Origin of the sequence: Gemmata sp. (assembly GCF_051859125.1) — a bacterium.
Taxonomy (GTDB): Bacteria; Planctomycetota; Planctomycetia; order Gemmatales; family Gemmataceae; genus Gemmata.
The window spans coordinates 1-105,418 of sequence record NZ_JBHYGG010000258.1 but is presented as its reverse complement, the minus strand read 5'-3'; the positions used below and the strand labels follow the sequence as shown (position 1 = coordinate 105,418).

The 105,418-nt window shown below is 68.5% G+C and carries 99 protein-coding genes, 2 tRNA genes and 1 pseudogene; 69 read left to right on the top strand and 33 right to left on the bottom strand.

The features are described from left to right. Positions 1–60 precede the first annotated feature (60 nt). Positions 61–261 carry a hypothetical protein gene (locus ACTIGN_RS24190; protein WP_439628665.1) on the bottom strand — a complete coding sequence of 67 codons (201 nt, stop codon included), beginning with the start codon at positions 259–261 and terminating at the stop codon, positions 61–63. Between the two features lie 21 nt (positions 262–282). Continuing rightward, positions 283–1,962 carry an ArnT family glycosyltransferase gene (locus ACTIGN_RS24185; RefSeq protein ID WP_439628663.1) on the bottom strand — a complete coding sequence of 560 codons (1,680 nt, stop codon included), beginning with the start codon at positions 1,960–1,962 and terminating at the stop codon, positions 283–285. A gap of 191 nt (positions 1,963–2,153) precedes the next feature. On the opposite strand from ACTIGN_RS24185, the gene ACTIGN_RS24180 reads away from it, so the two are divergent. The 9 genes from ACTIGN_RS24180 to ACTIGN_RS24140 all read left to right on the top strand — a co-directional run bounded on the left by ACTIGN_RS24180 (position 2,154) and on the right by ACTIGN_RS24140 (position 9,083). Beyond that, positions 2,154–3,641 carry an ABC transporter permease gene (locus ACTIGN_RS24180; protein ID WP_439628661.1) on the top strand — a complete coding sequence of 496 codons (1,488 nt, stop codon included), beginning with the start codon at positions 2,154–2,156 and terminating at the stop codon, positions 3,639–3,641. A gap of 92 nt (positions 3,642–3,733) precedes the next feature. After that, the gene (locus tag ACTIGN_RS24175; RefSeq protein WP_439628659.1) at positions 3,734–4,471 is read left to right on the top strand and encodes an ABC transporter ATP-binding protein; all 738 of its coding nucleotides are present in this window, start codon (positions 3,734–3,736) and stop codon (positions 4,469–4,471) included. 69 nt (positions 4,472–4,540) lie between these two features. Then, complete coding sequence (locus ACTIGN_RS24170; protein WP_439628657.1) at positions 4,541–4,801, top strand: hypothetical protein; 261 nt, start codon at positions 4,541–4,543, stop codon at positions 4,799–4,801. Positions 4,802–4,804: 3 nt separating this feature from the next. Then, positions 4,805–4,954, top strand: coding sequence for a hypothetical protein (locus ACTIGN_RS24165; RefSeq protein ID WP_439628655.1), 150 nt, complete (start codon positions 4,805–4,807; stop codon positions 4,952–4,954). A gap of 258 nt (positions 4,955–5,212) precedes the next feature. Continuing rightward, complete coding sequence (locus ACTIGN_RS24160; RefSeq protein WP_439628653.1) at positions 5,213–6,058, top strand: aminotransferase class IV; 846 nt, start codon at positions 5,213–5,215, stop codon at positions 6,056–6,058. Between the two features lie 32 nt (positions 6,059–6,090). Next, on the top strand, positions 6,091–6,540 hold the full coding sequence (locus ACTIGN_RS24155) for a universal stress protein (protein WP_439628651.1): 450 nt from the start codon (positions 6,091–6,093) through the stop codon (positions 6,538–6,540). An 81-nt stretch (positions 6,541–6,621) separates the two neighbouring features. After that, positions 6,622–7,482 carry an ATP-dependent sacrificial sulfur transferase LarE gene (gene larE, locus ACTIGN_RS24150; RefSeq protein ID WP_439628649.1) on the top strand — a complete coding sequence of 287 codons (861 nt, stop codon included), beginning with the start codon at positions 6,622–6,624 and terminating at the stop codon, positions 7,480–7,482. Positions 7,483–7,658: 176 nt separating this feature from the next. After that, positions 7,659–7,919 (top strand): hypothetical protein, encoded by a 261-nt coding sequence (locus ACTIGN_RS24145; RefSeq protein WP_439628647.1) that lies wholly within the window; start codon positions 7,659–7,661, stop codon positions 7,917–7,919. 60 nt (positions 7,920–7,979) lie between these two features. After that, on the top strand, positions 7,980–9,083 hold the full coding sequence (locus ACTIGN_RS24140; RefSeq protein ID WP_439628645.1) for a hypothetical protein: 1,104 nt from the start codon (positions 7,980–7,982) through the stop codon (positions 9,081–9,083). 389 nt (positions 9,084–9,472) lie between these two features. Here the strand turns inward: ACTIGN_RS24140 and ACTIGN_RS24135 are convergent, their stop codons facing one another. Together ACTIGN_RS24135 and ACTIGN_RS24130 are read right to left on the bottom strand one after the other, a co-directional pair. Further along, positions 9,473–10,102, bottom strand: a complete 630-nt coding sequence (locus ACTIGN_RS24135; RefSeq protein WP_439628643.1) for a metallophosphatase domain-containing protein — start codon at positions 10,100–10,102, stop codon at positions 9,473–9,475. A gap of 432 nt (positions 10,103–10,534) precedes the next feature. Beyond that, a tRNA-OTHER gene (locus tag ACTIGN_RS24130) sits at positions 10,535–10,634 on the bottom strand. A 109-nt stretch (positions 10,635–10,743) separates the two neighbouring features. Here ACTIGN_RS24130 and ACTIGN_RS24125 point away from each other — a divergent pair. The 3 genes from ACTIGN_RS24125 to ACTIGN_RS24115 all read left to right on the top strand — a co-directional run bounded on the left by ACTIGN_RS24125 (position 10,744) and on the right by ACTIGN_RS24115 (position 15,572). Beyond that, entirely contained in the window at positions 10,744–11,901 is a 1,158-nt protein-coding gene (locus ACTIGN_RS24125) for a tyrosine-type recombinase/integrase (protein ID WP_439628641.1), read from the top strand. A gap of 814 nt (positions 11,902–12,715) precedes the next feature. Beyond that, positions 12,716–14,521: a thiol-activated cytolysin family protein gene (locus ACTIGN_RS24120; RefSeq protein ID WP_439628639.1), complete on the top strand. Its 1,806-nt coding sequence runs from the start codon at positions 12,716–12,718 to the stop codon at positions 14,519–14,521. 241 nt (positions 14,522–14,762) lie between these two features. After that, the gene (locus tag ACTIGN_RS24115; RefSeq protein WP_439628637.1) at positions 14,763–15,572 is read left to right on the top strand and encodes a hypothetical protein; all 810 of its coding nucleotides are present in this window, start codon (positions 14,763–14,765) and stop codon (positions 15,570–15,572) included. 113 nt (positions 15,573–15,685) lie between these two features. On the opposite strand, the gene ACTIGN_RS24110 is transcribed toward ACTIGN_RS24115, so the two are convergent. After that, positions 15,686–16,024, bottom strand: a complete 339-nt coding sequence (locus ACTIGN_RS24110) for a helix-turn-helix domain-containing protein (RefSeq protein ID WP_439628635.1) — start codon at positions 16,022–16,024, stop codon at positions 15,686–15,688. A 445-nt stretch (positions 16,025–16,469) separates the two neighbouring features. Here ACTIGN_RS24110 and ACTIGN_RS24105 point away from each other — a divergent pair, with 445 nt between their 5' ends. The 3 genes from ACTIGN_RS24105 to ACTIGN_RS24095 all read left to right on the top strand — a co-directional run bounded on the left by ACTIGN_RS24105 (position 16,470) and on the right by ACTIGN_RS24095 (position 20,693). After that, on the top strand, positions 16,470–17,153 hold the full coding sequence (locus ACTIGN_RS24105) for a hypothetical protein (protein WP_439628633.1): 684 nt from the start codon (positions 16,470–16,472) through the stop codon (positions 17,151–17,153). Positions 17,154–17,365: 212 nt separating this feature from the next. Further along, positions 17,366–20,368 carry a PriCT-2 domain-containing protein gene (locus ACTIGN_RS24100; RefSeq protein WP_439628631.1) on the top strand — a complete coding sequence of 1,001 codons (3,003 nt, stop codon included), beginning with the start codon at positions 17,366–17,368 and terminating at the stop codon, positions 20,366–20,368. Positions 20,369–20,543: 175 nt separating this feature from the next. Continuing rightward, positions 20,544–20,693: a hypothetical protein gene (locus ACTIGN_RS24095; RefSeq protein WP_439628629.1), complete on the top strand. Its 150-nt coding sequence runs from the start codon at positions 20,544–20,546 to the stop codon at positions 20,691–20,693. A gap of 232 nt (positions 20,694–20,925) precedes the next feature. Here the strand turns inward: ACTIGN_RS24095 and ACTIGN_RS24090 are convergent, their stop codons facing one another. Further along, positions 20,926–21,165 (bottom strand): hypothetical protein, encoded by a 240-nt coding sequence (locus ACTIGN_RS24090; protein WP_439628627.1) that lies wholly within the window; start codon positions 21,163–21,165, stop codon positions 20,926–20,928. 798 nt (positions 21,166–21,963) lie between these two features. Here ACTIGN_RS24090 and ACTIGN_RS24085 point away from each other — a divergent pair. The 5 genes from ACTIGN_RS24085 (at position 21,964) to ACTIGN_RS24065 (ending at position 24,488) form a co-directional block, all read left to right on the top strand. Then, positions 21,964–22,347, top strand: a complete 384-nt coding sequence (locus ACTIGN_RS24085) for a hypothetical protein (RefSeq protein WP_439628625.1) — start codon at positions 21,964–21,966, stop codon at positions 22,345–22,347. A 60-nt stretch (positions 22,348–22,407) separates the two neighbouring features. Beyond that, positions 22,408–23,028: a hypothetical protein gene (locus tag ACTIGN_RS24080; RefSeq protein WP_439628623.1), complete on the top strand. Its 621-nt coding sequence runs from the start codon at positions 22,408–22,410 to the stop codon at positions 23,026–23,028. Between the two features lie 412 nt (positions 23,029–23,440). Continuing rightward, positions 23,441–23,950 carry a helix-turn-helix domain-containing protein gene (locus ACTIGN_RS24075; RefSeq protein WP_439628621.1) on the top strand — a complete coding sequence of 170 codons (510 nt, stop codon included), beginning with the start codon at positions 23,441–23,443 and terminating at the stop codon, positions 23,948–23,950. Then, positions 23,872–24,315 carry a transposase gene (locus ACTIGN_RS24070; protein ID WP_439628619.1) on the top strand — a complete coding sequence of 148 codons (444 nt, stop codon included), beginning with the start codon at positions 23,872–23,874 and terminating at the stop codon, positions 24,313–24,315. The genes ACTIGN_RS24075 and ACTIGN_RS24070 overlap by 79 nt, the downstream gene beginning before the upstream one ends. Continuing rightward, positions 24,198–24,488 (top strand): transposase, encoded by a 291-nt coding sequence (locus tag ACTIGN_RS24065; RefSeq protein WP_439628617.1) that lies wholly within the window; start codon positions 24,198–24,200, stop codon positions 24,486–24,488. Before ACTIGN_RS24070 ends, ACTIGN_RS24065 begins: the two co-directional genes overlap by 118 nt. Before the next feature lie 255 nt (positions 24,489–24,743). Here the strand turns inward: ACTIGN_RS24065 and ACTIGN_RS24060 are convergent, their stop codons facing one another. Together ACTIGN_RS24060 and ACTIGN_RS24055 are read right to left on the bottom strand one after the other, a co-directional pair. Further along, on the bottom strand, positions 24,744–29,444 hold the full coding sequence (locus ACTIGN_RS24060; RefSeq protein ID WP_439628615.1) for a hypothetical protein: 4,701 nt from the start codon (positions 29,442–29,444) through the stop codon (positions 24,744–24,746). Positions 29,445–30,133: 689 nt separating this feature from the next. After that, positions 30,134–30,730, bottom strand: a complete 597-nt coding sequence (locus ACTIGN_RS24055) for a tlde1 domain-containing protein (protein WP_439628613.1) — start codon at positions 30,728–30,730, stop codon at positions 30,134–30,136. A 402-nt stretch (positions 30,731–31,132) separates the two neighbouring features. On the opposite strand from ACTIGN_RS24055, the gene ACTIGN_RS24050 reads away from it, so the two are divergent. The 4 genes from ACTIGN_RS24050 to ACTIGN_RS24035 all read left to right on the top strand — a co-directional run bounded on the left by ACTIGN_RS24050 (position 31,133) and on the right by ACTIGN_RS24035 (position 35,174). Next, a complete protein-coding gene (locus ACTIGN_RS24050; RefSeq protein ID WP_439628611.1) occupies positions 31,133–32,437 on the top strand; it encodes a hypothetical protein in 1,305 nt (434 codons plus the stop codon). Positions 32,438–33,011: 574 nt separating this feature from the next. Beyond that, on the top strand, positions 33,012–33,245 hold the full coding sequence (locus ACTIGN_RS24045) for a helix-turn-helix transcriptional regulator (protein WP_439628609.1): 234 nt from the start codon (positions 33,012–33,014) through the stop codon (positions 33,243–33,245). A gap of 329 nt (positions 33,246–33,574) precedes the next feature. Next, positions 33,575–34,114: a hypothetical protein gene (locus tag ACTIGN_RS24040; RefSeq protein ID WP_439628607.1), complete on the top strand. Its 540-nt coding sequence runs from the start codon at positions 33,575–33,577 to the stop codon at positions 34,112–34,114. Positions 34,115–34,883: 769 nt separating this feature from the next. Next, a complete protein-coding gene (locus ACTIGN_RS24035) occupies positions 34,884–35,174 on the top strand; it encodes a hypothetical protein (RefSeq protein WP_439628605.1) in 291 nt (96 codons plus the stop codon). Between the two features lie 655 nt (positions 35,175–35,829). Here the strand turns inward: ACTIGN_RS24035 and ACTIGN_RS24030 are convergent. Both ACTIGN_RS24030 and ACTIGN_RS24025 read right to left on the bottom strand, forming a co-directional pair. Beyond that, positions 35,830–36,420: pseudogene (locus tag ACTIGN_RS24030) on the bottom strand (IS701 family transposase); the annotation flags it as partial. A 132-nt stretch (positions 36,421–36,552) separates the two neighbouring features. Next, complete coding sequence (locus ACTIGN_RS24025) at positions 36,553–37,239, bottom strand: hypothetical protein (protein ID WP_439628603.1); 687 nt, start codon at positions 37,237–37,239, stop codon at positions 36,553–36,555. 16 nt (positions 37,240–37,255) lie between these two features. Here ACTIGN_RS24025 and tnpA point away from each other — a divergent pair, with 16 nt between their 5' ends. The 3 genes from tnpA to tnpC are packed head-to-tail and all read left to right on the top strand — an operon-like array spanning position 37,256 to position 39,516. Then, positions 37,256–37,591, top strand: coding sequence for an IS66 family insertion sequence element accessory protein TnpA (gene tnpA / locus ACTIGN_RS24020; RefSeq protein ID WP_439628601.1), 336 nt, complete (start codon positions 37,256–37,258; stop codon positions 37,589–37,591). Next, on the top strand, positions 37,585–37,956 hold the full coding sequence (tnpB, locus tag ACTIGN_RS24015) for an IS66 family insertion sequence element accessory protein TnpB (RefSeq protein WP_439628599.1): 372 nt from the start codon (positions 37,585–37,587) through the stop codon (positions 37,954–37,956). Before tnpA ends, tnpB begins: the two co-directional genes overlap by 7 nt. Positions 37,957–38,004: 48 nt before the next feature. Next, the gene (gene tnpC, locus ACTIGN_RS24010) at positions 38,005–39,516 is read left to right on the top strand and encodes an IS66 family transposase (protein WP_439628597.1); all 1,512 of its coding nucleotides are present in this window, start codon (positions 38,005–38,007) and stop codon (positions 39,514–39,516) included. A gap of 153 nt (positions 39,517–39,669) precedes the next feature. On the opposite strand, the gene ACTIGN_RS24005 is transcribed toward tnpC, so the two are convergent. From ACTIGN_RS24005 to ACTIGN_RS23975, 7 genes are all read right to left on the bottom strand, one after another. Continuing rightward, positions 39,670–39,918, bottom strand: coding sequence for a glutaredoxin family protein (locus ACTIGN_RS24005; protein WP_439628595.1), 249 nt, complete (start codon positions 39,916–39,918; stop codon positions 39,670–39,672). Between the two features lie 24 nt (positions 39,919–39,942). Further along, on the bottom strand, positions 39,943–41,103 hold the full coding sequence (locus ACTIGN_RS24000; RefSeq protein ID WP_439628593.1) for an L-dopachrome tautomerase-related protein: 1,161 nt from the start codon (positions 41,101–41,103) through the stop codon (positions 39,943–39,945). 150 nt (positions 41,104–41,253) lie between these two features. Continuing rightward, positions 41,254–41,817, bottom strand: a complete 564-nt coding sequence (locus ACTIGN_RS23995) for a type 1 glutamine amidotransferase domain-containing protein (RefSeq protein WP_439628591.1) — start codon at positions 41,815–41,817, stop codon at positions 41,254–41,256. A gap of 78 nt (positions 41,818–41,895) precedes the next feature. Beyond that, complete coding sequence (locus ACTIGN_RS23990; RefSeq protein ID WP_439628589.1) at positions 41,896–43,068, bottom strand: zinc-dependent alcohol dehydrogenase; 1,173 nt, start codon at positions 43,066–43,068, stop codon at positions 41,896–41,898. Between the two features lie 13 nt (positions 43,069–43,081). After that, positions 43,082–43,870: an SRPBCC family protein gene (locus ACTIGN_RS23985; protein WP_439628587.1), complete on the bottom strand. Its 789-nt coding sequence runs from the start codon at positions 43,868–43,870 to the stop codon at positions 43,082–43,084. 29 nt (positions 43,871–43,899) lie between these two features. Continuing rightward, positions 43,900–45,078, bottom strand: a complete 1,179-nt coding sequence (locus ACTIGN_RS23980) for a zinc-dependent alcohol dehydrogenase (protein WP_439628585.1) — start codon at positions 45,076–45,078, stop codon at positions 43,900–43,902. 124 nt (positions 45,079–45,202) lie between these two features. Continuing rightward, positions 45,203–45,691, bottom strand: a complete 489-nt coding sequence (locus ACTIGN_RS23975) for a hypothetical protein (RefSeq protein WP_439628583.1) — start codon at positions 45,689–45,691, stop codon at positions 45,203–45,205. Positions 45,692–46,280: 589 nt separating this feature from the next. Between ACTIGN_RS23975 and ACTIGN_RS23970 the strand changes: the two genes are divergently transcribed. The 8 genes from ACTIGN_RS23970 to ACTIGN_RS23935 all read left to right on the top strand — a co-directional run bounded on the left by ACTIGN_RS23970 (position 46,281) and on the right by ACTIGN_RS23935 (position 52,166). Next, positions 46,281–47,150, top strand: coding sequence for a DUF6744 family protein (locus tag ACTIGN_RS23970; RefSeq protein WP_439628581.1), 870 nt, complete (start codon positions 46,281–46,283; stop codon positions 47,148–47,150). Between the two features lie 67 nt (positions 47,151–47,217). Further along, positions 47,218–47,472, top strand: a complete 255-nt coding sequence (locus ACTIGN_RS23965; RefSeq protein WP_439628579.1) for a hypothetical protein — start codon at positions 47,218–47,220, stop codon at positions 47,470–47,472. A 176-nt stretch (positions 47,473–47,648) separates the two neighbouring features. Beyond that, complete coding sequence (locus ACTIGN_RS23960; RefSeq protein WP_439628577.1) at positions 47,649–48,239, top strand: hypothetical protein; 591 nt, start codon at positions 47,649–47,651, stop codon at positions 48,237–48,239. A gap of 5 nt (positions 48,240–48,244) precedes the next feature. Further along, positions 48,245–48,859, top strand: coding sequence for a hypothetical protein (locus tag ACTIGN_RS23955; protein ID WP_439628575.1), 615 nt, complete (start codon positions 48,245–48,247; stop codon positions 48,857–48,859). Continuing rightward, positions 48,838–49,212, top strand: coding sequence for a DUF6573 family protein (locus tag ACTIGN_RS23950; protein WP_439628573.1), 375 nt, complete (start codon positions 48,838–48,840; stop codon positions 49,210–49,212). Before ACTIGN_RS23955 ends, ACTIGN_RS23950 begins: the two co-directional genes overlap by 22 nt. A 194-nt stretch (positions 49,213–49,406) precedes the next feature. After that, positions 49,407–49,772, top strand: a complete 366-nt coding sequence (locus ACTIGN_RS23945) for a DUF6166 domain-containing protein (RefSeq protein WP_439628571.1) — start codon at positions 49,407–49,409, stop codon at positions 49,770–49,772. A gap of 183 nt (positions 49,773–49,955) precedes the next feature. Further along, a complete protein-coding gene (locus ACTIGN_RS23940) occupies positions 49,956–50,546 on the top strand; it encodes a hypothetical protein (protein WP_439628569.1) in 591 nt (196 codons plus the stop codon). Positions 50,547–51,125: 579 nt separating this feature from the next. Beyond that, a complete protein-coding gene (locus ACTIGN_RS23935; protein ID WP_439628567.1) occupies positions 51,126–52,166 on the top strand; it encodes a PGN_0703 family putative restriction endonuclease in 1,041 nt (346 codons plus the stop codon). A gap of 330 nt (positions 52,167–52,496) precedes the next feature. Here the strand turns inward: ACTIGN_RS23935 and ACTIGN_RS23930 are convergent, their stop codons facing one another. After that, a complete protein-coding gene (locus ACTIGN_RS23930; RefSeq protein WP_439628565.1) occupies positions 52,497–52,799 on the bottom strand; it encodes a helix-turn-helix domain-containing protein in 303 nt (100 codons plus the stop codon). 400 nt (positions 52,800–53,199) lie between these two features. On the opposite strand from ACTIGN_RS23930, the gene ACTIGN_RS23925 reads away from it, so the two are divergent. From ACTIGN_RS23925 to ACTIGN_RS23910, 4 genes are all read left to right on the top strand, one after another. Beyond that, entirely contained in the window at positions 53,200–54,354 is a 1,155-nt protein-coding gene (locus ACTIGN_RS23925) for a discoidin domain-containing protein (protein ID WP_439628564.1), read from the top strand. A 289-nt stretch (positions 54,355–54,643) separates the two neighbouring features. After that, a complete protein-coding gene (locus ACTIGN_RS23920; protein ID WP_439628562.1) occupies positions 54,644–54,805 on the top strand; it encodes an HNH endonuclease in 162 nt (53 codons plus the stop codon). Between the two features lie 328 nt (positions 54,806–55,133). Beyond that, positions 55,134–55,295 carry a hypothetical protein gene (locus tag ACTIGN_RS23915; RefSeq protein ID WP_439628560.1) on the top strand — a complete coding sequence of 54 codons (162 nt, stop codon included), beginning with the start codon at positions 55,134–55,136 and terminating at the stop codon, positions 55,293–55,295. A gap of 130 nt (positions 55,296–55,425) precedes the next feature. Next, a complete protein-coding gene (locus tag ACTIGN_RS23910; protein WP_439628558.1) occupies positions 55,426–55,602 on the top strand; it encodes an IS66 family transposase in 177 nt (58 codons plus the stop codon). Positions 55,603–56,025: 423 nt separating this feature from the next. Here ACTIGN_RS23910 and ACTIGN_RS23905 read toward each other — a convergent pair whose 3' ends face one another. The 4 genes from ACTIGN_RS23905 to ACTIGN_RS23890 form a co-directional block, all read right to left on the bottom strand. Beyond that, positions 56,026–56,628 carry a HEPN domain-containing protein gene (locus ACTIGN_RS23905; RefSeq protein ID WP_439628556.1) on the bottom strand — a complete coding sequence of 201 codons (603 nt, stop codon included), beginning with the start codon at positions 56,626–56,628 and terminating at the stop codon, positions 56,026–56,028. Positions 56,629–56,634: 6 nt separating this feature from the next. Next, complete coding sequence (locus tag ACTIGN_RS23900; RefSeq protein WP_439628554.1) at positions 56,635–57,675, bottom strand: ParA family protein; 1,041 nt, start codon at positions 57,673–57,675, stop codon at positions 56,635–56,637. A gap of 166 nt (positions 57,676–57,841) precedes the next feature. Next, positions 57,842–58,282 (bottom strand): hypothetical protein, encoded by a 441-nt coding sequence (locus ACTIGN_RS23895; protein ID WP_439628552.1) that lies wholly within the window; start codon positions 58,280–58,282, stop codon positions 57,842–57,844. Positions 58,283–58,712: 430 nt separating this feature from the next. After that, positions 58,713–58,786 (bottom strand) — tRNA-Arg (locus ACTIGN_RS23890). 388 nt (positions 58,787–59,174) lie between these two features. Here ACTIGN_RS23890 and ACTIGN_RS23885 point away from each other — a divergent pair. From ACTIGN_RS23885 to ACTIGN_RS23865, 5 genes are all read left to right on the top strand, one after another. Further along, entirely contained in the window at positions 59,175–60,080 is a 906-nt protein-coding gene (locus ACTIGN_RS23885) for a DUF1559 family PulG-like putative transporter (protein WP_439628550.1), read from the top strand. Positions 60,081–60,089: 9 nt separating this feature from the next. Next, entirely contained in the window at positions 60,090–60,500 is a 411-nt protein-coding gene (locus ACTIGN_RS23880; protein ID WP_439628548.1) for a hypothetical protein, read from the top strand. 38 nt (positions 60,501–60,538) lie between these two features. Beyond that, positions 60,539–63,004 carry an ATP-binding protein gene (locus ACTIGN_RS23875; protein ID WP_439628546.1) on the top strand — a complete coding sequence of 822 codons (2,466 nt, stop codon included), beginning with the start codon at positions 60,539–60,541 and terminating at the stop codon, positions 63,002–63,004. Between the two features lie 179 nt (positions 63,005–63,183). Continuing rightward, a complete protein-coding gene (locus tag ACTIGN_RS23870; RefSeq protein ID WP_439628544.1) occupies positions 63,184–64,101 on the top strand; it encodes a DUF1559 domain-containing protein in 918 nt (305 codons plus the stop codon). A gap of 23 nt (positions 64,102–64,124) precedes the next feature. After that, the gene (locus ACTIGN_RS23865) at positions 64,125–64,538 is read left to right on the top strand and encodes a hypothetical protein (RefSeq protein ID WP_439628542.1); all 414 of its coding nucleotides are present in this window, start codon (positions 64,125–64,127) and stop codon (positions 64,536–64,538) included. A gap of 102 nt (positions 64,539–64,640) precedes the next feature. Here the strand turns inward: ACTIGN_RS23865 and ACTIGN_RS23860 are convergent, their stop codons facing one another. Further along, positions 64,641–65,465 (bottom strand): SirB1 family protein, encoded by an 825-nt coding sequence (locus ACTIGN_RS23860; RefSeq protein WP_439628540.1) that lies wholly within the window; start codon positions 65,463–65,465, stop codon positions 64,641–64,643. Positions 65,466–65,584: 119 nt separating this feature from the next. Continuing rightward, complete coding sequence (locus tag ACTIGN_RS23855; RefSeq protein ID WP_439628538.1) at positions 65,585–66,976, bottom strand: Gfo/Idh/MocA family protein; 1,392 nt, start codon at positions 66,974–66,976, stop codon at positions 65,585–65,587. 191 nt (positions 66,977–67,167) lie between these two features. Between ACTIGN_RS23855 and ACTIGN_RS23850 the strand changes: the two genes are divergently transcribed. From ACTIGN_RS23850 to ACTIGN_RS23830, 5 genes are all read left to right on the top strand, one after another. Continuing rightward, complete coding sequence (locus ACTIGN_RS23850) at positions 67,168–67,731, top strand: hypothetical protein (protein ID WP_439628536.1); 564 nt, start codon at positions 67,168–67,170, stop codon at positions 67,729–67,731. Positions 67,732–67,853: 122 nt separating this feature from the next. Beyond that, the gene (locus tag ACTIGN_RS23845) at positions 67,854–68,354 is read left to right on the top strand and encodes a hypothetical protein (protein WP_439628534.1); all 501 of its coding nucleotides are present in this window, start codon (positions 67,854–67,856) and stop codon (positions 68,352–68,354) included. Between the two features lie 42 nt (positions 68,355–68,396). Beyond that, a complete protein-coding gene (locus ACTIGN_RS23840; protein ID WP_439628532.1) occupies positions 68,397–68,867 on the top strand; it encodes a cupin domain-containing protein in 471 nt (156 codons plus the stop codon). Positions 68,868–68,915: 48 nt separating this feature from the next. Next, positions 68,916–70,136 carry a DUF3754 domain-containing protein gene (locus ACTIGN_RS23835; protein ID WP_439628530.1) on the top strand — a complete coding sequence of 407 codons (1,221 nt, stop codon included), beginning with the start codon at positions 68,916–68,918 and terminating at the stop codon, positions 70,134–70,136. Between the two features lie 126 nt (positions 70,137–70,262). Next, complete coding sequence (locus ACTIGN_RS23830) at positions 70,263–71,375, top strand: pyridoxal phosphate-dependent aminotransferase (RefSeq protein WP_439628528.1); 1,113 nt, start codon at positions 70,263–70,265, stop codon at positions 71,373–71,375. Between the two features lie 73 nt (positions 71,376–71,448). Here ACTIGN_RS23830 and ACTIGN_RS23825 read toward each other — a convergent pair whose 3' ends face one another. Beyond that, entirely contained in the window at positions 71,449–73,143 is a 1,695-nt protein-coding gene (locus ACTIGN_RS23825; protein ID WP_439628527.1) for a serine/threonine protein kinase, read from the bottom strand. A gap of 432 nt (positions 73,144–73,575) precedes the next feature. On the opposite strand from ACTIGN_RS23825, the gene ACTIGN_RS23820 reads away from it, so the two are divergent. The 7 genes from ACTIGN_RS23820 to ACTIGN_RS23790 all read left to right on the top strand — a co-directional run bounded on the left by ACTIGN_RS23820 (position 73,576) and on the right by ACTIGN_RS23790 (position 82,655). Then, positions 73,576–75,765: a tetratricopeptide repeat protein gene (locus tag ACTIGN_RS23820; RefSeq protein ID WP_439628525.1), complete on the top strand. Its 2,190-nt coding sequence runs from the start codon at positions 73,576–73,578 to the stop codon at positions 75,763–75,765. Positions 75,766–76,218: 453 nt separating this feature from the next. Beyond that, positions 76,219–76,494 (top strand): hypothetical protein, encoded by a 276-nt coding sequence (locus ACTIGN_RS23815; protein WP_439628523.1) that lies wholly within the window; start codon positions 76,219–76,221, stop codon positions 76,492–76,494. 209 nt (positions 76,495–76,703) lie between these two features. Beyond that, complete coding sequence (gene fae, locus ACTIGN_RS23810; RefSeq protein ID WP_439628521.1) at positions 76,704–77,204, top strand: formaldehyde-activating enzyme; 501 nt, start codon at positions 76,704–76,706, stop codon at positions 77,202–77,204. 119 nt (positions 77,205–77,323) lie between these two features. Further along, entirely contained in the window at positions 77,324–78,190 is an 867-nt protein-coding gene (locus tag ACTIGN_RS23805) for a methylene-tetrahydromethanopterin dehydrogenase N-terminal domain-containing protein (protein WP_439628519.1), read from the top strand. A 309-nt stretch (positions 78,191–78,499) separates the two neighbouring features. After that, positions 78,500–80,929 (top strand): DEAD/DEAH box helicase, encoded by a 2,430-nt coding sequence (locus tag ACTIGN_RS23800; protein WP_439628518.1) that lies wholly within the window; start codon positions 78,500–78,502, stop codon positions 80,927–80,929. 75 nt (positions 80,930–81,004) lie between these two features. Further along, positions 81,005–81,658: a hypothetical protein gene (locus tag ACTIGN_RS23795; protein ID WP_439628516.1), complete on the top strand. Its 654-nt coding sequence runs from the start codon at positions 81,005–81,007 to the stop codon at positions 81,656–81,658. After that, positions 81,636–82,655 carry a DUF1464 family protein gene (locus tag ACTIGN_RS23790; protein WP_439628514.1) on the top strand — a complete coding sequence of 340 codons (1,020 nt, stop codon included), beginning with the start codon at positions 81,636–81,638 and terminating at the stop codon, positions 82,653–82,655. The genes ACTIGN_RS23795 and ACTIGN_RS23790 overlap by 23 nt, the downstream gene beginning before the upstream one ends. A 140-nt stretch (positions 82,656–82,795) precedes the next feature. Here ACTIGN_RS23790 and ACTIGN_RS23785 read toward each other — a convergent pair whose 3' ends face one another. Beyond that, entirely contained in the window at positions 82,796–83,170 is a 375-nt protein-coding gene (locus ACTIGN_RS23785) for a sirohydrochlorin chelatase (protein ID WP_439628512.1), read from the bottom strand. A 57-nt stretch (positions 83,171–83,227) separates the two neighbouring features. Here ACTIGN_RS23785 and ACTIGN_RS23780 point away from each other — a divergent pair, with 57 nt between their 5' ends. From ACTIGN_RS23780 to ACTIGN_RS23740, 9 genes are all read left to right on the top strand, one after another. Next, positions 83,228–84,436, top strand: coding sequence for a response regulator (locus ACTIGN_RS23780; protein ID WP_439628510.1), 1,209 nt, complete (start codon positions 83,228–83,230; stop codon positions 84,434–84,436). Between the two features lie 126 nt (positions 84,437–84,562). After that, on the top strand, positions 84,563–85,381 hold the full coding sequence (locus tag ACTIGN_RS23775) for a S8 family serine peptidase (protein ID WP_439628508.1): 819 nt from the start codon (positions 84,563–84,565) through the stop codon (positions 85,379–85,381). Between the two features lie 259 nt (positions 85,382–85,640). Beyond that, entirely contained in the window at positions 85,641–85,895 is a 255-nt protein-coding gene (locus ACTIGN_RS23770) for a hypothetical protein (RefSeq protein ID WP_439628507.1), read from the top strand. Between the two features lie 80 nt (positions 85,896–85,975). Further along, complete coding sequence (locus tag ACTIGN_RS23765) at positions 85,976–86,188, top strand: hypothetical protein (RefSeq protein ID WP_439628505.1); 213 nt, start codon at positions 85,976–85,978, stop codon at positions 86,186–86,188. Positions 86,189–86,377: 189 nt separating this feature from the next. Next, complete coding sequence (locus tag ACTIGN_RS23760; protein ID WP_439628503.1) at positions 86,378–88,465, top strand: DUF1549 domain-containing protein; 2,088 nt, start codon at positions 86,378–86,380, stop codon at positions 88,463–88,465. A gap of 12 nt (positions 88,466–88,477) precedes the next feature. After that, entirely contained in the window at positions 88,478–89,839 is a 1,362-nt protein-coding gene (locus ACTIGN_RS23755) for a serine hydrolase domain-containing protein (RefSeq protein WP_439628501.1), read from the top strand. 52 nt (positions 89,840–89,891) lie between these two features. Then, positions 89,892–91,211 carry a DUF1501 domain-containing protein gene (locus ACTIGN_RS23750; protein ID WP_439628499.1) on the top strand — a complete coding sequence of 440 codons (1,320 nt, stop codon included), beginning with the start codon at positions 89,892–89,894 and terminating at the stop codon, positions 91,209–91,211. Between the two features lie 72 nt (positions 91,212–91,283). After that, on the top strand, positions 91,284–91,991 hold the full coding sequence (locus ACTIGN_RS23745; protein WP_439628497.1) for a hypothetical protein: 708 nt from the start codon (positions 91,284–91,286) through the stop codon (positions 91,989–91,991). Between the two features lie 128 nt (positions 91,992–92,119). Beyond that, entirely contained in the window at positions 92,120–94,225 is a 2,106-nt protein-coding gene (locus ACTIGN_RS23740) for a hypothetical protein (RefSeq protein ID WP_439628495.1), read from the top strand. Positions 94,226–94,350: 125 nt separating this feature from the next. Here the strand turns inward: ACTIGN_RS23740 and ACTIGN_RS23735 are convergent, their stop codons facing one another. Together ACTIGN_RS23735 and ACTIGN_RS23730 are read right to left on the bottom strand one after the other, a co-directional pair. Then, positions 94,351–95,169, bottom strand: a complete 819-nt coding sequence (locus ACTIGN_RS23735) for a TIM barrel protein (RefSeq protein ID WP_439628493.1) — start codon at positions 95,167–95,169, stop codon at positions 94,351–94,353. Between the two features lie 77 nt (positions 95,170–95,246). After that, entirely contained in the window at positions 95,247–96,107 is an 861-nt protein-coding gene (locus ACTIGN_RS23730) for a branched-chain amino acid aminotransferase (protein ID WP_439628491.1), read from the bottom strand. Between the two features lie 113 nt (positions 96,108–96,220). Here ACTIGN_RS23730 and ACTIGN_RS23725 point away from each other — a divergent pair, with 113 nt between their 5' ends. Then, complete coding sequence (locus ACTIGN_RS23725) at positions 96,221–96,805, top strand: Uma2 family endonuclease (RefSeq protein WP_439628489.1); 585 nt, start codon at positions 96,221–96,223, stop codon at positions 96,803–96,805. Positions 96,806–96,814: 9 nt separating this feature from the next. Next, on the top strand, positions 96,815–97,810 hold the full coding sequence (gene rsmH / locus ACTIGN_RS23720) for a 16S rRNA (cytosine(1402)-N(4))-methyltransferase RsmH (protein WP_439628487.1): 996 nt from the start codon (positions 96,815–96,817) through the stop codon (positions 97,808–97,810). Here the strand turns inward: rsmH and ACTIGN_RS23715 are convergent. The 4 genes from ACTIGN_RS23715 to ACTIGN_RS23700 all read right to left on the bottom strand — a co-directional run bounded on the left by ACTIGN_RS23715 (position 97,796) and on the right by ACTIGN_RS23700 (position 102,617). Then, positions 97,796–98,869 carry a hypothetical protein gene (locus tag ACTIGN_RS23715; RefSeq protein ID WP_439628485.1) on the bottom strand — a complete coding sequence of 358 codons (1,074 nt, stop codon included), beginning with the start codon at positions 98,867–98,869 and terminating at the stop codon, positions 97,796–97,798. The two genes, rsmH and ACTIGN_RS23715, sit on opposite strands and share 15 nt — an antisense overlap. Beyond that, positions 98,866–99,996 carry a hypothetical protein gene (locus ACTIGN_RS23710; protein WP_439628483.1) on the bottom strand — a complete coding sequence of 377 codons (1,131 nt, stop codon included), beginning with the start codon at positions 99,994–99,996 and terminating at the stop codon, positions 98,866–98,868. The genes ACTIGN_RS23715 and ACTIGN_RS23710 overlap by 4 nt, the downstream gene beginning before the upstream one ends. After that, entirely contained in the window at positions 99,993–101,003 is a 1,011-nt protein-coding gene (locus tag ACTIGN_RS23705) for a hypothetical protein (RefSeq protein WP_439628481.1), read from the bottom strand. The genes ACTIGN_RS23710 and ACTIGN_RS23705 overlap by 4 nt, the downstream gene beginning before the upstream one ends. 75 nt (positions 101,004–101,078) lie before the next feature. Beyond that, on the bottom strand, positions 101,079–102,617 hold the full coding sequence (locus ACTIGN_RS23700; protein WP_439628479.1) for an MBOAT family O-acyltransferase: 1,539 nt from the start codon (positions 102,615–102,617) through the stop codon (positions 101,079–101,081). Positions 102,618–102,778: 161 nt separating this feature from the next. Between ACTIGN_RS23700 and ACTIGN_RS23695 the strand changes: the two genes are divergently transcribed. Then, complete coding sequence (locus tag ACTIGN_RS23695) at positions 102,779–103,627, top strand: hypothetical protein (RefSeq protein WP_439628477.1); 849 nt, start codon at positions 102,779–102,781, stop codon at positions 103,625–103,627. A 2-nt stretch (positions 103,628–103,629) separates the two neighbouring features. On the opposite strand, the gene ACTIGN_RS23690 is transcribed toward ACTIGN_RS23695, so the two are convergent. Next, on the bottom strand, positions 103,630–104,217 hold the full coding sequence (locus ACTIGN_RS23690; RefSeq protein WP_439628475.1) for a hypothetical protein: 588 nt from the start codon (positions 104,215–104,217) through the stop codon (positions 103,630–103,632). 359 nt (positions 104,218–104,576) lie between these two features. Here ACTIGN_RS23690 and msrA point away from each other — a divergent pair, with 359 nt between their 5' ends. Continuing rightward, positions 104,577–105,260 carry a peptide-methionine (S)-S-oxide reductase MsrA gene (gene msrA / locus ACTIGN_RS23685; RefSeq protein ID WP_439628473.1) on the top strand — a complete coding sequence of 228 codons (684 nt, stop codon included), beginning with the start codon at positions 104,577–104,579 and terminating at the stop codon, positions 105,258–105,260. Positions 105,261–105,418: the final 158 nt, after the last annotated feature.

Here is a 105,418-nt window from a genome sequence, read left to right as displayed (position 1 = left end):
GCGCGTGGGGGTCGCGCACCCCCCTCGCTCGCGGGGGGGGTTCGCCCGGACGGGTATCCGTCACGCAGCGCGGCGCTGGGGCCGGGCACCGCGGGCCGCGGCCCGGCGACCGTTCTGCACCGGCTCGCGGCACACCAGGGTGTGCTTCCCGCACCCCGGGCAGGGCTGCGCCTCGACCGCCTGCCGCTCGTAGTCCGAGTACCCGCCGATCCGGGCCCACTGTACCTCGCACGCCGCGCACGTGACCGTCCAACTCTCCACGACAGCACCTTACCAGTTGAGTTAGTAGAGCGGGCCGGCACCGGGCGGGGCGACGCGGGCGAACCCGCGGAACCCGTGACACACCCACACCGCCCAGCCCGCCACGGGGACACCGTCGGGCGCAAAGACCACCTGCACGGGCGGTTCGACCCACTCGAACGCGGCGGCCACGTCCGACCCGATGTCCCCGACGATCACGAACGTCCGCCCCAGGAACACTTGCGCGTCGGCCGCCGGGTTCGGCCGCCACACGTCGTACTGGCTGTACCGGTCCGACCGGTTCGCCACCCCGATGGCGTACGCCCGCGGGTGCCCGGCGCAGTAGAACCCGAGTTCCCCCGGGAGGGTCCAGTGCGTGCCGGCCAGCACGGGGTCCGACCCCGTCTCGGTCCGCACGCGGGCGCGGACCCCGTCGATCTCGGTCGCCAGCTCCCGCCACCCGGCCATGCGGGCGGTCAGGTCGATGCGGCGGACCGGGAACGGCTCCGCTTCGGTCGGCGGCCCGGAGACGGCGGCGACCGCCGGCCGGAGCGGGCCGGGGAAGTGCTGGGCGGCGATGGCGGCGACCGCCAGGAGCGTCGTGGTGCCCAGGCACGCGGTGGTGAGCCGCGGGCGGGCCGCGAGCTGCTCGCGGGTCCACGCGACGGCCAGCACGATCCCGCCGACGTAGGCCGGGGCCGGCCAGTTCGCCTGGCCCGACTTCACGAAGCTCGCGGCCCCGAAGAACAGCCACACCGGGACCGACGCCCACCACAGGAGCGCGACCGCGGGGTCGGCCCCGCGGACCGGGCGGAACCGCCACCCGGCCGCCGCGAACGCGAACATCCAGAACGCGAACAGCATCCCGAGTTGGCCGATGAAGAACTTGAGGACGCCGCTGCCGGTGTTCGGCCCCTGCACCCCGACCTGCCCGGACACGTGCCGGAACGTGACCCAGTCGTTGGCCGCGTTCCACGCGAGCACCGGCACCCACCCGGCGGCGGTCCCCGTGGCCAGGAGCCAGAACCCGGGCCGGCGGAACTCGCCCCGGTGGTGGGCCAGCAGGAACGCCGCGACGGCAACTGGGAACAGGGCCATCGTGTACTTCGCGAGCACGCCCAGCCCGCACAGCGCGGCGGCGGCGGCCCACCAGCGGGTGCGGCCGGTCTCGACGGCCCGGGCCACGCACACCAGCGCCCACGCCCAGCACACGAGGAACGGCGGGTCGATGGTCATGAGCACCGCCCCGGCCCGCACGAGCGGGAGCGCGGCGGCCGCGAGCACCGCCCCGACGCCCAGCGCCGGGGACCGGAACGCGCGGGCGGCGAGCACGTACCACGCCGCGAGCAGGGCCGCGTGGCACGCCGCGGCCGGGAGCCGCACGGCCGCCGTCAGGTCGCCGGTCGCGGCCACGCTGAGCGGTCCGAACACTTCGCAGCTCGCGCGGACCAGCCACGCGACGAGCGGCCCCTTGCTGTAGTAGCTCCAGTCGAGGTTCCGGGACCAGTCCCAGTAGTGCGCCTCGTCCGCCGAGAGGGCGTGCGGGCTGAGGAGCCACAGGTAGGCGACGGTCGCCGCGGTCGAGGCGGCGCCGACGAGCAGGGCGAGGGCCGGCGCGCGGCGGCCCGGGGCGGGGGTCGCGCCGGCCGGGGCGGGCACGCGGGCGCGGACGAACACCCCGAGGTGCCGCAGGGGCGTCATTCGCGTCAGCGTCGAGGGCATGCCGTGGCCTCCATCCGCGCGGGGCGATTCCGAAGCGGCCCGTCATCGCCTGCCCCGCCCCCGCCGTCAACCCGAACCCGCCGGTCCCGCGCCGCGCCCGCAGTTCGTCTTTTCCTGCCGCCCCGGACGTGCTAGAACCCCGCTCGCCTGCCGAGTCCGGCGTGCGCACACCGAAACGGGGAAGGACTCCCGTGTACAAGCTGCTCCTCTGCGTCCGCTACCTCCAGACCCGATACCTGGCGTTCATCTGCATCGTCAGCGTGATGCTCGGGGTCGCCACCCTCATCGTCGTCAACGCCGTCATGAGCGGGTTCAGCACCAAGCTGAAGGACCGGCTCCACGGCGTGCTGTCCGACGTCATCGTGGACACCGACCGGTCCGACGGGTTCGAGATCACCGACACCCTCGGGAAGCCGCTCGCCCCCGACCAGATCGTCGAGCGGATCATGGCCAGCCCGGCCGGCCCGAAGATCGCCGCGGTCACCCCGACCATCGAGGTGTTCGCGATCCTCCAGTTCAACTTCCGCGGCCAGTCGATGACCAAGCCGGTCCGCCTCATCGGGATCGACCCCGAGGGCCGGGCGTCGGTCGGCGGGTTCGCCGAGTACCTGGTCCGCCAGCACGGGGCCGCGAAGCCGAGCTTCGACCTGACCCCCGAGGCGCTCAAGCAGCACGAGCACAACCGGGAGCGCCGCGAGCGGGCCGACGCGCTCCAGGTGCCGAACGTGCCGGCCCCGAAGGCGCTCGTGCCGGACCCGGCCGCGCTCCCCGAGCCCGACGACGCGGTGATGAAGAAGGACATGCCGGTGGCCAAGCTGCACGGGGCCGTCATCGGGTACACCATCGCCCACTTCCGGTGGCGGAACGAGCAGGGCGAGGTGGTCGAAGAGGCCGCGCTGAAGCAGGGCGACGACGTGACCCTGTTCACCGCCGGCGGCTCGCAGATCGACGGCGGCCGGATTCGGCCGGTGTTCGGCAACTTCCTCGTCACCGACTACCTGAAGACGGAGATGAGCGAGTACGACCAGAGCTTCGTGTACGTCCCGCTCGACGTGCTCCAGCAGCTCCGCACGATGGAGGGCCGGTGCACGGCGTTCCAGATCAAGCTCAAGGACTACGAGGCGGACAAGAAGGACGTGGTCGACGCGCTCCGCGGGATCTTCGACCCGCGGACCGGGGCGCGGGTCGCGACCTGGGAGGAGCACCAGGGCTCGCTCCTCGCCGCCATCGACGTCGAGCGGGGCATCCTGAACCTGCTACTGTTCATGATCGTCGGGGTCGCCGGGTTCAGCATCCTGGCCATCTTCACGATGATCGTGTCCGAGAAGTACCGCGACATCGGCATCCTCAAGTCGCTCGGCGCGAGCAACCACGGGGTCATGAGCATCTTCGTGTGCTACGGGCTGCTGCTCGGCACCGTCGGGTGCGGGCTGGGGACCGCCCTGGGGCTGGCGATCACCGACAACATCAACGAGATCGAGATGTTCCTGACCCGGGTCACGGGCAAGGCGGTGTTCCCGCGGGACGTGTACTACTTCAAGGACATCCCGACCAACGTGGACCCGTGGAACGTGGGCATCGTGAACGTCGGCGCGGTCACCGTCGCGACGCTGTTCAGCCTGCTCCCGGCGTGGCGGGCGGCCCGCCTGCACCCGGTCCGCGCGCTCCGGTTCGAATAGTGCGGGACGCGGAACCCGGCGGCCGGGCCGACGCGCCCGGGCCGGGTTCCTGATTCCGCGTTCCGCCTTCCGCACCCCGCACTGGTGAAGTGATGCTGACCGCTGTGAACCTCTGCAAGGCGTACCGCCGGCACGCCGTCCAGGTGCCCGTACTCAACGGGCTGGACCTGGAGGTGAAGACCGGCGAGTTCCTGAGCATCGTCGGGGCGTCGGGCTCGGGCAAGAGCACGCTCCTGCATTTGCTCGGCACCCTCGACGCGCCGGACTCGGGCCGGATCCTGCTCGACGGGCGGCGGATCGACAACCTCCCGAACCGGGACCGCGACGCGCTGCGGAACCGCACGTTCGGGTACATCTTCCAGTTCTACCACCTGCTCCCCGAGCTCACGACGCTCGACAACGTCCTGATGCCCGCGTACATCGGGCACTCGGTCGTCGGGTGGTGGAAGGCCCGCTCGAAGTGGCGCGCCCGGGCCGTCGAACTGCTCACGAAGGTGGGGCTCGGGCACCGCATGTACCACCGGCCGGGGCAGCTCTCGGGCGGCGAGATGCAGCGGGCCGCGGTCGCCCGGGCGCTGCTCACGAGCCCGCGGGTGCTGCTCGCCGACGAGCCCACCGGGAACCTCGACGCGGCGACCGGCGACGAGATCGTGCGGCTGCTCCGCGACCTGAACCGCGAGAACGGCGTCACCATCGTGATGGTCACCCACAACCTGGACATCGTGACCGCGACCGACCGCGTGGTCCGCATGGTGGGCGGCGTGGTGACGGCCGACACGGGGGCCAAGAAGCCCGCCCCGTTTCACGCACCCCTGCTAGCGGCCGTGTGAGCCTTCCCGCCTGTTCGCGGACCCGGTGCCCGTGCTACGATGGCCCATGAGCAACGGGAGACCCGCACCATGGTGAGCCACGGTACAGTCGTCAACGGGGTCATCGTGCCGGACGGGTCGCCGCCTCCGGACGGGACGCGCGTGGTGTTCGAGGCGGACGTCGCGCACGAGCACCCGCACCCACTGGCGGCTCCTGATCGCGACAAGGAACTGGCGCTGCTCCGGGGGCGCGTCGCCGCGATGCAGGCCGGGGAGCCGGGCGTCCCCCTCGGCGAGGCGATGGCGCGGATGGCGTCTGAGTTAAACCTCCCGCCCTCGGGTGAGGAGTGACCGGTGGCCCGGGACGTTCACCTCCAGCCCGGGGCTTACGACGACATTCGAGCCGTCGTGGCCTTCATCGCCCGGCGGGTGTCGCCGGCCGCGGCGGCACGCTGGCACGCCCGGATTCACGCGGCCATCAGGCGGCTGGAGACGGAAGCCTAGCGGTGGCCCGAGGCCGACGAGGCAATCAGCGTCGGGATCAACCTCCGGATGATGTCGCATGGCAAGCGCCTCCACGTCTACCGGGTGCTGTTCACCTTTGACGACCAAGCCGTACACGTTGTGAGGGTGCGCCACGCCGGCCAGGATCATTTGACAGCGGACGACATTTAATGCGCTCCTGACTGCGAACCCACCGGCAACCACGAACAAATTGCCCCTCTTCCCGATCGCCAACCTCCCATCCCCAACTACCTGCTCATGTCGCTCCTCTGGATCAACGGCACGCTCACCGACAAGGACGCGGCCCGCGTCAGCCCGTTCGACCATGGGTTCCTCTACGGCGACGGCGTCTGGGAGCACCTCCGGGTGTTCGGCGGTCGCGCGTTCAAGGCGCTCGACCACATCAACCAGCTCGTCGCAGCGGCCGAGGTTCTCGGCATTGACGTCCCGCTGTCACCGGGCGAACTCGCGGCCGCCATCGACGCCACGGCGAGGGCCAACAACCGCACCGACGGGTACGTCCGCGTGATCGTCAGCCGCGGGCCGGGGACCATCGGGCCGGACCCCCGCAAGGTCGTGCCGCAGGTGATGATTGTTGCCGAGGAGTACCGCCCGTTCCCCGACGAACTGTACGGCCACGGGCTGCACGCGGTCGTGTTCCCGGTGCCGCTCGACACGGCGCACCCCGCGAACCGCGTCCGCACGCTCGGCCTCCCGCACGCGGTGCTCGCCAAGCGGCACGCGCTCGCGAACGGCTGCCTCGAAGCGATTTCTACCAACCACGCCGGTCACCTCGTCGGCGCGACCGAGGGGTTCCTCTTTCTCGTGAAGGACGGGGCGGTCGTGGTCGCCGGGGATCAGCCGCGGGACGTGACGGGGTACGCCGTTGCCGCACTCGCGGGTGAGAGAGGGCTCGTCGTCGCCGAGTACACCGTGACCGCGGCCGACCTGGACGCATCCGAAGAAGCGTTCATTGCGGGTACGGCGTGCGGGGTGATCGGCCTCGTTCGCGTGGACGGCCGGGACATTGGGACCGGAACCGAGGGGCCGGTGACGCGCGCAATCCGCGCGCGGTACGCCGCCGCGACCCGCGTCCCGGGATAAAATGTCTCCGGGTACGCCCCCGGAGACTCTCCATGCTGCCGATCCGCCGCATCCTCGTGCCGACCGACTTCGGCGAGTGCTCGACCCCGGCCGTCCGGCTCGCCGCCGAACTCGCCGACAAGTTCGGGGCCGAGTTCGTGCTGCTCCACGTCGTGCAGGACCTCGCGCTGGCGATGCCCGACGCGGTGATGCCGACCCCGCTCCCCGGGCCGGACCTGACCCACCTCAGCGACGCCGCGAAGACCGGCCTGGCGAACCTCATCGAGCGCGAGAACCTCGCCCGGCTGAACCCGCGGGTGGAGGTCCGGATCGGGTCGCCGGTCGCCGAGATCGTCGCCGCCGCCGGCGACCTGAAGGCCGACCTGTTGTGCGTCGGCACCCACGGCCGCACCGGGCTCGCCCACCTGATCCTCGGGAGCCAGGCCGAGCGCATCATCCGCGAAGCCCCGTGCCCCGTCGTCACCGTGAAGCCGCAGCACTGACCCCCGCTGGTGGCACGGGCCCCTGGCCCGTGCGAGCCGATCACAGGCCAGAGGCCTGTGCCACCGAACGAACCGCACCCCATGCCGACCACCGAACTCTCCCCCGAACTGGCCGCGAAGCGCGACCGGCTCCTCGCGGCCCTCGCGGAACTGGGCGGCGTCGCGGTCGCGTTCAGCGGCGGCATCGACAGCACCGTCGTCGCGAAGGCCGCGTTCCTCGCGCTCGGCGACCGGGCCGTCGCCGTCACCGCCGACAGCGGCAGCGTCGCACGCGCCGAACTCGAAGACGCGAGGCGGCTCGCGGCCCTCATCGGCATCCGGCACGTCGTCGTCCCGACGCAGGAGTTCGACAACCCCGACTACCTCAAGAACGACGGCACCCGCTGCTACCACTGTAAGACGGAACTGTACTCGACCGTCGAACGCATCCTGCCGGACCTCGGCGTCGACGTGATGGCGAGCGGCGCGAACCTCGACGACCTCGGCGACTACCGCCCCGGGCTCCTCGCGGCCGCCGAGCACGCCGTGCGGCACCCGCTCCAGGTCGCCGGGTTCACCAAGGCCGACGTCCGCGCCCTTGCGTTGCACTGGGAACTGCCGACCTGGGACAAGCCCGCGTCGCCGTGCCTCTCCAGCCGGCTCGCGCCGGGGCTCGCGGTCACGCCGGAACGCACGGCCCGCGTCGAGGCCGCCGAGGTGTTCTTGCGTTCGCTCGGCCTGCGCGAGTGCCGGGTGCGGCACCACGAGGGCGACCTGGCCCGGGTCGAGGTGCCGGCCGCCGAGATCGCCCGGTTCGCCGCCGACCCGGTGCGGACCGAACTGACCCGCGAGTTCCGCCGCCTCGGGTTCAAGTTCGTGACCATCGACCTCGACGGGTTCCGGTCCGGGAGCCTGAACGACCTCGTACCCCTCGAAGTCCGCCGGGTGTATAGTGGACGGTAGCGCCGCCCGAGGTCTTCGCCCTCTCCCCTTGCGGGAGAGGGCAGCGAGGCTCTGCGAGCGGGTGAGGGGTACTGCCTTCCGAGATGAGTAGCTCGCACCCCTCACCCGGCCGCGAAGCGCGGCCACCCTCTCCCGCAAGGGGAGAGGGGAAGAGAAACCGACACGGCGCGACCCCCATGAACCCGCTCCCCGCCCCGCGTGCCCTCGACCAGTTCTTCCACGAGGGCCGCAGCAAGCTCCTCGACCTGGCGGCGATCTTCGACCGCATCGGCCGCGGGGCCGACGCCGCGACGGTCGCCGCCGACCCGCGGCACGAGAAGCTCCGCAAGGCGCTCGACGTGCTCGCGTCCGACGCGCCGAACAAGGCCGAGTTGATCCAGCAACTCTTCTCGCTCGCCTACGACCCCGCCTGGAAGGTGCCGAGCCCGCGATTTTAGTGCGGACGACCGACCGTCACGCGGTACCATAACGGCGATCCCACCAACTGAGGGTTGGCCGTGTCCGTCACGATCATCTGCCCGCACTGCGAGCAGGACTTCCCTCCGGGGAAACTGACGCAGAGCGGGCGGGTCCACTGCGCGGCATGCGACGGGTGGTTCACCCCTACACCCGCACAGGGATCTATGATCGAGGCTGCGCAGTCGCGCGTTTCGGGGCAGGTCATTCAGGAGCGGAGCGACCACCCCGGCGGGGATCAGCGACTCACCCCCGCCCAGTGTGCGCCGGCCCCCACGGCCATTCCGGAATCAGCGAGTGTCCGTGACCACGAAGAGACGGGCGACGCGACAACCCTGGAGGACATCGACAACCCGTGGGTTGAGTTCGGGAGCGCGAGTCGAAGAGTCAAGTTCGGCATCGTCATCGAATTGGCTGCCGGCACCGCGTTCCTGCTCGTCCAGTTGCTGTTTCTGGGTCTCGCCGCCAACCGACCGCCCGACCGGCCCCCGGACGTGAAGTCTACGACCGAGCGGTCGCATATCCCGCTGAGCATGGTCGGCCTGGCTGTCGGCCTCTTGGGGTCGGGGTTGGTTGCGGCCGGTCGGTCGGGTCAGGCGAAGGTCGCTCCCGGGCGAATGGGTGCCGGGTCGCCAGTCGCGGTCGCGTCAGTCGGGTGGATCAGCCTCGTCGCTGCTGCCGCGGCGATTGGGATGTTCGGAGTAGCATTCGGGGCGTCGCCCGCCGGCCCCGCGAACCCGAACTGGGGCCGGTACGCGTGGTTCGCCGCGGGAGGAATGCTGGTCGCGTTCTACACCCGCCTCTACGCCGACATCGGATCGCTGATCCACCTTGGCGTGGTGAGCGGGGTAATGCCCGACCGCCGCTTGCGCGACCGCGTGAGTGTGGTAAACATTGTGTTTCAAGTGTCGTCTGTGTGCTACCTCGTCCTGACATTTGCCGCGCTCTTTACGACGCGGGACGACCTGACGCGAGCAGGCCGCAACCCGGCGCAACGCCCCTTGGCGCACGAGACACCGACTGAGATCGCAGTCCTGTACGCAGCGATATACCTTGCCGTTGTGCTCTACGGCGTGACGAACCTCAGTCTCCATGCGGCCGCCTGCCGCGCCGCGGACGAGTGGGAGCCAGACGTGGACGAGTAACGCCGGGAGCAGATGCCCCGCCCACAGTCCCAGGGAAGGCCACCGGACCGGAACAAGGCGGACCGGTCGCCCGAACGCGGTCGCCGAAAAATTCGCGCGCATCGGTTGACGCCACCGGGTTCGTTGCACACTTACCTGATAAGGCCGCTCGGCCCGTTCGCCGATCACCTCGCGACTCACCCCCCAACCCCCGCGTGCGACGATGGACGCCCTCTCCCGGGCCGGCCTGCGCTGGCTCCGCGCCCAGATCCGCTCCCGCGACGCGGCCACCAGCCGCGGCGCGGTCGCCGTCGCCGCGGCGTTCGCCGACCTCAGGGCCGCCGACCTCGGCCTGGACCTCGACGGGGTTCGAGCGCCAGCCCGTCGGCGACCTGGATCCACTCGCCGCGTCACTCGACCCGCTCCCCCAACTCGACGACCTGCCCCACGCCCTCCCCGAGCTGCGTGCTGGCGTTGACGAAGACGATCCCGTCGTGCTCGGTGCGGCCCGCCGCTTCGTGGATGTGCCCGAACACGTGGAGCCGCGGCTTCACCTCGAACACCCGCTCGAACAGGTCGCGGCACCCGCACAGCTCGCCCGTGCGGTTCCGATCGAGTATCCCCGCCGGCGGCCCGTGCGTGATCAGCACGTCGACGCCGGCCGGGATCTTCGCCCAGACGCGAGCGAGTTCCTCGCCCCGGGGCAGGTTGAACGCCCACCCGCCGAAGTACGGCTGCCACGGGCTCCCGTAGAACGTGACGCCGTCGATCTCGCACCCGGAGTCTTCGAGGTAGATCGCGTTCGTGACGCGGGCGCGGGCCTCGGCCGGGCGCTCCTGGAAGCAGAAGTCGTGGTTCCCGCAGATCACGATCTTGTGGCGGTAGAGGTGGTTTAACGTGCCGAGCCACTCGTTGAAGGACTCCACGTCTTCGAGCTTCCCGCGACGGGTGATGTCACCGGCGTGGACCATCACGTCGCCGGGCGGCATGACGGCGAGGTGGTGCCGGGCGTGGGTGTCGGAGACGCAGACGATCCGCATGGCTGGCCCTCGGAACTGACGGCACCATGATACGCGTTGCGGCCCGCAACCGACGCGGGCCGGGGAGATGACCCCCGGCCCGGGCGTTCGACTCTTCGATCGGCTCGTCCAACTGGCTCGTCACCCGTTCCACCCTTCCAGAGCACCGCCGACAAACCTTCCCTTCGGCCTCAGATCCCGCGCTGCTTCCCGGCGTTCGATGGGTCGAACGCGAACTGCTTGAAGAGGTACCCCGACCGCGCGTCGCGGAGGGGGGCCATAGGGGTGGCTTCCGAAGCTGGTCCTGCGCGCCCTTATCCTAATCTCGCGGCTCCAATTCTTTCACAAGGTGGAGCACAAAAGAAGAAACCCCGGCGTTGCCAGGGCGGAGTTGAGTACGGAATGTGGTAAGGACGATTTCGGCCGGTTCAGAAAACTCTACTGTTCTTCCAGTACACCCGAGAGGATTTGAACCTCTAACCCTCGGTTCCGAAGACCGACGATCGCGGATCAAATCCTAGGAAATCAAGCCTACGCCCATCGCACGGGTTGCCTGCACTGGTACACTTCATGTCGATTTCCTGCACGTAACCTGCACGCTCTGGAGACCCACTATGCCCCGCCCCGCGCGCCCGTGGCACCGCAAGCAGACGGGTTGGTGGATGGTCGAGATGGACGGCCACCAGGTTAAGTTAGTCGAAGGACCCAAGGACGAGAAGCACCGGCTCTCGGCCGAGGAGAAGTTTGCCGAGTTGCGCCGCCTGCGGCGGACCGCCCCGAGCGCTCCGACGGCGCGGACGGCGGACGTTGTCGAGGCGTTCCTCGCCTGGTCCCGCCAGCGACTGTCCGCCGAGACCCACCGGGTCAATCGCTACTACTGTCAACTCTTCGCGGAACACTGTGGCACCGTGCTCGCCCGGGAGATCAAGCCGCACCACGTGACCAGGTGGATCGGTGAAATGATGTCGCCGGAGCGCGTGGAGCGTGAGAAGGAACGCCGGAAGAAGGAGATTGAAACGGGGGCCGTCGAGAAGCGCCTTCAGGGGGGACCGCCCCGGCTCTGGGGCGAGTCTACGGCCCACAACGGGCGGGTCGCGGCGTACCGTGTTTTTTCCTGGGCGAAGGACGAGGGCATCCTGCCCGAGAATCCGCTCGCCGGGATGAAGCGACCGAAACCGGCCCCGCGGCAGCGGGCGATGAGTGACGTCGAGTTCCAAAAGCTCTACGAGAACGCCGGTGGCCCTTTCGCCGACTACCTGTTGGCTCTGCGTGAGACCGGGGCACGGCCGAAGGAGCTGCGCGACCTGACCTGGGACCAAGTGCAGGAGGACCGGTGGGTGCTAACGAAGCACAAGACCGTCCGAAAGGTGGGCAAGGCACGGGTCATCATTCTCTCGTCGGCCATGCGAGCGATGATGGATCGATTGAAGCGGGACGGGCAGGGGCACGTGTTTCTGAATACCGAAGGCGGGCCGTGGTCGATGAACGCCGTCCGCCTCCAGATGAAGCGATTGCGGGATCGGCTCGGGCTGCCGAGTGATTTGTGCGCCTATCTCGCCCGCCACGGGTTCGGCACGCGGGCAATTCTCAACGGCGTTAACCCGGTCGTCGTCGCTGAGCTGATGGGTCACAACTCACTCGACATGATCTCGAAGGTATACGTTCACCTGGCCGACGAGCACGCGCACCTCAAGGCGGCGGTCGAGAAGATTAACTCCACCACGAAGCCGGTTCAGGCAGATCCGCTGGCCTCGCCCAGGCTCCGGGCGAAACCGGTGGATCCGAAAAAGCCCGGCCCGAAGACGAAAGCCGCACAATAGCGAGGCCCCCTCTGCGGTGATCTCCTCGGCTCGCGACCTCAGTGTGCCTGCAACCGCAATCGGCTGGCGTCAGCCGACGCCGTCCTTGCTGATTGAGGGGGCGGGGAACCGGGACCACGGGCCGGAGTCCCACCCAGTGATCTTCAGCACCGACGTCGTGGTGCTGGAGAAGCGGTAGCGATGTCGTTGACGCGACGTCCCCGCCGTGCCAGGAAAGCTGGATGGAACTCGCCTGGCTCGCCGACACCTGCTCACGAGCGGCACCGGCCGCGACCCGACGCCAACACGTTACCGCATCGACAATAAGCAGTTAAGGCCACAGCCACCAACTCGGACAGTCCCTTCGAACGCCTTCACCGGTGAGACCAGCATGAAGAGAGGCCGAGAAAACGAGAGCGAAATTTTAGCGGCCGATCCCGTACCTAAATTTCGGTGCGACGCAGACTTGGCCCGCCGTGCCCACCCGCGGACGTGTGCCAGAAACCCTCTCTTGGTTTGGTGGGTGTGAGTTCGTCGCGTAGAATGTGGCCGAATCCACCAGGAGATGTGCAATGTCTTACGTAGGCCAAGCTAATCCCGTCTGCCTCTGACGGTTCCCGCCGTCACACCGACCACGCAAGTACGCTCTAATTGCCGACCTAAGTTGACGCACCGCGTCCCGACTTAGTGTTACCCCGTACCCGGCTGCACGTTCGCGACGAGGTCGAGGCTCCGCGCGCCTGGTTTCGGGCCACGGTATCGGCGTCTTCGTCTCGAACACGTCCCCGCCAGATACCGAGTCTGGGGTCCTGTACCTCACGAAGGAAGACGTTCCATGCTCACCAAATTTCTGGCCGCGACCGCACTGACCGCTGGGGCGTCGGTCTTGGCTTTGGCTCCCGCCCAAGACGCCCCCGGCTCGCCGCCGAGGCCGAGTGTCACCGACATCAACAAGCGCGCCGAGCGGGACATCGCGATCCGGAAGATCCTGAACGCCACTCCGCTCGACCTGAACGCCCTGAGCGAACTCAGCAAGGCCCAGAAGGAGCTGCCCCCTGTGCCGAAGTCGACCTCGCTGAGGATCGACGAGAACTCCGCCCACTTCCACACGTATGAGACGGTTTCGAACTCGCGGAAGATCGAGAACGCCCTGCTGCTGGCGACGCCACCGGGCCTCCGCGTCGGGTGGCTGGTCGACGCGAACGAGTACGTGAGGACGGGCGAGGCGAGCGACATCGGCGACCTGTCGGGCTACCAGAGCAAGGTGAAGCTCTACTTCCGCCAGCTCTGGCCGTCGACGGCCGGTAAGGACCAGCTGCCGGTGGAGATGGAGGTCGAGCCGACCGTCCCCGCGATGTTCAACGCCCTGAACAAGACGCTCGCGGCCCGCCTCCGGGACGGCAAGCTCGCCATGCCCGTCCAGGGGCTGCAGTTCGAGTTCAAGGAAGCGACCTCGAAGACGGCGATGGCCAAGGAGATCGGGGTGAGTCTCGAGGCCAGCGGCTGGGGCCAGACCCTGGGGGTCAGCTACAGCGAGAAGGGCGAAGAGAAGTCGGAGCACAAGTACCTGTACATGATGATCAAGCAGGACCTGTTCACGATCGGCCTCCAGCGACAGAACATGGGCAGCCTGTTCGACGAGCAGCTCGCCCCGGCGACGATCGGTGAGCTCCTCGGCGAGAAGCGGCTGGGTGTCGTGAACGAGCTGCGGTTCGGCCGCTTCGCCTTCGTCTCGGTCCGCACGACCTCGGACGTGAAGAAGCTCAAGAAGGCGCTGGAGGTGCGCTTCTCGAACGCGGCCGTGAAGGCGTCGGGGAAGCTCGACGAGGAGAGCGAGGCGCTGCTGAACTCGACCTCGTTCACGGTCCTCATCCACGGCGGCTCCCTCCCCAAGGACGATCGGGGGAAGTCGGCCGTGCTGATCGCGAACACGAACGTCGACGTGGCCGTGTCGACCATCAGCGACTTCTTCAACAAGACGCTGATCTTCGACGAGAGCAACATCCCGGTCGAGATCGGCTTCAGCGTTCAAGATGTGGTCACCGCGAAGCAGCTCGGCAAGAACGAGGTGAACAGGCACACGCCGTTCTCGGACACCGAACCCCAGCCGTTCCAGTACCGGCTGGAGTACGTGAAGGCGGAGATCTGCGACCAGGCGGACTCCGGGCTGGGCGAGTTCGTGACCAAGGTGGCGGCGAACGGCAGGTACGACAAAGAGAGCCTGGTGCTGGACGGGCAGTGGGAGTTCGGGGAGGGGCCGCTGGTCCGGGGCCAGCGTACCCACAAGTCCCACGACGTGAACGCGTCCAAGGGCTTCCAGCGGAGCAAGAAGGACCTACGGCTGGAGTTCTTCCAGGGCGAGCAGGACGACGAGGAGGCGGCCAGCACCCCGCAGAAGATGAAGGCCGAGTGGGAGCGGGCGAAGGACGCCGGGATCGACGACTTCATCTACACCGTCAGGGATTACGACCTGGAGGCGATTGTGAAGGAGCAGTTCCAGGCCGGCAAGACGAGCTACTCGGAGACGTTCACGGTCATCAGCCCCCGGCAGAACAAGTTCACCTTCAGGCTCGAAGTGAAGATCCCCTCGAAGCCCGAAGAGGTCGCGAAGAAGCAGGAGGTCAAGGCCGGCGACAAGTAATCGGCCACAGGAGCGAACGGCGGCGGGGGAGTTGGCCCCGCCGCCCTTTTGTCCGGACTCGATCTCCCGGTACGACCTGGAGCCCGACACTCGCAGCCCGAGCACTGACCCGAAATGATTCCGGCCACTGCGTCCGCTCGGCGGGCGACGTGGCGGGGCACGGGGGAAGCGGATCGCGGCGGACCGCCGGCCGTAGCGTTCCGCCCTCTCCGGATTTGTGTGGCTAACCCCAGAGGAACCGATGAGCCGAACACCACTCGTCCTCACCTTCGTCACGATCGCCGCTGCCGGGCTGGCGGCAGCAGAGCCGACGAAGGAGCAACTCGCTGCCGCGGAGAAGCGGTTGGCGGCCTTCCGGAAGGCCACAAGTACCCCCGGGGTTAAGGTCGTCTCGAGCCTGGACGGGGCGAAGGTCGCCTTCGCTGAAGAAGCGAAGGCGTTCGAAGACACCTCTGCGGGGCTAGCGGGTCTGCAGACCGCTGCCGCCAACCTGGCCAAGTGTGCCGCGGACAAGGACCCGAAGAAGCGGGAGGCCGAGGCACGCCGGTTCATGAAGGTGCTCGCCGAGGCGAACCCGAATTCCCGGATCGAACTGGCCGACACGCTGAGCCGCAACATCGGGGCGACCGAGTTCGGCGTCATCGCGGAAGCGACCGACACCAAATTCAAGCTGTCGGCCGCCGAACTGGCGAAAGGTGCCGTGATTCAGCCGCCCCTCGGCAACCTGACCCGGGCCATGACCGATCATGCCAAGCATCTGGGTGCCGTCTCGGGGGACCTGGACCGCATCGCCGCCCGAGCTTCGGGCAACGGGAAAGCGCTGAAAGCCGTCGCGGACAAGATCGACGTGTTCGTGAAGAACGACGGGGCCAAGGACGTCGTCAACAACGATGCCGTGCAGAAGCTGTTCGACGTGGGACTGCTGAAGAAGTACGAGACGCTCGCCGCGGCCGCGGCCGCGGCCTCGAAGCGGACCGGCGAGGCCAGGACAGCCCAAGACGCCCTCAAAAAGGCCGTCGCGGACAACGTCAAATTGCTCGAGGAGAAGTGACGGCCATACGCCGGCTCACGCCCCGCCCCGTGCTGGCGGCTCGGGCCAAGCGGTTACCAGCCGCGGGGCACATCCTCCTGCCGACAACGCTGTACCTCTGCACCGGAAGGCGGTCAGCGCTTCGACCACGCCCTCGCCAGCCGACCCGGATCCAACTCCGAAAAGCCGGAGACCCGGGGAACCGATGCCCGTGAGGTCGACGGGTGATGAGGCTCCCGGGGCAACCCCACCCGGCCCTCGATCCTGAAGGTAGCGAGGAGGGCGTCGAGGTCGGTTGGGGCGATGAGGATCTTTCCTCGGCGACCCTTCGCACCGACGCGGAGGTGTGTAAGCGAACCGTCGGTGCACCAACGGTAGATGAGGCTCACCGACACGTTGACCCGAGCTGCCGCGGCTTTGGGGGACAGCAAACCGCCCCCGGCAGGTGCGCCATCGGAAGTGGCTTGGCCCATGCTCACGCCCCGCAAAAGTACCGGAGCGAGTGCCCCGGTACCCTGTGGCGGATTGTTCAAGGGCTCACTGAATCAGGGACGAACATCGTCCGAACGTCCACTCAGGAGGCCACTTGTGGCGAGCCGGATTCCGCCTCCGAAGTGAACATTTTGAACGCGAAGCCCGCACTTCACGTAGCGTTGGCCGACGCCGGTGTGTACTTTCAACCGCTTCACCTCGTGCCACCCGTGGTGGGGCAAATTGACAGGCGCACGAGGTCGGCGTAAGATTGTCTTCAGCGAGGTTGCGCCTGCAGGGCCGGTTCGAGTCCACACATCTTCTTGGCCAACGGGCACCGCAACTCGACCCACCATATTGCTCTCACACACTCTCTTTACACCCCCGTTTACAGCCGCGGGCAACGCCGCGCCGCTCGGCGCACCCCGGCCGACAAGGATCGCAACCTTGAACAAGACCGAACGGTTGACCGCGTGCGCCCTTCGGGCCGACCTGCTCTGGTTCGCTGACGAGGAGCGCCCGCACCTCGGCGGCGTTCCCCTCGGAGACTTTGACGCCATGCTCGGGCCGGCGGTGGAGCGTCTGCAGGCGTTTTTCCCCAACAACCGACTCCCTGCTCCGGCCCAAGAACTGTGGCGAGAGGTCCAGGGGCTGACGCACAGGGGCTACAGCATGCGCGCCGAGCCGTCGGTCAGCCCCGACGACATCGTCCGGCTCGATAATGCGCTGGACGCGCTGATCGACTGGCTCACGCAGCGGTACAAACTCGCAAAATCAGCTACAGAATACGCCGGATCCGAGCCCGGGTCGCCCGACCGCGTTCGAGACAGGAAGTTGACTAGCGACTTCCTCTATCAGCTGGTGTTGCGGCTGAAGGCGCGCCACGTAGTTGGAAACGACGAAGACATCGGCAAACCCTTCAAGCTGCGCGAGTTGCACGGGCTCCTGTCGAAGACCAAGGCTTCGATCAGTACGGTGCGCCGTGGTATCCTAAGGCTGTTTCCGAATGGGATGCCCCAGTACTGCAAGCTTTGTCGCGATTTGACGGCGTTGGAGGATCACTTGGCTGCTCGCGGAAACGAGTTGGAGCGCGAACTCGGCATCCCGGGACCGAAACGAACCACACGCTGATTGTTCATCCTGTTCACCGGCCGCAATTGATTTTTACGTCAGCGATCGCGCCGCAAGTCCTTGACACACAGGCTTGCGGCGAATTCCCTCTCCGCGTTCAGTCGCACTTCCTGAACAAACCTCGCTTCGGATGAGTGGCCTCGCTCGACCCGCTGTGGGTCCGGCGGGACGCCGCGTGGGCCACTGTGGCCGAAACCGGAGCCTCATCAGCCATGTCAGACGACGCGAAGCAGTCGAATAACCCAGAGCAGGAACCAGAAGTCGGTTCCCCGGTCCGGCAACAGCACCCCCATGATGGCACCGCCGGCGGCGCGCCCCTCAGGGCGGCGGGTGCGGTTCCGAGGAGGGAGGTGCGCGAGCCGGTGGCCGCGGACACGCCTGCCGAAATCCCTCGCGGTCCCGGTGACACCGCTCCTCACTCGGCGCACCAGGCGGGTGCCGCCCCTGGCGCCGTCTGGGCGAAGCATGCCGTTCGCCTGGCCCGATGGACGCAAGCCACGCTGGTGAACCGCACCGATCGCTACGGCGTGTATCGCTGCGTCCCTGGGAAGAGGGCGGACGTCTACGAAGCGAAAACAACACTGACTTCGGACGCCCTGGCCGAGCACTTCAGCACCGCTCGCCGCGTCGGGCTCCACGCGATCTCGGCCAACGAGACCTCCCGGTGGGTCGTTATCGACGTCGACCGCCACGACGAGAAGGTGGATCGGGACAAGAACACGGCGGCCGCTCTCGCCTGGTGCACCAAGGCCAAACTCTTGGGTTACACGCCCCTGCTCGAAGACTCCGACGGACGCGGGAGCTTCAAGCTCTGGATCCTCTTCGAGTCGCCCGTCCCGACCGCGAAAGCCCGGGCCTTCGGTCTGTCACTCACGCGTGACTGGAGCGAACAGGGCCTGCCCGCTCGGCCCGAAGTGTTCCCCAAGCAGAGTCGCCTGAGTGGCAAGATGTCGGGCGGTTGGGTGCGCCTTCCCGGCCGGCATCACACCCGTGACCACTGGTCACGGTTCTGGTCCGGGGACCGCTGGCTGGACGGTGAGGAGGCGGTCAACCTGCTCGCGGCTGCGGTCGGCGGCCCACCCCCTGCCACCGACGCGAGCGACCGCCGACCCGCCTCAGAAAAGGCTGATCGTGTCGATGACCAGGCCGGCATCCCGATCGAAATACTCCGCACGGCCCTCGCCGCTCTTCCCGCCGAGTTTCGTGACGAGTACGGCCACTGGATTCGGGTCGGCATGTGCCTCCACGAACTGGGCGACCTCGGGTTCGAGCTGTGGGAAGCGTGGAGCCAGCCCAGTGTGAAGTTCCAGGAGGGTGAGTGCCGCCGCAAGTGGGAGACGTTTTCTCCCGACGGCGTACTCCGCGTGCGGCACCTGCTCGAGTGCGCTGAGGAACATGGCTGGCGGGGCTCGGCGGAACCCACAGATGAGTCCCCGGGCGACGCCGACGACGGTGGCGGCGCCGAGGAACCGGACGAGGGTCAGGAGGCCGACACCGGGCCGGTGCCGATCGCTTGGGCGTCCAAACCGTTCGAGCGGATCATTGCCGCGGTCTACCGTGCCGCGCGCCGTACCGAGCCCGAGGTGTTCCAGCACGGGGACGCCCTCGTCCGCCTCCGCCTCCGCCGGCACGACGGTGCCCGGGTGATCGAGTCGCTCTCGCAGGACGCGATCCGCGGCTGGCTCGACCGGATCGTGCGGTGGCTGGTTCGAACGAAGGACGGCTTCGTCCGCACGCCGCCGCCGGTAATGGCCGTCCGGGAACTGATGAGCCTGCCGGGGTGGGACCCGAGTGCGATCCCGGTCCTCGAACGGGTCACCGAGGTGCCCGTTTTCACCCGCGACGGGGTGCTGGTGGATCAACCGGGTCTGCACCGGGCCAGCGGCCTCTATTATTCTCCCCCGAAGGGCTTCGTGGTCCCGCCGGTTTCGGAGCCCCCCTCCCCGTCGGACGTGGCCGAGGCCAAACGACTTCTCCTCGACGAGTTCCTGGGCGATTTCCCATTCAAGGACGACCGCGGGGCGAGCCGCGCCCACACCCTATCCGGAATCCTCGTTCCGTTCGTCCGGGAGATGATCGACGGGCCGGTCCCATTGCACGAGATCGACGCGTCGAAGCCGGGCAGCGGAAAGGGACTGCTCACCGACGCGATCGTGTACCCATCCACCGGGCGACCGGCCGAGACGACCCCGTACCCCGGGAACGAGGAGGAGATGCGCAAGGCGATCACGGCCGCGCTGATGGAGGGGCCGCCGTACATCTCCTTCGACAACGTCAAGGACGAGATCGACTCGGCGGCCCTGGCTAACTTCCTGACCTCGCCGCTGTGGTCGGACCGCATCCTCGGCGTGTCGAAGAAAGCGCACCTGCCGGTGAAGGTACTCACGCTGGCCAACGGGAACAACCTCCGGTTGTCCACCGAGATGACCCGACGCGTCGTGCTCATCCGGCTCGAGCCGACCACCGAGCGGCCGTGGGAGCGTCCCGCTTCGGGCTTCCGGCACAACCCGCTGCTGGAGTGGGCCGCTCGGGAGCGGGGACGGCTCGTGTGGGCCATCCTCGTGCTGGTGAAGTACTGGCTGGCAGGCGGGAGGAAGTCCGGGACGCAGACGCTCGGCCGCTTCGAGGGGTGGGCGCGAGTGATCGGCGGGATCCTGGATGCGGCGGGGGTTCCGGGGCTGATGGCCAACAGCACCGAGATGTACGCCTGGGCTGACGAGGGAACAGACGAGTGGCGGATGTTCGTGCTCACGTGGTGGGCTGAGGCCGGCACCAACGCGGTGGGCGCCAAGAACCTGTTCCCGCTGGTCCGTGACGGTAATCTCCTTCCGTCGGTGCTGGGGTACGAGGAGGAGGAAGAGAAGCTGAAGAAGAAATTCGGGAAGGCCCTGTCGAAGCAAACCGGGGCCGTCTACTCCGGGCTGCGAATCAAGAAGGAGGCGGGCAAGAACAAGCGGGACGGAACCCTGATTTACTCACTGGAGCCGATCGATCCCGCGCAGCACCCGGCCGGTCCTGCCGTGGCCAGTTCACCGCCTCACGGGCGCGACGGCATCCCAATGAACGGGTGGACTCAGGCGGACACGGATCGGCTCCTCGGGGCCGAACCCGAACCGACTCTTCCCCCCGCTCCGCCCGCGGACACGGCCGGATGGTACGATCTCGACGCCGCTGATGGCGACAAAAGTAACGACGAGCCCGAAATGGACGCCTGACGGCTCCTCGCGACGCGGCAGGTCGCAGGTTCCGAGCTCTTGAACCTGCGGCTCTTCTGCCCGCTTACCTGCGGGCGCAAGTCTAGTCCCGCCGGGCAGTTCGGCAGCGTCGCAGATTCCGCAGATTGAAATCGCCCACTAACCGAGCCGTTACCTCACTCCCGGAAGCACAACCATGGACACACCGGAACCACTACTTGGCCCATCGGACAACGTAACGCCGGACGACCTCGAGGCGCTCGCGATGATGAGCAACGCCACCGGCTGCAATATGCCCCCAGACACCGGCGACGACGATGTGCAAGCTGGCGAGACTTGGGACTGAACTTCGGGTGATCGGTCGCCGCAGCCCGGATTGCCACCAGGCTCGCTCAAGTGCGGCTCGCTTCCTGCACTTGGGACGAGGCAGCGTTGAAGTCGAGCCTCCCTCGTCCGCGGAAGTGGGAACGGAGCGGCTCGCCAGGACTCCGTACGTGCGGCAGCGGCCACTTTGCGTGGTGGCGAGCAACTTCATGCACCACCTTGGCGCGAGGCGATGTGTGAGTGAGAATCAATTCTCACTTGTTTATTGACGGCTCCCGCACTCGTTCGTCACCCCCCGGGACCGGCACGCTGTCGGTCACCTCGTCGACCGTCAGCACCTCATGCAACCCGATCAGGTCGCGGGTCACGTCCGCGAAGATCTGTTCGGCCGACACCTCCTCCACGGCCGTCGGCTCGGGGCGACCGGCCGTAATGCACCCCCGCACCAGTTGCAGGGCGTTGAACAGGACCGGGCACAGGGACGCCTGGAACACCGTCGCCGGGGGCGGCAGCCGATCGGCCGCTGCAGGTGGAACACCTCAGTGATCTGCTGGAACACGTTCTCGATTTGCCAGCGGGTGAGGTAGGCCGTGTAGAACGCCGCGGCCAGCGGCAGGCGGTACAGCACCTCGGCAGCGAACGGGTTCGCCACGGACTCCGTCCCGGTTGCGGCTGGCACGACAGATCCTCAACGTCCTGATGGGTCAAGACGTTATAGCTCAGGTTAGATGTGCGCAGCAGTGCCGTCGCCGCTCCTCGCGGTTGCAACTGCGGATCCCCCATGTACTGGTCTCGCCTGGAATTGGCACTGGGACGCAACAGCATCGTCGGCACGACCCTTCGGAAGGCCGAGTTGCCCGAACATGTGCTGGCCGACGAACATCACCAGCCACGGGATGGGTCAAGAACTACATCGCGACCACCGTCGGAAGCGGTTGCGGCCTGGGGGCGGCATTGGCCCAAACCGCCGGCGTGGAGGACTTGAAAGCGGCCGACGGGGTCTTCATACAGGAAGCCCAAAACGTCCGGAGTGACTACCAGCCTAAGACCGTCAACACGGACGGTTGGGCCGCGACCCGTCAGGCGTGGGCCAGTTTATTTGCGGTGGTGGTCATCCTGCGGTGCTTCTTGCACGGTTGGCTGGCGATCCGCAGCCGGGCAAGTTGAGCGAGGGGTTCGAGACGCTCTCGGAGAAGGTGTAAAATGCGTACCACGCGACGGATCGGAGGAGTTTCTCGCCGCGGCTGAGGCGGCTGTGGGAGTGGGCGAAGCAACAGACCGGAGCCGGGTGGGTGGCCGAGCAGGTGAAGAAGTTGTGCGGCCGAGCCCGCGAGTACGAACGGGCCTATCGTCATCCGGGCGGTCACCGGACGAGCAACATGCTGGACCGGGTGATGCGGTCGATGAACTGGTACTACGACGACGGCCAGCATCTGCGCGGCCAGCCGCCGTCCGGCGAACGTCACTGCCGGGCGTGGGCGTTGCTGTACAACTTCCGGCCGTGGAACCCGGCGACGACGTGGGCCAACAACGGGTGGCTTTGTCCGGCCGAGCGGGCGAACCGACACCGCTACCACGACAACTGGCTCCACAACCTCGTATCTCCGCGTCGCTCGCCGGATTTCGCCGCTGAAATGACCATCCCCAAACTCCGGGACGGTCAGTTTTTTTCTTGACCGGTCGGTTCCCCTATGAGACGCTCATCCTATCAGACTACACAACCAAGAATGGTCAGCATGAACTCGCGCCTCATTCTGTGGTGGTTTCTTTTGTTCGGTACGGGGGCCGGCGTCGCTCTCACTGCAACGCGGTCGACTCCTGATGACACGTTACCCAAGGTCGCCTCAGGTGCGCCTGACGATCGCGTGAAACGGTTGCAGGAGTCATGCGATCGCTTGGCGGAAGATAACAAGCAATTGGCTGGACACATTCTCGCACTCCGCAAAGATCATACAGGCTTCCGCGACGAGCAGAAGAAGCAAGTGGATAAAATGATCGAGGAGATCGACGCTAATAAAATGGCCTCCAATCGGGCGATAACGGCGACGCAGGAGTTAAAAATGCAGTTTGAAAGCAGTCCACGCTTGGAGTGGAAAAGCGAGGTCAGGCAAGCTCGTCTAAAGACTGAGTTTGAGGTGGATTTCAAGAGCGTGAAGGTAATCCAAGCTATGGCTTGGATAGGTGGAGTAAATGGCAACTCTATTGGCCGCATGCACGTTGCGATTAGCACGAAAGATATAAAAATCCAAGACTCTAAAGTCATCGTGAAGTACTACAACGAGGGAGCGGATACTGTACCCGGATTTGCGGGGCCGTTTGGTGATGTGGTAATTAATGTCATCGCTCTCGTAAAGTAATTGTGCTGATGATTGTAAGAGGAAAAGCGGGGTGGAATAGTCTCGAAAGGGAGCGAAGGAGCATATGAAATCTTCCGCGTCATCCAACGCTGTTAACAGTTCGTAAGCTTCTCGGCGTACTTCATGGGCATATTCGCGTCCTCTCGCTTCAGCGGCTTTAACCCGAGTTCGCCCGCGAGCTCCCCCGAGAAAGTGACGCAATCGGCCTCTAGCAGCTACATCTTGCGGACCGCATCCATCTCGTCGAACTTGTCCTTGTCCACCTTGAGAACGACCCGGCAGGCCGACGTAGCGATCCCTCTGCCCGCGAGGAGCTGGTCGGTCACCTTCCCCGGCACCGGGCCTAAGTAGGTCGGCTGAAGTTCCCGGACGGCCGGTTGGTTCGTAAGTTGTGGCACTGGAGGGCCATCCGATGCCGCTGGTGCAACTGACCGCTCGGGACCGGGAGACGCTGGAGCAGGCGGCCCGGCACAGTACGGACGCCCGCGCGACCCGCCGGGCGCTGGCCCTGCTGGACCTGGCCGACGGGCAGGCGCCCGGCCAAGTCGCGGCCCGGTACCGGGTGGGCCGGTCCACCGTGTACGAGTGGGTCGCCCGGTGGAGCGACAAGCAACGGCCCAAGGCGGAGCGGCTGCGCGACGCCCAGCGGCCGGGCCGCCCGCCGGAGCAGCGGGGCGCGGTCGCCGAGGTGCTGGGCGAGCTGCTGCCCACGGCCCCGACGGACCACGGGTACCGGCACCCCGCCTGGACGACGCCCTTGCTGGTCGCGCACCTGGCCCGTGAGCACCAACTGGCGGTGTCGGACACCACGGTGCGGCGGGCGCTGCGCGGGCTGGGGTATCGGTGGAAGCGGCCCCGGTTCGTGCTCTCCCGACGCGACCCGAACTGGCGGCAGGCCAAAGGGGGCTCCAGAGGGGCTTGAGGGGTCGCGGGCGCACGGTCGTGGTGTTCTCCGATGCCACCATCCTGACCGAGACCCCGCCGCTGCGGGCGAGTTGGTCGCTGGTCGGGCAACAGGCCGAGGTGCCGATCACCGGCAACCGGGTCAGGCGGGTGGTGTTCGGGGCGCTCAACCCGGCGACCGGGGCGGTGTGGCTCGACGAGTCGGCCAAGTGGAACCAGGACGCGTTCCAGAACCACCTGCGGAGCATCCGGAGTCGGTGGCGCGGGTGGCGGCTGGTGCTGTTCCTCGACCGGGGCAGCCGCACACGGCCAGGAAGTCGCGGGCGCTGGCGTGGGAACTGGGGATCGAGCTGCGGTTCCTGCCGACGGCGTGCCCGGAACTGAACCCGGTGGAAGGGCTGTGGCGGCACGTGAAGGGCCGGGTCATGGCCAACGAGCCGACCCCGGACCTGAGCGACAGCTTGGGCCGGGTGTACGACGAGTTGTTCCAGATGACGGCCAACGAACGCCTCCAACTCGCCGGCGTACTATCCGGAAACTTCTGGTTACCTACTTAACACCGGCTTCTTCCCCTCCTAGGGGTAGAAGCCGAACTTCTCCACGGTGTAAGGCTACTTCTCCTCGTCCATGACCATCGCGTGGCCGGGCGGGCCGGGAGCGGGTGACGACGGAAAGGCCCGACTTACTCCCCTTCGCCCGCAGATCCTTGATGACGGTGCCCTCGCCGGCCACAACCGCCGGGGCGTCAGCAGGAGTAAGGTGGTGATGGTCGCTTGACTAATGTTCACATGGGTCTCCTTGCTTCGACTGGCCTATCGCGTGACTTCCAGGTAGTACATCCTGAGTGTGAAGCGTAGTTTAGCGTTCTTGATGTCGTTAATCGCCTCGTTCCTCTTGACCTCGCCCGCCGCGTTCGACTTGATGATGAGTACCGTCCACTCGCCGAGTGCCCCTGTGAGATCCACGCCTCTCAACAACCCGAGGTCGGTCTCAATCTTGTCCTTCTCCTTGTCGGCGGCTTCGCTGGACGTGACCTCCTTCTCGTCGAAGGACATCTGCCCCCCCTTGGCGTCGCGTGACGGGCCGATGACTAGAGGCCGTCCCAGACGTGCCTGTGCCACGGCGGGGGGGATCACAACGAAGTGGAAGTTGTCACGGTCCAGGATCAGGCGAATCTTGTTTCTGTCGACGAAGTACGCCGCCGACTCATCGAGCAGTGCCTTCGGTTCCGGAAACTCCCCCCGTGTGGCCGCCGGGAGGAAGGTATGTCCACTTCCGTCGATTTCGACACGGTAGCGGAACGCTCCCAGCACCTTTTCGCGGTACTTGGCCGGTATGTCTTTGGCGATCTCCTCGATCTCCGCCCCTCGATCCCCGTCACGCCAGACGATGTTCGACGGAGTGATATTGGGGTTGGTGTAGCGGACCCGGGTGCGGATTCCGGCTTTGCTGGCGAAAAGCTTGTCCAATTCGACACCCATAGCCTTGAGCCGTCCGCAGACGACGCTGGCTTCATCACCGCTAGCGATGTGGGTAAGAAGGCTGGCGTAGTAATCGAGTGGCGTCTTGCCTTCGCCGCCGGACAGGCCGAGCATTTCGCACCACTGGATCAGCCCGAGGACATCAGCCGCCGCCGCCTCGACGACCGGGCGGTTTACCACGTCGAGCCGACCCAGGTGCCCGCTCAGCACTCCTCGCAGGCTGGCGAGCGGCAGGGGCAGCATCTCGGGGGATTTCACGCTACTCGACGGGTTAACCCCGTTCGCCAGACAGCGGTCGAAGCGCTGGCGGACCAGGTCCTCCAGCCTTGCGACCTTGATTTCGGCGGCACGGATCAGTGCGGTGGCCTGGTCGCCCCGGAGGACTTCGAGTTCGGCCGCCAGATTCGCCTGTTTCACGACGAGGGCCGCCCTGTCCTTGTGGAGCTTGGCCTGCTCTACAAGGGTGCCCGCCTTGTCGGCGAGCAGGCGGGCCGCCGCGGCCTCGTAATCGACGATCGTCCGCTCGTCCTCCTTGTCCTTGAGTTCGAGCTTCGCCGCCTCCAACTTCTCCTTCAGGTTTTCGACTTCCGTCTTCACCTCTTTGATGGCTTCCGCGGGGTGTTCCCGTGCCAGCACCTTCAGGGCTTCGTCGTCGCTCGCCTTGATCAGCTCCTGGCCCTTCTTCTCCAGCCGGTCGCGGATCTCACCGATCTTGGTGACGAGGACCCCGATCTCCCCCCGTGCCACGTTGCGGGCGTGGGCCTCGAGCCGGGCCTCGAGCTGCCGTGCCTCCTTGTCAAACGGACGCTCGATGGCGACGACGACGTTCCCGTCCTTGATGAACAGCATCCCTCCCGCCAGGGCGTGGGCGAGAACCCTTCGGCCCTCGTCGTCGAGGCCCTCGACCCGGCCTTTCAGCTCTATCAATGCCGCCTCGCCTTTGGCCTTGGCCGCCTCCGAGATGGCCGCGGTGAACTCGGGCGGCAGTTCCTTGATGGCACCGCGCATCGCCTCGCCCAGCTTGGCCTTCAGCTCGGCCGGAGGCAGGCCGGCGAGCTTGCCCAACCCCTCCGCCCCGCGTCCCTCCAGGTCGTTCAGGACGTACCTGCCCCCCTCGATGAGGTGATTCAGAGACTCTTCGAGCTTCTTGTCTGTGAACCGGACCTTTCTGTTGCCGAGATCCACTTTCAACCTGCCCTTGTCATCGAATGTCACCGGGAAGCCGTTGGCGAGTGCCACCGCCGCCCCGGTGTTGAGCTTCGCGGCCTCCGCCAGCTTCTTCCCGAGCTGCTCGGCCTGGCCCTTCAGATCCTCCAACTTCGCCTTCTTCTCGTTGATGAACTTCTTCACGTCCGTCAGGGCCGCCTTGGCCTTCGGGCCGCCGAAGTTGGCGATACCCGTGTCGACGATGCCGGCCGCGTCCTCGCCCACGGACGCGACGGTCGCGGCCGCCGCCCCGAAGTCTTGCCAGTCGGTCTCGTCGATCCGCTTGTAGATGTCCACGGCCTTGTTCACCATCATCGCCACCGTGAGGCTGGCCCCGCCGGTGAAGGGGGCCAGGACTGCCCCGACGACGCTCACGATCGCTTTCAGGATTCCAAATCCTCTTTCACGCTCTTTCCGCTTCTTGCCGTCGTTCGCGGCCTTGTCGAACTGTCCGGCGAGGTGTTCGATGCTCTCGGTCGCCTCCTTGGCAATCTTTTCCGCCTGCTCGCTCGCGGCGATCAGTGCCTCGACCTTCCGGGCCGCCAGGTCGCGGACGCGGGTCGCCAGCACCAGCCTCAAGCCCGCCGCCTCGCCGCTCTTGTCCCGTGCCTGCTTCTCCAGCACGGCCATCCGCTCGCCCAGTTCCTGGATCTGGACATCCAGGTGGGCGATCTCCTTGAAGACCTCGCTCAGCTCCACCGCCTTCTCGGTGATCCTCCGCCCGAGTCGGGCGGCTTCCAACTCGGCCCGTGCCTGCTGAAGTTCGTCCCTGCTCTGGCCGTAGGCCGCGACGAGGGCACTCTCCGCCTCTCTCACCTTGACCTCTTCCCTCAACTCCCTGGCCCTGTCGTCCAGATCCTTCTTGTACTGCGGGAACGTCTTGCGGGGCAGTTCGCCCAGGTCCCCCAGGCCCGGCCCGCCCAGGCCGGCGAGCAACTGGAACCCGAAGGGCTTGCCCTCCTTCACCGCGTCGCGGACGGCCGTCTGGACCTGGACGGTCCGCTGCATCTCGATCGCCAGGACCAGGAGGTCGTCACGGAACCGGAGCCGTTCGGCCGCGGTGGCGGACGCCGCGAACGCCGAACGCCGGGCCGAGCCTTCGGGGTCGGCGTCCTTCGGCGGTGGCAAGGGATTCCCCTTCCCGTAGCGATCGACCTCTGCCAGCCGGGCCGGCTCGCCGGGCGGCGGGAAGGTCGTCTCGACGGCTTCGCCTTTCGTGCGGGCGAAGTGCGGGGCGAGCCGCGAGCGGTACGCCTGATCCAGGTCTTTCAGAGCGTCGTCAAAGCCCTTGTCGAAGTAGGTCTTCGCGGCGTCCGTGGTCCGAAGGGCCTCGAAGCGTTTCTTCTGCCGGGCCGCGACGAAGGCACTGAACCGCAGATGGGCCAAGCAGGCGAGTGAAAGGTCCGCCACCACGGCGGAAGCCTGACCCCGGTGCGGCTGCTGGTTCCACCGGACCGCCGGTACCGGCCGCTTCCCCTCCTTCGCGTACGCGTTCGCATCGACCAGGAATTCCAGCCCGAGTCCCGTCCCGAACCCCTCCCACGTCTTCGCCATGTCTTCAGAGGCCACCGCCCGCTGGCCCTTGCAGCTGAGCAGGAGGGCGTAGCGGAGCCAGGCCGCGGCGTGCGGCAGGCGTTCGCCGCCGTCGCCGACCGGGGCCGACGCCTCTACGAGGTGTTTAAGGCCGGGAGACTTTTCGCCCGCCGCCTTCAGCAGCCGGTCGCGTGCCGCCCCGGGCTTGTCGTTGGCCGGAGTCTCCCGCCGGAACGAAGCCAGCAGGTCGGCCATGCCCGCCAGTGCCTCAGGCCGGGTTGCAGCCTCGCGGAATCGGAGGAACGATTCCAGGCGGCCCAACGGCGAGAGCAGCCGCCCGTCGAGCGACGGCTTGGCCGCGGTGGCGGGGGCGATCGCTTTCATGGCCTTGTGTTCACGCAGCGACACCAGCCAGTCGGCGAGCCGCGTCAGTCTCGTGCTTACTTCCTCTCCGCCCGGCGAAAGCCGCCCCTCGCGGTCCACCACGAGGTTCACCAAACCCCAGAGACTCAACAGATCCCGCCTGGGTTCTGGGCCGTCTTCGTGCCTGCCGACGAAGTCGCCCATGGAGGGGACGTACCGATCGTGCTTCACGAACGCCGGCCTCTCGCCCTCCGCCCAGCCGTGGTCGTACGCGAACTCGATGCCGAAGATGGACTTGTCCTTGAGGCGGAACTGAAGCGGATCGACCCATGCCTTCTCGTCCTTCGCGGTCTCCGATTTGTACGACTCGTCAAACTCCCCAGACGCGGCAACCTGTGCGGCTAGGGCGAGCAGGTACGACAGCACGGAAGGCTTGTCCAAGGAAACGAGGGGGGTGAGGTCCGCTAGGGAGGCGAGGTCTGCTTTTTTCTTGGGATCGACTTCGGCGGCGGCCTCTGCCGCCAAGCGGTCAGTTTCCGCTGCCAGGATGCTCAACGACGCCCAGGCGTGGACGAGTGCCTCGGCCCGGTTGCGCTCCGCTGCCGTGCGGATTTCGTTGTCGATCTCGCCCTTGCCCAACTTCTTTAGGGCGGCGTCCTTCTTAACCAACTCGTCAAGGTGGTCCCCCAACTCCTTCGACGCCTTGGCGACGGATACGCCGAGGCCCCGTGATTTGGACAGTTCTCGGTACTGGTTCCGCAGGGCGATGTTCACGCCGTGGATATCGACACCGACTGCGTCGTCGCCCGTCAGCGGCGGCAGGCCGAGGCCGGGCTTCTCGCCGTTTCCCTTGGGGCGTTCGTCGCCCTGCCCGTGAGGGTCAAATGCCAGAAGGAGGACTGCGAACACGAAGAAGATTGAGCGGGGCATGCGGGACCTCTGGTATGCGGCACTGCGGTCGGCCCGCACCGCACGGGCGGTCATGGGCGTTGCGGTCGTCGCGGTCGGTTCCGTGGGGGATGAAACTCGATCTCGACGCCGAAGATCCCGATCTTGCGGACATACTTCCGGAGCCATCCGAACATCGATTAGCTTCCGTCGTCGGGCTTCGCTCGGTCTGCGGCGACGAGAACCCCTCTCATCGCTCACGCACGATCTCGCGAGGTTCCGCGAGCTTGCACGAGCCGTTATCAAGCTCTCCGATTTTCCTCGACACGGTGTCGGGCCGTAACTACGTTTTGCCGAGGATCCCATCTACGCAAAAGCGGCCCCTCGCGTGCGGCCCGTGGAAGGTGCTGGAGGAGGATCCGCCCGGGACCGTCCGCCAGTTCACCCTGGCCCAGAGTGCCACGTTCGTAAACGCGGACGGGTGACGATCCGGGTGCGGGCCGAGTCGAAAGAGCACACCTTCGGTTTCGAGGAGGTTCGGGACGAGGCACCGGAGGGCTGATTGGTCTTCGGCATTCCCGAACTTGTTCGTGGTCGCCAGGGTGGATGTGTCGCAGTCGGCTGCGATCTCGGTGTCTGTTGAGAGCATCGCGTGAAGCAGTCACGTCCCTCGGCCTGCCCAAGTGGCTGGCCCGGGGCCTGGAGATGCTGGAGCGCGCGACGATCGAGAATCACTTATCCTCAACGTACAGCAGTCCGGTGAAGTCATCCTTCTTATAAGTGAGCTTCGACGTGTCTAACTTGCCTTGAATAGACTTCCACGCATCGGCTTTGTCGTAAGGAGTATCTGCCGATTTCACTGTCACACAGCCTTCGCTCACCCCACCCGGATGAAGTCCCATTGCGAAACGTCCCGTCTTGGTCTTTGCTGTGTAACCGTAGTAGCCTGAGTTGTCCTCGATGCGCGGGTAAAGTTTGTACCAGTCGATGTTGTGCTTGTCGTGCTTGAATCGCTTCCCGATGAGGTATTCACCCGCCGGCGTGGGCCCACCCTCTTTTGTGTCGTTTGTCTCCTTAGTCGAAACAACCTCCACCGACATGACCTTGCCATCAGCGACCCAACAGAGCTTCTTTGAAGCGCGAAGGAACACGAAGACCGCTGCCGTAGGGTTATTCTTCGGACCGCCTGCCGGGCTCTTCGCCGAATGTTTCTCGACCACAGCGTTGAACTCTTGCAGAGTTTGTGCGTGGCTCACCGACGAATGCAGGAATAACCCGCATGACACGAACAGGCCGATAGACAAAGGCCGAAGAGTAAAGGTAGTCATCGTCTAGCCCTCCAGTGCCCATCCAACTCGCAAATGGCTTTGCCGCCTCTCTGCTCGCGGTGGTCGGGCAACGCGTGCAGAAACTAGCTCTGATGCTAATCCCTGCCTCGCACCCGGTCAACGGGTTCCCCGAGTCGCCGTGGCGAGAATCGCACGAGTGGTACGACGGGTTGCTCCGAGAGGTCCGGCGCCAGCGATTGAGACCTCGGCGGGATCGGTGGTACCCGCGGGTGATCAAGCGGAAGATGTCCAACTGGGCGAAAAAGCGGGCGGAACATCTCCACCCGCCGCAGCCAACCAAACCCTTCCACCAAGCCGTACGTGTGCTTATCTGAAGGGCATTGGGCCTACGCCGCCATCTGGCGCGCGCCGTTGGGTGATGCGGGCTTCTCAGTCTGGCTCGTGGGCGAAACCGGGTCGAGGAAGAGCGAGACGGCGTCACTCGCCCAGCGGCACTACGGCAAGGGGATGGACCGCACCCACCTGCCGGGGTCGTGGGAGAACACGGCCAACTACAACGAGGCCGTCGGGTTCTACGCGAAGGACTGCCTATTCGTCGTCGACGACTGGCTGCTCCGCGGGACGCTCAGCGACATGGAGCGCGCCAACCGGGACGCGGACCGCCTCATGCGGGGGCAAGGGAATGGCGCCGGCCGGGGCCGCTGCTCGTACGACGGCAAGCCACGACCGGCCCGCCCCTCCCGCTGTCTCATGATGGCCACGGCCGAAGCCGTGCCCGACGGGCTCTCGCTGGGGGCGCGGATGTTCATCCTGCCCCTGGGCAAAGAGGACATCGACTGTGCGAAGCTGACCGAGTGCCAGCGGCACGCCGAAAATGGCACCTTCGCGGCGGCGATGGCCGGTTACCTGAGTTGGCTCGCCGGCGCACGGGGCTCGGTCCGGGCGGACATCCGGGAGCAGGTTGAGGCACATCGGAATACCTACTTGAAGGAGCACCCCAGGCTGCACCCGAGGACGGCGACCATCGCGGCCGAGTTGTTGGGGGGCTTTACCGCGTTCCTCTGGTTCGCCGAACAGGTCGGCGCGATCGACGGGCCGCGGCAGAAGGAGCTGTTCGACACGATGGTAAGCGCCATGGATGCCGCGGTCGTCCGCCAGAAGCGCCAGCACCGCGACCAGGATCCGGTCGAACAGTACCTTCAGCTCCTGGGCGAGCTCTTCGCCAGCGGCAGGGCTCATCTCCAGAATCTGAGCGGCGGGTGCCCCGACGAGAACCCCCAGCGGTGGGGGTGGGCCGAGAAGACGTATCGGGTTCCGAAGCCGCCCACCGCCACGGGCACGACTGCCGCATCCGCGGCCGGAAGCGGCGACGAGGAGCAGGCGGAGGGGCAGTGGGAGGAGCGTACGGTGTGGCAGGTCCAGGGTCAGCACATCGGCTACATCTCCGTGACGTACCTCTACCTCCTTCCGGCCGTCTCGCTCGGGGCGGTGCAGGAACTGGCCCGCCGCACGAATACGAATCTCCCCCTGACGCCGAAGACCCTGGGCCGCGAGCTGCATCGTAAGGGGGTGATTGAACTGCGCGAAGAGAAGCGCGGCGTGTACACGCAGCGGGTGAACGTCGCCTCGAAGCGGATCGAAGTCTACTGCTTGGCCCCGCACCGCGTGCTCGCCCCCGAGTTCAGCCACCCGTGGGACCCCGAGGATGGGCCGCCGCCGACACTCGATGACCTGCTCGATGCATGATTGCGGGCGACATGGACCCACGTTCGGCTGGGTCAAGCCTGAAGCACTACGGCCGCAGCTGGGGGCAAAAGTCGGGCGACCCGGTGGGAACGCGCTCCCGGCCCGCCCGAAGGCCGTTACGAGGTCGACAGAACAAGAGACTTCGAGGCGTCTACTACCACTACAGGCAGGGGAGCCGAAGGGCCGTCAGCGGATTGGCCAAAATGAGCTGCGGTTTCGAATTATCAATTAGACAAGGTCACGAGCTCCGCACCCACATTCCCGAATCGACCCTCCCACGGCCTTCAGCGGAGCGTCAGTCATCGGCTTCCCGCCCAAGAAGTGCGAATACGAGAAGGCTCCTGGTCACACACGTCTTCGAACTGCTCAACCGCACTCTCGTCCACCGTCCGGTCCGGGAAAGGCTCCGCGAACCCGTCGGCCGTCCGCACCGGCGACCGTAACGCGGAACGCCCGTCAAGATTCGACGGGGTACGGGGCACCGGGGCCGCCAAGGCTGGGCATTAACCCGTCATGGTAAGGTGCAACCTCGCACTCCGACCGAGCTGCCCCATCCCAACTCGTGGAGCATTCCATGCTGTCTGTAGAACTGTACGCCGGCGCGGCGAACCTCCCGGCCGGGCAGGTCACCGTGACCCAAGTGGCCGAGATCCTCGGCGTCAAGCGGTCCAAGGTCGAGTCGCTGATCCGCCGGGGCGCCTTCCCGACCGTGCTGCCCGATGTCTTCCCGTTCGACTGCCGCCGCCTCCTGTTGGACGAGGTGGTGCAGGTGAAGCACTTCGGCCGGGCACACCGCTCGGCCGAGTGATCGTTCCGGGACGGGGGCCGTCCGCAGCGCTGGGCCGACCCCAACTTCGAGTCATCGCCGCCCACTCTACCGCGGCCCACTACGAGTTTTCTGGACCACATGGGGTGCCCACGCACTCTGCCGGCGCCCGTTCGTCGGTAGGAGGCCCACGGGCGACCCGTCTGCCGTCTCAACAGGGACATCATTCCCCGTCTGACTCCCGGCGCCGCCCGCGGCTCCTCGTTCGCCCGCTCCAGCATCCGCACTCCAGGCCGCTCGAAGCCCCTACGGGCTGCGGGGCACCCGGCCTCGCAGCCTCATCACCAGCGACACCTTGAGAAGGAAAACCAATGCCTACCCACACGAGCTCCGTGACCGAGCACCAAGTCTTCCTCCGGGCCCTCCCCCCGGGCGACCCGCCGGGCTTCCACCTGATGGTGTACGCCGACCGGCTGGACGAACTCGGGATGCCTGACGCGGCCCACGTCCTGCGGCGGCACAACGACTACCTGGCCTACCGGGCGTCCGTCCGGACCCTGCACCGGTCGATCTGCTCCGAGGTCGAGCGCGCCTTCGGCTGTCAGTACGCCCCGGAGCGGCCCGTGTCCGACGACCCGGGTCCCCTCACGCACCCCAGGTATCCGTACCACCTGTACACCCGGAAGAGTTCCTTCCTGTCCTTCCGGGCCTGGCCCCACGTGGCAGGCGCTCGACTCCCATACTACCGGCTGCTCGACTGCCTGGCCGTGTTCGAGCGGCGGGTCGACCGGCTGCAACCGCCCGCCCCCTATCGCCTGATCACCGTCGGCCGCCCGATCCTCTACGCGGTGGCCGTCCTGCCCCTGCTCCACGCCCACCTCGCCGCCCTGCCCGCGGTTGCCTCTGGATGAGCGTGCCGGGCGCGGCGGTCGCATCCTCCCGGACTCCCGGTGCTGTGCCGGGTAGCCGGAATGAGCACAGGCCCGGCTGCCCGTCGCGTCGTCCAGGCGTCGTTCACCGGCTCATCGCAACGCAACGATCTCCCGCCCCGGCACCCACACCGCCGGGCGGCGCCCGGTGACCATACCTCGGCAACCCAGCGCCAGCTTTTTCACTCACATTGATTGAGTGACGGCCGGGGAAGAGTAGTAAATCGGAAGACCGGAGCCGAACGGCCCGGTCCGTCGGACATCGCCCCAGGTTGGGCACCGCCGTCCGGGGTTGGTGACGGGCCGCGGCCCAAAACCCCGGGTCCCTGCCGCGGGTGCAGGGGATCAGCAAATGCGCAATCCCGAGCGGCCCGACGCTTCGTATCGGGAGGGAGAGGGACGGTCAGTACCCCTGCTTCGGGGCCCAGGACGGGCCCACCTTCAAAGGCGTGCCCTTGGGTTGTGGCAGAGGGGAATCCGGGCGTTCGGTCGGTCTGGGTGGGGTCCGACTGTCGAGGAAGAGAGCCCGGCGCGCGTAGGGGTGAGAGGAGCCGGACGCGGTCCCGAACGCGGCTCACTGCAGATGACGTGTCGCAGGTCGCCATCCACCCGGATGGGGATTCTGCAGACTGATTTTCAGGATGCAGAACGAGACGAAGCGACACACAGAGAGCGAAGTCTCAGTTTTAAGAAACCCGGGGTACAGCCTGGGCCCGATACCCTTAGCCACAAACCAAACCACCCCATAACCATGAAGATCCCCAACGGTGTACGTCAGATTGAGATCAACACCCGCGACGGCAACAAGGTAACCTACCTGCCGGTGATGGACCTGGCCCGGGCCTGGTTGCTCGACTACCCGGCCCTCCGCTCCCACCTGCACCGCCACGACCTTACCACGAGGGTGGAGGCAACGGGCCTCGTGTTCCGCGGCGCAATGACCACCCTCATCTGCATCCGCCGGGAGGACCTGGCCGGGGCCCACGTCCTGGCACAAACCACCCCACCTCCATCCCCGCGCCGCTCTCCCGACTCAAAGTGAAGGGGGTACGTGCCTCTGCCCCGAATTCCAAGCAGCCCGAAAGAGACCCGTCATGCGCCGCCGAGCTGACCTGACCGGACGGCACTTCAACCACCTGGAAGTCCTGGAGTGCGTCGGCGTGGCCGATTACGGCCAGGTGATGTGGCGGTGCCGGTGCCACGCGTGCGGCCGGGCCGACGTCATCCGGTCCTCGGCCAATGCCCCGAAGGCCTACTCCTGCGGCTGCACCTCCCGGATCCGCGGCCCCCGTGGGGCCGGCCCGGTCACCACCCGCCCGGTCCACCCCCCACCCCCGCCGTCACAGACAACTCCGGCGCATACATCATCTCGTTAGTTTTTCGCCACAAGCGATCTACATACTGATTGATTGGTGTACGTAAGTGTGGGAAAGAGATAGTCAACTGAGATCATCTCTTTCCCACACTTACCACACCCACGATGGGAGCCACTCGGATGTCCCACACTGTCCTATCCGACGACGAACAGGACGCCCCACTGACCCCACCCGATGCGATCGCCTTGGGAGCTGAACGACCTGCTTATGCGGATGTACCGTCTCAGGAACACGATCGAGGTCATCCTCTACCCGCTGTCCCCCGAGGAAGTGGCGATAAACCTGCCCGAGAAGATCAAGGAGTTCCGTCTGTGCTTCGAAGACCCACCTCGCCGGTACACCGGCGGCCACAGTACGATCGATCATCCGCCGGGCCAGCACGATCTTGGTGGCGAACGCGACCCCCTCCGGGACCCCCGCCTCCTCCCGCCGGTCGGCGTCGTTGGCCCACTCCTTGGGAAGGTACAGCGCGCGGTCGAGCAGCGCCCGGCCCCTCAGGGTTGCGTACCCGAGGAACACCCCGACCTGGCAGTTCTCGACCCGCCCCAGGGTGCCCGAGTACTGGCGCTTGACCCCGACCGACTGGACCCCCTTCTTGGGGAACCCGGTCTCGTCCACGGTGACCACGGCCTCGGGGTCGCCCCACTCCTCGGTCACCTGCCGGCGCAACTCCGCCAGGACCGTGTCGGCGCCCCAGGGCGCGGTGGTGATGAACGTCTGGAGGGACCGGACCACGCACCCGTCGATGGCCTCGGCAATGTTCTCGACGCTCCGCCGGTCGCCCCCGAGCAGGAGGCCCTGAACGAACCGCCGGCCGTGGCCCTGGGCCTCGGGGCGCCCGAACAGGGGCGCGTACCGGTCCAGGAACGACTCCAGCTCCGGCTTCAGGCGGCGCAACTCCGCGGCGTCCATAGCAAGCTCCAATCGGGCACGATTCCGATCGAAGTTGTAGCCGAGACGCTAGCAGCGTAAAGGGTTGTGATAACCGGCGCTGTAGTACTAGGACTGGAAGCGATTGCGGAATACGCAGCGAGTCATCCCCGCTCAGGATGACGGCTTCTGGCCAAGCTCCAAGAGGAAGCGGACGGCCGCGTTGTTGACCTTCATGCACCGCGTCTTCAGGTCGGGCAGCAGATTCTTCAGTGCCAGAGTGCTGGTCTCGGTATCCGCATCCGCGCGCAGCTCCGTGTTCATGACCTCAACGAGGTGGTTACACATCGAGACGTGTTCCCAGTACTCGTTGACGAGATCGACAGTCAATCGCGCATGCGGGATCGGGGCGGCGAGAAAAGCGTCTGCGGCACTGGAACGGAAACGGGAGAGCATCGCGATCTTGTACGACTCTTCCTCATCTTCCAACGCCTTGAGCAAATGAATCGCGGCCACGAGGTTTCGCTTGGCCTCGAGCTGCAAGCCAGTCACCCGCTCCTTGTAGAGCGAGGTGCGAGTGAAGGCCGCCGACTTGTCCAGCAGCACAAGCGCTTTTCCATCAAGCAGCCGCGCGTCCCGGATGCCCTTCCGCATCAGGGTGTTGAAGAAGTTGGTTCTGGCCTGCTCTGAGATGTCCCCCGCGTTCGCGACGTAGAAGCAGGATATGTACTCTTCCTTGCCCGTTTGCGGGTGCGTGAACGGGTTGTTCGTGGCCTGCTGGGCGTCCTTGATCAGATCGTGTGAATCGTAACCGACCGGTGAAACCCGTGTTGGCGGTCGTGGTACGCTCGGTGCATTCACCTCGGAGGATGCACCGATGCCGAACCGCCGTCCCGATCCCGCCCGCGAGCGGCAGTGGCGGAAGCGACTGGCTCGCTGGAAGGGCAGCGGCCTGAAGATCAGCGCGTTCTGCGCGCGGGAGGGCGTGACCCCGACCGCGCTCGCCCACTGGCGCAAGGAGATCGCCGCCCGCGACGCCCGAGCTGCGGGCGCGGGCACCCCCGAGTTCGTCCCCGTCCACATGACACCGCCCGGTGCAGTCGGGCCGATCGAAGTCGTGCTCGCCGACGGCCGTGTTGTCCGGGTGCCACCCGGGTTCGATCCGGCCCACCTGCGGGCCGTCGTTGCCGCGCTGGAGGGGTTCCCGTGCTGACCTGGCCGAGCGGGATCAAGGTGTTCGTGTGCACCCGGGCGACCGACATGCGGTGCGGGTTCGACATGCTCGCCGCCCAGGTCACCCGGTTCCTGGAGCAGGATCCGCTGTCGGGCCACCTGTTCGTGTTCCGCAGCCGCAAGGGGGACCGGATCAAGGTCCTGTACTGGGACACGGACGGGTACGCCCTGTGGTGCAAGCGGCTGGAGCGGGGGACGGTGAGGCTGTCGACCGTCGACCCGGAGCGTACGCCCGGCCCGTACCGGGCGGAGATGACGGCCGACGACCTCGGGCTGATCCTCCGCGGCATCGACCCGGCCGAGGTCCGCCGCCAGCCCCGCTACCGGAAGCCTACGCCCGGCTGATCTTCCGCCGTCGCGCTACCTGGGCCGAGGGTCGGGGTTGAATCGGTCATGGAGGACCCGCCGAGCCCACCACTCCCGACCGACGTCGCCACCCTGCAGGGGATGGTGCGGGAGCTGCTCGGCACGGTCGCCGACCTCCGGAAGACGGTCGAGGCCCAGCAACTCCGGATCAACGACCTGACCCGCCGGCTCTACGGCAAGAAGTCCGAGCGGGTTACCGGCGAGAACCCGGCTCCCGGCGAGGTGCCGCCCGCGGCTCCTCCCACAGACCCGCCCCGTCGGCGTGGGCACGGCCGCCGCCCGCTGCCCGGCCACCTGCCCCGGGAGCGGGTCGTGTTCGACCTGACCGAGGCCGAGAAGGCGTGCCCGTGCTGTGGGCGGATGAGGGCCCGGATCGGGGCCGAGACGAGCGAGCAGCTCGACTACCGGCCGGCGTCCCTGTTCGTCGTGGAGCGGGTCCGCCACACCTACGCCTGTGCCACATGCAGCCGCACCGCCGACCCGGCGGACCAGCCGACCCCGACGATCACCACGGCCCCGCTCCCGGCACAGCCGATCGACAAGGGGCTACCGGGTCCGGGCCTGCTCGCCCACGTCGCGGTGTCGAAGTTTGCCGACCACCTGCCCCTCCACCGCCAGGCGGGCATCCTCGCCCGGCACGGCGTGGACCTCTCCCGATCAACCCTCGGGGGCTGGGTCGCCGCCGCGGCCGGCCTGCTCAAGCCCCTCGTCGACCGGATGGCGGGGCTGGTCCGGCGGTCCCGGGTGATCCAGACGGACGACACCCCGGTCCCCGTCCTCGCCCCGGGCTCCCGGCGGACGAAGACCGGGCACCTATGGGTGTACCTCGGGGATTCCGATCACCCGTACGTGGTGTTCGACTTCACCCCGACCTACTCGGGAGACGGCCCGCGGGCGTGGCTGGGCGACTACGCCGGGTACGTCCAGGCCGACGCCCTCCGGCAGTACGACCCGCTGTTCGACCGCCCGCCGCCCCGGCCGGCCGAGGTTGGGTGCTGGGCGCACGCGAGGAGGAAGTTCCACGACGCCCGAGCTACCGACCCCGCCCGGGCGCACGAGGCGATCGCCCGCATCCGCCGGTTGTACGACGTCGAGGCCGAGATCAGACCGCTCGACGACGCGGGCCGCCTGGCGGCCCGCCGATCCCACGCCCGGCCGGTGCTGGATGACCTATTCGCGTGGCTGGAGGAGCAGCGCGGGCGGGTACTGCCGAAGAGCCCGACGGGGGTCGCGATCGGGTACGCCCTGGGGAACCGGGCCGCCCTGGTGAGGTACACCGAGGCCGGGGGCCTGCAGATCGACAACAACGCCAGCGAGCGGGCGCTGCGGGCCGTGGCGGTGGGCCGCAAGAACTACCTGTTCGCCGGGAGCGACGCCGGCGGCCGGTCGGCCGCGGTCCTGTACTCGGTCGTCGGCACGTGCCGGCGGCTCGGGCTCGACCCGCTCGCCTATCTCCGCGACCTGTTCACCCGCCTCCGGTCGGTGCCGGCCGACCGGCTCGACGACCTGCACCCGCCCGGCCGCCCCACCGGCCGGTAGCGGGGCTCCGGAGTTGCGGCCCTAACCAACGGATCGCCGATCGGTGCTCGCGCCCTGCGCCCGGGAACTGCGACTCGGTCCTCGTGGGAGGCAGCCGGGGCGGACCGGTGAGTGCGGACGTCCTGGGCCGCCGCTCGGAGGAAGTGGGCGCCGTCAGATCGGAACGCCGTGGGCCTTGAGCACTTCGTCGAGCCGCGCCCGGTCGAATCCCCCCACGACCTCGTCGCCAACCTTCACGACCGGCACCCCGGGCGCGTTCATCGAGCGGAGTTCGTTCGAGGCGCGCGGGTCGACGGTCACGTCCCGGTCCTCGAACGGGATTTTTTGGCTCCCGAGGTACTCCATCAGCCGCCGGCAGTGCGTGCAGTTCGGGTCGGTGTACGCGACGACTTCGACAGACATAACGTCCCCCTCGTGTGGCGGCGATCACTTGTCCCGTCGTAGCAGAACCGGCCCGGCGTCGATCTTGACGCGGAACAGCGCGTACGGCTTCTCCCGCAGATCCTTGCCGTCGTGGAACCGCGCCTGGCGGTGCAGTTGGTTGACCGTGAAGTACAGGTGCCCGTCTGCCGCCACCGACAGCGTGTCCGGCCACAGCGCCCGCGGGTCGTGAACGATCGTCTCGAACTGCCCGTCCGCGCCACGGCGCAAGACGGAGTTGTGCTCGTAGTCGGTCAGGTAGATGCGCCCCTTGTCGTCGGTCTCCAACCCGTCGGAGGCGAACCCGCGATCTCCCAAATCTTCCACCGCCTTGCCCAATTGTTCGTCCGTCGTCTTCTCGTCGAGCAGCGCGTCGGTGGGCACGCGGTACAGGTGCCGGCTCGCCAGCGGGCAGTAGTACAGATGCTTGCCGTCGTGACCGAGGGCGATGCCGTCGGACCCGAGCGACAGGTGCTTGGGCTTCTCCCCGGGCTTGCGCTCCAGCAGCGTCCGCCCTTCCACGACGGGCAGGAAGCCCTTCGCCGCCTTCGTGGACGGGTGGTCGTGGAGCCGGCGCTTGCTCGCTCCGGTGTCGAGGTCCACCACAATGATCCCGTTGGGGCCGGTGCCCGATGAGTCCGTGATGTACGCGACCCCGGCCTTGCCCTTGCGCAGGTCGAACCGGACGTCGTTGAGGTACGTCGTCTTCAGCGCCACGTCGGGCGGGAAGCCGATCGTCTTGAACACCGTGTTGGTGCCGAGGTCCACGCCGACGAACTTCGCGCCGCCGGGGATCACCGGACCGAACTCGACGCTCCCGGTGTCGACGATCCACAGCCGGTCGGCCGGATCGACGACCACGCTCTGCACCGACACGAGCGTCTCCTTCGGGCGCTCCCTGTCGTAGACCGAGAACGTGGCGTCGGGGTACGCGACCGGCTTACCGCCCTTCAGTTCCGCGACGGTGAACGTGACCGGGTCGCCCCACCGCGGGTAGTTGACGAAGACCCGCCCCTTCTGGGAGACGGTGACGCCGGTCGGCATCGGGCCGTCGAACGTCGCGACGAGTTCGAGCTTGCCCGCCGGCTTGTCCGCGGCGAGCTTCGGCTCGTCGGCGGGCGCGGCCGCACCGGCCGCGAGGAGCAGGATTGGTAGCAGTCGTTTCATCGCGTCCACTCCGCGGTGTTCGCGCCCCGCTCAGGGGCAGCGCTCCAGAAGAGTCCAGCCCTTGCCGGGCGACCTCGCGGTCGACGGTCAGGGCCGGGAATAGCGTCAGCACGTTGTCTTCGTCTTGGCTGACCAGCAGGCCCGTGCCGGTCATGCCCCCGCGGCCACCGGGCGCGCCTTGGCGAACACGCCGATCATCGCCCGGTTGAACGCCGGGATGTCCTGTGGCCCGCGGCTGGTCACCAGGTTGCCGTCGATCACGGCCTCCTCGTCCACCACCACCGCCCCGGCGTTCCGCAGGTCGGTCCGCAGCGACGGCCAACTCGTCATCTGCCGCCCCTTGGCGTGCCCGGCTTCGATGATCGTCCACGGCCCGTGGCAGATCGACGCCACCGGCCTGCCCGCCTCGAAGAACGCCCGCACGAACGCCACCGCCGGGGTGAGCATCCGCAGCAGGTCCGGGTTGATCACCCCGCCCGGCAGGAGCAGGGCGTCGAAGTCGTCCGCCCGGGCCTCCTCCAGCCGCACGTCGACGGTGAACTTGTCGCCCCAGTTGGTCAGGTCCCAGGCCCGCACCTTCTTCTCGATCGGGGAGACGATCTTCGTCTCGGCCCCAGCGTCGTCGAGTGCCTGGCGGGGCTGCTCCAGTTCGACCTGCTCGAACCCCTCGGTCACCAGAATGGCGACCTTCACGCCGTCCAGTTCCTTCGCCATGTCGGCACTCCGCGGTGTGTGGTGTGAACCGCCGGGGATACACGCCCGGGTCGCCCCCAGCCCAGTGACGGGCACGCATCAGGCCGGCAGGAACACCGACCGGACGCAGCCGTCCTCTTTGTGCTTGAACATCCGGTACCCAGTCGGGCCGTCCTCCAGCCGGAACCGGTGGGTGGCCAGGAACGACGGGTCCAGCTCGCCCTTCGCCGCGTGGGCCAGCAGCCGCGGCATGTACGCCTGCCCGTGCTGCTGGGCAGTCCGGACCGTCAGCCCCTTGTTCATGATGATCCCGAGCGGGAACTTGTCGGTCACCCCGTACACACCGAGGATCACCAGCGTCCCCCCCTTGCGGCAGCAGTAGATCGCCTGCCGGAGGGCGTCCGCCCGGTCGGTGTGCAGGCCGAACTGCTGCTTGACGGCGTCGTACGCGCCCATCAGCCCGCTCCCGGCGGCCTCCATCCCGACGGCGTCGATGCAGCAGTCCGGCCCGCGGCCGCCGGTCATCTCCTTGAGCACGTCCGGCACGCTGTCGACCGCCGAGAAGTCGATCGTCTCCGACCCGACCTTCTCCCGGGCCATCCGCAGCCGCTCCGGCAGCCGGTCGATCCCGATCACCCGCCCGGCCCCCATCAGCCAGGCGCTCTTCTGGGCCATCAGCCCGACCCCGCCGCACCCCCACACGGCCACCGTCTCGCCCCCCGTGAGGCCGCAGAAGTCGGCCCCCATGTACCCGGTCGGCGCGGCGTCCGACAGGAACAGCGCCTGCTCGTCCTTGACCCCTTCGGGGACGTGGAAGCACCCGACGTCGGCGTGCGGCACGCGGACGTACTCGGCGTGGCTCCCGGCGTACCCGCCGAACGCGTGGGTGTACCCGTAGATGCCGGCCGTGGGATACCCGAGCAGCGGCTCCTGTAGCTCCGGCTTCGGGTGCGTGTTGTCGCACAGCGAGTACAGGTTCTTCTGGCAGTACCAACAGGACCCGCACGAGATGAACGACGGGACGACTACCCGGTCGCCCTTCTTCACCTTCGTGACCGCCGGGCCGGTCTCGACCACCTCGCCCATGAACTCGTGGCCGATCACGTCGCCGGGCTTCATGGTCGGCAGGTAGCCGTCGATGAAGTGCAGGTCCGACCCGCAGGTGGTGGACAGCCGGACCTTCAGAATCACGTCTCGCGGGTTGACGATCTCCGGGTCCTTGACGGTCCCGACCCGGAGGTCGTTCACCCCGTTCCAGTAGAGCGCGCGCATCAGATTCCTTCGGTTAGCGGGGGTCGGGCCGAGCCGCCGGCTGGCGGTCGGTGGTCGGGATCTCGCCGGTTTCGGCCAGGCTCCGGAAGTACTTCAGCGACTTGCCGGCCAACTGATCGGGGACGATTCCGAGGAGTTTGACGAGGCCGGCACCGGCCGCCCCGCCGGGAGGCTCGAACTGCACCCGGAGGGTGACGACGGTGCCCTTCTCCAGCGGTGACAGGGACGGCCCGAACGTGATCTCGCCGGAGTTCCGCACCGGCTCGCCCTCGGTCGATTCCCACCGGATCACCTTGCCCGGGCGGTCCTCGGTGACGCTGGTTTCCCAGGTCAGCGTCCGCCCGAGCGGGAGGCGAACCGTCCAGCGGGCGCGGGTCGGGTCGACCGGGGCGACGTCGGCGAAGGACCCGAACACCCGGGCCGGGGTCTGGGGGTCCCGCCACAGCCGGTACAGTTCGTCCGCCGGCCGGTCGACCGTGATCGATCGCCGCACCTCGACCGGCCCGGTCGACTGGCCCTCGGCCGTGTTCACGCCGAGCGCCCCGTACAGGTGGCAGTGCCCGGTCAGGCCCCGGTACAGCAGCCCGCCGCCGGCCACCGCCGCGGCCCCGCCGCCGGGCGACCGGCGGGCGAGCCCGAGGAGCGCGAGCACCCCGCCGACTAACGCCGAGGCCACGCGTTCCGCGTCGCCGAGGTTCACCCCCGAGGGCGACCCGGCCGCCGGCTGCGCCGGGGTACCGGGTGATTGCAACGGCCCGCTCCGGGTGCCGGCCGCCGGCCCCCGGGAGAGTTCAACCGCCATGTCCGTTCCTCCTGGTGGTGCGAGTGGGTTCAGTTGGCCCACGGCTTGAGGACGACCTTGATGCAGTTGTCCTTCTTGTCGCGGAACGTCCGGTACGCGGCCGGCCCCTCCTCGATCGGCAGCCGGTGGGTGATGACGAACGACGGGTCGAACTCGCCCTTGAGCACCTTGTCCAGCAGCGGCTGGGTGAGCCGCTGCATGTGCGTCTGGGCGGCCCGCATCTGCAGCCCCTTGTTCATGAACGCCCCCATCGGGAACTTGTCCGGGAAGTTGGCGTACACCCCGACGACCGACACCGTGCCGGCCTTCCGGCAGCACATGATCGCCTCGCGGAGGGCGTGGGCCCGGTCGACCGGCTGCCCGACCAGCGTCTTGGCCTTGTCGAGCACGGCGTCGATGTAGCCGGCGTAGTGGGCCTCGCACCCCACCGCGTCGATCACCCGGTCCGCCCCGCGGCCCTTGGTCATCTCCTGCAGCCGGTCGTAGACGGTCACCTCCTCGAAGTTGACCGTTTCGGCCTTCCCGTCGCGGGCCATCTGCAGCCGCTCCGGGACGTTGTCGATGGCGATCACCCGGCCGGCCCCGAGCATCCAGGCCGAGCGGATGGCGAACTGGCCGACCGGCCCGCACCCCCAGACGGCGACCGTGTCGCCCGGCTCGATCCCGGCCTGCTCGGCGGCGAAGTACCCGGTCGGGAAGGCGTCGGACAGGAACAGCACCTTCTCGTCCGGGATCTCGTTGGGCACCTTCACGACGCTGGCGTCGGCGTGCCACACCTGGAGGTACTGGGCCTGCCCGCCCTGGTACGCGCCGGTCAGGTGGCTGTACCCGTACAGCCCGGCCGGGGCGTGGCCCATCATGGCGGCCGCCTTCTCCTTGTCCCGGTTGGTGGTGTCGCAGCAGGAGTAGAACTGCTTCTGGCAGAACCAGCACTGCCCGCACACGATGGTGAACGGGACGACGACCTTGTCCCCCTTCTTGAACTTGGTGACCTGGCTGCCGACCTCGACCACCTCGCCCATCGGCTCGTGCCCGAGGACGTCGCCGGGCATCATGGCCGGGACGTACAGGTCGTACAGGTGCAGGTCGCTGCCGCAAATCGCGGTGCTGGTCACCTTGATGATCAGGTTCCGCTGGTCCTCGATCTTCGGGTCGGGGACGTTGTCGCACCGGACGTCTTCCTTCCCGTGCCAGACGATCGCCTTCATCGGATGCTCCTGGTGGTAGTTGTGAAGTCGATGTTCGAGCCGGCGGTTCGGGCACTCCGCCTCCCGGCCTTGTAACCCCAGCTTCCCCTCGGCCGTGAAGAAGCCGCCCGGTCCGGCGACCGGGTCAGTGGCCGGCGGTGTGCGACGTGGCCGCGACGACGTCGAGGACGGTCACCCCGAGCAGCGCGGCGATGGTCTGGACGACCTTCCGGCGGCGGTCGGCGTCCCCGCCGGTGTCGGCGAAGGCCGCGGCCGCGGTGGCGATGTCGAGGGCGTCGCCGGCGACCCGCGACCACAGGCCGCCGACCGTGTGGCCCGACAGGATGGTCAGCCCGCTGGCGATCTCCCGGGCTCCGTACGCCCGCAGGGTGCCCGGGTACGGGACGCCACTGGTCTCGGCGACGCCCCGCGGGTTGCTCAGTTCCCACAACCCCAGCCCGATGCTGAACAGCCCCAGGAACGTCGCCAGCGGCCCGCCGCTGGTGGACCCGTTCGCGTCGTGGCGGGCGTCCGCCCCGATGCGGGTCTTGACCCGCTTCTGGTCCGACGGGACGCCGGCGTACTCGGGCGGGGCGGCCCGCCGGTCGGTGTGAGATGCGATCGCCGTCGACATGCTCGTGCCTCCGTTCGGTGACGAAACCGCGTGTGCCCGTCGCGGTGTGGATGCACCGCGGCGGGGAGGTGAATTGCGAAGCGGTGAGGACGCACCGCAGGGGCGGGGAGATGGCCCGCGAATGCGGGGCCAGGCGGGCGCGGGGGACGCAGGTCGGGCGAGGGGAGTGTCCCACCTTGCGTCGGAAGTTCCCCACACCGTCGGTGTTTCTCCGAACACGGCGTCGTGCGGGTGGCTGGCGGTTGCTCACGGCCGAGGCGGGGCAGCCCTGTACACGGGCAGTCTGTGAGAATCGCCCGCGCGGACGACGGAGGGGTTCACGCCGAGGTCGAGTCCGTCACCCGGGACGAGTGGAACGTGGCATCCGTCGGCAAGGTCCGACCTGGGCGCCTTACTCCCGGTGGCGGGCGGGTCCGACGTGGACCGCCAAGAGTTGGCTGCCACGAAAGTCGCGACCCGAACCCACCGGCCACTCGACGATCTACGGGTTTCGCCGGGCGCTTACCCTTGTCCCAACACTCGCCCGGCGTGATCTGTTCCTCGGGAACGGACGCGACCGGGCGTTTCGTTTCATCCCAAGGAGTTTCCCATGACCCCGATGACGACCACAAGTTTCCCGGTTGCGGAAGGCACACGCTTGCTTGGCGAAGTGATCAGTTGGACCTGCAACGGCGTTGCGATTCCACACGCAACCTTGGTCGAAGCCCTCACCGATGCCAGTCTCGACCCGGCTGTCGCTCGCGAGTTGGCACCGAAGCACGCATTCACCCGCGCGTGTAAGCGGCTCGCCGATCAGCGGATCATCCGCCAAGTAGCCGACAACGCGAGCACGATCCAGTTTCAGTTCACTCAAGAGTCTCGCTCCGACGACCACTTCGAATACACCCTCGAGACCATGCTCACCCTCGACAAACACACAGGGTCAGTGACCTGTGAACTGCCCGGACTTGCCACCCTTGCTCAAGAAGAACTCGATCGCTGCATCCGCGTCCGCACCGGCAGTGACGTGACCCGAATTATCCAAAAACTCTTCGACCAGCACGCGGATCTCTTCAGTGTGCGGCCCCAGGGCGGATGTTATTTCGTCCCGAACGTGCATGCGTCGTTCGTCGATCAAGTCCAGCACTTTCTCGGTCGGATCAACGGTCAGGTTCTCCGATTCCCAGTCCCGGTTGGAACACCCGAAGGCGATCGCAGCGTCAAGGATGCGGTGGCGTGCGGACTGTCAGCTCTCATCGAGGAACACCGCCAAGCTGTCGCTCAGTTCGGTGAAGACACCCGTGAAGACACACTGAAGCGAGCAGCGGAGAAGATTCGCACGACGCGGCTGAAGGTGGAAGGCTACGCCGAATTGTTGGCTGATGAGAAGGAACGGCTTGATCGAGCCGTCCTCGCGGCTCAGCAAGAGTTGCGAGCCAAGGTCGCCGAACTCACTGCGGCTCCCGTTGCCGGGGTCTGATCCACTCATTAACTCACGGAGAACCAACGTGATCGCACCGAGTAGTGCTGTACCGAGATCCCGGCACTTGCGGATCATCACCACGCCAGCCGTGTGGGTGGCGTGGCCCTTCCTTCCGCTGATTCGAACAACCCCGAACGGTGTCGAACTGGGTGTGATGTTCGACGCGATGGGTACGGTTGGCCGAACGGGATTCTCAGCCACTGTCCTGTTCGCAAACCTGTTCAACTTGCCCCCAACCGTGGATCAACTCCTTGAACTTCCGCGAGAGGTGTTCGATTACGCCGAGGAACTGATCCAGGCCGGATGGCGTGTCGACTGACGCGGCAAACTACTTCAGTCACACAAATCTGAACTATCTGCGTAGCGAAGGTTCCAGAGCAACGAGGGCGATTTATCGTCCTCGTTCGCACAACTCCACATCTGATGCTTCATGTTCATTCACAACCGGACACAACAGAAGATTGTTCTCGCGAGACGCGGGACAGGAGTCAAACCATGGCAAAAGTCAAAGCGAAGAAACCGATCACGCCACGTGAAACCAAGAAACCCGAAGAGGCGAAGAAGTACACGCCCCTGAGCCCGAAGCAGGTCCACGAGTTGTTCGGGCTGCCGGGTCCGTACGAGCCCCCACCAGCTCCCATCTCACTGGTCGGTTACGCGACCTTCTGGGATTGCGGCATCAGCATCGAGCGACTCCGCGAAAAGCATCGCTCACTCTTCTACCCCACCGATTTTCTCGACAAGGCTCGGTTCGCGAAGGACACCGATTCGTGGAAGTGGCGGCAGATCCGGCTCACTCCGATTGAACCAGGCAAGCCGTTCGCCGAGCAACAGAAGAAGCTCACCAACGCAGACAAACCCGCTGCCGCGAGGGAACTCGTCACGTTCCTCGTCCTTCATTTCTTAACGACGGGTGAGCGGTTGGAAATCGACCGCTGGCGTTGCCTGGATGTGTTGCCTTCCAAGAAGCGAGTGATCGCCGGCCCGTTCAGCGATCTCGGCATGGACATCGGAACGGTTTCGGACGACTGGGAATCACCGAACATCGGGCTCGCCGCGATCTTCACTCCACCGCGGAAGGCGTGAACACCATGAACCTCGATGTCTCACATCACAGCCGCGATAGCCCCACCCCGACAAACCGCCAAACTCTTGCCGAGGCCGCTCTCGAGAACCTCAACATCCGCGATTTCCTGACGGATGCCAAACTCGGCCGCGTGTGGACCGAAGAGAGCATTCGCCGCTGCCCGATCTGCCGCAACGAGTGGGAATACGTCACGGTGATCGCAACCATGGGTGAGGCTCATTCCGCAGCCAAACACAAGAGTTGGGGTCGATTCCTGGGCGTGTTGCCACTCGCACAAGACGACCCCGTTCACCCGTATCGAATCCTGTACTCCTACAAATCGACCAGCCCTTACAACCGCCGAGTCGAGCAGCGACGCGAGTTGAAACGGATCCTGGGCAAGAAGCACCGCCCGCTCGTCACCCGAGCCAGTCGTTCGACCAAGCGAGATTTTCTCCGGACCATCACCACGGATGATGTTCGGGCGATCCGTCTTCGACTGAAACTCGATCCCGGTCGCTTCTGGCGAGTGGCGAAGGGGAAGGAGTTCATCGACCTCCCGCAACGACCGCGACAACTCACCCTGTTTGAAAATCCACCCGAAAATCAGGAGATGCCATGTTCGAGGAAGCCGAACTGATCTACCGGTACACCCGTGCCCAGGCCATCGCCGACGGCGTGCTGGTGGACGTGACCGCCACCGCGAAAGAGGCGGGGATCACGTACCCGACGGCGGTGACCCACGCAGTTTTCGAGCGACACATCCGCGTTCCCGACGGGGTGATCGGCCAGGACGAACGCGGCCGGGCCTGGGACGTCCTGTGGATGCTGCGGTTCGCAATCGCTCGCTCACCCGAGGGCGATTTCCTCCTCTACACCGTCTTCGCTCGCAACGACAACGCCGAGCCACGGCCCGTGAAGCTAAAAGCCCTGTGCCACCCCGGAGATGAAGGCGAACCGGTCATCACCGTGCTGCTTCCCGACGAGGATTGACCGAGAGAAGTCGTCACGAAGCGACACGACACCGGCGAGATTTCCTCGAGCAGTTCGAGCCACGTTCGTCATCTCGGCTCGCCACCCCCGTCACGATCCCATGCGGCAAGCACAGGGCTCCCACCGTGAGCCCCGGCAGCACCGCGGCCACATGCACGAGAAGTTCGCGACCTCATTCCACCAAAGGAGCCACTGTGAAGAGCTACGTCGGATTCCGCACGAACCGTGACGGCAACGGACGCGGCGATGCCGTCGTCAACGTGATCGAAACGGACGAACCACCCCGTCCACTCAACCCGAGACTCGACCTGCGGTCGCACTCGCCCACCGGATTCGAGTGGGGGTACCCCGGCAGCGGGCCGGCCCAGTTCGCTCTCGCCCTCGCGGCCGACGTCCTGAAGGACGACGACCGGGCCCTGCTCATCTACCAGCGACTCAAGTTCGACCTGATCGCCGCCCTCCCGCACGAGGGGTGGGCCCTCACCGAGCCCGAGGTGTGGGCGGCCATCCTGGTCACCGAGGAGGGGGCGGACGACGTGGTCGGTGCGTTCCCCAGGTGACTTCCCCCGCCGTTCGGGGGTCCGGGACGGCGACCCACCGCCTCCCCAGATCGCAAGCCAGCGTCAAAATCCCCGCGGGTGTACCCCGGTCGGGCGGCGGGCGACCGCGCTCGCCGCCCCGGTTCGCAACTCCACACACGGCGCCGCCGACCGCCTTCCCGTCGGCACCACAGGAGCCTCACGATGACGAAGAGCTACCGGGTCCGCACCCTCAACCGCCGTTGCCAGCTCGCCAAACTGGGCAAGGACGGCCGTCCGCTCCGGGACGAGGGTGGCAACGCCGTCCTCGACCACGACGGGCAGTGGTTCCTCCACGTGTCCGGCGGCGACCACCACGACCGGAAGCGGGTCATCCCGGCCGACCCGGACGCGTTCTTCCGCCAGAAGGCGGAGGAGGCGACGGCCTTCCTCCGGTCGAAGGGGAAGAACGTGACCGTCACCCCGGAGATGGTCCACCGGGAGTACCAGCGGCGTTTCACCAGGCCGCAGGACACCTACTTCCCCCCGGGCCGGCCCGAGGAGTTCTCGATCGTGACCGCCAAGGAGCGGTGCGTGAACTGGAGCCACGGCGGGTCCCGGGCAGCTGGCGATCGCTCAGACTTCCCGGTCGAGGAGATGAGCTTCCTGACCCACCTGGACGACGGCGGGCCGCCCCCCGAGTCCCCCGCCGCGGAGGCCCCCACCGGCCGCCGCCGGAAGGGCAAGGCCCCCCAGCCGGTGGCCGCGGGCCCCGAGGACGAGGCCGAGGAGGCGGACCTCGACCACCTGATGTGACCCCGCATTCACCTCGCCGCCGATGTCGGCGGCGAGGTCGCTCCGACCGGGCCTTATGGAGAAGACCAAGTCGGGCGCCGCGCGAACGGCCTGGACCGAGAGCGGCAAACCGATCGATCGGTTTCACCCCGGCCCGGATCGGGCAATCCGGAACCCCTGAAAAATCGACTTTCTTGTCCCCGCATGGAGCGAGCCCCATTTTTCCCACGGGAACCGGGAGGGGACGGAACCGGGCCGCTCAGAATCGTCGGCCGGATCGCGACGTCTTTTCCCACAAAAGCAACCGATGGCCCACGACGCGGTGATCACGAACGACAGCGCGGCGAGGACGTTCTCCGGCGCGGCAGCCCGGCACCGCGGCCGAGGCGATCACCGCCACCGGCTTCCACCACGAAGACGCCCTCCACTTGCCGGAGGGGGACGGCGGCACCCCGCTCACCGGCCACAGCGGCCGTGGACCTCGCCCCGGAGGTCGCGACGGCGGCCTGATTTTCCGACGACCCGACCCGACCTTCAGGGCAGGCCCGGAACCATCCGGGCCCGCTCTCGTTATTCATCCCCAGGCCACGGAGGTAACGCGTGAGTGATGCAACGACCCGGCGGGCCGGCGTACCGAACTTCAGTTCGCTCCCGTACGGCGCGTTCGATCTGAACCCCCACGTCCAGCTCCACCCCGGCCCGCCGGAGCGCATCCGCTGCTTCGTGAAGGGCTGCAAGTGGTTCCTCCGACCCCCGACCCGGCACGGGTTCCGGGGGGACGCGTGCCCCGACCACGGCATCCGCGTCCACAAGTCCGGCACCTACTCGTACCGCGACCCCGGGCGAAACACCATCGTCTCCCCCGAACTGCTGACCCACGGGGTGATGAGGCACGAGTTCAAGTTCGAGTCGGGCCGCTTCGGGAACGAGCGCGGCGAGGACGCGATCACCTTCAACGTGTTCCGCTCGTTTCAGGAGGCCGGCGCCCTCCACCTCGTGGCCAGCCTCTTCACCGGGACGGAGGTTGTTCGAGAGCCGCGCCTGTTCCTCTGGGGGCTCGAGATGACCGGAGACACGCTGGAGCCGTGGGACCTGTTGATCGCGGCCCGGGAGCGCTTCGAGACGGCTCTCCCGGTGAAGCGGCCGATGACCGAGCCCGACATCGCCCTCCACCTCCCCGGCGAGTGGCTGCTGCTGTGCGAGGCGAAGTTCACCAGCGCGAACCCGGTGTACGCCCGCGGACCCAGGAAAGATGCGCAGTCGCTCACCCTCGACGAACTGGTCGGCATCTACTCCGACCCCGCCCTGGTGATGCTCGACGACGCGAAGGTGGCGGCCGCGGACCGGATCGAGTACCAGCTCTTCCGGAACGTGCGGTTCGCGGAAACCATGGCCCGCCTCGACGGACCGAACACGCAACCGTTCTTCGTCAACCTGACCCGCCTCGGTGCGGAGAACGACACCTTCGAGCACTTCTTCCGGCTGCTCCGGCCCGGCCACGCGCGCCGAGTTCGTCACGTGTTCTGGGAGCAGCTCTTCACCCTCAGCCAGCTCGTCGGGGGCCGGCTCGGCCACCTCCAGCGGTACCTCATCACCAAGACCGCCGGGCTGCGGCTGGCCTTCAACCTCGGGTACTTCTGACCCCACGGGGCCGGGGGCCCGGGTGGGCGGCGGGACCGGCCCGACCGCGAACCGACAAGGACGGGTCCGACGGGGTCGGGAGAAACAGCGCACGATCCGGCGGGGGGCGTGAAGTGAGTTATCGGGTCGGCCGACCCCACAAGCGACGGCGACCCCGCGAGCCGAGGTGACGTGTGCGAGAACGCGTGTGGACCCGTGCCGAGATCGACCTGCTGTCCCGGTACTACGCAACACGGGGCGGGCGCTGGGTCGCCGAGAGGCTCTTCCGCACCGCCGACTCCGTGACCAGCCAGGCCCGGCGCATCGGGCTGCGGTCCCCCCGCACGACATTCAGCCGCGTCGGGACCGCTCCTCCACCAGAAGAGCGGGCAGCGGGTTCATCTTGAGGAAGGTCTCCTTGTCACCGGAGGCCAGGAGCTTGCCGAACAGGTCCCCGGCTTGCTCCTTCAACGCGGGCAGCGGATCGATTCCCTTGACCGGGAGCAGCTCGGCCGCTTCCACGCCGAGGGCCCGGGCCAGCCGGTCGATGAGGTCGATCCCGGGCGTCGAGTCCGCATTCTCCAACTCGGACACGTAGGTCGGGGAGATGTCCGCCTTCTGGGCCAGGTCGGCCTGGGTCATCCCCCGGGTCAAGCGCAGCTCCTACAACTACGCGGCGAACTGCCGGACGATCTCCGGCCGCTTCTTGGAACGCTGGGTCGCCACAGTGCCCCACTTCACGCGAGGCGCCTGCCGACCGGAACAGTTCATAGCAGAACCAAGTTTCTTCCATAGACGAATACTGTTATCCTTTTCCTGGTTATCGCAGCCACGTCGGTCAGGCCCTGAATCGCGAATTCGTGTCATTCGTCAAATCGTGGTCGTGTAATTTTTTGAAAAAAATACTTCTCAACAACTATCCGAGCCAGTACTCTCGATGAGGATGAGTTTTGGAGTGAGCGATGTTGGAAAGGGATTATTTTCCGATTTCGTCACCGCAAGGCTTGTGTGTTGCGAGAAGTTGACTAATTTTTTTGCTTAGTTGAGGAGAGTCATGTCAAAATTCGCCGCCTGGGCTAATAGTGAACAGACACCTGATCTTGGAATTCGATTGCAGCGTTTTGATATAATCCCGGGTCAGCGACGGCAATATGTCCATTTCCATTATAATTACAAACCGTTTGATGGTCATGGATATGAAGCGTCCAGTATCGAGCCATCTGGTAATTTTAATCTCGGAAATATTAATGACGGATCTCCTGATACGGCCTGGTCAAGTGTATTGCAGCCCCCAACAAGCTCGGATCAATGGTTTCAGTTTAAGCTGCCATCAAGACCTTCTCGCCATCCCGCTCAACAATATAATTATTTAGAATTAACCCCACGTCGAGTTGGTGGTAGCCAAGATGGTGATAAGAAGATATGTGGATTTCCAGAACAAATTCGAATCGAGATTAGAGATGCAAATTTAAATTGGATACATCTGCGTGATGTTGCCTTCCCGCCCAGCGACCTTCCTAAAGCCGGACCGGTAATCATTCATTTTGTCAAGCCATTCGCTACTGAAGGCTTCAGAGTCTTTGGAACGAAATTGGGGGTTGATGATAACGGGCTCACGTTCTTCCAGATGGCCGGTGCTAGAGCGGGTCTGGTTACAGCAGAGGATCTAGATCGAAATCTGATCGGCGATTCGATAAAAACACTTCCTCCAGATTCAACATTCTTTTTTGGCGACGAGCCGGATCTTGTTATTTCTGCCAAGGAATATGCTCGCGTGTACGACATGTTTGTCGATGCTATTAAGAGGGTTCATGGGCACGCAAAAGTAACCCCCGCCGGATTTACTTCGCACCACTATGCTGAGGAATTTTTTACCGCAACCCCTGCCCCAACAGACGAATGGCGATTTAACCTGTTTACGGCGAGCGAAAATGCTTATAATACCGATTACTTTCCCCTTGTAAAATGGGCGAACAGCCATGGCGGAAAGCCTCTAGTTCTGGGTTCATTTGGTATGCCGCACATTCCAACTGAGATAGATGTTTCCGCGGCTCTGAAAGCCCAGATGAACGCAATTAATGCGGACCCGTTAATTGTTGAAGCGGTCTACTGGTCATACAACTACAACCATAGCCAACATATGCTTACAACTGACGATGCTGGTTCCAGCCTGACTATCGACGGAAGAATATTTCTTCAAAATTCCTAGCTCGGTAGAGCTTATCTCGCGGCATTACGACCGCAATGACGATGCGAGCCAGCCAATGGCAGGCTTGTCTGCTTGAGTAATACGTACATCTGCCCGCGTGTCGCAGACCATCACTCGCAAGTCTGTTCATTTCGGTTGCTGAAATGGTCAGTGGCGGTAGTTGGCGTAAACAACCTCTATATGCATTAACGACCCCCACCCCTGAAGACTCGACCGGGTAACGCGAGGCGACAACCCGAATGCCGTCCCTCCCGTATCCGCTCGCGGATACGGGAGGGATTGGCAGCGGGTGCTACTCTGGCCACTCTCGCAGGTTCCGTTGTGCGAGGGCTGCGCTGAACGTGGTGAAGTCGCGGCGGCAACGGAAGTCGATCACGTCGAACGTCTGGCCGTGGGTGGATCACACTCGGCCGACAACCTTCGCTCACTCTGTAAGTCGTGTTATTCTTGAAAGACCTTTAAGACTGACGGCGGATTGGGGCGACCGAAAGAATAAGAAAAATCAGAATGATTCGGGAGAGGGGTGTTGTTTTAAGAGGAAAACCTCTGTGTGCCGTGTGCCCAGCGATGCGTTTTTTTTCGCGCAGGTTTTCAAGCGTATGAGAGGGTCGAGATGGTCAATGGGTGGCGGTGTGCTGGGTGCGGGCGAACGGCCCTAAGCCTCACGCTCGCAAGCATCACATGCCCGTGCAACGCTCGACTTTGGGAGGTTGCGGTGGTTCCTTCGGCGGCGAAGTTCCGCAAGGTGCAACCGACCGCGGGCGAGTGGATCGCGGCGAATGCGAGCCACGTCGATCGGCCGACGGAAAGCGGCGGTTGAGCGGATGCCGGCCGACGATGACGGCGGGTTGTTGTCGTTCGGAGTTCTGCTTATCGGCATGGTTCTCGGCGCGATCGTGGTGGGCGTCAGGATGTTCGCGGCGGTGATGATCACGAAGTGAGGTGCGGCGCGATGTTTCAGGGCGGCGCCGATCTTCTCGGGACGGCGTTGGTCGCGATCGGGATCACCATGTTCATGGTTGTGGGGTGGTGGGTTGCTCAGGCTCCCGACACACATGGAAAGTGGCGGCGATGTCCCGTCAGGAAGGAATCATCGCTCGGAGCGGGGTCAAGGTGTCGGAGAACACACTGGGCGACTGGGTGGGACAAGCCACCGCACTGCTGAAACCGCTTCGTGACCTGATGCGCCGGCGGTTGTTGCAACGGTGCCGTCAGGCGACCGTCACCGCCACGGCTTCCGTCGCCTGAACCATTCCATAGCCGCACTTCACTACGGCGAACGCCGTTGGGGTTCGCGATCTTGTCATTACCCACAAGTCCGGGCGGGCGGAGCGGTCGAAATCCGCTGGGAAATGCGGCGGAAGGCGACTGTAAACCTCAAGACCTGCAGCCCGCATCTCCCGCCATAAATGCTGCCATAATGTTGACTTCGGGAGTTGTGAGTAATTGAAAGGTTCGCCGTGTGTGTACGGACCAAGTGGTAGTTCCACCAGTCGACGAACTTCGCAAGGACTTCCTGGATGGGGTTTAGAATCAGGCGCGACGTCTTGCCCGCGATCTTGCTGCGGATTTTGTAGAGGTGGGTGATGTGCCACCAGCGGTTGTAGATGCGGGGTTTGCCCTCGGGGTGCACAAAGCCAGTATGCCAGTTGGTTTCCCGCGACAGCCGATCTACACAACCACGACATGTATGGTTTCGCAAATCTGTTCGACAAAATCAGTCGCGCTCGCGGCGTCTGCCGGCGCGATTGGCCATGTGACGCCTGGGAAGCTGGGGTCGATGTCCGCCTCGTGAGCGATTTTATTACGGCGTTCGACGATCAACTGCAGACGATTCTTGAGATCCTTTGGCGTCTGCCCCAGACGTGTTCCCAACTCATTCCAGAGCTCGGCTGCCGAGATCAGACGAATCGCGTCGGCGATCTTGTCGGCTTGCTGAAAGGACAAATACCCATGTCGGGTTCGAATCTCTGTGTCCAGCCACGCCGAAACCGCCGGGGACGCGATGCCCGCGATAGCCCCGTCGAGACTGACTGGGAAGCGCAGAAAATGCGGCGTTCGAGCTCTTTTCCCCTCAAGAACCTCGATCATCCCGAGCCTCGTAAGCTCGTGGACGTAGTGGTCGAGGGCGCTCACGCACAGAACAATCTGCGTGCGCAGCAGGTCACTCAGATCCAACGCCGACGTCGTAACTCCGGCGAAGTACGCATGCAAGTTGTAAAGATTCCGAACGCGCAGAATATTGGATCGGAACTGATCGAGTGCGGATTGCATGGGGCGTCACACGGTCATCGAGATGATTTTGTCCGCACCTTCCGAATACAGCTTGCGGAACTCACCCATCGACTCCTTGGTTCCTGCGAGAACAACGCCCACCTGACCCAGTTCTTCATCGGAAAGATCGAACACAGGCTTCTGGTACTTTTGAGACAGCGCGATGAGGCCGTTGAAGTCTGACATTTGCATCGTCGGCTTGCCCAAATCTACCCCCGCCTTGGCGTACACATCCGGGGGTAGGAGCATGTCGTTCGCCCGCAGTACGGGGAGCAGCTTCATTTTCACGCCCTTTTCGATCTCGTTAATCCATTCCTCGAAGGCTCTGGACGGCTTACCGGCGCGCAACCGATACCTCTGCACGACTGTCCCGAGGAACTTGGGTGCCATTTTTGGATAGGGGTAGATGGCGTTCTGAAGCACAGCTTGCTGCTGAGCCTTCACCGACCACGCCCGCCACTTGGGGAGAATCGACGCCAAAGAATCGGTCGCCATGACCGAGAAGTAATCCGGCGTCATAGGGACCAGAAAGAAGTCGCTGGTCGAGAGGAGATTCTGGTTCACCGGCCCGAGGCTCGGGCTCATGTCGATGAGCAGATAGTCGGCGCCGTACTTGTCCGCGGTCACGTTGAGCAGGTGGCTGAGCGAGCCCGGCAGGTTTTGCAGCGTCACGAGCGACCCGGACAGTTCCTGCGAGATTCCCAGTGTCACCTCGTATTCGGACAGCCCGATGTGGCCGGGGAGCAGAAACATGTTCGGCTGTCCAGGAACTTGGAGGCAATCGACGGGGACGATCGGAGAGGGGCGCGATTCGAAGGCCGGGGCCAATCCGTCACGAATGTTATGTACGCCGGGCTGCTGGTAGAGCTTTTCGAGGTCCGTAGCGCCTTTGAAGCCCGTGATCATTCCCGTCAGGTTGCATTGGGGATCACCGTCAACGACGATGACCTTCTTCCCCTTGCTCGCCATCATCCAACCGAGATTGAAGGTCGTCGTCGTCTTGCTGACGCCGCCCTTGTGGTTGAAGAGCGAAATTCGCTTTGCCATCGCAGTTCCCTTCCGACGCCCGGTGCGGCTTGCGCCCGGAGTGCAGCCCGATCACTGAGGAGTTCAACGACCGCGCGGCCTCCTTGAGCGGGGCGCCTGCCATCCTCACGCGATGCGACGCGATTCAACAACAATCCTAACAAATCGACCTGTCCCCTTCCACCGATCAGGCACTCTCCGCAAGCCTTCTCGCCTCCTCCGGCGATTTAGGCTTCGGCATCGCCTCTTCAAGTTCGTCGTAAGTCTTTGCTGTGTATGCAGTTATATTAGTATTCGTGATACGCTCGGACAGGCCGCGGGCACGGAGGTACATGCGGTAGAACTTGTCCACGGAATCCATCGTGCCGAAGAACTTGAACAGCCGCTTCTCGGCGAGGAGCCTGATCGGCTCCTTCGGGCCGTTGTCCCGAATGGTTTTGAAGTCGTCTTCGAGCTGCTTCTGGAACGTCGCGGCGAGCTGCTCGAAGGTGTGGGCGATGCCGTCGAGAACCTGCTGCTGCCGCTCCTCGTGCTCCTTGTGGTACAGCTCCCAGCGGGCGGAGTATCTCGGGCACGACGAGATCAGCATCCTCCAGGCGGCCTCCGATCGGAACAAGGTACCGAACATCACGAAGGACGAGTTCTGGGACTACTCAGCAGGAATTCGGGACGCAGTGGCTAGTAAAGGGCCGAACTCGAAGCGGTATCGGGGGCGTTAGGGATAGGGGTAAAACGGAGTCGGCCAACACACGAGCTTATGGGAGCCTTTCCTGCACTGGGGCAGGCTTCATGTCGGGCGGCCGCGCTCAAGGGCGTGCAGACGGCCTCTGTCCCCGGCGTTAGGGGCTCAGGGAGCCGACCCGTACAACCGGGCCCTATCGACAGGGTCAGGGGCAGCACATCCCCGAAGCAATTCGACAGAGCAGGCGGCGAAGCATGTGTTCGACGGGGCGAGATCTGCCACAGAGAACGAAAACACCCCGGTCATAACCGGGATGTTTCCTGCAGAGTTCCCTGCACTCGTTCGAGGTGGGATTATAAAACTCTTGGCTTTCCAGTACACCCGAGAGGATTTGAACCTCTAACCCTCGGTTCCGAAGACCGATGCTCTATCCAGTTGAGCTACGGGTGCAAAACGTGCGAGATCCGAGATGTCGTGCGGTCGTGTCGCTCCACAGACTTTCGACGCCCACTCACTTCGAAGTTGGCCGGGGCGTCGCTCATGCCCTCGTCCGCGTCCTCGGCGACCGTTTTCGGGGAACGGCCGCCGTGTACGAAAGCGATTCTACCGCGCCACCGCCCGTGAACAAGCCCGCGAGGCGCGCCAAGCCCGACTGGGCACACTGCTGCGGCGCACCGGCAAGGGGTTCTGCGCCCGCCAGAATACTCGGCGGAAAGCGGAATCCGCGGGCATCTTTGGTCGCGCCGCAAACTCTCCGAACTTCCCGACGCGCGTGCGACTCAGGGGCGTTCTAGACTCGTCGTGCCCGTCCTCCGCCCCCATTTCGCCCTGGACGACCATGTGCCCCAACCGCACCCCGCCGCGCGGCGGGTTCTCCCTGATCGAGTTGCTCGCCGCCGTGGCCCTCCTGTCCGTCCTGTTCGGCCTCGTCCTCGGGGCCGTGCAGCGCACGCGCCTGGCGGCCGACCGGGTGCGGTGCCAGGCGAACCTCCGCCAGGTGGTGCAGGCCGCGCACGCCGCGCACGCCGCCCGCGGGTCGCTGCCCCCGGGCGTCGGCGATTACCCCGATGGTCTCGACCGGTACGGCACGTACTTCTACCACCTGCTCCCGTACGTGGAGCAGCAGGCGCTCTACGAGGAGTCCGCGTTCTCCGGGCACAAGTTCGTGGGCAGGCACCGGGTGTACCGCCAGCCGGTGCCGCTGTACGTGTGCCCGTCGGACCCGAGCGCGCCGCCGGACCGAACGGCGACCGACGTCGCCGGGAACGTGTGGGGCGTGGCCAGCTACGCGGTCAACGCGCAGGTCGTCTTTTCGGTCGACTACAAGGGCGCGACCAAGTCGCCGCAGAACTACGCCCGGTTGCACACCGACTTCCCGGACGGGATCTCGAACACCCTCCTGATGACGGAGAAGTACGCCCAGTGCTATAACGCCGAGTACCCGGTCGGGGGGACGCTGTGGGCGTATTTCCTGGTGGGCAAGGGCCACCACGCGTACGCCGCCGGGTTCAGCGTGTCGTGGAACGACCACAGCACCGGGCCGGCCTCGAAGTTCCAGGTCCGCCCGCACCCCCACGACGGGAACTGCGACCCGACGCTCGCCTCCTCCCCGCACGAGGGCGGGATCATGGTCGGGATGGCCGACGGGGGAGTCCGGTTCCTGTCGGCCGGCGTGACGGCGCTGACGTGGTGGTACCTGTGTACCCCGGCCGGCGGCGAGGTCGTTCCTGCGGACGCTCTCTGAGGGACCACTATGGGGCCGCGCTGCCTCCGCCTCGTCGCCGCCGCCGTACTCGCCGCGCCGCTCGCCGGGTGCGGGCCGGGGGCGGGGGAGGTCGCGGGCCGGGTCACGTTCCGGGGCCGGCCCGTCACCGGCGGGTCGGTCGTGCTGTTCTGCCCGGGCAAGCGGATCGCCCGCGGCGTCCTCGGCCCGGACGGGGCGTACGCGATCCCGAACGTGCCGGCCGGGGACGCCGCGGTGGCCCTCCGCTTCTCCCCGCCCGCGGACGCCGTCCAGATGGGGGGCCGGCCGCTCCGCCCGGACGAACTCCCCCCGGGGCCGCCACTCGGCATCCCGCCGCGGTACACGGTCCCCGAGGAGTCCGGCCTCGCCGTCCGGGTGACCCGGGGGCGGGTCGTGTACGACATCGAACTGAGCCCCTGACCCGCCCCCGCGGCGCGTCCCGCCACCCGGGTCCCGACATGCCCCTCGCCCCGACCGTCGCGGCCGCCCGCCTGGCCCGCCTGGCCCTCCTGGCCCGTGCGGTCGCACCGGCGCTGGCCCCGGTAGCCACCTGCCTGGTCGGCCTCGCCGCCAGCTTCCTCTTGTGGCGGGCGCTGGAGGACCAACAGGTCCGGCGGGTCCACCGGTCGGTCCAGTCCGAACTCGCCGCCGCGGCGCACCAGCTCGAGGCGGACGTCGGGGACGGCACCCGGGCCCTGGGCCAGGTCGCCCGGCACTGGGACGCCCTGGGCGACGGCCGCGCGCGGCGGGAGGCCGCGGCGTACGCCGAGGCCCGGCCCGGGTGCGCCGGGGTGGCGCGGGTCGGCCCCGGCGACGCGGTCCACTGGGTCGACGAGACGGGGGCCGGGGCCCGGACGGTGGCGGACCTCGGCGGCGGCCCGGCCCTGGGGGCCGCGCTCCGGGAGGGCACGCCCGCCCTCTGCTACCCCCTCCGGTCGGCGTGGGGCGGCACCCGCACGATCCTGTTGTTCGCCCCGCACGAGCCGGGGAGCCCGCGGGGCGGGCTCGTCGCCGTGCTCCGGGCCGACCGGTGGATCGACGCCGTCCTGCACGCGAACGTCGCCGCGGGGTACGCGCTGGCGGTCACCGACGGGGCCGAGGAGGTGTACGCCCGCCGGGCGGCGGAGGACGCGTACCGCGGGCTGGAGCAGTCCCTCCCGGTCGACGCCGTCGGCCGCCCGTGGCGGCTCCACGCCTGGCCGACCCCCGAGGTCGTTGAGGGGGAGAGGACACCGCTCCCGGCCCTGTCGCTGGCGGTGGGCCTCCTGGCCACGACGCTCCTCACGCTCGCCGCCGCCGCGGTCCGGGCCACCCGCCGGCACGCGGCCGACCTCGAGCGGGAGATCCGCGAGCGGGAGGCGGCGCAGGGCGCGCTGCAGCGGAGCGAGGCCCTGCACCGGTCGCTGACCGAGAACCTGGACCAGGGGGTGTACCTCAAGGACCGGGACGGCCGGTTCCTCGCGGCCAACCCGGCCTTCTGCCGCCTGGTCGGGCGGGGCGCGGCCGACGTCGTCGGCCGGACCGAGGCCGAACTGTTCGCCGCCGACCCCGACGCGGCGGCCCACGCCGCGGACGACCAGCGGGCGCGGGCCGAGGGCCGGGCCGAGGGCGAGCGGACCGTCGCGGTCGCCGGCGCCCCCCGCGTCGTCCGGTACACGCTGACGCTGCTGCGGGACGGGAGCCTCCTCGGGCTCACTTGGGACGTCACCGAGTGGCGGGCCGTCGAGGCCCAGTACCGCCAGGCGCAGAAGATGGAGGCGTTCGGGCAACTGGCCGGCGGCGTCGCCCACGACTTCAACAACCTGCTCACCGTCATCAACGGGTTCACCGACCTGCTCCTCGAAGGCCTCCCCGCGGGGGGGGCGCTGCGGGAGGCGGCCGGCGAGGTCCGCAACGCCGGCGAGCGCGCCGCGGCCCTCACCGCCCAGCTCCTGGCGTTCAGCCGCAAGTCGATCGTCGAGCCGAAGGTCCTCGACCTCAACGACGTGGTGGCCCAGGTCGGGAAGATGCTCGGGCGGCTGATCGGCGCGGACGTGGTCCTCGCGACGGACTTGGCCGACGGGCTGCACCGGGTGCGGGCCGACCGGGGCCAGGTCGAGCAGGTGGTGGTCAACCTGGCGGTGAACGCCCGCGACGCCATGCCCCGGGGCGGCCGGCTGACCGTGCGGACGCGGAACGTCGAGGTCGCCGCGGGGGCGGACCGGCGGCCCGGCCGGTACGCCGAACTGGCGGTGTCCGACACCGGGACCGGGATGACCGACGGGGTGCGGGCGAAGCTGTTCGAGCCGTTCTTCACCACCAAGGGCGTCGGCCAGGGGACCGGGCTCGGGCTGGCGACCGTCCACGGCATCGTGTCCCAGGCCGGCGGGCACGTGGGGGTCGAGACCAAGCTCGGCGAGGGGACGACGTTCTCGGTGCTGCTCCCGGCGGTGGACGGCCCGGACCCCCGGGCCCCCGGCCCGCGGGCCGGCGCCGGCCCCGGCGCGCCCCGCGGCTCGGAACTCGTCCTCCTCGTCGAGGACGAGCTGGCGGTGCGGCGCCTGGCGCGGGCCGCCCTGGAGGGCGTGGGATACCGGGTGCTGGAGGCCGCGAGCGGGGCCGAGGCGGTGCGGATCGCCGACGGGTGCGCGGACCCGATCGACCTGTTGGTGACGGACGTGGTGATGCCCGGGATGGGGGGCCGGGACGTGGCCGCGGCCCTCCGCGCCCGCCGCCCGGTGACCCGGGTGCTCTTCGTCAGCGGGTACACCGACGGGGCCATTGTCCCGCACGGGGTGGACGGCGACGGGGTCGCGTTCCTCCAGAAGCCTTACACCCCCAGGTCCCTGGCCCGGAAGGTGCGGGCCGTCCTGGACGGGCTGGACGGGCTGGACGGCCGTGACGGCTCGGACGGGGCCGCCGGGGCCCCCGACCCCGTCCCCTGACGGCGCGACAGGGCCGCACCCGCCCCGCGTTCGCGTGATACCCGCCCCCGGCCCGCTTCGCTTATCCTTCAATTACCTTTCATTGATCGGTCGCGGTGGCGACACGCCCGTTCTGCCGCCGCCCACAGGTCCGGACCCGCACCGCAACGACCCCGGCGTTCGCCGCACAGGAGAGTACCGTGCCCCGCTCCCGTCCCACGCGTGGGTTCACGCTCATCGAGTTGCTGGTGGTCATTGCCATCATCGCCATCCTCATCGGTCTGCTGCTGCCGGCCGTGCAGAAGGTCCGCGAGGCCGCCGCGCGGGTGCGGTGCAGCAACAACCTGAAGCAGTGGGGCTTGGCGGTCCACAACTACCACGACTCGACCGGCGCGATCCCGATGGGCGCGACGAGCACCCCGCGGCACACCTGGGTCGTCTACCTGTGGCCGTACGTCGAGCAGTCCGCCATCGCCGCCCAGTACGGCAACACCGAGACGCAGCGGTTCGATCAGCCCCCCGCGACCGTTGTCATGGACACCCGCTCCCCGGTCGGCACCCAAATCCCGATCTACTTCTGCCCGAGCGACCGGCCCGGCGCGTACTGGAAAGGGGACCAGTTCTATCGGAGCCGGTGCAACTACGTCGTGAACTGGGGGAACGTGACCTCGACCGGCACCTCGGCCGCGGGCCGGGCCCCGTTCGGGTGGACCAACGGGAGCACGGTCGTCCCGTGGCGGACGCGGCTGACCGACGTGAGCGACGGCACGAGCAACACGCTGCTCCTCGCCGAGGTGCTGATCGCCAAGGGTGACACGGACTTCGACGGCCGCGGCGACTCCCTGAACGACGACTCCGCGTTCGCCAACTTCCAGTTCATGACGATCAACACCCCCAACACGACGACGCCGGACAACAACGTCTGCGTCGCGACGACCGACCCGCTCATGCCCTGCACCGCCGGGGGGGCGCAGCAGGCGGCCCGGAGCCGGCACACCGGCGGGGTGAACGCGGTGCTGGCCGACGCCAGCGTGCGGTTCGTCCGCAACGGGACCCCGCAGCCGAACTGGCAGGCCGCGGGCACCATGAACGGCGGCGAAGTGCTGTCCCTCGATTGACCCGATCACCCGGAGGATCACCCATGTTCGCGGTACGCATTGCGGCAACGGTCGGGTTCCTGGTCGGCCTGGGGGCCGCCGCCGGGTGCGGCAGCGGCGACGCGCCGTCGGCCGAGGTCAGCGGGTCCGTCACCTTCGACGGGAAGCCGGTCGAGGAGGGCGGCATCTCGTTCAACGCGGCCGACGGCAACGCGCCGGGCGGCGGGGGTGTCATCAAGGGGGGGAAGTACACCGCCACGCGGGTGCCCATCGGGGCGACCAAGGTGAGCATCACCGCGGTAAAAGTGGTGGGGCAGAAGAAGGCCTACGACGCGCCGGACAGCCCCATGACGCCGATCACCGAGCCGCTGCTGCCGGCGAAGTACAACACGGCGACCGAGCTGCGGTACGACGTGAAGCCCGGCACGCAGACCAAGGACTTCGACCTCAAGAAGTGAGCGGGCGGGACGCACCGATTTGGCGGCACAGGCCTCTGGCCTGTGATGGCGAACACAGGCCAGAGCCTGTGCCGCCAACGGCAAGCAAAGTTCAGCGGGCGGTCAGTTCCACTTGGCCACGTCGGACAGCGCCCGGGAGAGCAGCTTGCGGACCTCGGGGGCGTCGTCGGCGTCGGGCGCGGCCGCGAGGTAGTGCCGCAGGTGGTTCACGGCCGCCCCGCACCGGTCGGCCTGCACGAGCAGCAGGCCCAGGTCGCGGCGCTGGTCCGGGTCGTGCGGGAGGAGTTGGGTGAGCCGGCGGGCGACGCGGGCGGCCCGGAGGTGCGACCGGTCCGCGATGTACGCCGTCTTCAGGTTGTTGAGCATCCGCAGCACGAACGCGCCGGGCGGAGTGGCGGCCAGCGCCTCGGGCGTGGCCTCGAACTGCTGCCCGGTGATCGCGGACACCACCGCCTCGCACGCGTCGGTGTCGAGGAACTGCCCGCCGTTGAACGGGTCGAAGATCACCTCGCGGCCGCTGTCGTCCACGGCCTTCGCGACGAAGTGCCCCGGCAGCGCGACCCCCACCACGTTCAACCCGGCCCGGGTGCCGACCGCGACCGCCAGGAGCGACAGCGTGATCGGCAGCCCGACGTGCCGGTCGAGCACCTTGTTGAGGTAGCTGTTCCGCGGGTCGTAGTAGTGCGCGGAGTTGCCGGCGAACCCGCTCTCGTCGAACAGGAACGTGCAGAGTTCGGCGGTGCGGGCGGTCAGGGAGCCGGTGAGCCGGGGCCGGAGTTCCGCGGCGAGCCGGTCGATGCGGCGGAGGTAGGCCCGCGGGCTCATCTGCGAGTAGGCGTCGCGGGCAATGAGCAGCGCGACCCGGGCCAGATCGACGGGGTGGTTCGGGTTCTCGGCGAGTGCGGTGAGAGCGTCGGAGAGCTTCATGCCCCCATTATATCACCGGTCGGGGGGTGGGAGGTGGGGGCGGGGCGCCGGGAAACCCGGGACGGGGCAACCGCCCGGGTCCTTCCCACGACCCGCCACCAACCCACGCACCAGCGAAATTACGCGTTGTAGCCGATCAGGTCCCAGCCCTTGCGGTACTCGCGGCGGATGAGCGGGGCGGCCTCCTTGATGTCGGCGACGCCCTTCTCGCCGTCCCAGCTGAACGGCTTACCGGTGCGGATCGCGACGTTGCCGAGGAGGAACGCCGCGGTGAGCAGCCCGCCGTAGTCGAAGTTGGCCAGCGCCAGCTCGGGCTTGTTGGCCTTGATGGCCTCAACCCACTCCTTCTTCTGGCCGCCGTCCCCGCCGTTGTTGACCGGCATGGTCTCGGGCTTGGTGCCGCCGTTGGTCACCTCGCCGGTGCTGAAGAACACCTCGTTGCCGTAGTCGCTCGGGGAGTACGCGAGCCCCTTGCTCCCGACGACGATGGACCCGCTGTCCACGAGCGGCTTCTTCGACATCGCGGTGGCCTTGGCGACCAGCTCCTCGGGCGGCAGCACCTTCTTGCCGTCCCGCTTGCCCTCGTACCAGTGGAGCTTCAGGGCCGGCATCTTGTCGCGGGCCGGGAAGTCCATGACGACGTGGGCGAAGCTCGGGCACGTCAGCGGGTTCACGTCGCCGGCCTCGGCCGAGATGCGGACCGGGTGGGCGAGGTTCAGGCCCATGAACGCCATGTTGGCGGTGTGGCACGCCATGTCGCCGATCGCGCCGGTGCCGTAGTCCCAGAACCCGCGCCACGCGAACGGGTGGATGCCCTGCGCGTAGGGCCGCTCGGGGGCCGGGCCGATGAAGGCGTCCCAGTTCACGCCCTTCGGCGCGTCGGCCGCCTTGGGCGGGTTCGCGTCGGTCACCTTCGGGGCCTGCGGCCAGATCGGCCGGTTGGTCCACACGTGGACCTCGGTCACGTCGCCGAGGGTGCCGGCCCGGAGCAACTCGGCGCCGCGGCGGAGCCCGTTGCCGGTCGTCCCCTGGTTGCCCATCTGGGTGCAGACCTTGTTCTTCTTCGCCTCGGCCCGCAGCAGGTGCGCCTCGGCCACGTCGTGGGTCAGCGGCTTCTGGCAGTACACGTGCTTGCCGGCCCGCATCGCCAGGACGCTGGGCAGCGCGTGCGTGTGGTCCGGGGTGCTGACGACGAACGCGTCCACGTTCTTGAGCAGCGCCTGGTCGTCGAAGATCTTGCGGAAGTCGGAGAACGTCTTGGCCTCGGGCCACTTCTTGACCTTCGGCGCGAGCTTGCCCTCGTCCACGTCGCACAGGACCACGACGTCCATCAGTTCGCCGGCTTGGTCGATGTCGCTGGAGCCCTTGCCGCCGACGCCGATGCCGCCGACGCGGAGCTTCTCGTTGGCCCGGAACACGCGGGCCTGCGAGACGGCCGGGGCGAGGTGGAGGTAGCCGAGCGAGGCGGCCGACGCGGCGAGCGCCTGCCGCCGGGTGATCCGACGAGCCATGTGAGAGGTCTCCGAGGAGTAGCGGGCGAGGGAACCGGGAAGGTTCGGGGGGGCGGTGATGAGGTGAGTGTAAACACGCGGGCGCCGCGGGGCAACAACGAAGGCGGCAGATCGGAGCATCGCCCCATCCGTCCGGGCGCGCCGCTCGTCGGATACTGCGAGGACACACGGCACTCCAACGAGGGGCTCACATGCTCACGCGGTTCGCGGCGGTCTGTGCGGGGCTGGTGGTCGCGGCGGCGGCGCTGGCGGCGGACGAAACACTGACGATCCAGGTGGTCGAGACCAAGCTGTTCGCTGTCGAATCCCTCACGCTCCGGGAGCCCACCAAGGCCGGCAAGGAGAAGACGCACACGGTGACCGCGTTCGGAAAACCAAACACGATTCGCGGCGAGGGGCCGTTCGAGGTGTTCGTGAAGCCGAAGGGCGGCATCCCCGTGCGGGTCGCCGAGAAGCTCCGCATCGAGGCGAGCGGCGTTCACAAGTTCGAGATCGCCGACCTGCTCGGCTCGGTCGAGGTGTTCGGCGACAACTTCCCGCGGGCTGCGAAGGTGGTGCTCACCGACGTGAAGGACGACGGCCCCGGCGAGAAGGGGCACGTCGCGGTGCAAGAGGCGAAGGAGTACCGCGTCGAGATGGCCGCGCCGCCCGGCACCTACGCCGTGTGGGTGGTGCCGGACAACGGCGCGAAGCCGCAGCGGGTCGTGGACAACGTCCGCGTCCACGCCGGCCGCAGCACCCGCGTCGGCGACTGACGGCGAACCGGTGACCACGAGGAGCCCCCGGCGAGCCGGGGGCTCCTCACATTCCCGGGCGGAGTGCGGTACAATCTTCCCGGTCCACTGGCGAATATCAGGTCGCACGGAGGCCCGCACCAATGACGAGCGTTCCCGAAGCGCGGGTGTCGGTCCCGCAGCGACTCTGGCGCGCGCTCCTCGGCCTTTGCCTCGGCTGGGTGTGGAGTTCCGTTCTCGGGCTCGCGTGCCTCGGAGTCGTTGCGGCCTGGTACGGCGGGATCGACACCGGCCTCTCCCGGGTCAAGGACGCTCCGTGGGGGGCGACCGCGGTCTGCGGGCTGTTCGGTGCCGTTGCCGCGATCTACGCCGCCAGCGCCGTCTCACCGTTCATGGTCGGGGGCGGCCTTCGTTGGCCGGTGCGGACGAGTTCGTTCCTCGCCGCACTCGTTGGGGCGGTCGTCGGCGCGCTCGACGGCGCCCTCGTCGGCGACGCCGCCGAGCCGGGTGCCGAGGGCCGAAAGGCCGCCGCGGAACTGGCCGTCGAACTCGGTATCGCCGGGGGTATCGTGACCGGGCTCGTCGTGGGATACTGGCTCACGCGCCGCGCCCCTCATCTCCGAGCGATCCGGCCCGTATCCTGACGGGACGCCCACGACCCGCACACGAGCGTCAAAGGAGATGCGATGGCCGAACCCCACCCGTTCCTCCGCGAGACGGAAACCGCGGTCCCGATCGTGCGGCTGCCCGGCGAGGGGCCCGCGGTCGGCGTCCTGCGGTCGAAGAGCGTGTTCAAGGTGCTCCCCGAGCAGACCGGCGGCGCGTACGCGGTCCTCGAGCAGGACATTCCCGCGGGCCACGGGCCGCCGCTGCACGTCCACAAGCACGAGACCGAGATCTTCTACGTCCTCGACGGCCAGTTCGAGCTGACCCTCGGCACCGACAAGCTGACCGCCGGGCCCGGTGCGATGGTCGTCGCCCCCCGCGACATCCCGCACACGTTCCGCAACGCCGGCACCGGGCCGGGCAAGTTGCTCCTGACCGTGATCCCCGGGCGGTTCGCGAACTACTTCCTCGAAGTCGACGCGGTGCCCGACCACGACACCGCGGCGGTCAAGGCGCTGTGCGCCAAGTACGGCGTCGAGATCCTGACCTGACCGGCAACAAGCCCGCGGCTCGCAACCCCTCCCTCCCGGCGCGCCCCCATGTCCGAGTTCCGCGACCGCGAGCACTTCATCCCGGTCCGCGCCGCGGACCTGGCCGGGTTCCTGTGCGCCGACACCGGCCCGGACGGCACCCGCCCCCTCGCGCCCGACGAGCAGGCCGCGTTCCGCCGGTTCACCCGCAGCGTGTTCGGCCACGTTCACATCAGCTACCTGGGCGAGATCCGCCAGCTCAAGGAGACCTACGCGGCGTTCGACCCGGACGCCGACCCGAAGCCCCTCGCGGCCCTCAGGCCCGAGGAGCGGGCGGCCGTGCTCGCCAAGCTGTTCGCCACCTTCACCCACCTCATGGAGCGGGCCAACTACGTCCGCCTGTCCCGCGAGGAGATGGAGGCGATCATGAGCGGGGCCAGCGAGTGGGGCGTGGACCTCGACGTACCCTGGGACGCGTTCGAGCGGGTCGAGGTGTTCTACCGCGGCAAGGGGTTCGGCAAGCGGACCCGCCGGCACCCGATTCTCCGGTGGAAGGCCACCGAGGTGAAGGTGCCGACGTTCGCCCGCGTCGCCGTCATCTTCAAGCAGCAGCCGCACCGCCGGCTCGGCCCGGACGCCGACGTGAAGAGCGTGTTCCTGAAGCTGTTCAAGGACATCCCGCAGATGGACATCGAGATGCTCGTCCCGGGCGGCCGGATCCGCATGCCGCGGTTCGACCGGCTCAAGCTCGGCGGCTCGGTCACCAGCACCATCGGGTACGTGGGGTGGAAGCTCTGGGAGAGCCTCTCGACGATCACGACCGCGATCGTCACCGGGAGCGTGATGGCCCTGTACGGCCCGATCGTGCTCATCGCCGGGTACGGGTACAAGACGTGGTACAGCTTCCAGGTGTCGCGGCAGACATACACGCTGCAACTGACGCAGAGCCTGTACTACCAGAACCTCGACAACAACGGCGGGGTCATGTTCCGGCTCCTCGACGAGACCGAGGAGCAGGAGGTCCGTGAGATCCTGCTGGGGTACTTCTACCTGTGGCGGTACGCCGGCGAGACCGGGTGGGCGGCCCCGGAGATCGACGACTACGTCGAACTCGACCTGGAGCGGCGGCTCGGCCTGGAGGTCGACTTCGAGATCGGCGACGCGCTCCAGAAGCTCGTCAAGGCCGGCCTCGTCACCGAGCGCGACGGCCGGTACCACGCCGTGCCCCTCGCCGACGCCCAGGCCCGCCTCGACCACCTCTGGGAGCGGTACGCCCGCGCCGACGGGTGACCGGGGATTAACCACTGAGGCACAGCGGCACAGAGAAATACAAAGAGCGGGAGACGGGTTGAACGGACTCGTTCTCTCCCGTTTTCTCTGTGCCTCTGTGGTTAATCCTCGGTCCGAGGTTCCGCTATGTTCCCCGAGTCGCTGCTCGCCGACCGCACCAGGGCGGTCGAGATTTCCGGCATCCGCAAGATCTTCGAGCTGGGCAAGTCGCTCAGGGACCCGGTGAACTTGAGCATCGGGCAGCCCCACTTCGACGTGCCCGAGCCGATCAAGGCCGCGGCCCGGGCCGCCATCGACGGCGGGCACAACGGGTACGTCGTCACCCAGGGCGTCCCGCAACTGCGCGACAAGCTCGTCGCCGACGCGGCCGCCCGGTTCCCCGGCCAGGACCGCGACGTCATCGTCACCAGCGGCACCAGCGGCGGGCTGCTCCTGGCGCTGTTCGCGGTCGTGAACCCCGGCGACGAGGTCGTCACCCCCGACCCGTACTTCGTCGCGTACCCGAACATGGTCGCGCTCGCCGGCGGCAAGCTCGTGACCGTGGACACGTACCCCGACTTCCGCGTGGACCCCGAGAAGGTGCGGGCCGCGATCACCCCGCGGTCGAAGGCGATCCTCCTCTCGACCCCGTCGAACCCGACCGGCGCGGTGATCGACCCGGCCGCGCAGAAGGCGCTCGTCGAACTGGCCCGCGAGCGCGGCATCCTGCTCATCAGCGACGAGATCTACCGGGCGTTCCACTGCGACGGCCCCCCGCACAGCCCGGCGGCGTACGACCCGAACGTGCTGGTCGTCGAGGGGTTCGGCAAGACCTACGGCATGACCGGGTGGCGGCTCGGGTGGGTCCACGGGCCGAAGCGGCTGGTGCAGGAAATGGCCAAGATGCAGCAGTTCACGTTCGTGTGCGCGCCGAGCATCGTGCAGTGGGGCGGCGCGGCGGCGCTGGACTTCGACGTGACCGGGATCGTGGCCGACTACAAGCGGAAGCGCGACCTGCTCGCCGCCGGGCTCCGGGGCCACTACGACTTCGAGCTGCCGGGCGGCGCGTTTTACCTGTTCCCGAAGGCCCCGTGGGGCACCGGCACCGAGTTCGCGACCGCCGGCATCAAGGAGAACCTGCTGGTGATCCCCGGCGGCGTGTTCAGCGGTCGCGACACGCACTTCCGCATCTCGTACGCCGCGAGCGACGAGACCCTGCACCGCGGCATCGAGATCCTGACGCGCATGGCGAAGCGGTGAGGGGTCGAGCGGGGGAAAACACAACGGGGGGCGCGAGCCCCCCGTTCTCGTTGCGGCCGGGTTCGGGCCCGGGTCACCGCATGAACATGCGGGCGACGAAGAACGCGCCGACCATCAGCACGACGACGACCATCACGAGGCCGAGTTGGCCCAAGCCCTCGCCGCCACCGCCGCCACCGCCGCGCCGCGACTGGCCGCCGCGGACGGAGTTGCGGGTCGGTTCCTCCTCGGCCCACTCGCTCGCCTCGGCCTCTTCCTCGATGGGGTCGGGGGGCGGCGGGGCCTTGGCCCGCTGGGGCGGCCCGCTCGTGGCCGCACGGGTCGGCATCTTCGGGCCGCCGCGGGGGCTCTCCATGGCCGGGGCACGCACCGGCATCGCGCCGGCGTCGACCTCGTCGTCGTCCACGGGCGGGGGCGGCGGGACGTGGAGCGCGGCCCGGTTCGACCCGGCCCGGGTCGGAACCGGCGGGGGCGGCGGGGCGGACCGACTCGGAGCCGGCGGGGCCGGGTTCCGCGTGGGGGCCGGCGGGGCGGTCGGGCTGGCGCGGCCCCCGAAGGCCGGGGCCGGGGTGGTGGTCGGCCCCTTCGGGGGCAGGCCGGGCATCTTCGGGCCGGACCCGCCGCCGAGCCGGTTCCCGGGCCGGCTGCCCAGCGCGGGCATCGCGCCGCTGGAGCCCGTGCCGGCACCGCCGCGCCCGGGGACGCCGCCGGGGACCGCGGCCGGGTCGCCGACGAACGGCTCCAGCGCCTCGACCAGCTCGTCGCACCCGCTGAACCGGGCCTCCGGGGTCTTGGCCATCAGCTTGCGGACGATCTCGACCAGCTCGTCGGGGACGTCCGGGGCCAGCTCCCGGATCGCCATCGGGTCCTTGGTCTGGTGCGCCATCATCTTCTCGACGGCGCTGCCCTCGGGGAACGGGACCCGGCCCGTGAGGCAGTAGTAGAGGACGCACCCGAGGCTGTACTGGTCGCCGGCCGGCGTGCGGTTGGTCGGCTCCATGATGCTCTCGGGGCTCGCGCAGTCGAGCCCGCTGGTGAGCGTGTTGGCGGTCGACATCGTGTCGACGAGGCTCTCGCCCTCGTTCTCGACGAGCAGCGAGCCGATGCCGAAGTCGAGGATGCGGGCCTGGTTGTCGTCGCCGATCATGACGTTCGACGGCTTCACGAGCCCGTGGAACAGGCTGTTCTGGTGGGCGTCGGTGAGCCCCTGCGCGATCTGGAGGGCGTAGAGGGCCGCCTGGTTGGGGGGCAGCTTGCCGTTGTGCTGCACCATCGACTCGAGGGTGTTGCCCTCGACGAGCGGCCACACGAGGTAGTGCAGGCCGCCGGCGGTGCCGACGTCCATGAACGGGATGACCGCGGGGTGCGAGAAGTTGGCGAACGACCGCACCTGGCGGCGGGCGAGGCGGACGTTCCACATGCTCCGGCGGGGGAGCACCTTCACGGCGTACAGGTTGGCGTCGTTCTTTGAGCTGGCCTTGTACACCTGGCCCATGCTCCCCGAGCCGATGGCGTCGAGGAGCACGTACGGCCCGAGGACCAGGCCGGCCGACTTGCTGTTGAGGACCCGCTCGGCCTGGAAGTTGGTCAGCGTCCCGTGGTTGACGAGGTACTCGGCGAGGGCCGGGGCCTCCGCCCGGGGGTTCTTCCGCAGGAACTCCCCGACGATCGTATCGAGTTGGCCGCGGTCGATCAGGCCACTCCGGCGGAGGTCCCAAACGAACCACTCACACGCGCCGAGGTCACCGGTCACCATGATCGGGGTCATCCTTCGCAGGGTCGGGAGGCGGCCGCGCGGTTGGTTCGGGACCAAATCCGGACGCATTCCCGACGGGTGTTCTGTGGGCACGTAAAATTAGGACGGTTTTTGGGCCTGTCAAACCATTGCGGGTCCGATTTCAGGCCCAACCCGACCCTCCCCGCGGGTCGTGACGGGACCTTCCTGCTGGTCCCGCGTTCGTTCGGCCCCCGCCGCCGCGGGTCGGCCCCCGCCCGGAGCCCGCCTCGGTCCCCGTTCGAGGCGGCCCCCGGACGCGGGGAGCGGGTCGGTGTTAGCGGCGCGGCCGTAGTCAAGATCGTAAACCCCAAGTCGCGATTTGTCGAGAGGTTGGTTCCCGAGAGATTGCCCGGCCGCGCCCCGGGTTCCCGCTAGACTACTCCGTACACAGGCCGAGACCGCCGTCCCCATCAGGATTCCCATATGGCCCTCGATCCGTACATGTCGTGCCCGTGCGGCAGCGGCAAGAAGTTCAAGTGGTGCTGCGCCTCGTACTACCCCGAGGTCGAGCGGGCGCTCGCGCTGGAGCAGCAGGCCCAGCACGGGGCCGCCCTCGCCGCCATGAAGGACCTCACCACCAAGCACGCCGACAAGGCCGCGGTCTGGGGGTACTACGCCCAGTTCCTGTACAACTCGGGCCAGGCCGAGCCGGCCGAGGAGGCCGTGTCGCACGCGCTGAAGCTGGACCCGAACTTCGGCATGGCGCACTTCCTCCGCGCCCAGTTCCGCGAGAACGAGGGCGAGCTGATCGGCGCGCTGCTCCTCTACCGGAAGGCAGCCGACTCGTACGACCCCGAGGCCCACGACGCCCTCACCAACGTCTACCTGAAGGTGTACCAGCACGAGACGATGCTCAACCGCCCGGTGGCGGCCCGCGCGGCCCTCGAGCGGGCGGTCCACTTCCAGCCCGGCGTCGCGGAGCTCCGCGAGCAACTGGAGGCCGAGTTCGGCGAGGAGAGCCCGCTGCCGGTCGCGGCCCGGAAGAAGTACGCGTTCCGCCCGACCGCCAAGCCGGTCTCCGCGGCCCTCGCCACCGGCCGCCTCGGCGACGCCCGCAAGGCGTTCGAGCAGCTCACCGCCCTCACCCCGGACGACCCGGCCGCGTGGTTCAACCTGGGCGTCGTCCTCGCGTGGCTCGGCGAGCAGCCGAAGGCCGTGGACGCGCTCCAGAAGGCCATCGACCTGGACGGCGACGACCGCCGGGCCGAGGAGGCCGGCGCGCTGGTCGAGGTGCTCCGGTGCGGGCACGGGATGGAGGCCGATTCGGACCACGTCGCGCACGGCTTCATCATGCCGATCCGCGAGCCGAACGCGGTCATGCAGGTGCTCCAGGCGTGGGGCAAGAGCGGCAAGCTCCGCGGGGTCCGCAGCGACCCCGAGCGGGGGCTCATCATGGGCGTCATCGTCGAGGAGATGCCGTCGCTCCTGGCCGTCGGGGGCTCGACCCTGGCCCGGGTCGCGGCCAAGCTCATCGTCGCCGGCGGCGCGATCCGCGTCACCCACCCGAACCGCGAGTCGGCCGCGAAGGTGGCCGACGAGATGCGGGCCAACCTGCAGCTCGCGGTCGAGGCCCCGCAGGAGACGACCACCCCGATCAGCCTCGGCGACGTGGCCCTGGAGGCGCTGGCCCAGCCGGTGCAGACGTCCGACGTTTCGGTGATGGAGGGCAAACTGAGGGACCACGCCCGGAACTACTTCGAGAACGTCTGGATCCACCGCCCGCAGAAGGCGCTGGCCGGGAACGCGCCGGTCGACGCGGTCGGCAGCTCGAACCTGCGGAAGCGGGTGTTCGGCGTCATCAAGTTCATGGAGGACTGCTTCGACGCGGTCACCCCGCACAAGCAGATCGGCGAGCAACTGGTGCCGATCGACGTGTACTCGTTCGACGCGCTGCGGCACAAGCTCGGGCTCGAGTACGTCGCGGCCGACCCGCCCAAGGTGAGCGTCCCGGCGGAGCCCGCCGCGCCCGCCCCGGTGGCGGCCGCCGCGGCGCCGGCACCCGAGGCCGCTGCGCCCGCCGCCCCGGCCCCGGCGGCCGCGCCCAAGAAGCGCGACATCGCTGCCATGAACGCCGGAGAGTTGGCGGCGCTCGACCTCGCGTCGCTGTCGGTCGACGAGACCGAGCAGGCGATGCGGGCCGCGCTAAAGCTCGACGCGAAGGAACTGGCGGTCGCGTTCGCGCAGGCCGGCGTGCTGAAGCCGTTCGACCCGACCCGGCCGGACCGGTACCCGCTGTACGCGGCCGCGATCACCGGCGCGTCGGTGGCCGGCGACCTCGCGAAGGCCGTCGAGCTGTCGGAGCAGGGGGAGAAGTACGACGCCGAGCACAACGGCGGCTCGCGGGCGCTCGACTACGGCCTGAAGCGGGCGCAACTGTTCGTGAAGATGAAGGACGCGGACAAGGCCACGGTCGCGTTCGACGCGATCATCGCGCGGCACCCGGACGAGGGGAAGTTCTACACCGCGGCCGCCGAGGAGATGCTGCGGTTGAAGCAGGGGGCGAAGGCCCTGGGCTTCGCCGAGCGCGGCCTCGCCAAGGCGAAGGAGCAGGGCAACGGCGACCTGGAGGGCCACTGCCAGGAGCTCATCGCCGCCGCGAAGAAGGTGTCGTGACACCGAATTCGAGTGATCCGTACCCGTCGCACCGTGTGTTCTTGCCCTCCCCACTTGGTGGGGGAGGGTGCCGAGGCTCGGCGAGCCGGGTGGGGGGGATGCCTTTACGAGTCGCGCAGCCATCCCCCACCCGCCACTCGAAGACTCGTGGTGACCTCCCCCACAAAGGGGGAGGTCAAGACAACCACAGCTCCTGATCTCCCAGACCTGGTATGAGCCGGGAGCTCGCACGGTAGGCGACTCGCTCCGCGAGTCGCGCCCCGGCACTCCCGAGGTTCCCGGCCGGTTCCGAAGTGCGGCTGGAGTCACTCGCGGAGCGAGTGACCCACTCTCTGGGGCGACAGGCCCGATTCCCCCGATTCCGCTTCATCCCCGGGTCCGGCGCGCGAACAATACGGTAGAGTTCAGTGTCCCGACAGTAGGAGCGGAACCGCCGGTCCGGGAGGGCGTCCGATGTTCGCCACACTCGCCAGGGTTCGTGTGCTCGTTGCGGCCCTCGCGCTGGCGGTTGCCGCCGCGCCGGCCGCCGCCGCGCCGGTCCCGTCGTCGCTCGCGACGCGGACGACCGAGGCCGCGCACACCGACGCGGCCGCCGACGCCCCGCCCGCCGGGAGCCCCGAACTGGGCGTCCTGCTCATCATCGGCGTCGTCGCGGTGCTGATCTTCATGGCGTGGCTCCTGTCCCGCGTCGGCGACGAGTCCTCGGGGACCGACGGCACCATGGTCTGAGTTCTGGTTTCGCGTTGAGGGGGTGAGGCGCACCCCCTCGCTGGCGCTCGGGGTTCGCCCGAACCGCCGGCCGCACCCCCGTCCCGCCCGGCGCCCGCCCGGCCGCGGAACCGCCCCCCTCGATAGAATCCGGTTGCCTTCGCACGTCGCGCAGCTTACATCAATGCGGTCGGCTTACAAATTTTCCACTCCCACGAACGGAGCGTCTCATGTCCGCGTTTTACGTCGGCGAGGGCCTGGTCATTGAGGGCAGCGACCTCGACAACGTGGCCCACATTGACCTCCTGATCGGGCCGAAGGACGGCCCCGTTGGCGCCGCGTTCGCCAGCGCCCTCGCCAACCAGAGCGCCGGGCACACGAACCTGCTCGCGGTCGTCTCCCCGAACATCCCGGCCAAGCCCGCGACCGTCACCGTCACCAAGGTGACGATGAAGAAGTCGGCCCAGGTCATGCAGATGTTCGGCCCGGCCCAGGCCGCGGTCGCCCGCGCCGTCGTTGACAGCGTCGTCGAGGGCGTGCTCCCCAAGGACAAGGCCGAGGACTGGGTCATCGTCTGCGGGGTGTTCATCGCCCCGAGCGCCAACGACAACAAGAAGATCTACAAGAACAACTACGAGGCCGTGAAGCTCGCGATCAGGAACGCGATGAAGGCGTCGCCCTCGATCGAGGAGATCATCGCCAAGAAGGACACCAAGCACCCGTTCGAATGACCCCGAAGTCAGAGGGGGAGTGGGGGAGACACGGAGAGGGGGAGTGAAGGCACCCGCTCCGGCTTTCCTCCCCTGCTCCTTGTCTCCGTGTCTCCCCCTCTTTCGACAAGCGATGGGACATGAGCGACAAGCCCACGATCCTCGTCCAGCTCGACACCGACCCGCTCCCGAGCGTGTTCGACCGCGTCGTCGCCGTCGACGCCGGGGCGCAGCACGTCTTCAGCTACGGCGGCGTCACCCCCGACACCGTGACCCCGCTCGTCCACGGGTGCATCTTCACCCGCGGGGTGAAGGACCTGCACCGCACCGCGATCTTCGTCGGCGGGTCCGACGTGGCGGCCGGCGAGGCGCTCGTCGCCGCGGTGCGGGCCGCCCTCGACCCGTTCCGCGTCTCGGTGCTGCTCGACTCCAACGGCGCGAACACGACCGCCGCCGCCGCGGTCCGGGCCGCGAGCCGCCACCTCGACCTGGGGACCGCCAAGTCGCTCGTCCTCGGCGCGACCGGGCCGGTCGGCCAGCGGGTCGTGCGTCTGCTCGCCCGGTGCGGCGGGCACGTCCGCGTCGGTTCGCGGCACAAGGACAAGGCCGAGGCCGTGTGCGCCGCGGTGCGGAAGTTCGTCCCCGACGCCAAGCTCGAAGCGGTCGGCGTGAGTTCGTCGGCCGACGGCCCGCCGGCGCTCGACGGGCGGGCGCTGGTGATCGCGGCCGGCGCGGCGAAGGCCGTGCTGCTGCCGAAGAAGATCCGCGACACGTGCAAGACGCTGAAGGTGGCGATCGACCTGAACGGCGTGCCGCCGGCCGGCATCGAGGGGATCGAGCTGTTCGACGCGGGGGCCGACCACGGCGGCACCGTGTGCTACGGCGCGATCGGCGTCGGCGGCTCGAAGATGAAGCTCCACAAGGCCGCGGTCGCGAAGCTGTTCACCGCCAACAACCTCGTCCTCGACGCAGAAGAGATCTACCAACTCGCGCTGGAAATGAAGTAAGAATCGTTGGCGGAATGAGGCGACGTTGCGGGGGCGAGGTTTGGGTAGCTGCCCCTCACCCGCGACTCGCAGACTCGTCGCGACCTCTCCCCGTAGGAACGGGGCGAGGTGGGGCTCGCCGGGCTCCTCACCAGCACCGCGGCTGGGGCGGCTCGGGAAGTGGGCCAGCCACCCCCACCTCGCCCCGTTCCTACGGGGAGAGGTCGCCGCGCCTCGCGGCGGGTGAGGGGCACCACGCTCGCCCACGCACCGGTCACGCGATCGTGTTCCGCGACCGCATCTACGTCGCCCCGCTCAGCGAACCGACACATGCCAAGCAAGCCCGGCCCGAAGCGCAAGACGAAGGCGGCCGAGCCGGCCGTGTCGCGGACGCAGCCGCCGGCCGGGATGACCGTCGAGGAGTGGCAGACGCGGCTCCGGCGGCAGTTCGGCCGCGAGCAGAAGTTCACCCTCAAGAACGTCGGCGGCGGGCTCGCGTTCTCCGACTTCCTCGTCACCAACCCCGAGTCCCGCCGCACCTACCGCGTCACGGTCCGCGGCACCGCACCGGGCGACAGCGCCTGCACCTGCCCGGACTTCGCGACCAACACGCTCGGCACCTGCAAGCACATCGAGTTCACCCTCGCGAAGCTGGAGCGGTCGCGGAAGGCCGCGGCCGAGCTGAGGGCCGGGTACTGCGCCCCGCACGCCGAGGTGGTGCTCCGGTACGGGAGCCAGCGGCGGGTGTGCTTCCGCCCGGCGGCCGAGCCGAACCCGGCGCTCGCGAAGCTGGCCGCCAAGTTCTTCGACGCCGCCGGCACCCTGAAGCCGCACGCCGTCGCCCGGTTCGACGAGTTCGCGGCGGCCGCGGCGGCCCTCGACCCTGACCTGCGGATCGGCGACGACGTGCTGGAGTACCTCGCCGAGGTCCGCGACGCCGAGGCGCGCGCCGCGAAGGTGGCCGAGGCGTTCCCGGACGGCGTCCGCAGCCCCGGCCTCGACGGGCTCCTCAAGGTGCCGCTGTACGACTACCAGCGCGAGGGGGTGCTGTTCGCGGCCCGCGCCGGCCGGTGCCTGATCGGCGACGAGATGGGGCTCGGCAAGACCGCCCAGGCGATCGCCGCCGCCGAGGTCATGGCCCGGCTGTTCGGCGTCGAGCGGGTGCTGGTCGTGTGCCCCACGTCGCTCAAGCACCAGTGGAAGAACGAGGTGAAGCGGTTCACCGACCGCACCGTGGGCGTCATCGAGGGGCTGAAGCCGAAGCGGGTCGAGGGGTTCGCCGACCCGGCCCCGTTCTTCAAGGTCACCAACTACGACACGGTCCACGCGGACCTCGACCTGATCGCCGCGTGGGGGCCGGACCTGGTCATCCTCGACGAGGCGCAGCGGATCAAGAACTGGGCCACCCGGGCGGCCCGGAGCGTGAAGCTGATCCGCTCGCCGTACGCGGTCGTGCTCAGCGGCACCCCGCTCGAGAACCGGCTGGAGGAACTCATCTCGATCGTGCAGTTCGTGGACCCGCACCGGCTCGGGCCGACGTTCCGGCTGCTCCACGACCACCAGGTCCGCGACGCGGTCGGCAAGGTGGTCGGGTACCGCGACCTGAACCGCCTCGGCCAGACCCTCGCGCCGGTCCTCGTGCGCCGCCGCAAGGACGAGGTGCTCGCGCAGCTGCCGGAGCGGATCGAGAGCACCGTGTTCGTGCCGATGACCCCGCACCAGCGCGACCTGCACACCGAGAACCAGGAGGAGGTGGCCCGCATCGTCCACAAGTGGCGGCGGTTCAAGTTCCTCTCCGAGGCCGACAAGCGGCGGCTCATGATCTCGCTCCAGAACATGCGGATGGTGTGCGACTCGACGTACCTGCTCGACCCGAAGACGGACCACGGCGTCAAGGCGGGCGAGGTCACGACGCTGCTCGACGAGGCGCTCGAACAGCCCGGCACCAAGGCGGTCGTGTTCAGCCAGTGGGTGCGGATGCACGAGCTGCTCGTGCGGGCGGCCAAGAAGAAGAAGTGGGGCCACGTCCTGTTCCACGGCGGGGTGCCGGGCCGGGACCGCGGGAAGCTGGTCGAGACGTTCCGCACCGACCCGAACTGCCGCATCTTCTTCAGCACCGACGCGGGCGGCGTCGGCCTCAACCTCCAGTTCGCGTCGGTCGTGGTGAACGCCGACCTGCCGTGGAACCCGGCGGTGCTGAGCCAGCGGATCGGCCGGGTCCACCGGCTCGGGCAGCGGAACCCGGTGCGGGTGCTGAACGTCGTCGCGAAGGGGACCATCGAGGAGGGGATGCTGTCGGTGCTGGCGTTCAAGTCGTCGCTGTTCGCCGGGGTGCTCGACGGCGGGGCCGGCGACGTGCAACTCGGCGGCACGCGGCTCACGAAGTTTATGGAGGCGGTCGAAGCCACGACCGCGGAGATCCCGCAGCCGGCCCCCGCGGAGAAGGAAGAAGCGGCCGAGGCCAAGCGCGAGTTCTCCGACAAGCCGAGCAAGACCGCGGAGGAAGAGGCGCGGGCCGGGGCCGATACCGGGGCCGACGCCGATCCGTGGGCCGCGCTGCTGCGGGCCGGCGCGGCGCTGGTCGAGCAGTTCACGAAGCCCGCCGGCGGGACCGCGGCTCCCGGGGCCGCGCCGGCGTCGCTCGTCCGCACCGACGAGAAGACCGGCGAACCGTACCTGCGGCTCCCTGTGCCGCCCCCGCAGGTGCTGGAGCAGGCGCTCGGCGCGCTCCAGGCGCTCCTCGCCGGGCTGAAGCGCTGAGGCCCCACAATCCGGGTTGACGCGGACCCCGCGGTCGCTCTATCTTCCGCCGCCCACGTTCACCCGGAGCGGCAAATGTCTGTTCGGATCTTAGTCTGTGCATTGCTCGCGATGATCGGCGGCCCGGCGACCGCGGCCGCCGGCCCGATCGCCTTCAGCGTTTCGGTCGCCACGCAACAAACCCCCGGTGCGCCGTCGCCCGGCCCGCTCGAACTCGCGTTCGACACGCAGGGGAACCTTCAACTCGCGCCGGGCGGCAGCGTCGAACTCGGGTTCGCGCGGTTCGGGCTCCCGGGCGGCCCGCAAGCGGTCGCCGGCTACGATTCGAGCACGCTGTTCAGCGTCTCCGTGACCGTGACGGACACCGCGTCGGGCCGGGCCGGCGCGCTGCGGGTCGACGGCCAGGCCGTGGACCGGTGGGACCACCGCGAGTGGGACGGCCGGTGGACGAACCCGTACCACAACATCGAGGTCGGCGACTACTGGCTCCGCGAGCCGTTCTTCGCCCGCACGAACCTCGGCGCTCACGAGTACGTCCTGCGGGTGGAGACGACCGAGGACGGGGCCGCGGCCGTGTTCTCGCTGTCCGTCGCCCCGCGGGTGACCGTGGCGAACCCCGAGCCCGCGAGCCTGCTCCTCGGGGCGATCGCGCTCCTGCCGCTCGGACTGCGGGCGCTCCGCCAGCGGCTCACCAAGGTGCGAGCACATGATCCGCGTGGCGGGGTGTGACCCCGGGACCAGTTCGCTCGACGTCCTCGCCATTGACGAGCGGAGCGCGGTCGCGCAGGTGCGGTTCGAGCCGGACGAGTTGCGCGCCGACCCGACGCTGCCCGTTCAGTGGCTCCGCGAGCACGGCCCGTTCGACGTGATCGCCGGCCCGTCGGGCTACGGCCTGCCGCTCGTTCGCGCCGCCGACTGCACCGACGCGCACCTCGAACTCATGTCTCTCGTGCGGCCCGACGAGCGGGGCAGCGCCCGCGGCGTCGGCGGGTTCACCGCGGTGTGCCGGGCGCTCCGCGACTCGGGCCTGCCGGTGGTGTTCCTGCCGGGCGTCATTCACCTCCCCACGGTCCCCGCTCACCGCAAGCTGAACAAGGTCGATCTCGGCACCGCCGACAAGCTGTGCGTGGCGGCGCTGGCCCTCGCGCGGCACGACAGCGACGAGCCGGCCGCGGTGGTCGAGTTCGGCTCGGCGTTCACCGCAGTCGTCGTTCTCAAGGACCGGCAGATCGTGGACGGGGCCGGCGGCACGGCCGGGATGATCGGCCCGCGGTCCGGCGGCGCGTGGGACGGCGAGGCCGCGTACCTGCTGTCGCCGCTCGCGAAGGCTGACCTGTTCCGGGGCGGGGTCGCCGACGCGCCGGACCGCGAGGTCGGCCGGGCGGCGTTCCGCGAGGCGTTCACGAAGACGGTGTTCGGGATGCTCAACGTCCACGGCATTCAGCACATCTACTACGGCGGCAGCCTGCTCCGGACCGACCCGGACCTCGTTCAACAGGCGCTCGGCGAGTTGCCAACGAGTTTCTTGAAGTTGCACTACGCGGGCGACCTCCCGGGCGCGTGGGTGAAGCACGCCGCACAGGGCGCGGCGGTGATCGCCAACGGGCTGGCCGGCGGCGCGTTCGCGAAGGTGGTCGACTCGCTGAAGCTCCGCGAGTCGTCCGGCACCGCGCTCGACTGGCTCACGCACCCCCGCGCGGCCGAGGTGCGGGTGTGGTTCGGGTAGCCGCGACCCGAAGGGGCGTGGGACACAGCCCGTGGCTGGTTGGGTTCGGTGGGGCAGGCATTCGTGCCTGCCTCCGAAGGCGTCTGGAGGCAGGCACGAATGCCTGCCCCACTCGAGAGTACCAATCCGACCGCCCCGGGTCAGCCCACTTCCCCCGCCCGTTGCTCGAGCACGTCGAGGATCAGCGGGTGGCGGCCGAGCGGTTCGGCGAGGGCGAACTGCACCGCGGGGAAGCGCGCCGAAAGCCGGTCGCGGGCGGCGGTCAGGTCCTCGGCGACGTGCTTGCCCGGCGAGAGGAAGTACGGCAGCAGGATCACCTCGGTCGCGCCCGCTTCGACGCACAGCACGCCGCCGCCCTCGATGTCGGGCTCGGCGAGTTCCAGGTACGACACCTGAACGAGTGAGTAGCGGCCGCGGGCCTTGAGCGCGTCGGCGACGTGGCACAGGTCGGCGTTCGCCTCCGGGCGGCGGCTCCCGTGCGCGATCAGCAGCAGTGCGGGGGTGCGTGGGGTCATGATGATAGTGTAGACGCCGCGCGGCCCCGGCGGCCGCCGTGCGTATGATATGCCCGCATGAGCGAAACCGTTCTCATTGTGGACGACGAGGAGTCCGTCCGCCGCACGTTCCAGGAGTGGCTCGCGTCGTCGGGCCTGGGCGTCGCCGTGTTCGCCGCGGCCGACGCCGAGAGCGCCCTGCGCGTCGCCAGCGAGCGGCCCATCGACCTCGCGATCCTCGACTGGAACCTCGGGTCCGGCAGCGACGGGCTGCGGCTCCTCGAAGACATCGTCGAGTTCCAGCCGGACGTCGTCGCCATCCTCGTCACCGGGTTCGCCGGGATCGCCACGCCGCTCCAGGCGCTCCGCATGGGGGTCCGCGACTACCTCGACAAGAACGCCGACCTGAACCGCGAGACGTTCCTGAAGTCGGTGCGGCACCAGCTCGACCGCATCCGCCCGGCCCGCCACGCCCGCGCCCTGAACCGCGCCGCGACCGAGTTCCGCACGGCCGTCGAGAACGTGCTCCCGCTCGTCCGCACGGCCGCGGCGTTCAACGATCCGGTGCCGCTGCCCGAGGCCGTGCGGGCGCTGCTGCGGTTCCTCATCCGCGCCACCGGCGCGACCGACGGCGCGCTGGTCGTGCGACACCTGGGACCGGACGGCACCGAGGCGCTCTCCGCGTACAATCCGGCGGGCGAGGCGCACCCGGCCGTGGGGGTCGCGTTCTCGCGGTCGCTGGCGGCGAGCGTCGTGAGCCACCAGGAGCCGATGCTGGTGAGCGGGCCGGAGGTGCTCACCGACGGGGCCGTCGAGTTGACGGCCTTCGAGGTCGGGCGGCAGTCGATCCTCGCCGCGCCGCTGCCGGTCGGGGGCGGCACGTCCGTCGTGCTGGAACTCTTCGACAAGCCCGCCCCGGGGTTCACGCCGGCCGACCGCTCGCTCCTGGGGTCCGCGACGGAAATCGGGGCCGATCTGCTCCGCCGCGCGCTCGCCGAGCGGCAGACGAGCCGATTACTCTTCGACGCCGTCGACGCGGCGCTGCGGGCGACCGCGGGGGTGACCGACGCGCTCCCCGCGGCTGCCCACCCGCTCCCGGCCGCGATGGAGCAGTTGCGGGCGGGGCTGGCCATCGACGCCAACGCGACCGCCGACCCGGAGACGACGCTGCGGCTGGTCGAGGCCGTCCGGGCGCTCGCGGTGCGGCACGGCCCGGTCGCGGTCGAGCACTGCGTGCGGATGGTCACCGACCTGCGGAAGCTCCTCGACGGCCTCACCGGAATGTGACGGCGGAACATTAACCACAGAGGCACAGAGGCACAGTGAAGGCAGGAGGCGATTCGAGGACCGGACATTTCCCTCCCGTCTTCTCTGTGCCCCTGTGCCTCTGTGGTTAGTCTTGCTGGTACCCTCATGACCGAGCCGACGGTGTTCGACGAACTGTTCGCCAAGCTCACCCCGGACCGCATCCTGAGCGACCCGCGCGCCACCGGCGCGGGTGTCACCGTCGCCGTCGTCGACTCGGGCGTCGAGCGGTCGGTCCTCGAAGCGAAGTTCGCCGCCGCCGGCACGCCGATCCTGCCGATCGAGGGGGCGGTGTTCGCCCCGACCGGCCCGCCGGCCGCGTACACCGGGCACCAGTCGAGCCCGCACGGCACCACCGTCGCCGACATCATCCTGACGCTCGCGCCCGGGGCCAAGCTGTACTCGGCCGACGTGTTCGGCCCGACCGGGAGCTGCGAGGTCGAGACCGTCATCGCGGCGCTGCGGCACGCGATCGACGTGTGGAAGGTGAAGGTGGTGAACCTGTCGCTCGGGGTGCCCGAGCACAAGCTGCAACAGCTCCCGCGGCGGCAGCAGTTGCTGCGGGCGATCGAGGAGGCGTACTTCCGCGACGTGCTGGTGTTCGCGGCGGCGCACAACGAGCACCCGATCACCCGGAGCTTCCCGGCCGCGTTCGCGACCCCGCTCATCTCGGTGGACAAGGGGGTGTTCGCGGACCCGCTCGATTTCGCGTACCGGCTGCACGACCACGTCGAGTTCCAGGCGCACGGCCGGGGGTACCTGGGGCCGTTCGCCCGCGAGCCGGCGACGAGCTGGGCGACCCCGCACCTCGCCGGGATCGCCGCCCGCATCCTCTCCCTCAAGCCCGACCTGAAGCCGTTCGAGATCAAGACGATCCTGTACTGGATGTTCCGCAGCCGCCAGGGGCCGGCCCCGGCCGCGCCGTGACGCCGCACCCGCACCGCAGTCATGCGTCGGGTGTGACACTTCCTTTGGACATCTTGGCGAGCGGGGGACGTGAGTCCCCCGGTAGAACCGCGATTCTCATTCACCGGGGGACTCACGTCCCCCGCTCGCCCAATTCGCCGACACGCACCCTTCCCCTCGCCCCGGCTGCCGGTTCCGGCGGCACCAGGTTTGCATCGGGCTCGGTGTCGCGAGCGGGGCCGTCAACCCGTCGGCCCGCTCGCGGCACAGGAGCCTCCCCGTGGTCGAGCAACGGAAACAGGTCCCCCCGACCGAGCCGAGCCAGACCGCTGGCTACCCGACCCCCGACCCGGGGGACCAGGGCAAGGGCAACGAGAGCATGGGGAACCCGGGCGGCCAGAGCCGCGGGCAGGCGGCGCACGACGAAGGTCCGGCCGCCCGCACCGTGGCCGGGCGCGACACCAACAAGGACGAGCGCGCCGACCCGGGGAACAACGCGAGCCGCCCGAAGGGCGAAGACCCCGACCGAAGTTGACGTGCGAATCACACCCGAGCGCTCCGCCCAGGCACGCGACTTCGCGTGCCTTCTTCATTCCACCAGTCGAGGAGACACACGTGCCGAACCCGAACCCCAACGAAGAGCCGACCCCGCCCGGACCGACCATCCCGACGGACGAGCCCCCGGGCCTGTTCCCGCCGCCCGCGCCGCACAACCCGTACCCGCCGGCCCCGGACCGCCCCGAGACCCCGCACCCGGTCCGCCCGGAGGCGGACCCGACCGGCGCGCCCCCGGGGCCGGCCCACGCCCCGGTCGCCCCGTCGGCGTGACCGACCCGAACCCGCGGACGCGCGGTCCGCGAACGAACGCGCGTTCTGCGAACTGGGGTGTTGCCCCGTCCCACTGAAGATGGTAAAAGCAAGGTGTTCGATTCCCGCCGCTGACCACCGGGGCCGCCCCCGGCTTGCCGACCGCCCGCTCGAACGCCCGCCGCACCCGCCACCCCCGGAGCCGCCCACATGCGGTTCTGCCTCACCATCCTGGCCCTCGCCGCCCCCGCGACCGCACGGGCCGCGGAGTTCCACTTCGAGAACGACATCCTCCCGATCCTCGGGCGGTACGGGTGCAGCGCGTCCGGCTGCCACGCCAAGGCCGAGGGGCAGGGCGGGTTCAAGCTGTCCGTCCTCGGGTCCGACCCGGAGGCCGACTACGCCGCGCTCACCAAGGAGGGCCGCGGCCGCCGCACCTTCCCCGCGTCCCCCGACGACAGCCTGCTCCTGCGGAAGGGCACCGGCCGCACCCCGCACGGCGGCGGCACCAAGCTCGCCTTCGGCGGCGAGGACTACCGCGTCGTCCGCAACTGGATCGCCGCCGGGATGCCGTTCGGCGCGCACGACGCCCCGCACGTCGTCGCGTTGACGGTCGAGCCCCGCGAGCGGGTCATGGGCCAGAACGCCGCCCAGCAACTCAAGGTGACGGCCCGGTACTCCGACGGGGCCGAGAAGGACGTGACCCGCCACGCCCGGTTCCAGTCGAACGCCGACGCGGTCGCCGTGGTGGACCCGAACGGGCTCGTCACCACCCGCGATGTGCCCGGCGAGGCGACCGTGATGGCCGCGTACCTCGGCGAGGTGAACGTCTTCAGCGTGCTGGTGCCGCGGCCGGGCGCGCTGGTGAAGAACAACCAACCGCAGCTCAACTTCATCGACAAGCTGGTGGACGCGAAGCTCGCCAAGCTGAACGTCGCGCCGTCGGGCCTGTGCGACGACGCCGAGTTCCTCCGCCGCGTGTTCCTCGACCTGACCGGCACGCTGCCGACCGCGGCCGAGGCGCGGGCGTTCCTCGCTGACGCCGCCAGGGACAAGCGTGCGAAGCTGGTGGAATCGCTGCTGGACCGCCCCGAGTTCGCCGACCTGTGGGCGATGCGCTGGGCCGACCTGCTCCGCGTGGACCGCGGGCCGCTCGGGCACCAGCGGGCGCACCTCTACTACAAGTGGGTCCGCGGCGCGATCGCGAACAACAAGCCGTTCGACGAGTTCGCCCGCGAGTTGGTCACGGCCGAGGGGCCGGTCGCCGAGGTCGGCCCGGCGAACTTCTTCAAGGTGATGACCAAGCCCGGCGAGACCGCGAGCGCCGTGTCGCAGGTGTTCCTCGGCGTGCGGATCACCTGCGCCGAGTGCCACCACCACCCGTTCGACCGGTGGAAGCAGACCGACTACTACGGCATGACGGCGTTCTTCGCGACCGGCACCACGACCAACCCGCGGACCAACAAGCCGGTGTTCGCATACGCCCTCGGCGGCGAGATGCCCGCGGCGGACCCGACCGGCGACCGCCGCGTGCCGCTCGCCGAGTGGATGACCCGGCCCGACAACCCGTTCTTCGCCCGCAACCTCTCGAACCGCGTCTGGGGCTGGCTCCTCGGCCGCGGGCTGGTCGAGCCGGTGGACGACGTGCGGGCCACCAACCCGCCGAGCAACCCGGAACTGCTCGACGGGCTCGCGAAGTTCGTGGTCGAGAGCAAGTACGACGTGCGGAAGCTGATCGTCGCGGTGACCGCGTCGCGCGTGTACCAGACGACGACCGCCCCGAACGACACGAACGAGCGCGACGAGCGGAACTTCTCGCGGGCGTACTTCAAGCGGCCCGACGCCGAGGTGCTGCTCGACATGATGTGCCAGTCGCTCGGCGTGCCCGAGAAGTTCCAGGGCTCGCCGGGGGTGACGCGGGCGGTGCAACTGTGGGACAGCAAGGCCCGGAGCGACTTCCTGAAGCTGTTCGGCCGGCCCAGCCGCGTGACCGCGTGCGACTGCGAGCGGGGCAAGGAGCCGAGCGTGTCGCAGGTGCTGAACCTGCTGAACTCGCCGGACATCCAGGCGAAACTCACCCACGAGGCCGGGACCGTGTCGCGGCTCGTGCGCGAGCAGAAGGACGACGCGAAGCTGGTCGAGGAGCTGTACCTGACCTTCTTCTCGCGGCCCCCGACGGCCGCCGAGAGCGGGGTGGGCGTGAGGCACCTGCGCAAGCTCCCCGCGAGCCGCCGCGCCGCCGCCGAGGACCTCGCGTGGGCGCTGCTCAACAGCACCGAGTTCCTGTTCAACCACTGAGCCCGAGCCGCCGTGCCACGCCACCCCGCACTCCTGTTCGTCCTGCTCGCCGCCCCCGCGGTTCACGGTCAGGCTGCGCCGAAAGAGGTTGATTTCACGCCGCTCGAAGCCGTCGCCAAGAAGGAACTCGTCGACAGCGCCGTGCCCGGTGCGGTGGTCGTGATCGTGCAGGGCGACCGCGTCGTGTACGCGAAGGGCTTCGGCGTCACGAGCGTCGAGGGCACGGAGGTGCCCACGCCCGACCACCTGTTCCGCATCGGCTCGACCACCAAGGTGTTCGTCGGCATGGTCCTCGTGAAGCTCGCCGAGGCCGGCAAGCTGAAGCTCGACGCGCCGGTCGGCAAGCTGATCGACGGGCTGCCGCCCGAACTCTCCGCGCTCACCCCGCAGCAGTTGCTCACGCACACCGCCGGGCTGCCGGACGAGAGCGACATGTTCGGCAGGCACGACGACGAGGCGCTCGGGGCCAGCATCAAGAAGTGGACGGCCGACAAGCTCTTCACCAAGCCGGGCGACGTGTACTCGTACTCCAGCCCCGGGTACTGGATGGCCGGCTACGTCGCCGAGCGGGCCGCGGGGAAGCCGTTCGCCGACGTGATGGCGACCGAGTTGTTCTCGCCACTCGGCATGAAGCGCACGACCTTCCGCCCGACAATGGCGATGACGTACCCACTCGCGCTCGGCCACGAGGTGCGGGGCGGCAAGCCGGTCGTCGTGCGCCCGGCCGCCGACAACGCCGCAACGTGGCCGGCCGGGTCGATGTACACAAGCGGCACCGACATGGCCCGGTTCATGATCGCGTTCCTGCACGAGGGGAAAGTCGACGGCAAGCCGGCCCTGACGGCGTCGCTCGTGAAGACGGTGACCGCGCCGCACGCCGCGGTGCCGGGCGAGGGGCACTACGGCTACGGCATCCACGTCGAGAAGGTCCGCGGCGTCGACGTATGGACGCACAACGGCTCCCGGGTCGGCCACGGCAGCCGGCTCACGATGGCCCCGGGGCACGGGTTCGGCCTCTTCATCGTGGCGAACCGCAGCGGCGCGAGCATGCCCCGCACCGCGGCGAAGGCACTGGAACTGGCGCTGCCGTTCGAGCCGGCCGCGAAGCGGGACGCCGGCCCGAAGCCGGCCGCCGATCAACTGGCGGTCCTGGCAGGCGTGTACCGCAACGGCCCGCGGCACATGGACCTGAAATGGGCCGACGGCGCACTGTCGCTCGTCGAGGCGAAGAAGGGCGGGCCGGTCGAGCCGCTCGGGGGCGAGAAGTTCCGGGCGGAGGACGGCGAGCGGTTCGAGGCGCTCACCGGCTGCGACGGGGCGACCGCGTACCTGTTCCGCAGCGGCCGGGCGTACCGGAAGGACGACGCGAAATAATCACCATTCCAGCCGCCGCGTCGCGACGCAGCGGCTTCGGGGGGAGCGACCCATGCCCACGCGATTCTGCGACGGCCACACCCGGCGGGACGCCCTGCGGGTCGGCACCGCGAGCCTGTTCGGCGCGTCCCTCGGGCTGCCGCAACTGCTCCGGGCGTCGGACGCCGCGAAGCCGAAGAGGGACGTGTCGCTGATCTTCGTGTTCCTGCACGGGGGCCAGAGCCACATCGACACGTTCGACCTGAAGCCGGACGCGCCCGCGGAGATCCGCGGCGAGTTCCAGCCGATGCAAACGAAGGTGCCCGGGCTGGTCATGTGCGACCTGCTCCCGAAGACCGCCGGGCAGCTCGACAAGTTCTCGCTGGTGCGGTCGTTCCGGCACCACAACTCGGACCACGGCCCGGCCGACCACTACATCCTCACCGGGTTCTTCCCGACCCCCGGGTTCAACCCGACGCTGTCGCCGAACAACCAGAAGCCGAGCGTCGGGTCGGTGGTGTCGAAGAAGCTCGGGCCGAAGGGGTCGGTGCCGGCCTACGTCGCGCTGCCGAAGGTCCACCCGAGCGGCGGGTCGGCGTACCTCGGCGCGGCCCACGCCCCGTTCGTCATCGACGCCGACCCGAGCGCGCCGACGTTCTCGGTGCCCGACCTCGTGCCGCCCGCGGCCATCGCCAGCGACCGCCTCGACGACCGCCGCAAGCTCCTCGACACCGTCGACCGGTTCCACAAGAGCGCCGAGGCGCGGGCGAACGCGCAGGTCGGGGCGGTCGCCACGTTCCGCGACAAGGCGTTCGACCTGATGACCTCGCGGCAGGCGAAGCAGGCGTTCGACATCGCCGCCGAGCCCGAGAAGCTCCGCGACGAGTACGGCCGCAACTCGCTCGGCCAGAGCTGCCTCATGGCACGCCGGCTCGTCGAGGGCGGGGTGCGGTGCGTGACCATCGACCACAGCAACTGGGACACGCACGACGGCAACTTCGCGGTGCTCAAGAACACGCTGCTGCCGGCCTACGACTCGGCCGTCAGCGCGCTGTTCCGCGACCTGGCCGACCGCGGGATGCTCGACAGCACGCTCGTGGTGGTGACCGGCGAGTTCGGCCGCACCCCGCGGATCAACAAGAACGCCGGCCGCGACCACTGGGGGCCGTGCTTCACGGTGCTGCTGGGCGGCGGCGGGATCAAGGGCGGCGTGGTGGTCGGCAAGACCGACGCCCGCGCCGAGCGCCCCGCGACCGACCCCTACGGCCCCGAGGACCTGTTCGCGACGATGTTCGCGCAGATGGGCATCGACCCCAAGGGCGAACTGCACATGCCCGACGGCCGCCCGACCGGCCTCGTCAACGGCGGCAAGGTGATGACCGAGTTGGTGTGAGTTGGAAGAGAAGAGGGTTCACCGCAGAGGGCGCGGAGAGCGCAGAGAGAAAGCCGACAAGCGAGCAAAGCCGTGACGATGAATCCGTGGTCGGCACTCCCCAACGCGCCCCCATTCGTCCTCCCAGGCGAGGAACAAGCCGCGGTCGAAGAGTTCAATCGAACGGCCGCGCCGAAATACCGGCTCCACACCGACGCCTTGCTGCCCGAGGCGTTTGTCGGTGCCAAAGACGCTCCCGTGGTGCTGCTCAGCAACAACCCGGGCCTGAGCGCCACCGCGAGTAGAACAGAGGCGCGCCAGAGCCCGGTTTTTCGCGAGTGGGTGAGAAAGAGCCTGCTTCACGAGCCGCTGGAGTACCCGTTCTTCTACCTCGCCCCGGTGTTTCGCAAGATCGGCGGCGGGGATTGGTGGGACCGGAAACTGAAGCGCCCGCTGGCGACATTCGAGCGAGTCACCGTGGCGCGGTCGTTCCTGAATGTGGTGTACTTCCCGTACCCGTCCCTCCGGTTCGGGCACCGACGGATCCGCGTGCCATCGCAAGAGTACAGTTTTGCACTCGTAAGTGCCGCGGTGGAACGGGGAGCGGTGATCGTCCTGATGCGACCGGGTAAACGAGACGTGTGGTTGGAGGCGGTTCCGAAGTTGGCGAACTACAGCCGGTTCCATGCGGTGAAGAACCCACAGAACCCGACAATCAGTCCGAAGAACTGCGACGGGTACAGCGAGGTTGTCAAGGCGATCGAGACTTCCGCGGGGGCGATGAGAGTACACGGGGGATGACCATGCACCAGACTCGCGTTGATCTCGGCTCGTATCGCACTCTGCTCTGTCGGATTTCTCTCTGCGTTCTCTGCGCCCTCTGCGGTGAATCCTCTTTCCTCCGAGCCAACCCGCCCACGGCGAGCTACGTGTTCCCGGCCGGCGGGCAGCGCGGCACCACGGTGCCCGTGCGGATCGGCGGGTTGTTCCTGCACGACAGGTGCGCGTTCGACCTCGCCGCGCCCGGCGTGAAGGCGTCGCCGGAACTCGTGCGCGACAAGCGGCTGTGGTTCGAGGGGCCGGTGCTCCCGCTCCCCGACTCGCAGCGCCAGGAGGACTACCCGGCCGACATGCGCGGCTCGGTCGCGCTCGCGGCCGACGCGAAGGTCGGCCCGGTCCGCGGCCGCGTGTTCACGTCGCAGGGCGGGGCCGGCGGCCTGGTGTTCGTCGTCGGCGACTTGCCCGAGGTCGTCGAGCAAGAGGTCGAGGGCGAGCCGATCCCGAAGGCGCTCGCGCTGCCGGTCACCGCCAACGGTCGCGTGTTCCCGCACGAAGACATCGACCTGTGGGAGTTCGACGGCGAACCCGGCAAGACCGTTACCGCGTTCGTTCACGCACAGGCACTCAACTCGCCGCTCGTCCCGCAACTCGACGTCCTCGACGCGAAGGGCAACGTCGTCGCCGAGCAGATGCCGCACCCGTGCGTCGGCACCGACGCGAGCGTGCGGTTCACGCCGAAGGTCGCTGGCAAGTACCGGGTGCGAATCACCGACGCCCGCACCCTCGGCGGCCCGGCCTACGTGTACCGCCTCACCGTCACCACCGCTGACGTGCCGCAGTTCCACTTCCCGCTGCGGGTGAAGCCGGACGGCCTGAAGGACGCGACCGACGCGAAGGACGCGCTGAGCGCGCCGGTGGCGCTCAACGGCCGCATCGAGAAGCCCGGCACCGCGAACGAGTGGAAGCTCGATCTCAAAAAGGGCGGCCGGTACGCGCTCGACCTGGTTGCCCGCCGGGCCGAGTCGCCGCTGTGCGGGGTCGTGACGGTCACCGACCCGACGGGCAAGGAGGTCGCGAAGGCCGAAGCAAGCGAGACGGCCGACCCGAATCCGCTCGCGTTCAGCCCTTCGGTCGACGGCGTGTTCACCGTGCGGGTGAGCGAGAAGTACCGCGGCCGCGGCGGTCCGAACTTCGCGTACCGCCTTGCGGTCACCGACGCCACCGCGCCCGCGGGCGAACCCGGCTTCCGCCTCACGCTCCCGGCCGCCGCCGTCACCGTCGCGCGCTCCGGCACCGTCAAGGTGAAGGTCACCGCCGAGCGCAGCGGCGGCTTCGCCGGTCCGATCGTCGTGCGGGCCGTTGGCCTGCCGAAGGGCGTGACCGCGCCGCCGGTCGTGATCCCCCGCAACCAACCCGCCGCGGAACTCACGCTCACGGCCGCCGCGGACGCGCACATCGCAACCAGCGCTCTGAAGATCGAGGGCACCGGCGTCGCGGGCGTCACCGCCCGGGTCGCGGGCGGCACCGTTGTGTCGGGGACGCGGTTCGTTCCCGAGACGGGCGACGTGCGGCTCGCGGTCGCGCTGCCGACCCCGTTCAAACTCGTGGACGAGTACGTGATGACGTCGGCCGCCCGCGGGGAGGTGTACAAGCGGAAGTACAAGCTCGACCGCGGCGGGTTCGACGGCCCGATCGAGGTGCAACTCGCCGACAAGCAGGCCCGGCACCTCCAGGGCGTGTCGGGGCCGGTGCTCGTGCTCAAGCCCGGCGAGACGGCCTTCGAGTACCCCGCGTACCTGCCGCCGTGGATGGAACTCGGCCGCACCTGCCGCGCGTGCGTGATGGCGACCGCGAGGGTCAAGGACCCCGTGGACGGCCGCGAGCACACGGTCAGCTTCAGCTCGACGGAGCAGAACCAGCAGATGATCGTGGTCGTGTCGCCGGGGCGGCTCGACATGAGCCTCGACCGCACGAGCCTGCGGGCCGAGCCGGGCACCGAGGTGCGGCTGCCGGTCACGGTCGCCCGCGACAAGAACCTGGCCGGCCCCGCGAAGGTGGAAGCGGTACTGCCGGCGCACTGGAAGGGCGTGACGGCCGCCCCGCTGGTGATCCCCGCGGGCCGCGACACGGGCGAGTTGGTGCTGACGTTCGCGAAGGACTGCGGGCCGTTCAACGCGCCGCTCGTGGTCCGCGCCACGGTCGAGACGAGGGACACGCCCGTGACCGCCGAGGCGAAGGTCGAGATCGTGAAGTGAGACACCAAGCGAAGCGATGGGACGCGGATGGCGCGGATGAGACACGGGAATGAAAACCGATCAGCCAGAAGGCAGTTGTGAACTGCGATCTCGGCTGATCCTCTTCATCCTGGCTTTGATCCGCCTCATCCGCGTGCCATCGCCTCTCGGAACGCCACCATCGTCTGCTTCGCCGCGGCCTCGGGGTCGGGCAGCGGCAGCACCTCGGCCGACAAGTACCCCGAGTAGCCGATGTCGCGGAGCGCCTGCACCACGGGCGCGAAGTCGGTGTGGCCCATCCCCGCGGCGCGGCGGTTCGAGTCTGCGAAGTGGACGTGGCCGACGTACTTCCCCGCGGCCCGCAGGGCGTCCGCCAGGTTCACCTCTTCGATGTTCATGTGGTACAGGTCGCACAGCAGCGCGACGCGCTGGACCCCGAGGCCGGCGAGGAGCGCCGCGCCGTCGGCCTGCGTGTTGACGAGGTTCGTCTCGTACCGGTTGAGCGGCTCGTACAGCACGCGGGTGTCGTAGTCGCCGGCGTGCTCGTCGAGCTTGAACAGCGCGTTGCCGAGGTAGCGCAGCGCGACCGGCTTGGGCACGTCGTCGCCGGCCCGGCCCTGCATCGACCCGATGATGACCGGCGCGCCGAACGGCCCCGCGAACTCGATCACCTTCTTGACGAAGTCGAGCGCCCTGTCGCGGGTGGCCTGGTCGGCCGCCGTGAGGCTGAGCTTGTGCTTCACCCACCCGGCCCCGGTGCCGACCGCGGCGAGTGACAGCCCGTTGTCATCGAGGAGCGCCCGGAGGTCGCCCGGGTCCACCGCGTCCGGGCCGGGCGGGAACAGTTCGATGGCGTCGAACCCGAGCGCCTTCGCGCTGCGGCACGCGGCGGCGAGGTCGTCCCAGAACACGAACGGCCCCCCGCGGGCCTCGGGCACGAGCGACACGGTGACGGCGGACTTCATTACGGGTGAAGGGGTGAGAGGGTGAAGGGGTGAAGGGGTGCGGTGTCTCCCGCTCGCCCTTCACCCCTTCAATTTAGTCAGGAGCGAACGAGCGCGGCGTACTCGGCCTGGAGCTTCTTGGTGACCGGGCCGACCGGGTACTCGCGGCCGTCGATGGAGCCCACCGGCTGCACCTCGACCGCGGTGCCGGTCAGGAACACCTCGGTCGCCTTCGCGAGTTCGTCGGGCCAGATCTCGCGCTCGACGACCGTGATCCCGGCCCTGCGGGCGAGGTCCATCACCGTCTGCCGGGTGATGCCGTTGAGGATCGTCTCGGTGGTCGGCGTGTGCAGTTCGCCGTTGATGAGCAGGAACAGGTTCGCGCCGGTCGCCTCGGACAGCCGGCCCTTGTAGTCGTGCATCAGCGCGTCCTGCGCGCCGGCCGCGAGCGCCTCGTCCTTCGCGAGCGTGCAGATGATGTAGAGCCCGGCGGCCTTGCTCCCGGCCGGGCTCGACTCGGGGCTCGGCCGCTTCCACCGGCTGGTGACGAGCTTGATGGCCTTCTGCTCGTAGTACGCGCCCCACGGGAACGCCGCGATCGCGACGTGGACCTTCGTGCCGATCGCCGACACCCCGATGACCTCGGCGCCGCGCCACGCGATCGGCCGGACGTACCCCGAGTCGAGCTTGTTCTCGGCGATGACGAGTTTCGTGGCGGCGTCGAGTTCGGCGACCGAGTACGGCAGCTCGTAGGCGAGCATGTTGGCCGACTTGTGGAGCCGGGCCGAGTGCTCGGTGAGCTTGAACGCCTTGCCGTTGTAGATCCGCAGCCCCTCGAACACGCCGTTGCCGTAGTGCAGGCTGTGCGAGAGGACGTGGAACTTGGCCTCGCGCCACGGCAGGAGCTTGCCGTTGTACCAGATCACGCCGTCGCGGTCGTCCATCGGGGGACTGCTCATTTCCAACTCCGGTAAAGGTGCTCCGGTCAGTTTATGATCGCCCGGCCGCGGAGCCACAACGCGACTGGTGCCGGCCCCGCGATCGGGGTAACTTTGGGGCAGGAGGACACGCTGTGCCAACCTACATCACCCCACGGCCGCTTCTCGTGCGCTGGACCGCGGAGCAGTTCAACGCGGTCTGCGGCATGGGGTGGTTCGAGGGCCGCCGCCCCTTCCTTCTCGATGGCGTCATGTGGGAGAAAGGGCCGATGAGCCCGACCTACGCTTGCACCCTCGGACTCGTTACCGATGCCCTGCGCCCACTGTTTTCCAAGAGCTGGTTGATCCGCCAACAAATGCCGTTGACCGTGGACGAGTACAACGACCCCGTTCCCGATGTCGGTGTCGTTCGCGGCGAGCCCCGGGACTTCTCGGACGAGCACCCGTCAACGGCAGTGATGGTAATCGAGGTCGCGGATACGTCGCTCCAGATCGACCTCACCGAGAAGGCCGAGCGGTACGCCACGGCCGGCGTCGCCGACTACTGGGTGCTCGACGTCGTGAACCGCGAACTGTACGTCCTGCGCGATCCGGCCCCGCTGCCCGCCGGTCTCGGCGCGACGGCGGACCGCGACCAGAAGAAGTTCACCACCTCCGACCGCGTCTCGCCGCTCGCCGCACCGCATGCATCCGTCCTCGTTGGCGACCTGTTGCCGTAGAATGACCCGATGAGCGACGAGGCACCCAAGAAGAAGCGGCGGCCGTTCTGGCGGAAGCGCGTGCGGCGGTCGACCGCGGCGGGCGAGCACAAGCCCGTGCTGCTCGCCGAGGTCCTCGCGGCGCTGGACCCGCGGCCCGGCCAGACGGTCGTCGATTGCACCCTCGGGTTCGCCGGCCACGCCCTCGAACTCCTCGCGCGCGTCGCGCCCGACGGGCTCCTCGTCGCCACCGACCTCGACCCGGCCAACATCGAGCCCGCCCGCGCCAGGCTCGAAGCGGCCGGCGGCCTGTTCGCGCTGCACCACACGAACTTCGCGGGGCTCACCGGCGTCCTCGCGGCCGAAGGGGTCACGCAGGTCGACGGGCTCCTCGCCGATCTGGGCATGTCGAGCATGCAGGTCGACGACCGCCGCCGCGGGTTCTCGTTCATGCGGGACGGCCCGCTCGACATGCGGATGGACCCGACCCGCGGCCGCACCGCGGCGCAGCTCCTCGCGACGCTCCCCGAGGAGGAACTCGCGGCGTGCTTCCGCGACCTCGGCGACGAGCCGCGGGCCGACGCGATCGCGTCCGCGATCGTTCAGCAGCGGGCGACCGCGCCCGTCGAGCGCACGAAGGAGCTGCGCGAGTTGATCGAGCGGGCGGCCCCCGTGCAGGTGAGTCGCACGCCGGGCGCGCCGCCGGAGCGGAAGCAGCTCTTGGGGCCGAGCACCCGCGTGTTCCAGGCGCTCCGCATCCTCGTGAACCGCGAGCTCGGGAGCCTCGCGCACCTGCTCCGCGTGCTCCCGACCATTTTGAAGCCCGGTGCGGCGGCCGCGATCATCAGCTTCCACAGCGGCGAGGACCGGCTCGTGAAGGTGGCGTTCCGGGACGGGCTCCGCGCCGGCGTGTACGGGGCGGTGAGCGCCGACGCGGTGCGGCCGACGTTCGAGGAGCGGAAGGAGAACCCGCGGTCGCGGTCGGCGAAGCTCCGGTGGGCGCGGCGGGCGTCAGCGGTCGAGTAGCCCGAGCGAACGGAGCCACGGCGTCAGGTGCGTGTCGGCGAGCCACCGGCTGTACCGCTCGGCCCCGTGCCGGAGCATGTGGTGGCCGTCCATGAACTCGTCCTCGCGCGCGTCGAGCGGTGCCGAAAAGACCGGGACGTTCAGTTCCCCGGCCAGGCCGCGCAGGTGCCCCTCGGCCGCGTCCAGCACGCCCGGCGCGAACGCCGCCCGGAACGCCGGCGAGACGGGCGGCACGAAGAACGCCACGGGGACCGACCGCTCGCGGCACGCGGCCACCAGGTCGCGCACCGCCCGGTGCGACACTTCGCCCGGGTGGAACCCGATGAAGGCGTCCCGGTACTCCCGGCGGGCGTGCGCCGTGGCCCGCTCGCGGTACTCGGGGGTAACGCCCGCGATCGGCTGGAACCCGTGCGGGTCGAGCGTGTCCCACTGAAAGTCGATCCGCCGGTCCCACGGCTGCCAGTTCGGCACCCAGTGACTCATCAGCACCTGCCGCTGCGCGAACCACGGGTTCGCCCGTGCCCGGAGCCAGTCGCCCCGCAGCGCGGCGGGCGCGGCGAGGTACGGATCGAGGCGGCGGAAGTCGCCCGCGGAGAGCCGCGCGACCCGGTCGCGGAACTCGCCGTCGGCCGGACCGTCCACGGCCATGACCGGCGGGAACAGTTCCACGACCACCGCCGCCGGCGTCGCCCCGGCGTCGAACGCGCGGCGGAGCGCCAGTAGTTGCTTGAGGGGCGTCGAGGCCGACTGCCCGAAGTTGAACGCCCGCGTGCCGCCCATCGCCGCGGGGGCGATCGCGTTCTGCGTCCGCGACGACCCGACGACCAGCACCACCGGTTCGTGTGAGCGGGCCAGGCGGCCGATCCGGTGCCCGAACTCCGGGTCGCGCCACTCGGGCTTGACCGTCTCCAGCGCGAGCGCCAGGCCGGCCGCCGCCGCGACGAACGCGACCGCGCCCCACATCAGCGAGGCCCGTGCGGACCGGCGGCGGTCGCCCGCCCGCGGAGTTGGGGCCGCGAATCGCGCGAGGGGGATTGCGAAACGGAGGCGGGTGTTCACGGCTGCCCCCCGGTCGCGGGGAACATCTGTGCGACGGCCGGGCCGAGCTTCCGGGTGTACTCGGCCGCGCCGGGCCGCGTCAGGTGGAAGCCGTCCATGATGAGCGCGTCGTCGATCCAGTCGCGGGTGTTCAGCACCGGCACCCCGAGGTCGCGGCTCAGGCCGGCGAGGTGCTCGCGGGCGAGCCGCTCGACACGCTCGGGGTACAGCTTCCGGAACTCGGTCGACTCGGGGAGGTACACGAACCCGACGGCCGCGCCGTGCGCCCGGGCGAGCGCGACCGTCTCGCGGAACGCGCGGTCGGCTGCCGGCGCGACGCGGTACGCCGCGAACAGCGGGTTGTAGATGTCGGCGCACCGGGCGTGGCACGCGGCCCGCGCCGGCGTCAGCCCCGGCTCGAACTCGGGGGCCGGCTTCCACCCCCACCCGTCGAGGTCGTCCCACGTCCAGTCGCTGCGCTTCTCTGGCGGCACCCACCGGTGCGCCACCTGGACCAGCAGCCGCTCGCGGTGGCCGAACGCGGGCACCCGGTTCTTCCAGTCCATCTCCCGCTCGATCCGGGCCGCGTCCGGGAAGTAGTCGCGGACGAGCGGCCGGTCCACGTCCATGAGGCGGTCGCGGGCGATGCGGTGCGTCTCGACCCACCCGCCGTCGTTGTGCAGGAACGGCGGCCAGTACTCGATGAGCACGACCGCGGGCCGGAACCCGTCGGCGTACGCGCGGCGCAGGACCATCTGCTCCATGATCGGGCCGCTGCCGAGGAGGGCCGCGTTGAACAGCAGCGGGTCCGGCCGGGTCGGGTCGGCGGGCCGCGTGGCCTCCCACTCGGCGGGGCGCAGGCCCATCGCGGTCCGTGAGCTGCCGACGACCAGCACGAGCGGCCGGCCGGGATTCTCGGCGAGCCGCGCGCGGAGTTGGCTCGTGCGGCGGCCGTACTCGGGGTCGCGCACCCGGGCATCGGACGACACCGCGCCAACGAGTGCGTTGAGCGCGAGGGCTGCGACGCCGAACCAGAGCAGCGTCGGCCGCGCCTTGTGGCGCCGAACAGGAGCCGCGCGTTCGACGGAGGCGCGCGGCAGCTTGAGCCGTGCGAGCCACGCGAGGCGGAGGCGAACGGTGCGTGTCACGGTGTCACCTCGGGAGCGAGCACCTCGGCGGTGAGGCGGTCGGTGAACGTCGCGGCCCCGCCGGGGAGCAAGTGGTGCCCGTCGGCGAAGCCGGTGTCGGGCACCCACCGGCGGGCGTCGGTCACCGGGCACCCTTCCTCGCCCGCGAGCCGCGCGAGCCAGCGGTCGAACCGCGCCCCGACTTCGGCGGGCACCAGGTCGCGGAACCACGCGGCCTCGGGCATCACGACGAGCCGGACTGGGATTCCGTGCTCGTGTGCCAGGCGCACCGTGTCGCGGAGGGCGCGCTCCGCGGGGCCGCCGGGCGTAAGAGTGCGCAGCACGTCGGCGTAGTCGCTGCGGGCGCGGGCGCGGCTCGCGGCGACGAGTGCGGGCGTCAGCACCTCCTCGGGGATGCGGTGCCAGCCGCGGGCGTCGCCGGTGCGGCCTTCGTCGTACCGGCGGTGGGGCGGCACTGCCCACGGGGCCACGCGGCCGAGGAGCTGGAACCGGAGCCCGAGCCACGGGTTCGTCCGTGTGCCGCGCCACTGCGAATGGAGCCGGTCGCGCGGGACGCCGTACCCCGCGAGGCGGTCCAGTTCGTCGCGCGTGAACCGCGAGCCGTCGATCATGCGGGCTTCGAGCGGCTCGCCCCCGAGATCGGCCGCCAGCGCCGGCAGCACCTCGACGAGCAGCAAACGTGGTCGGTGGCCCGCAGCGATCAGGCGGCGCAGGTAGACGTTGTGCGTGACCGGTCCCGTGCCCGGCACGCCGAAGTTGAAGGCGCCGGCGCGGCCGGCGTCGAACCCCGAGTTCACCCGCGACGTGCCGAGGAACACCGCGGGCGATGGGTCGGTCCGCTCGACCACGGCGAGTCGCGCTTCGAGGTCGCCGTAGGCCGGGTCGCGGACGAGGTACGACGCCTCGCCGAGCGCCGAGAGGCCGGCGGTCGCGGCGAGCAGCGCCAGGAAACCCGTGGCGAGTGCGCGCCGCGAACGCGAGCGCGCCGTCGCCGGCCGGGACCGCACTGAGGCGGTCGCGGGCCGGGGCCACGGCACGAGGGCTCGCGTTCGCACTCTCACAGGCGGTCGCCCCGCGTCGGGTCAGAACTGGAAGTAGATGAACGTGGTGCCCGTGTCCGGGGCCAGGACCATCGCGGCGCACAGGCACACCGCGTACCCGGTGCCCAGGACCGGAGCCGGGAGCCGGGCGTGGATCCGGTCCCACGCGCCGGACCGCACCAGCAGGTGGCACGCCAGCACGAACCCGGCCAGCACCCACAGGCTCTTGTTCGGCAGCGGCAGCGGCAGCCCGCGGTGCAGCGAGAACAGGTGCCGGTACAGGTCCAGCGCCTTCGACAGGTCCGGCTGGAACAGCACCCAGCACAGGCTCACGGCGAGGAACGTCACGAACACGCGGAGCGCCGTGCCCGGGTACGACTCCAGCACCGCCGACACCCGCGGCCGCGGCTCGCACCAGTCCTTGAACTGCTTGTGCAGCACGAGCAGCAGCCCGTGCGCGACGCCCCACAGGACGTAGCCCCACGCGGCCCCGTGCCACAGCCCGCCGAGCACCATCGTGAGCATCAGGTTCCGGTGCGTCGCCCACCGCCCGCCGCGGCTCCCGCCGAGCGGAATGAACACGTAGTCCCGGAGCCACGTCGAGAGCGAGATGTGCCACCGCCGCCAGAACTCGGTCACGTTCGCCGAGAGGTACGGCATCGCGAAGTTGTTCGTCAGCTTGTAGCCCAGCAGGTGGGCCAGCCCCAGCGCCATGTCCGAGTAGCCCGAGAAGTCGCAGTAGATGCGGACCGCGTAGGCCAGCACCGCGAGCCAGCACGTGCCGGTGCCGTACTTGTCCGGGTCGGCGATCACCGGGTCGCAGAACAGCGCCATCCGGTCGGCGATCGCGAGCTTCTTGAACACGCCCATCAGGAACAGTTGCACGCCCACCTGCGCCCGCACCCAGTTCCACCGCTTGGGCCGCCGGGTCTGGCGGAGGAAGTCGCCGGCCCGCACGATCGGCCCGGCGACCAGGTGCGGGAAGAACAGGATGAACAGCAGGAACCGCGGCAGGCTCGTCTCGGCCGGGATCTTCCGCCGGTACACGTCCACCGCGTAGCTGATCGCCTCGAACGTGTAGAAGCTGATGCCGAACGGGATGAACAGCGCCAGCGGGTTGAGCTTCTGGTAGCCGGGGTCGTACCCCAGGCGGGTGAGCCCGTCGAACAGTTCGTTGAGGAAGAACCCGCGGTACTTGAAGTAGCACAGGACGCCGAGGTTCATTGTGACGCTGGCGATCATGACCGCGAACCGCCACCGGTCCCGCTTGGTCGCGGCCATCGCCCGGCCGAACAGGTAGTCGGCGAGCGTGGTGCCGGTGACGAGGAACGCGAGGTCGTAGCTCCACGCGGCGTAGAAGTGGAAGCTCGCGACCACGAGAAGGTAGATGCGGAGCATCGGCCACCGCCGCGGGAGCGCCCAGTACAGGGCGAACACCGCGGCGAAGAAGACCAGGAACGCCTGCGTGTGGAAGAACGGGGCCGGCAGCCACGAGTGCAGCCACTGGAAGTACTGCGGGGCCGACTGGAGCGCGGCGGCCTCGGCGGGCGGCAGGGCGTCGGCGAGTAGCGTCAGGGGCATGGCCGGACCCGTCCGTGGGTGTATCGGGTCCGAGACTATGCCAGAGCGCGAAGTGGGGGTCAACCCCGGTGCCGCGCCCCGGCGCGACCTCGGCTTGACGGCCCGCGGGGCCGCAGTTATGCGTCGCCCCAAAGTGCGACCACGGGCCGAGGGGCGTGCGGATGCGGGTAGCGGGGCTGCTCCTGGTGCTGGCGTGCGGGTCGGTGGTGGGGTGCGTCCACCGCCGGCCGAGCGTCCCCACCATCGTGAAGTCGCTCACCCCGCCGCGGCAGATCGACGGGCTCGTCGTCGAGTCGGTGCTGATCGAGCAACCCCTGGGCGACACGTTCATCGACCGCGACCTCTGGACCGAAGCGACCCCCGTCGGCTCGCCGGAGACCCGCGCGCTGCTCGACGAGAACGGGCTGCGGGTCGGCGTCATCAGTGGCACCGGCCCGCAGAGGCTCCAGACGCTGCTCGGCTCCGAGACCGACACCGTCAGCCCGCAGCTCACGACGTTCCAGATGCGCAAGGACACGGTGCTCCCGACCGCGACAGCGGGGGCGTGCAAATACGAGGTGCGGACCGACCTGGGCGGCAAGGCGACCACAGTCGAACTGACACAGGCCAGGTGCGGGGTGCTGGTGCGGCCGCAGCAGGCGTCGGACGGCCGGGTGCGGGTGTGGTGCGAGCCGCAGGTGCAGCACGGCGACCGCCAGCAGTGGCTCCGCCCGAACGAGGACGGGACGAAGTTTGCCCAGCACAACGAGGTGCCGAGCGAGAAGTACGCGGCACTCGGCGTCGAGACGACTCTCGGCCCGGACGACTACCTGATCGTGGGCTGGGACGCGGCCGCGGCCGACACGCTCGGCTCGGTCCTGTTCAGCGCCGACGCCGGGGGCCGCCCGCGGCAGCGGGTGCTGGTGATCCGTGCCCGCCCCGCGACGCTTCCAACCGCCCCGGACCTCCCGCCCATCACCGGCGCGGCCAAGCGCCCGTCCGTCGCCGCTCAGGCCGCCTGGAAGAAGTGAAGTTACCCCGACTCGCCGCCCCCCATTCGGCGCTTCAGCCAGCCGCCGACGCCGCGGCCCTTCGACGCGAGCAGCAAGTACACGAGCACGAGGACCGACGGCGGGCCGAGCCAGAGGATGAGATCCTCGGGCGGGAACGTCACCGCGGAGCCGGCGTCTCGCCACACCTGGGCCGTCGGCTTGCGGGCCAGCAGTTCGCCCAGGTACGCCCCGAGCAGAAGCAACAGGAGCGCGACGCACCCGTCGGCGATCACCGGCAGCGGGTTGGCGCGCGGCCGCCGGGGCTTTTCCGGGGCGGGCTCTGGCACCGGAGCCGGCTTGCGGCGCACCGGCGGCTTGGGTGCGGGCTTCGGCGACTCGTCGGCGAGTTCGGACTCGGGTTCGGGTTCGGGCGGCGGGACGGGAACCGGCTTCGTGAGCTTCGGAACGGCCGGGCGCTCGGCGGGTCGGGGCGGCGGTTCGGGCTCCACCGTGCTGGCCTCGGGTACGACGAGCGGTTGCCCGCACCCCTTGCACAGGAGCGGGAGCCGCGCCAGCGCGAGGGGCACCTCGGAGTACCGGCCGCAGCTCGAACAGTTGAAGCGGATCACCGCGGGCCCTGGGCGGGTGTGAGTGAGCGACGAGTATCAGTGTACGCGGCGGGCGGGTTCGGACACCGGCGCGGCGCGTTCGCACGCACGGCACCGCCGGGGCACGCTCGCCCGTCCGTCGGCTCCTGCGGGGCGAAGGGACCAGCGGCCAGAACCTCAGACGGGCAGAGCGCGGAAGCGCGAAACGAGGCCCTTCGGCCCTCACCTTCTGTCCCCTGGGGCTCTGTCCTCTCGTCCGAAGGCCTTGGCGGGCTGCCCCGGAGCCGGCGAGCGGCCCGGCGCACGAGTTGACCGCCGGCCCCGCGGTGGGTCTATAATCAGGTGTCGCACACTCGAAGCCCGCTTGGGGACCGCACCACATGTCGCGTAAACTGGCCTGGGCGGCGCTCGCGGTTGCGGTCGCCGGCCTGTTCGTCGCCCTCCGAAGCGAGTTCACCGTGCCCGAGAACTTCCCCGTCCTCGACGCCGCCGAGATCGGTTCCAATACTCCAGCGGCCGGCGGGACCGAACTCGCCACGTTCGGCTCCGGGTGCTTCTGGTGTACCGAGGCCGTGTTCCAGCAACTCAAGGGCGTCACGAAGGTGGTGTCCGGGTATAGCGGCGGCAGCGAGAAGAACCCGACCTACGAGCAGGTGTGCTCAGGCCGCACGGGGCACGCCGAGGTGATCCAGGTGACGTTCGACCCCGCGGTGGTGTCGTACCCGGAGCTGCTGGAGGTGTTCTGGCGGTCGCACGACCCGACGACGCGGAACCGGCAGGGCAACGACGTCGGCCCGCAGTACCGCTCGGTGGTCTTCACGCACTCGGACCGGCAGGGGCAGGTGGCCGAACTCTACAAGCAGAAGATCGACGCGGCGCAGGTGTTCCCGCGGCCGCTCGTGACCGAGATCGAGCCGTTCACCGCGTTCTACCCGGCCGAGGGGTACCACCAGAACTACTTCGCCGACAACCCGCGCCAGCCGTACTGCCGCGCGATCATCGGCCCGAAGGTCGAGAAGCTGAAGGCCGTGTTCGCCAACAAGCTGAAGCCCGACGCGCCGTGACCGCGGGTGTCAAGTTGGTGGGGCAGACATGCTTGCCTGCCTCCCGAGGCGACGGTTTGAATGTTGCTCGGTCGAAATCCTCGGCCTCACGCGGGCCGCCACGGAGGGCGGCCCCTACCCACCGAGAACCAACCTCTGGTAGGGGCCGCCCTCCGTGG

What these genes read in the sequence shown, in the direction of transcription:
- ACTIGN_RS24185 (WP_439628663.1), bottom strand. Translation starts at nt 1,962, where the DNA reads ATGCCCTCGACGCTGACGCGAATGACGCCCCTGCGGCACCTCGGGGTG.
- ACTIGN_RS24175 (WP_439628659.1), top strand. Translation starts at nt 3,734, where the DNA reads ATGCTGACCGCTGTGAACCTCTGCAAGGCGTACCGCCGGCACGCCGTC.
- ACTIGN_RS24170 (WP_439628657.1), top strand. Translation starts at nt 4,541, where the DNA reads ATGGTGAGCCACGGTACAGTCGTCAACGGGGTCATCGTGCCGGACGGG.
- ACTIGN_RS24160 (WP_439628653.1), top strand. Translation starts at nt 5,213, where the DNA reads ATGTCGCTCCTCTGGATCAACGGCACGCTCACCGACAAGGACGCGGCC.
- ACTIGN_RS24155 (WP_439628651.1), top strand. Translation starts at nt 6,091, where the DNA reads ATGCTGCCGATCCGCCGCATCCTCGTGCCGACCGACTTCGGCGAGTGC.
- larE (WP_439628649.1), top strand. Translation starts at nt 6,622, where the DNA reads ATGCCGACCACCGAACTCTCCCCCGAACTGGCCGCGAAGCGCGACCGG.
- ACTIGN_RS24145 (WP_439628647.1), top strand. Translation starts at nt 7,659, where the DNA reads ATGAACCCGCTCCCCGCCCCGCGTGCCCTCGACCAGTTCTTCCACGAG.
- ACTIGN_RS24135 (WP_439628643.1), bottom strand. Translation starts at nt 10,102, where the DNA reads ATGCGGATCGTCTGCGTCTCCGACACCCACGCCCGGCACCACCTCGCC.
- ACTIGN_RS24125 (WP_439628641.1), top strand. Translation starts at nt 10,744, where the DNA reads ATGGTCGAGATGGACGGCCACCAGGTTAAGTTAGTCGAAGGACCCAAG.
- ACTIGN_RS24120 (WP_439628639.1), top strand. Translation starts at nt 12,716, where the DNA reads ATGCTCACCAAATTTCTGGCCGCGACCGCACTGACCGCTGGGGCGTCG.
- ACTIGN_RS24115 (WP_439628637.1), top strand. Translation starts at nt 14,763, where the DNA reads ATGAGCCGAACACCACTCGTCCTCACCTTCGTCACGATCGCCGCTGCC.
- ACTIGN_RS24110 (WP_439628635.1), bottom strand. Translation starts at nt 16,024, where the DNA reads ATGGGCCAAGCCACTTCCGATGGCGCACCTGCCGGGGGCGGTTTGCTG.
- ACTIGN_RS24100 (WP_439628631.1), top strand. Translation starts at nt 17,366, where the DNA reads ATGTCAGACGACGCGAAGCAGTCGAATAACCCAGAGCAGGAACCAGAA.
- ACTIGN_RS24095 (WP_439628629.1), top strand. Translation starts at nt 20,544, where the DNA reads ATGGACACACCGGAACCACTACTTGGCCCATCGGACAACGTAACGCCG.
- ACTIGN_RS24080 (WP_439628623.1), top strand. Translation starts at nt 22,408, where the DNA reads ATGAACTCGCGCCTCATTCTGTGGTGGTTTCTTTTGTTCGGTACGGGG.
- ACTIGN_RS24075 (WP_439628621.1), top strand. Translation starts at nt 23,441, where the DNA reads ATGCCGCTGGTGCAACTGACCGCTCGGGACCGGGAGACGCTGGAGCAG.
- ACTIGN_RS24060 (WP_439628615.1), bottom strand. Translation starts at nt 29,444, where the DNA reads ATGCCCCGCTCAATCTTCTTCGTGTTCGCAGTCCTCCTTCTGGCATTT.
- ACTIGN_RS24055 (WP_439628613.1), bottom strand. Translation starts at nt 30,730, where the DNA reads ATGACTACCTTTACTCTTCGGCCTTTGTCTATCGGCCTGTTCGTGTCA.
- ACTIGN_RS24045 (WP_439628609.1), top strand. Translation starts at nt 33,012, where the DNA reads ATGCTGTCTGTAGAACTGTACGCCGGCGCGGCGAACCTCCCGGCCGGG.
- ACTIGN_RS24040 (WP_439628607.1), top strand. Translation starts at nt 33,575, where the DNA reads ATGCCTACCCACACGAGCTCCGTGACCGAGCACCAAGTCTTCCTCCGG.
- ACTIGN_RS24035 (WP_439628605.1), top strand. Translation starts at nt 34,884, where the DNA reads ATGAAGATCCCCAACGGTGTACGTCAGATTGAGATCAACACCCGCGAC.
- tnpA (WP_439628601.1), top strand. Translation starts at nt 37,256, where the DNA reads ATGCCGAACCGCCGTCCCGATCCCGCCCGCGAGCGGCAGTGGCGGAAG.
- tnpC (WP_439628597.1), top strand. Translation starts at nt 38,005, where the DNA reads ATGGAGGACCCGCCGAGCCCACCACTCCCGACCGACGTCGCCACCCTG.
- ACTIGN_RS24005 (WP_439628595.1), bottom strand. Translation starts at nt 39,918, where the DNA reads ATGTCTGTCGAAGTCGTCGCGTACACCGACCCGAACTGCACGCACTGC.
- ACTIGN_RS24000 (WP_439628593.1), bottom strand. Translation starts at nt 41,103, where the DNA reads ATGAAACGACTGCTACCAATCCTGCTCCTCGCGGCCGGTGCGGCCGCG.
- ACTIGN_RS23995 (WP_439628591.1), bottom strand. Translation starts at nt 41,817, where the DNA reads ATGGCGAAGGAACTGGACGGCGTGAAGGTCGCCATTCTGGTGACCGAG.
- ACTIGN_RS23990 (WP_439628589.1), bottom strand. Translation starts at nt 43,068, where the DNA reads ATGCGCGCGCTCTACTGGAACGGGGTGAACGACCTCCGGGTCGGGACC.
- ACTIGN_RS23985 (WP_439628587.1), bottom strand. Translation starts at nt 43,870, where the DNA reads ATGGCGGTTGAACTCTCCCGGGGGCCGGCGGCCGGCACCCGGAGCGGG.
- ACTIGN_RS23980 (WP_439628585.1), bottom strand. Translation starts at nt 45,078, where the DNA reads ATGAAGGCGATCGTCTGGCACGGGAAGGAAGACGTCCGGTGCGACAAC.
- ACTIGN_RS23975 (WP_439628583.1), bottom strand. Translation starts at nt 45,691, where the DNA reads ATGTCGACGGCGATCGCATCTCACACCGACCGGCGGGCCGCCCCGCCC.
- ACTIGN_RS23970 (WP_439628581.1), top strand. Translation starts at nt 46,281, where the DNA reads ATGACCCCGATGACGACCACAAGTTTCCCGGTTGCGGAAGGCACACGC.
- ACTIGN_RS23960 (WP_439628577.1), top strand. Translation starts at nt 47,649, where the DNA reads ATGGCAAAAGTCAAAGCGAAGAAACCGATCACGCCACGTGAAACCAAG.
- ACTIGN_RS23955 (WP_439628575.1), top strand. Translation starts at nt 48,245, where the DNA reads ATGAACCTCGATGTCTCACATCACAGCCGCGATAGCCCCACCCCGACA.
- ACTIGN_RS23950 (WP_439628573.1), top strand. Translation starts at nt 48,838, where the DNA reads ATGTTCGAGGAAGCCGAACTGATCTACCGGTACACCCGTGCCCAGGCC.
- ACTIGN_RS23940 (WP_439628569.1), top strand. Translation starts at nt 49,956, where the DNA reads ATGACGAAGAGCTACCGGGTCCGCACCCTCAACCGCCGTTGCCAGCTC.
- ACTIGN_RS23925 (WP_439628564.1), top strand. Translation starts at nt 53,200, where the DNA reads ATGTCAAAATTCGCCGCCTGGGCTAATAGTGAACAGACACCTGATCTT.
- ACTIGN_RS23915 (WP_439628560.1), top strand. Translation starts at nt 55,134, where the DNA reads ATGCGAGCCACGTCGATCGGCCGACGGAAAGCGGCGGTTGAGCGGATG.
- ACTIGN_RS23910 (WP_439628558.1), top strand. Translation starts at nt 55,426, where the DNA reads ATGTCCCGTCAGGAAGGAATCATCGCTCGGAGCGGGGTCAAGGTGTCG.
- ACTIGN_RS23905 (WP_439628556.1), bottom strand. Translation starts at nt 56,628, where the DNA reads ATGCAATCCGCACTCGATCAGTTCCGATCCAATATTCTGCGCGTTCGG.
- ACTIGN_RS23900 (WP_439628554.1), bottom strand. Translation starts at nt 57,675, where the DNA reads ATGGCAAAGCGAATTTCGCTCTTCAACCACAAGGGCGGCGTCAGCAAG.
- ACTIGN_RS23895 (WP_439628552.1), bottom strand. Translation starts at nt 58,282, where the DNA reads ATGTTCGGTACCTTGTTCCGATCGGAGGCCGCCTGGAGGATGCTGATC.
- ACTIGN_RS23885 (WP_439628550.1), top strand. Translation starts at nt 59,175, where the DNA reads ATGTGCCCCAACCGCACCCCGCCGCGCGGCGGGTTCTCCCTGATCGAG.
- ACTIGN_RS23880 (WP_439628548.1), top strand. Translation starts at nt 60,090, where the DNA reads ATGGGGCCGCGCTGCCTCCGCCTCGTCGCCGCCGCCGTACTCGCCGCG.
- ACTIGN_RS23875 (WP_439628546.1), top strand. Translation starts at nt 60,539, where the DNA reads ATGCCCCTCGCCCCGACCGTCGCGGCCGCCCGCCTGGCCCGCCTGGCC.
- ACTIGN_RS23865 (WP_439628542.1), top strand. Translation starts at nt 64,125, where the DNA reads ATGTTCGCGGTACGCATTGCGGCAACGGTCGGGTTCCTGGTCGGCCTG.
- ACTIGN_RS23860 (WP_439628540.1), bottom strand. Translation starts at nt 65,465, where the DNA reads ATGAAGCTCTCCGACGCTCTCACCGCACTCGCCGAGAACCCGAACCAC.
- ACTIGN_RS23855 (WP_439628538.1), bottom strand. Translation starts at nt 66,976, where the DNA reads ATGGCTCGTCGGATCACCCGGCGGCAGGCGCTCGCCGCGTCGGCCGCC.
- ACTIGN_RS23850 (WP_439628536.1), top strand. Translation starts at nt 67,168, where the DNA reads ATGCTCACGCGGTTCGCGGCGGTCTGTGCGGGGCTGGTGGTCGCGGCG.
- ACTIGN_RS23845 (WP_439628534.1), top strand. Translation starts at nt 67,854, where the DNA reads ATGACGAGCGTTCCCGAAGCGCGGGTGTCGGTCCCGCAGCGACTCTGG.
- ACTIGN_RS23840 (WP_439628532.1), top strand. Translation starts at nt 68,397, where the DNA reads ATGGCCGAACCCCACCCGTTCCTCCGCGAGACGGAAACCGCGGTCCCG.
- ACTIGN_RS23835 (WP_439628530.1), top strand. Translation starts at nt 68,916, where the DNA reads ATGTCCGAGTTCCGCGACCGCGAGCACTTCATCCCGGTCCGCGCCGCG.
- ACTIGN_RS23830 (WP_439628528.1), top strand. Translation starts at nt 70,263, where the DNA reads ATGTTCCCCGAGTCGCTGCTCGCCGACCGCACCAGGGCGGTCGAGATT.
- ACTIGN_RS23825 (WP_439628527.1), bottom strand. Translation starts at nt 73,143, where the DNA reads ATGACCCCGATCATGGTGACCGGTGACCTCGGCGCGTGTGAGTGGTTC.
- ACTIGN_RS23820 (WP_439628525.1), top strand. Translation starts at nt 73,576, where the DNA reads ATGGCCCTCGATCCGTACATGTCGTGCCCGTGCGGCAGCGGCAAGAAG.
- ACTIGN_RS23815 (WP_439628523.1), top strand. Translation starts at nt 76,219, where the DNA reads ATGTTCGCCACACTCGCCAGGGTTCGTGTGCTCGTTGCGGCCCTCGCG.
- fae (WP_439628521.1), top strand. Translation starts at nt 76,704, where the DNA reads ATGTCCGCGTTTTACGTCGGCGAGGGCCTGGTCATTGAGGGCAGCGAC.
- ACTIGN_RS23805 (WP_439628519.1), top strand. Translation starts at nt 77,324, where the DNA reads ATGAGCGACAAGCCCACGATCCTCGTCCAGCTCGACACCGACCCGCTC.
- ACTIGN_RS23800 (WP_439628518.1), top strand. Translation starts at nt 78,500, where the DNA reads ATGCCAAGCAAGCCCGGCCCGAAGCGCAAGACGAAGGCGGCCGAGCCG.
- ACTIGN_RS23795 (WP_439628516.1), top strand. Translation starts at nt 81,005, where the DNA reads ATGTCTGTTCGGATCTTAGTCTGTGCATTGCTCGCGATGATCGGCGGC.
- ACTIGN_RS23790 (WP_439628514.1), top strand. Translation starts at nt 81,636, where the DNA reads ATGATCCGCGTGGCGGGGTGTGACCCCGGGACCAGTTCGCTCGACGTC.
- ACTIGN_RS23785 (WP_439628512.1), bottom strand. Translation starts at nt 83,170, where the DNA reads ATGACCCCACGCACCCCCGCACTGCTGCTGATCGCGCACGGGAGCCGC.
- ACTIGN_RS23780 (WP_439628510.1), top strand. Translation starts at nt 83,228, where the DNA reads ATGAGCGAAACCGTTCTCATTGTGGACGACGAGGAGTCCGTCCGCCGC.
- ACTIGN_RS23775 (WP_439628508.1), top strand. Translation starts at nt 84,563, where the DNA reads ATGACCGAGCCGACGGTGTTCGACGAACTGTTCGCCAAGCTCACCCCG.
- ACTIGN_RS23760 (WP_439628503.1), top strand. Translation starts at nt 86,378, where the DNA reads ATGCGGTTCTGCCTCACCATCCTGGCCCTCGCCGCCCCCGCGACCGCA.
- ACTIGN_RS23750 (WP_439628499.1), top strand. Translation starts at nt 89,892, where the DNA reads ATGCCCACGCGATTCTGCGACGGCCACACCCGGCGGGACGCCCTGCGG.
- ACTIGN_RS23735 (WP_439628493.1), bottom strand. Translation starts at nt 95,169, where the DNA reads ATGAAGTCCGCCGTCACCGTGTCGCTCGTGCCCGAGGCCCGCGGGGGG.
- ACTIGN_RS23730 (WP_439628491.1), bottom strand. Translation starts at nt 96,107, where the DNA reads ATGAGCAGTCCCCCGATGGACGACCGCGACGGCGTGATCTGGTACAAC.
- rsmH (WP_439628487.1), top strand. Translation starts at nt 96,815, where the DNA reads ATGAGCGACGAGGCACCCAAGAAGAAGCGGCGGCCGTTCTGGCGGAAG.
- ACTIGN_RS23700 (WP_439628479.1), bottom strand. Translation starts at nt 102,617, where the DNA reads ATGCCCCTGACGCTACTCGCCGACGCCCTGCCGCCCGCCGAGGCCGCC.
- ACTIGN_RS23695 (WP_439628477.1), top strand. Translation starts at nt 102,779, where the DNA reads ATGCGGGTAGCGGGGCTGCTCCTGGTGCTGGCGTGCGGGTCGGTGGTG.
- msrA (WP_439628473.1), top strand. Translation starts at nt 104,577, where the DNA reads ATGTCGCGTAAACTGGCCTGGGCGGCGCTCGCGGTTGCGGTCGCCGGC.